General features: G+C 70.2%; 100 protein-coding genes and 2 pseudogenes (1 of these 102 cut by a window edge). 51 read left to right on the top strand and 51 right to left on the bottom strand.

Annotation, left to right across the window (positions count from 1 at the left end; all coding sequences use genetic code 11):
- The 3 genes from CFW40_RS32835 to CFW40_RS32825 form a co-directional block, all read left to right on the top strand.
- Positions 1-318, top strand: the 3' end of a protein-coding gene (locus CFW40_RS32835; RefSeq protein WP_088801369.1) for a transglycosylase SLT domain-containing protein. Its footprint begins 327 nt before the window's first position; 318 of the gene's 645 nt are visible here — the last part of the coding sequence; its start codon lies beyond the left edge, outside the window; it ends in the stop codon at positions 316-318.
- A 386-nt stretch (positions 319-704) separates the two neighbouring features.
- Positions 705-1,568, top strand: coding sequence for a lysozyme (locus CFW40_RS32830; protein WP_088801368.1), 864 nt, complete (start codon positions 705-707; stop codon positions 1,566-1,568).
- 225 nt (positions 1,569-1,793) lie between these two features.
- Positions 1,794-2,252 carry a spore-associated protein A gene (locus CFW40_RS32825; RefSeq protein WP_176956304.1) on the top strand — a complete coding sequence of 153 codons (459 nt, stop codon included), beginning with the start codon at positions 1,794-1,796 and terminating at the stop codon, positions 2,250-2,252.
- Between the two features lie 63 nt (positions 2,253-2,315).
- Here the strand turns inward: CFW40_RS32825 and CFW40_RS32820 are convergent, their stop codons facing one another.
- Positions 2,316-3,758: an NAD(P)/FAD-dependent oxidoreductase gene (locus tag CFW40_RS32820; protein ID WP_088801366.1), complete on the bottom strand. Its 1,443-nt coding sequence runs from the start codon at positions 3,756-3,758 to the stop codon at positions 2,316-2,318.
- Positions 3,759-3,828: 70 nt separating this feature from the next.
- On the bottom strand, positions 3,829-5,445 hold the full coding sequence (locus tag CFW40_RS32815; protein ID WP_256331149.1) for an SDR family oxidoreductase: 1,617 nt from the start codon (positions 5,443-5,445) through the stop codon (positions 3,829-3,831).
- Positions 5,446-6,557: 1,112 nt separating this feature from the next.
- On the opposite strand from CFW40_RS32815, the gene CFW40_RS32810 reads away from it, so the two are divergent.
- The 8 genes from CFW40_RS32810 (at position 6,558) to CFW40_RS32775 (ending at position 16,286) form a co-directional block, all read left to right on the top strand.
- On the top strand, positions 6,558-7,079 hold the full coding sequence (locus tag CFW40_RS32810; RefSeq protein ID WP_088801365.1) for a hypothetical protein: 522 nt from the start codon (positions 6,558-6,560) through the stop codon (positions 7,077-7,079).
- Entirely contained in the window at positions 7,076-7,393 is a 318-nt protein-coding gene (locus CFW40_RS32805; RefSeq protein ID WP_088801364.1) for a response regulator transcription factor, read from the top strand. Before CFW40_RS32810 ends, CFW40_RS32805 begins: the two co-directional genes overlap by 4 nt.
- 132 nt (positions 7,394-7,525) lie before the next feature.
- The gene (locus CFW40_RS32800) at positions 7,526-7,717 is read left to right on the top strand and encodes an FDLD family class I lanthipeptide (protein ID WP_088801363.1); all 192 of its coding nucleotides are present in this window, start codon (positions 7,526-7,528) and stop codon (positions 7,715-7,717) included.
- 99 nt (positions 7,718-7,816) lie between these two features.
- Entirely contained in the window at positions 7,817-9,157 is a 1,341-nt protein-coding gene (locus CFW40_RS32795; RefSeq protein WP_088801362.1) for a lanthionine synthetase C family protein, read from the top strand.
- A 5-nt stretch (positions 9,158-9,162) separates the two neighbouring features.
- Positions 9,163-12,216: a lantibiotic dehydratase gene (locus tag CFW40_RS32790; protein WP_088801361.1), complete on the top strand. Its 3,054-nt coding sequence runs from the start codon at positions 9,163-9,165 to the stop codon at positions 12,214-12,216.
- A complete protein-coding gene (locus CFW40_RS32785) occupies positions 12,213-13,997 on the top strand; it encodes an ABC transporter ATP-binding protein (RefSeq protein WP_088801360.1) in 1,785 nt (594 codons plus the stop codon). The genes CFW40_RS32790 and CFW40_RS32785 overlap by 4 nt, the downstream gene beginning before the upstream one ends.
- Positions 13,998-14,007: 10 nt before the next feature.
- Entirely contained in the window at positions 14,008-15,063 is a 1,056-nt protein-coding gene (locus CFW40_RS32780) for an LLM class flavin-dependent oxidoreductase (protein ID WP_088801359.1), read from the top strand.
- Complete coding sequence (locus tag CFW40_RS32775) at positions 15,036-16,286, top strand: erythromycin esterase family protein (protein WP_088801358.1); 1,251 nt, start codon at positions 15,036-15,038, stop codon at positions 16,284-16,286. The genes CFW40_RS32780 and CFW40_RS32775 overlap by 28 nt, the downstream gene beginning before the upstream one ends.
- Before the next feature lie 10 nt (positions 16,287-16,296).
- On the opposite strand, the gene CFW40_RS32770 is transcribed toward CFW40_RS32775, so the two are convergent.
- Positions 16,297-16,818, bottom strand: coding sequence for a hypothetical protein (locus CFW40_RS32770; protein WP_088801357.1), 522 nt, complete (start codon positions 16,816-16,818; stop codon positions 16,297-16,299).
- 288 nt (positions 16,819-17,106) lie between these two features.
- Complete coding sequence (locus tag CFW40_RS32765; protein ID WP_256331150.1) at positions 17,107-17,421, bottom strand: hypothetical protein; 315 nt, start codon at positions 17,419-17,421, stop codon at positions 17,107-17,109.
- Between the two features lie 195 nt (positions 17,422-17,616).
- On the opposite strand from CFW40_RS32765, the gene CFW40_RS32760 reads away from it, so the two are divergent.
- Both CFW40_RS32760 and CFW40_RS32755 read left to right on the top strand, forming a co-directional pair.
- On the top strand, positions 17,617-18,642 hold the full coding sequence (locus CFW40_RS32760; RefSeq protein ID WP_088801356.1) for an esterase family protein: 1,026 nt from the start codon (positions 17,617-17,619) through the stop codon (positions 18,640-18,642).
- Between the two features lie 115 nt (positions 18,643-18,757).
- A complete protein-coding gene (locus tag CFW40_RS32755; RefSeq protein WP_088801355.1) occupies positions 18,758-18,949 on the top strand; it encodes an antitoxin in 192 nt (63 codons plus the stop codon).
- 157 nt (positions 18,950-19,106) lie between these two features.
- Here the strand turns inward: CFW40_RS32755 and CFW40_RS32750 are convergent, their stop codons facing one another.
- The 3 genes from CFW40_RS32750 to CFW40_RS32740 form a co-directional block, all read right to left on the bottom strand.
- A complete protein-coding gene (locus tag CFW40_RS32750; RefSeq protein WP_006601696.1) occupies positions 19,107-19,310 on the bottom strand; it encodes a cold-shock protein in 204 nt (67 codons plus the stop codon).
- 293 nt (positions 19,311-19,603) lie between these two features.
- Positions 19,604-20,794 (bottom strand): D-alanyl-D-alanine carboxypeptidase family protein, encoded by a 1,191-nt coding sequence (locus CFW40_RS32745; RefSeq protein ID WP_371127245.1) that lies wholly within the window; start codon positions 20,792-20,794, stop codon positions 19,604-19,606.
- Between the two features lie 254 nt (positions 20,795-21,048).
- The gene (locus tag CFW40_RS32740; RefSeq protein ID WP_256331151.1) at positions 21,049-21,936 is read right to left on the bottom strand and encodes an endonuclease I family protein; all 888 of its coding nucleotides are present in this window, start codon (positions 21,934-21,936) and stop codon (positions 21,049-21,051) included.
- A gap of 458 nt (positions 21,937-22,394) precedes the next feature.
- On the opposite strand from CFW40_RS32740, the gene CFW40_RS32735 reads away from it, so the two are divergent.
- Positions 22,395-22,826 carry a hypothetical protein gene (locus CFW40_RS32735; RefSeq protein ID WP_088801353.1) on the top strand — a complete coding sequence of 144 codons (432 nt, stop codon included), beginning with the start codon at positions 22,395-22,397 and terminating at the stop codon, positions 22,824-22,826.
- Positions 22,827-22,919: 93 nt separating this feature from the next.
- On the opposite strand, the gene murJ is transcribed toward CFW40_RS32735, so the two are convergent.
- Both murJ and ligD read right to left on the bottom strand, forming a co-directional pair.
- A complete protein-coding gene (gene murJ, locus CFW40_RS32730; protein ID WP_256339250.1) occupies positions 22,920-24,488 on the bottom strand; it encodes a murein biosynthesis integral membrane protein MurJ in 1,569 nt (522 codons plus the stop codon).
- Between the two features lie 252 nt (positions 24,489-24,740).
- The gene (gene ligD / locus CFW40_RS32725; RefSeq protein ID WP_088801351.1) at positions 24,741-25,688 is read right to left on the bottom strand and encodes a non-homologous end-joining DNA ligase; all 948 of its coding nucleotides are present in this window, start codon (positions 25,686-25,688) and stop codon (positions 24,741-24,743) included.
- A 30-nt stretch (positions 25,689-25,718) separates the two neighbouring features.
- Here ligD and CFW40_RS32720 point away from each other — a divergent pair, with 30 nt between their 5' ends.
- Together CFW40_RS32720 and CFW40_RS32715 are read left to right on the top strand one after the other, a co-directional pair.
- A complete protein-coding gene (locus CFW40_RS32720) occupies positions 25,719-26,840 on the top strand; it encodes a Ku protein (protein WP_088801350.1) in 1,122 nt (373 codons plus the stop codon).
- 144 nt (positions 26,841-26,984) lie between these two features.
- Positions 26,985-27,359, top strand: a complete 375-nt coding sequence (locus CFW40_RS32715; RefSeq protein WP_088801349.1) for an RNA-binding S4 domain-containing protein — start codon at positions 26,985-26,987, stop codon at positions 27,357-27,359.
- Positions 27,360-27,371: 12 nt separating this feature from the next.
- Here the strand turns inward: CFW40_RS32715 and CFW40_RS32710 are convergent, their stop codons facing one another.
- Positions 27,372-27,803 carry a YchJ family protein gene (locus tag CFW40_RS32710; protein ID WP_088802515.1) on the bottom strand — a complete coding sequence of 144 codons (432 nt, stop codon included), beginning with the start codon at positions 27,801-27,803 and terminating at the stop codon, positions 27,372-27,374.
- 240 nt (positions 27,804-28,043) lie between these two features.
- Between CFW40_RS32710 and CFW40_RS32705 the strand changes: the two genes are divergently transcribed.
- Both CFW40_RS32705 and CFW40_RS32700 read left to right on the top strand, forming a co-directional pair.
- Positions 28,044-28,238 (top strand): hypothetical protein, encoded by a 195-nt coding sequence (locus tag CFW40_RS32705; RefSeq protein WP_018092434.1) that lies wholly within the window; start codon positions 28,044-28,046, stop codon positions 28,236-28,238.
- A 243-nt stretch (positions 28,239-28,481) separates the two neighbouring features.
- Complete coding sequence (locus CFW40_RS32700; protein ID WP_088801348.1) at positions 28,482-30,365, top strand: ATP-binding protein; 1,884 nt, start codon at positions 28,482-28,484, stop codon at positions 30,363-30,365.
- A gap of 39 nt (positions 30,366-30,404) precedes the next feature.
- Here CFW40_RS32700 and CFW40_RS32695 read toward each other — a convergent pair whose 3' ends face one another.
- Complete coding sequence (locus tag CFW40_RS32695) at positions 30,405-31,910, bottom strand: PLP-dependent aminotransferase family protein (protein WP_088801347.1); 1,506 nt, start codon at positions 31,908-31,910, stop codon at positions 30,405-30,407.
- 100 nt (positions 31,911-32,010) lie between these two features.
- Between CFW40_RS32695 and CFW40_RS32690 the strand changes: the two genes are divergently transcribed.
- The 4 genes from CFW40_RS32690 (at position 32,011) to CFW40_RS32675 (ending at position 35,709) form a co-directional block, all read left to right on the top strand.
- Positions 32,011-32,694 (top strand): YitT family protein, encoded by a 684-nt coding sequence (locus CFW40_RS32690; protein WP_088801346.1) that lies wholly within the window; start codon positions 32,011-32,013, stop codon positions 32,692-32,694.
- On the top strand, positions 32,691-33,491 hold the full coding sequence (locus tag CFW40_RS32685) for a glycerophosphodiester phosphodiesterase family protein (RefSeq protein ID WP_176956305.1): 801 nt from the start codon (positions 32,691-32,693) through the stop codon (positions 33,489-33,491). The genes CFW40_RS32690 and CFW40_RS32685 overlap by 4 nt, the downstream gene beginning before the upstream one ends.
- Before the next feature lie 145 nt (positions 33,492-33,636).
- Positions 33,637-35,019, top strand: a complete 1,383-nt coding sequence (locus CFW40_RS32680) for an MFS transporter (RefSeq protein ID WP_256331152.1) — start codon at positions 33,637-33,639, stop codon at positions 35,017-35,019.
- Between the two features lie 312 nt (positions 35,020-35,331).
- Positions 35,332-35,709, top strand: coding sequence for an RNA polymerase-binding protein RbpA (locus tag CFW40_RS32675; RefSeq protein ID WP_030080286.1), 378 nt, complete (start codon positions 35,332-35,334; stop codon positions 35,707-35,709).
- Positions 35,710-35,893: 184 nt separating this feature from the next.
- Here the strand turns inward: CFW40_RS32675 and fxsA are convergent, their stop codons facing one another.
- The 5 genes from fxsA to CFW40_RS32650 form a co-directional block, all read right to left on the bottom strand.
- The gene (gene fxsA / locus CFW40_RS32670; protein ID WP_088801344.1) at positions 35,894-36,511 is read right to left on the bottom strand and encodes an FxsA family membrane protein; all 618 of its coding nucleotides are present in this window, start codon (positions 36,509-36,511) and stop codon (positions 35,894-35,896) included.
- A gap of 116 nt (positions 36,512-36,627) precedes the next feature.
- Entirely contained in the window at positions 36,628-37,383 is a 756-nt protein-coding gene (locus tag CFW40_RS32665; RefSeq protein WP_088801343.1) for a polyprenol monophosphomannose synthase, read from the bottom strand.
- On the bottom strand, positions 37,380-39,101 hold the full coding sequence (gene lnt, locus CFW40_RS32660) for an apolipoprotein N-acyltransferase (RefSeq protein WP_371127246.1): 1,722 nt from the start codon (positions 39,099-39,101) through the stop codon (positions 37,380-37,382). Before lnt ends, CFW40_RS32665 begins: the two co-directional genes overlap by 4 nt.
- 537 nt (positions 39,102-39,638) lie before the next feature.
- Positions 39,639-41,294, bottom strand: a complete 1,656-nt coding sequence (locus CFW40_RS32655) for an amidohydrolase (RefSeq protein WP_088801341.1) — start codon at positions 41,292-41,294, stop codon at positions 39,639-39,641.
- A gap of 57 nt (positions 41,295-41,351) precedes the next feature.
- Positions 41,352-41,792, bottom strand: coding sequence for an Lrp/AsnC family transcriptional regulator (locus CFW40_RS32650; RefSeq protein WP_026170119.1), 441 nt, complete (start codon positions 41,790-41,792; stop codon positions 41,352-41,354).
- 209 nt (positions 41,793-42,001) lie between these two features.
- Between CFW40_RS32650 and CFW40_RS32645 the strand changes: the two genes are divergently transcribed.
- A complete protein-coding gene (locus CFW40_RS32645) occupies positions 42,002-42,430 on the top strand; it encodes a hypothetical protein (protein ID WP_088801340.1) in 429 nt (142 codons plus the stop codon).
- Positions 42,431-42,475: 45 nt separating this feature from the next.
- Here the strand turns inward: CFW40_RS32645 and CFW40_RS32640 are convergent, their stop codons facing one another.
- Complete coding sequence (locus CFW40_RS32640; RefSeq protein WP_088801339.1) at positions 42,476-43,585, bottom strand: phosphotransferase family protein; 1,110 nt, start codon at positions 43,583-43,585, stop codon at positions 42,476-42,478.
- Positions 43,582-44,721 (bottom strand): hypothetical protein, encoded by a 1,140-nt coding sequence (locus tag CFW40_RS32635; RefSeq protein WP_088801338.1) that lies wholly within the window; start codon positions 44,719-44,721, stop codon positions 43,582-43,584. The genes CFW40_RS32640 and CFW40_RS32635 overlap by 4 nt, the downstream gene beginning before the upstream one ends.
- Positions 44,722-44,896: 175 nt before the next feature.
- On the opposite strand from CFW40_RS32635, the gene CFW40_RS32630 reads away from it, so the two are divergent.
- Positions 44,897-46,054 carry a pyridoxal-phosphate dependent enzyme gene (locus tag CFW40_RS32630; protein ID WP_256331153.1) on the top strand — a complete coding sequence of 386 codons (1,158 nt, stop codon included), beginning with the start codon at positions 44,897-44,899 and terminating at the stop codon, positions 46,052-46,054.
- 157 nt (positions 46,055-46,211) lie between these two features.
- Here the strand turns inward: CFW40_RS32630 and CFW40_RS32625 are convergent, their stop codons facing one another.
- Complete coding sequence (locus tag CFW40_RS32625) at positions 46,212-47,384, bottom strand: acyl-CoA dehydrogenase family protein (RefSeq protein WP_088801336.1); 1,173 nt, start codon at positions 47,382-47,384, stop codon at positions 46,212-46,214.
- Positions 47,385-47,719: 335 nt separating this feature from the next.
- Between CFW40_RS32625 and CFW40_RS32620 the strand changes: the two genes are divergently transcribed.
- From CFW40_RS32620 to adh, 3 genes are all read left to right on the top strand, one after another.
- Entirely contained in the window at positions 47,720-49,003 is a 1,284-nt protein-coding gene (locus CFW40_RS32620; protein WP_088801335.1) for a glycoside hydrolase family 18 protein, read from the top strand.
- A 268-nt stretch (positions 49,004-49,271) separates the two neighbouring features.
- Positions 49,272-50,597, top strand: a complete 1,326-nt coding sequence (locus CFW40_RS32615; RefSeq protein WP_088801334.1) for a GAF domain-containing protein — start codon at positions 49,272-49,274, stop codon at positions 50,595-50,597.
- A 67-nt stretch (positions 50,598-50,664) separates the two neighbouring features.
- The gene (gene adh / locus CFW40_RS32610) at positions 50,665-52,188 is read left to right on the top strand and encodes an aldehyde dehydrogenase (RefSeq protein ID WP_088801333.1); all 1,524 of its coding nucleotides are present in this window, start codon (positions 50,665-50,667) and stop codon (positions 52,186-52,188) included.
- Between the two features lie 405 nt (positions 52,189-52,593).
- Here the strand turns inward: adh and CFW40_RS32605 are convergent, their stop codons facing one another.
- Positions 52,594-53,247 (bottom strand): MerR family transcriptional regulator, encoded by a 654-nt coding sequence (locus CFW40_RS32605; protein WP_088801332.1) that lies wholly within the window; start codon positions 53,245-53,247, stop codon positions 52,594-52,596.
- A gap of 219 nt (positions 53,248-53,466) precedes the next feature.
- Between CFW40_RS32605 and CFW40_RS32600 the strand changes: the two genes are divergently transcribed.
- From CFW40_RS32600 to CFW40_RS32590, 3 genes are all read left to right on the top strand, one after another.
- On the top strand, positions 53,467-54,381 hold the full coding sequence (locus CFW40_RS32600; RefSeq protein WP_256331707.1) for a hypothetical protein: 915 nt from the start codon (positions 53,467-53,469) through the stop codon (positions 54,379-54,381).
- Positions 54,378-54,842 carry an ABA4-like family protein gene (locus CFW40_RS32595; protein ID WP_088801331.1) on the top strand — a complete coding sequence of 155 codons (465 nt, stop codon included), beginning with the start codon at positions 54,378-54,380 and terminating at the stop codon, positions 54,840-54,842. Before CFW40_RS32600 ends, CFW40_RS32595 begins: the two co-directional genes overlap by 4 nt.
- Positions 54,843-55,003: 161 nt before the next feature.
- The gene (locus CFW40_RS32590) at positions 55,004-55,474 is read left to right on the top strand and encodes a hypothetical protein (RefSeq protein ID WP_088801330.1); all 471 of its coding nucleotides are present in this window, start codon (positions 55,004-55,006) and stop codon (positions 55,472-55,474) included.
- 71 nt (positions 55,475-55,545) lie between these two features.
- Here CFW40_RS32590 and CFW40_RS32585 read toward each other — a convergent pair whose 3' ends face one another.
- From CFW40_RS32585 to CFW40_RS36820, 3 genes are all read right to left on the bottom strand, one after another.
- Entirely contained in the window at positions 55,546-56,295 is a 750-nt protein-coding gene (locus tag CFW40_RS32585) for a thioredoxin domain-containing protein (protein WP_088801329.1), read from the bottom strand.
- Positions 56,296-56,604: 309 nt separating this feature from the next.
- Positions 56,605-57,972: an MFS transporter gene (locus CFW40_RS32580; protein ID WP_088801328.1), complete on the bottom strand. Its 1,368-nt coding sequence runs from the start codon at positions 57,970-57,972 to the stop codon at positions 56,605-56,607.
- Between the two features lie 418 nt (positions 57,973-58,390).
- On the bottom strand, positions 58,391-58,654 hold the full coding sequence (locus CFW40_RS36820) for a hypothetical protein (protein WP_143034515.1): 264 nt from the start codon (positions 58,652-58,654) through the stop codon (positions 58,391-58,393).
- 460 nt (positions 58,655-59,114) lie between these two features.
- Here CFW40_RS36820 and CFW40_RS32575 point away from each other — a divergent pair, with 460 nt between their 5' ends.
- The 7 genes from CFW40_RS32575 to CFW40_RS32555 are packed head-to-tail and all read left to right on the top strand — an operon-like array spanning position 59,115 to position 70,858.
- The gene (locus tag CFW40_RS32575) at positions 59,115-64,745 is read left to right on the top strand and encodes a type I polyketide synthase (protein ID WP_256992068.1); all 5,631 of its coding nucleotides are present in this window, start codon (positions 59,115-59,117) and stop codon (positions 64,743-64,745) included.
- Positions 64,746-64,789: 44 nt separating this feature from the next.
- Complete coding sequence (locus CFW40_RS37600; RefSeq protein ID WP_218828943.1) at positions 64,790-65,116, top strand: hypothetical protein; 327 nt, start codon at positions 64,790-64,792, stop codon at positions 65,114-65,116.
- Positions 65,113-66,933: a non-ribosomal peptide synthetase gene (locus CFW40_RS32570; protein ID WP_088801327.1), complete on the top strand. Its 1,821-nt coding sequence runs from the start codon at positions 65,113-65,115 to the stop codon at positions 66,931-66,933. Before CFW40_RS37600 ends, CFW40_RS32570 begins: the two co-directional genes overlap by 4 nt.
- 33 nt (positions 66,934-66,966) lie before the next feature.
- A complete protein-coding gene (locus CFW40_RS32565) occupies positions 66,967-68,751 on the top strand; it encodes a type I polyketide synthase (RefSeq protein WP_088801326.1) in 1,785 nt (594 codons plus the stop codon).
- The gene (locus CFW40_RS32560) at positions 68,748-69,989 is read left to right on the top strand and encodes a cytochrome P450 (protein WP_088801325.1); all 1,242 of its coding nucleotides are present in this window, start codon (positions 68,748-68,750) and stop codon (positions 69,987-69,989) included. The genes CFW40_RS32565 and CFW40_RS32560 overlap by 4 nt, the downstream gene beginning before the upstream one ends.
- On the top strand, positions 69,986-70,126 hold the full coding sequence (locus CFW40_RS37370) for a hypothetical protein (RefSeq protein WP_176956306.1): 141 nt from the start codon (positions 69,986-69,988) through the stop codon (positions 70,124-70,126). The genes CFW40_RS32560 and CFW40_RS37370 overlap by 4 nt, the downstream gene beginning before the upstream one ends.
- 36 nt (positions 70,127-70,162) lie before the next feature.
- Complete coding sequence (locus CFW40_RS32555; RefSeq protein ID WP_088801324.1) at positions 70,163-70,858, top strand: formyltransferase family protein; 696 nt, start codon at positions 70,163-70,165, stop codon at positions 70,856-70,858.
- Between the two features lie 183 nt (positions 70,859-71,041).
- Here the strand turns inward: CFW40_RS32555 and CFW40_RS32550 are convergent, their stop codons facing one another.
- On the bottom strand, positions 71,042-71,701 hold the full coding sequence (locus tag CFW40_RS32550; RefSeq protein ID WP_088801323.1) for a YceI family protein: 660 nt from the start codon (positions 71,699-71,701) through the stop codon (positions 71,042-71,044).
- Positions 71,702-72,030: 329 nt separating this feature from the next.
- Between CFW40_RS32550 and CFW40_RS32545 the strand changes: the two genes are divergently transcribed.
- Positions 72,031-72,591, top strand: coding sequence for a hypothetical protein (locus CFW40_RS32545; RefSeq protein WP_088801322.1), 561 nt, complete (start codon positions 72,031-72,033; stop codon positions 72,589-72,591).
- A 98-nt stretch (positions 72,592-72,689) separates the two neighbouring features.
- Here CFW40_RS32545 and CFW40_RS32540 read toward each other — a convergent pair whose 3' ends face one another.
- Entirely contained in the window at positions 72,690-73,880 is a 1,191-nt protein-coding gene (locus CFW40_RS32540) for an acyltransferase (protein WP_088801321.1), read from the bottom strand.
- An 852-nt stretch (positions 73,881-74,732) separates the two neighbouring features.
- Positions 74,733-75,416 (bottom strand): HdeD family acid-resistance protein, encoded by a 684-nt coding sequence (locus CFW40_RS32535; RefSeq protein ID WP_088801320.1) that lies wholly within the window; start codon positions 75,414-75,416, stop codon positions 74,733-74,735.
- A gap of 556 nt (positions 75,417-75,972) precedes the next feature.
- Between CFW40_RS32535 and CFW40_RS32530 the strand changes: the two genes are divergently transcribed.
- Complete coding sequence (locus CFW40_RS32530) at positions 75,973-76,425, top strand: VOC family protein (protein ID WP_176960244.1); 453 nt, start codon at positions 75,973-75,975, stop codon at positions 76,423-76,425.
- Between the two features lie 170 nt (positions 76,426-76,595).
- Positions 76,596-77,150, top strand: coding sequence for a phosphotransferase (locus CFW40_RS32525; RefSeq protein ID WP_088801319.1), 555 nt, complete (start codon positions 76,596-76,598; stop codon positions 77,148-77,150).
- Between the two features lie 307 nt (positions 77,151-77,457).
- Here CFW40_RS32525 and CFW40_RS32520 read toward each other — a convergent pair whose 3' ends face one another.
- Positions 77,458-78,264, bottom strand: coding sequence for an alpha/beta fold hydrolase (locus CFW40_RS32520; protein WP_176956307.1), 807 nt, complete (start codon positions 78,262-78,264; stop codon positions 77,458-77,460).
- A 135-nt stretch (positions 78,265-78,399) separates the two neighbouring features.
- On the opposite strand from CFW40_RS32520, the gene CFW40_RS32515 reads away from it, so the two are divergent.
- On the top strand, positions 78,400-79,305 hold the full coding sequence (locus CFW40_RS32515; protein ID WP_088801318.1) for an AraC family transcriptional regulator: 906 nt from the start codon (positions 78,400-78,402) through the stop codon (positions 79,303-79,305).
- Positions 79,306-79,389: 84 nt separating this feature from the next.
- Here CFW40_RS32515 and CFW40_RS32510 read toward each other — a convergent pair whose 3' ends face one another.
- Positions 79,390-79,995: a YdcF family protein gene (locus tag CFW40_RS32510; RefSeq protein WP_088801317.1), complete on the bottom strand. Its 606-nt coding sequence runs from the start codon at positions 79,993-79,995 to the stop codon at positions 79,390-79,392.
- A gap of 36 nt (positions 79,996-80,031) precedes the next feature.
- The gene (locus tag CFW40_RS32505; RefSeq protein WP_176956308.1) at positions 80,032-81,336 is read right to left on the bottom strand and encodes an erythromycin esterase family protein; all 1,305 of its coding nucleotides are present in this window, start codon (positions 81,334-81,336) and stop codon (positions 80,032-80,034) included.
- 277 nt (positions 81,337-81,613) lie between these two features.
- Here CFW40_RS32505 and CFW40_RS32500 point away from each other — a divergent pair, with 277 nt between their 5' ends.
- On the top strand, positions 81,614-82,480 hold the full coding sequence (locus CFW40_RS32500; protein ID WP_088801316.1) for a helix-turn-helix transcriptional regulator: 867 nt from the start codon (positions 81,614-81,616) through the stop codon (positions 82,478-82,480).
- A 155-nt stretch (positions 82,481-82,635) separates the two neighbouring features.
- Positions 82,636-83,403, top strand: coding sequence for an SDR family NAD(P)-dependent oxidoreductase (locus CFW40_RS32495; protein ID WP_088801315.1), 768 nt, complete (start codon positions 82,636-82,638; stop codon positions 83,401-83,403).
- Positions 83,404-83,478: 75 nt separating this feature from the next.
- On the opposite strand, the pseudogene CFW40_RS32490 reads toward CFW40_RS32495, so the two are convergent.
- The 4 genes and pseudogenes from CFW40_RS32490 to CFW40_RS32480 form a co-directional block, all read right to left on the bottom strand.
- Positions 83,479-83,715: pseudogene (locus CFW40_RS32490) on the bottom strand (DUF2470 domain-containing protein); the annotation flags it as partial.
- A gap of 112 nt (positions 83,716-83,827) precedes the next feature.
- The gene (locus CFW40_RS32485; RefSeq protein WP_218136778.1) at positions 83,828-84,703 is read right to left on the bottom strand and encodes an alpha/beta fold hydrolase; all 876 of its coding nucleotides are present in this window, start codon (positions 84,701-84,703) and stop codon (positions 83,828-83,830) included.
- A gap of 64 nt (positions 84,704-84,767) precedes the next feature.
- The gene (locus tag CFW40_RS37365) at positions 84,768-84,938 is read right to left on the bottom strand and encodes a hypothetical protein (RefSeq protein ID WP_176956309.1); all 171 of its coding nucleotides are present in this window, start codon (positions 84,936-84,938) and stop codon (positions 84,768-84,770) included.
- Between the two features lie 492 nt (positions 84,939-85,430).
- Complete coding sequence (locus CFW40_RS32480; RefSeq protein WP_088802509.1) at positions 85,431-86,006, bottom strand: helix-turn-helix domain-containing protein; 576 nt, start codon at positions 86,004-86,006, stop codon at positions 85,431-85,433.
- A gap of 79 nt (positions 86,007-86,085) precedes the next feature.
- On the opposite strand from CFW40_RS32480, the gene CFW40_RS32475 reads away from it, so the two are divergent.
- Positions 86,086-87,009: an alpha/beta fold hydrolase gene (locus CFW40_RS32475; RefSeq protein WP_256331155.1), complete on the top strand. Its 924-nt coding sequence runs from the start codon at positions 86,086-86,088 to the stop codon at positions 87,007-87,009.
- A 376-nt stretch (positions 87,010-87,385) separates the two neighbouring features.
- A complete protein-coding gene (locus CFW40_RS37360; protein WP_176956310.1) occupies positions 87,386-88,171 on the top strand; it encodes a hypothetical protein in 786 nt (261 codons plus the stop codon).
- Positions 88,172-88,539: 368 nt separating this feature from the next.
- On the opposite strand, the gene CFW40_RS32460 is transcribed toward CFW40_RS37360, so the two are convergent.
- The 6 genes from CFW40_RS32460 to CFW40_RS37355 all read right to left on the bottom strand — a co-directional run bounded on the left by CFW40_RS32460 (position 88,540) and on the right by CFW40_RS37355 (position 95,259).
- Positions 88,540-89,766, bottom strand: a complete 1,227-nt coding sequence (locus tag CFW40_RS32460) for an HTTM domain-containing protein (RefSeq protein ID WP_088801312.1) — start codon at positions 89,764-89,766, stop codon at positions 88,540-88,542.
- The gene (locus CFW40_RS32455; protein WP_256331156.1) at positions 89,763-90,350 is read right to left on the bottom strand and encodes a DUF5819 family protein; all 588 of its coding nucleotides are present in this window, start codon (positions 90,348-90,350) and stop codon (positions 89,763-89,765) included. Before CFW40_RS32455 ends, CFW40_RS32460 begins: the two co-directional genes overlap by 4 nt.
- A 548-nt stretch (positions 90,351-90,898) precedes the next feature.
- Complete coding sequence (locus CFW40_RS32450) at positions 90,899-91,669, bottom strand: BTAD domain-containing putative transcriptional regulator (RefSeq protein WP_088801311.1); 771 nt, start codon at positions 91,667-91,669, stop codon at positions 90,899-90,901.
- A gap of 1,050 nt (positions 91,670-92,719) precedes the next feature.
- Complete coding sequence (locus tag CFW40_RS32445) at positions 92,720-93,826, bottom strand: IPT/TIG domain-containing protein (protein WP_088801310.1); 1,107 nt, start codon at positions 93,824-93,826, stop codon at positions 92,720-92,722.
- A 460-nt stretch (positions 93,827-94,286) separates the two neighbouring features.
- Complete coding sequence (locus CFW40_RS32440; RefSeq protein WP_088801309.1) at positions 94,287-94,769, bottom strand: hypothetical protein; 483 nt, start codon at positions 94,767-94,769, stop codon at positions 94,287-94,289.
- 340 nt (positions 94,770-95,109) lie between these two features.
- Positions 95,110-95,259: a hypothetical protein gene (locus CFW40_RS37355; RefSeq protein ID WP_176956311.1), complete on the bottom strand. Its 150-nt coding sequence runs from the start codon at positions 95,257-95,259 to the stop codon at positions 95,110-95,112.
- Positions 95,260-95,468: 209 nt separating this feature from the next.
- Between CFW40_RS37355 and CFW40_RS32430 the strand changes: the two genes are divergently transcribed.
- Positions 95,469-95,963: a peptidylprolyl isomerase gene (locus CFW40_RS32430; protein ID WP_088801307.1), complete on the top strand. Its 495-nt coding sequence runs from the start codon at positions 95,469-95,471 to the stop codon at positions 95,961-95,963.
- Positions 95,964-96,116: 153 nt separating this feature from the next.
- Here CFW40_RS32430 and CFW40_RS32425 read toward each other — a convergent pair whose 3' ends face one another.
- Together CFW40_RS32425 and CFW40_RS32420 are read right to left on the bottom strand one after the other, a co-directional pair.
- A complete protein-coding gene (locus tag CFW40_RS32425) occupies positions 96,117-96,764 on the bottom strand; it encodes a TetR/AcrR family transcriptional regulator (RefSeq protein WP_088801306.1) in 648 nt (215 codons plus the stop codon).
- A gap of 213 nt (positions 96,765-96,977) precedes the next feature.
- Complete coding sequence (locus tag CFW40_RS32420; RefSeq protein ID WP_088801305.1) at positions 96,978-97,820, bottom strand: HipA family kinase; 843 nt, start codon at positions 97,818-97,820, stop codon at positions 96,978-96,980.
- 248 nt (positions 97,821-98,068) lie between these two features.
- On the opposite strand from CFW40_RS32420, the gene CFW40_RS32415 reads away from it, so the two are divergent.
- Both CFW40_RS32415 and CFW40_RS39055 read left to right on the top strand, forming a co-directional pair.
- Positions 98,069-98,299, top strand: coding sequence for a hypothetical protein (locus CFW40_RS32415; protein ID WP_256331157.1), 231 nt, complete (start codon positions 98,069-98,071; stop codon positions 98,297-98,299).
- 97 nt (positions 98,300-98,396) lie between these two features.
- Positions 98,397-98,594 (top strand): annotated as a pseudogene (locus CFW40_RS39055) (PepSY domain-containing protein); the annotation flags it as partial.
- 121 nt (positions 98,595-98,715) lie between these two features.
- On the opposite strand, the gene CFW40_RS37350 reads toward CFW40_RS39055, so the two are convergent.
- Positions 98,716-98,871, bottom strand: coding sequence for a DUF6131 family protein (locus tag CFW40_RS37350; RefSeq protein WP_088801303.1), 156 nt, complete (start codon positions 98,869-98,871; stop codon positions 98,716-98,718).
- Positions 98,872-99,228: 357 nt separating this feature from the next.
- On the opposite strand from CFW40_RS37350, the gene CFW40_RS32400 reads away from it, so the two are divergent.
- Together CFW40_RS32400 and CFW40_RS32395 are read left to right on the top strand one after the other, a co-directional pair.
- Positions 99,229-101,316, top strand: a complete 2,088-nt coding sequence (locus CFW40_RS32400) for a SpoIIE family protein phosphatase (RefSeq protein ID WP_088801302.1) — start codon at positions 99,229-99,231, stop codon at positions 101,314-101,316.
- A gap of 231 nt (positions 101,317-101,547) precedes the next feature.
- The gene (locus CFW40_RS32395; protein ID WP_088801301.1) at positions 101,548-102,687 is read left to right on the top strand and encodes an RICIN domain-containing protein; all 1,140 of its coding nucleotides are present in this window, start codon (positions 101,548-101,550) and stop codon (positions 102,685-102,687) included.
- 123 nt (positions 102,688-102,810) lie between these two features.
- On the opposite strand, the gene CFW40_RS32390 is transcribed toward CFW40_RS32395, so the two are convergent.
- From CFW40_RS32390 to CFW40_RS32350, 9 genes are all read right to left on the bottom strand, one after another.
- Entirely contained in the window at positions 102,811-105,663 is a 2,853-nt protein-coding gene (locus CFW40_RS32390) for an AAA family ATPase (protein ID WP_088801300.1), read from the bottom strand.
- Positions 105,664-105,816: 153 nt separating this feature from the next.
- Entirely contained in the window at positions 105,817-106,437 is a 621-nt protein-coding gene (locus CFW40_RS32385) for an L-threonylcarbamoyladenylate synthase (protein WP_088801299.1), read from the bottom strand.
- Positions 106,438-106,548: 111 nt separating this feature from the next.
- The gene (locus CFW40_RS32380; RefSeq protein ID WP_088801298.1) at positions 106,549-108,270 is read right to left on the bottom strand and encodes an acyl-CoA dehydrogenase family protein; all 1,722 of its coding nucleotides are present in this window, start codon (positions 108,268-108,270) and stop codon (positions 106,549-106,551) included.
- A 93-nt stretch (positions 108,271-108,363) separates the two neighbouring features.
- Positions 108,364-108,939 carry a PadR family transcriptional regulator gene (locus CFW40_RS32375; RefSeq protein WP_088801297.1) on the bottom strand — a complete coding sequence of 192 codons (576 nt, stop codon included), beginning with the start codon at positions 108,937-108,939 and terminating at the stop codon, positions 108,364-108,366.
- Positions 108,940-109,078: 139 nt separating this feature from the next.
- Entirely contained in the window at positions 109,079-109,462 is a 384-nt protein-coding gene (locus tag CFW40_RS32370; RefSeq protein WP_088801296.1) for a hypothetical protein, read from the bottom strand.
- A gap of 39 nt (positions 109,463-109,501) precedes the next feature.
- A complete protein-coding gene (locus tag CFW40_RS32365; protein WP_088801295.1) occupies positions 109,502-109,888 on the bottom strand; it encodes a hypothetical protein in 387 nt (128 codons plus the stop codon).
- A 41-nt stretch (positions 109,889-109,929) separates the two neighbouring features.
- Entirely contained in the window at positions 109,930-110,622 is a 693-nt protein-coding gene (locus CFW40_RS32360; protein WP_088801294.1) for a hypothetical protein, read from the bottom strand.
- A gap of 89 nt (positions 110,623-110,711) precedes the next feature.
- Complete coding sequence (locus CFW40_RS32355; RefSeq protein ID WP_093491140.1) at positions 110,712-111,092, bottom strand: hypothetical protein; 381 nt, start codon at positions 111,090-111,092, stop codon at positions 110,712-110,714.
- A 316-nt stretch (positions 111,093-111,408) separates the two neighbouring features.
- The gene (locus CFW40_RS32350; RefSeq protein WP_088801292.1) at positions 111,409-114,318 is read right to left on the bottom strand and encodes an AAA family ATPase; all 2,910 of its coding nucleotides are present in this window, start codon (positions 114,316-114,318) and stop codon (positions 111,409-111,411) included.
- A 390-nt stretch (positions 114,319-114,708) separates the two neighbouring features.
- On the opposite strand from CFW40_RS32350, the gene CFW40_RS32345 reads away from it, so the two are divergent.
- The gene (locus CFW40_RS32345) at positions 114,709-115,134 is read left to right on the top strand and encodes a DUF779 domain-containing protein (protein ID WP_088801291.1); all 426 of its coding nucleotides are present in this window, start codon (positions 114,709-114,711) and stop codon (positions 115,132-115,134) included.
- Positions 115,135-115,343: the final 209 nt, after the last annotated feature.

Raw genomic sequence — 115,343 nt, 5'->3', positions numbered from 1 at the left:
AACAACCTGGACGGCTGGATCCGCCAGTCCCTGGACATCATGAAGGCCAAGGGCATCCCCGGCTCCTACGAGGGCCTGCACCGCAACATCATGCGGGAGTCCGCCGGTAACCCCAACGCCGTCAACAACTGGGACGTCAACGCGGTCAACGGCGTGCCCTCCAAGGGCCTGCTGCAGGTGATCCAGCCCACCTTCGACAGCTACCACGTGTCCGGCACGCCCAAGAATCTCACCGACCCGGTCGCCAACATCACCGCCGCGGCCAACTACGCGGCCGACAAGTACGGCTCGATCGACAAGGTCAACTCGGCCTACTGAGCCGAGGGAGCGGAAAAGCCGTCGCCGGCCCTCCCGGCCGGCCCAGCCTGATGAGGCCACGGGCATGACGGAGTGCACAAGCGAGCCGACAGGCTCTGCATAAGGCAGCTTGCGAAGCGGCGGAATGGCGCGTTCGCCGCTGCGCGGTGGAGCGGGTCCCGGCGGTGCCGGGGCCCGCTTCGCTCTGTCGTGCGACACACGGGCCGGGGCCGACGACGTGGCCATCCGCTTCTGACCGCCGGACGGGTGAGATGTGGGGCCGCTCGGCGGACCGACGGCCTGTTGGGCCATGGCGTCAGACAGTTCTGCGTATAAGTCTCTTATCGGCAGGATTCTGCTCAAAAGCTGCCGAATCTGACTCAACCGAAGGCCTTCGGAGGCATGCGATGCCCTTGCGCAGATCCGGTCCGGCCCGCCGTACAGTCCCTCTTGCGGCCGGAACTCTCGTCTCTCTTCTCTCCGTGCTCGCTCTGCCCCTCGCGCTGCCCGGCTCCGCCACGGCGTCGGACTCCGAGAAGAGACCCGCCCACCCCGAGCAGGACTGGATGGGTTCCACCATCGCGGCCCACGAGGGCAGCAGCGTCCGGGCAGGCGGTCTGGAGCCGCGGGCGTCCTCCAGAAGGGCCGTGTCCGGCGTCGACGTCTCCAGCCACAACGGCAGGGTCCACTGGAAGTCGCTGCGCAAGTCCGGGGTGCGTTTCGCGTATGTCAAGGCCAGCGAGGGGACCAGCTACACGAACCCGTACTTCGCGCAGCAGTACCGGGGCTCGTACTCATCCGGCATGATCCACGGCGCGTACCACTTCGCGCTGCCCGACCACTCCAGCGGCAGCTCCCAGGCGGAGTACTTCGCCGACCACGGCGGCGACTGGTCCCGGGACGGCAGGACGCTGCCCGGCGCGCTCGACATGGAGTACAACCCCTACGGCGCGACCTGCTACGGCAAGAGCCACAAGTCGATGGTCAACTGGATCCGCGACTTCGTGCTGACCTACCGGGAGGAGACCGGCCGCTACCCGGTCATCTACACCTCCACCAACTGGTGGAAGCGCTGCACCGGCAACTCCGGCAAGTTCGGCAGGACGAATCCGCTGTGGATCCCGCGCTACGGCTCGTCCGTGGGCTCGCTGCCGCGCGGCTGGGAGTACCACAGCATCTGGCAGCACACCTCCTCGGGCCACTCGGTCGGCGACCGCAACCGCTTCAACGGCACGTACACCCGCCTCAAGGTCCTCGCGAAGGGCAGCTGACACCGCCTCACCTCCATGCTCCCGGCCGGTCCCCGGCGCCTCGTGCGGCGCCGGGGACCGGCCGTCGTGCGCCCGCGTGCGCCGCGAACCGCCCGTGTACGGTTTTTGGACAACCGGGGTCGAACAAAGGTGAATTCCCTTCCGCTGGGCAACCATCCGCGGGCGACCGCTGTCCAACACGGTGAAAAGACCACGCGACGCACTCACCCGACGGGGGTAATTCAGATGAAGCGTTCACGTGCCATCGCAGGATCCGCAGTGCTGGCCGTGGCGAGTATCGCCACGATGACGGCGGCCACCACCGCATCCGCGGCAACAAAGGCCGCCGCGTACAACGGAGCCTGCGGAAGCGGCTACAGCGTAGTGAATTCCGTACCGGTCACCGGAAAGGGGACCGTGTACCTGACGTACAGCGCAAAGACCGGAAAGAACTGTGTGGTGACGGTACGGAACAGCCCGGGTAAGCCGGTGTACATGTACACGTATCTCTCGGCCACCAACGGCGGTTCCGGCTGGGTTTACGACGAGGGGAAGTACACCTCGTACGCCGGTCCCGTCTACCTGCCCGCGAAGGGCCTCTGCGTGGACTGGGGCGGCACGATCGAGTCGGTCAGCGTCAACGTGTCCGGCTCCAACTGCGGCCGGATGGCGGCCGGCGTCGTCACGCACCACACGCGTCACTGAGCAGGCCGTGAGGGCGGGTTCCCGGGCAGCGCACCCGGGAGCCCGCCTTCCGGGTGTCCCGGGTCAGGCCCTGCCCAGCGCCCGCAGCGCGGACCGGGCCGCATTGTGGCCGCTCATCCCGTGGGCGCCGGCTCCCGGCGGGGTGGCCGCCGAGCAGAGGAAGACCCCGGGGACGCCGGTGCCGTACGGATCGAGGGCGACGCGGGGGCGCATGGTGAGCTGCAGCGGGGTGTTCGCACCGCCGATGATGTCACCACCGGCGAGATTGGCGTTGCCCCGTTCCAGCTCGGCGGTCGAGGTGGCGGTGGCGGCCACGATGCGCTCCCGGGTCCCCGGCGCGAAGCGCTCGAACTGCGCCAGCATCGCGGCGGTGGCATCGCCGGTGTAGCCGTGCGGCACATGCGCGTACGCGGAGACGGGGTGGAGGTCACCTGCGGAGCGGCCGGGATCGGCGAGGTACTGCTGGGCGACCAGGAGGAACGGCCGCTCCGGCATCCGCCCGAGATGGACCTCCCGCTCCGCGTGGGCGATCTGCTCGAAGCTGCCGCCGAGGTGCACCGTGCCGGCCCGTCGGCAGGCCTCCGCGCGCCAGGGCACCCCGCCCTCCACCGTCAGATCGAGCTTGAACGCACCGGGGGCGGGCCGGTAGCGGGTGTAGGCGCGGCGCATCCGGGGCGGCAGCCGGTCGCCGATCAGCGCTGCCGCGGCGGCCGGCATCAGATCGAGCAACACCGTTGCGGCGGGCGGGAGTTCATCGAGCGAGCGGATCGGTGTCCCGGTCTCGATCCGGCCGCCGGCCTCGGTGAGCAGTGCGGCCAGCGCGTTGGCGATGGCGCCCGAGCCGCCCTTGGCCACCGGCCAGCCGTACCGGTGCCCGGCCGCGATGATCATGAGCCCCACGGACGCGCCGGCCGGCTGGCTCAGCGGGCCGAAAAGATGCGCCGCCACCCCGCCGAAGAGACCGCGGCCCGCTTCCGTGCGGAAGCGGTGCGCGATCAGTGTGGCCGGCTGCAGGGCGTGCAGGCCGAAGCGGGCGAGCCGGAGCGGGTGGCGGGGCACCCTGAGGAGCGGCCGCATGACCTCGTCGGTCAGCGCCTCCGCGTCGGCGGCCAGCGGCCCGAACAGCCGCCGCCAGGCCGGGCCGTCGGCGCCGAGCCCCTGGGCGGTCCGCCCCACGGACCGGTGGAGCGCGCCGGCGCCTCCGGAGTCCACGGGGTGCGCCAGGTCGATCTCGGGCCACAGCCACTCCAGCCCGTACGGCGCGAGATCGAGTGTGCGCAAATACGGGGAGCCGGCGCCCATCACATGCGTCGAGGAACAGTGGTCGAACAGCACCCCGGGGACGGAAAGTTCGCCGCTGCGGGTCCCACCTCCGATCTCGTCGGCCGCCTCGAACACCGTCACCTGCAGCCCGCTGCGGGCCAGGGTGACCGCCGCGGCCAGGCCGTTCGGCCCGGCCCCCACCACCACTGCCCGCTCCCGCGCGCGCCCGGATCGCTCCGTCATGGCACCAGCATGCCAAGGGTCCCGGAATCCGGCCGGGGCGGCCGCGGATGACGCTCCGTCCTCAGCGCGTTCACTCCGGGCGGGCGTGGTACTCCGCAGCCGCGGCGGCCGCGATATTGCGGGCCATCCCGCCGAACACCGCGGCATGGAACGGGGAGATGGACCACCAGTACGCATGGCCGGTCAGTCCGTGCGGATGGAACAGGGCCCGCTGGCCGTAGCGCGTGCGCCCCTGGGCGTCACGGCCGACCGTCAGCTCCAGCCAGGCCAGACCGGGCAGGCGCATCTCGGCGCGCAGCCGCAGCAGCCGGCCCGGCACGACCTCTTCGACCCGCCAGAAGTCGAGCGAGTCACCGACCCGCAGCCGGCCCGCGTCCCGTCGGCCGCGGCGCAGCCCCACCCCGCCGACCAGCCGGTCCAGCCAGCCGCGCAGCGACCAGGCGAGCGGGAAGGAGTACCAGCCGTTGTCCCCGCCGATGCCCTCGATCACCCGCCACAGCACCTCGGGCGGGGCGTCCACGGTCCGCTCCCGCCGGTCGGTGTAGAGGCTGCCTCCGGACCACTCAGGGTCGGTGGGCAACGGATCGCTCGGTGCGCCGAGCACAGCGGCGTTGGACCAGCGGGTGGTGACCTCGGCGTCCCGTACCCGGCGCAGCGCCAGTTCCAGGGCGTCGTCGACGGCGAGGGGGTGGCCCGGTGGGTCGGGGACGGGGACGTAGCGGGCGATGTCGTGTTCGTGGCAGACGACCTCGTAGCGCAGCGATTCGGCCAGGGGGCGGGCCAGGCCGGGGGGCACGGGGGTGACCAGTCCGATCCAGAGGCTGGACAGGCGTGGGGTGAGCACCGGGACGGGGAGGATCAGCCGCTCGGGCAGCCCGGCGACCCGGGCGTAGCGCTGCATCATGTCGCGGTAGGTGAGGATGTCGGGCCCGCCGATGTCGAAGGTACGGCTGACGTCACCGGGGAGGCGGGCACAGCCCACGAGGTAGCGCAGCACATCGCGGACGGCGACCGGCTGGATGCGGGTACGCACCCAGCTCGGCGTGACCATGACCGGCAGCCGCTCGGTGAGATAGCGCAGCATCTCGAACGAGGCCGAGCCGGAGCCGATGATCACGGCGGCGCGCAGGACCGCGGTGGGGACACCGGAGGCCAGCAGGATGCCGCCGACCTCGGCGCGGGAGCGGAGGTGGGGCGACAGGTCCCGCTCGGGGATGCCCCGGGGGCCGAGACCACCGAGGTAGACGATCCGGCGCACTCCGGCGGCGCGGGCCTGCCGGGCGAAGATCTCCGCCGCCCTGCGGTCGGTGTCCTCGAAACTCCGGCCGCTGCCCAGGGCGTGCACCAGGTAGTAGGCGACCTCGACGCCGTCCATGGCACTACGGACCGACGCGGCGTCGGTGACATCGCCGCGCAGGATCTCGGTGTCCTCGGCCCAGGGGTGATCACGCAGCTTCTCCGGCGTCCTGGCCAGCGCCCGTACGGCGAATCCGGCCGCGAGCAGCTCAGGCACCAGGCGGCCGCCGATGTATCCGGTCGCGCCGGTGACCAGGACGCAGGGGCGGTGCGCGGACGGCACTGCGGCCTCGGCCTTGCCGGTGGCAGCGTCGGTACCTGTGCCGGCCCCTACGTCAGTGCCTGCGTCGGTACCTCTGACGGTTCCTGTGTCAGTGCCTTCGTCGGCCATGGGCACGGCCTCCTCCGGCTGGCGGCGGCGCGATGATCCTGCCCGCCAAGTGTGGCACCGGCACCGGAGCGGGGCAATCACGGCGCGGGTGAGGCGCCTCCGGATACGGCACGGGGCATGTCGCGGCGGGGGGAGTCGTCGCGCCGGAGAAGGGCGTCGTCACACCCAGCTCGTGCACGTCTCCTCGGCCGGCAACGCTCTGCCCCGGCCGTTTCGGGGGTGGCCGGCCCTCCGGCTCGGCGAGAAGCCTGTCCGAATCTCTCCTTCACCTCTCCGGCGAGTTGACCCTGCGCCGACCTCCTAGCCGTGAGTAGTGATCATCGTGCACACACGGCACACCATCGTTTGCACCCCTGTCACCCCACTTATCCATGTGCGTTCGACCAACTCGGCAATCCCCCGCAGCCATACGCCCCACTCCAACGGAAGCCACCTACAAGCCATTTCAGGCAAAGAAGCCATGGGCGCCCTTTTGCCATGTATTTACAGTCAAGGGCATCCCCCCGGTCGAGCCCTCGTGGCCGGCATGTTCGCCATGCGGCCACCGGGGCTTACTCGACTTGCCCTCCCTGAACGACGGCAGGACGGCACCCCAGCCTTCACCCGCCGGCCTGTAACTGCATGTCCAGAGATTGGCTCAAATCTCCGACCTTGTTTGCGCGTGGATCTTTCGCTCCTTAGGTTCATGTATTACATCGAACACCGCTCGAATGTTCGATGCCGCCTGAGGGGGACGGGCGGGCGGCATGCATGCCCATGGCTGCGCTGCGGCGTTCCCCCGGCTGAACTGTCCATCCACAGCAAGGATGTGGATGCAGGGGGGAGGCAACAGTCATGAAGGGCGGCAAGCTCATGCGGGTGACCGCGGTGACGGGGATGACACTGGCAGCGATCGGCGCCACGCCGCCTGCCCACGCGGAAGCGACCGCGGGAACGACCACGGCACGACACGGTCTCGGCGAGCAACCCCTGCGACGGGCAGCTCAGCCGCATTTGCCCTGCCCATCACTGAGCATCGGTTAACTGTTGGTGATCAACGGCCGCTGTACGTGGCCAGGAATTCCATCAAGGGGGCAGCTATCCGTACACGAATGAAGCTTCCGTTAGTCGGCGTGGCCGCGCTCAGCGCCGACATCCCGGCCGTTTCGCCGACCTCAGCGCAGAGCGGGGGATACGTTGCTGTCGCTACGGTCGAGGAGGACCGGGATGCGAAGAACAACGGATTCGCCGAATACCGCTACAGGGCCTTTCTCCCGGACGGCCTCGAAACAGAGGTCCGGGAACGGGGGTTCAGCCTCTCCGCCGACCGACGCCGGCACACCGCCGTAGCCCGTGCTCTGCTCACCCTGCCGGAGAGCCGGCTGCTCGACGAACCCATCTCGCAATTCCGCCCCGCCAACAAACGGAAGGCCACCGCAGTTCTGCGGCAGAACTCCCGTCCACGCACGCTGCCCGTCGTGCCCCATCGCACGCCTACGATACGCGTCGCCGGCCGGGTCGTCGCGCTCGACGACGGTCGGGGCAGCTGCATGGGCACAACCAGGCAGCGGCCGAACGAAGCCCTGTTCCGCTCTCGGCCGGTCACCGGGCACCTCACGCAGGTCGCCGGAGACGGGAGCGTGGCGGCATCGTGAGCGACACCGACACACCTCTTCTCAGCCCCCCGTGCCCCACGGGCGAGCCGCACTGGGCACCGGCCCTGAAGCGCGTCGGCCGGCTCACCCCGCGTGAGAGAGAGACCTTTCTGCTGCTCGCCGAGGGACTGTCCAACGAATCGATGGCGCAACGTCTGCATGTCACCGAAAGGACCGTACGCGCCCATGTCGCCGCCGTCCTGGACAAGTTGGAACTTAATTCACGCCTTGCCGCCTGCCTGGCGTCCTATGCCTTCGGTACGGAAGTCCGTTCCTGCGGACATCCGGAGTTGCTGGCGGAATCCGGTTCCTGACACCGGAAGAATATTGTCGCCAAGGCCAATAGCAGTGGCGGATGCGATTCGGCAGGATTCCTTCTGCACCGGGAACCCACCGGAGCTCCCGGCGGAATCGCTGCCGGGAAGGAAATGTGAAAGGAAATCGAAGTGTCGAACGCATTCGACCTGGACGCCAGGATCTCCACCCCTGCCGCCGGCTCCGCCGGCGAGCAGGCGCCCCCGCCGTCCATCTCGGTGATTGCCACCCGCACGATCTGCACCAAGGTCGCCTGCCAGGTCACCAAGACCTGTGCCTGCAGCTCGATGTGCACGTCCATCTTCTGCGCGGGCGGCAAGTAACCAAAGGGTAAACGCCTGACGGGTGCTGCCGTGGTGCAGACACGGCAGCACCCGTCGTCGTAGGGCGCGAGCAGCACACCGAACAGACAGGGACTGACCATGCAACTCGCCCACCACCACGGTACCGGCACCTGGGTCCGCGCGGCAGACGCCGGACTCGTGCACCGCGCGCGGACGGCTGTCCAGCACATCGTCGAACGGTCCTCGACCACTGCGCAGGTGAACGATCTCGCGCTGCGCGCCGCCGAACAGAGCGACACCTCCGGTGGCTGGTACCCGCCGAGTCTCACGCACGGTCAGGCGGGCTCGGCGCTCCTCCACCTCTACGCCGCACGGGCCGGGCTCGGTGACCTCGAGGCAGCCTTCGACCACATACGCGAGGCCATCCGGTCCACCCAGGTCGAACCCCTGGAACACTACGGCCTGTTCGCCGGTACCAGCGGCCTGGCGCTCGCGCTCGCGGACGTCGCCCGCGACGAGCCCCGCTTCCGCTCCAGCCTGGACCGGCTGCACGAGCAGCTCGCCGACCAAGTCCTCGCCGCGCCGCCGCACAGAATCGAGCGGGCCGTCAGCGACCTGGACTATGACCTCATCACCGGGGCAGCCGGGGCCCTCGTCCACCTCAGCTCCGTCAGCGACCCCAGTGACCGGGTGGCCGACGCCACCGCCGCGCTCGTCGACTACCTCGTTTGGCTTGCGCAGCCGGCCAAGAGCAATGCCACGCCCCACCGTTGGCTCATCACCCCCGAGTTCTACCCTCCCGTCGGTGACTACCACGCGAAGTATCCCCACGGCTACCTGAATCTGGGCATGTCGCACGGAGTGCCGGGTGTGGCCGCGGCCCTCGCCGCCGCCTGGGAGGCGGGACACCGCCGCCCCGGTCACCTGGAGGCCATCCAGTCCCTCACCCGCTGGGTCCGCGACCAGGCCGGCTCGGACGCGCACGGCCCCGTCTGGGGCGACGGCACACCAGTCGATGAGCACGGCCGGGAGAGCGCCGCCGAGTGCGGGCACGACCGGATGGCCTGGTGCTACGGCACCGCGGGTGTGGCCGCGGCGCTCCTGGCTGTTGCCTCGGCCACCGCGGATGAAGAGCTGCACGCCGCCGCCATCACAGCCTTCGACGGCGTGCTGGCCCGTGCCGAGCACATCCGGCCGCTGTCGCCCACCCTGTGCCACGGTCACTCCGGCCTGGTCGTGCTCGCCCTGGAGTTCGCGCCCTGGAGCGAATCCGCCCGCGACCGACTACCCGATCTGGTGAGGCAGTTGCTCGAACACCACGACCCCGGTCGCCCGCTCGGCTTCGCCGACGTGGAGGAACCTGGAAAGCCCGTCGACGACCCGGGACTCCTCACCGGAGCCACCGGCGTCGCCCTGACGCTGCTCGCGGCCATCGGCGATCAGCGGCCCCACTGGTTCCGCGCCTTCCTCGCCCGGTGATGCCCATGCCCGTGTACGAGCCCGCGGGGTTCTTCCTCCTCCGCTCCCCCACCTTGCCGGTCCGCACCTACCTCGACGTCACGGCAGACCCCGACCGCACCACGGAGGCGCTGCTCGACCTGGCCCGTCGGCCAGACGTCGAACGTGCCCTGCTTGTCGCGAGCGAAGACCTGGTCGGCAGTCTCGACCGTCTCGACAGCCTCAGTGAGAAGCGCGCCCGGCGGCTGCACTCCCGACTCCTGCGCTACGTGACACGTATGGCGACCAGGCCCACGCCCTTCGGCGCATTCTCCGGAGTGGCGATGGGCGAGTTCGGCGCCGAATCACTGGCCCGGCTCGGCGGTCCACAGGATCACCACGTCCGGGTACGCACCGACATGGGCTGGCTGCTCTCCTTGATCGAGAGCGTTGAGGAAGATCCCGCTCTGCTGCGACAGCTCCGGCTCGTCCTCAACCCCATGGCACACGTCGTCGGCGATCGCGTCGTCCTCCCTCAGGCCGACAAGTACGGCCGGCACGACGAACGCACCGTGCGCATCCGCGCCACGCCCGCCGTTGACCTGGTCATGCGAAGGGCCGCCGTGCCCGTCCCCTACGAGCAGCTCACCGCCGAACTCTCGGCCGCCTTCGCGGAGGCGGCGCCCGATGTGGTCGAAGGCCTCGTCCGGCAGATGTGGGAGCTCGGCTTCCTCACCGGCGACCTGCGGCCTCCGCAGACCGCGGCCCGCCCCGAGCACCACGTCCTGAAGAAGCTCACCGCTGTCCCGGCCGCCGCCACCACGGCAGAGCGTCTCCGTGTCGTGGTCGAACTCGCCGACCGTGCCCAGAACACCGAGTCCCTGCGTCGGCTGGGGGCCGCCCAGCGCGAGCTGATCGCCGACCACCCGGGCCGGACGTACCAGGCCGATACCGCCGTCGACCTGCGCACCCCGGTCCTGAAGGAATCGGTCGCCCGCGCGGCCGCGGACGCGGTGGGTGTCCTGGTGCGGCTCAGCGCGGCCTTAGGCACCCGCAACCACCTCACCCGCTACCGCGAAGAGTTCACGGAGCGCTACGGCGCAGGGACTCGTGTACCGGTCCTCAGCCTGCTCAGCCCCGACACCGGCCTTGACGCACCCCCCACGTACACCAATCCGCCCCGCAGCATCGAGCTGCCGATGGCGGCTCCTGGCGACACCGCCCGCCTGGACGCCCTGCTCGTCGAGTTCGCCCAGCAGGCTTGGTGGGACCAGGCCACCGAGGTTGAGTTGACGGACACCTGGCTGGACCGGCTTGCCCCGGCCGGCCCCGCCCAGGACCCACCGCCGGTAATGGAGGCGTACCTGCAGATCCACGCCGACGACCGGCAGGCCATCGACCGCGGAGAGTGGCGTGCCGTCCTGCGGTCCGACAGCCTCACCTACGGCGGACGCACCTTCGGGCGCTTCAGCGACCTTCTCGGCGAGGCCGCCGTGGAACGGCTGCGCGACTACGCCCGGCGGGAGGAGGAGCTCTTCCCGGACGTGGCCTACGCGGAACTGGCGTTCCTGCCGCCCTACGGCAGGGCCGCCAACGTCACGTTGCGCCCCGCCATCCGGCAGTACGAGATACCCGTCAACACGACACCGTCGGTGGGCCCGGACCGGGTCATCCCGTTGGACGACATCCTGGTCGGGGTCGTCGACGAGCGGTTCCACCTGTGGTCGCAGCGGCTTGCCCGGGAGATCGTCGTCGCTCAGCACCACATGCTGAGCCCCACCCTGGCACCCAACGTGGCACGTTTCCTCATCGAGGTGTCGCAGGACGGCTGCATCCAGCCGACCGGATTCCACTGGGGCCCGGCGGAGGCGGCCCCGTTCCTGCCGCGGGTGACCCGCGGCAAAGTGGTCCTGCGGCCCGCCCAGTGGAGGCTCACGGCACGCAACGCAGACGACCTCGACAGCTGGCGCAAGCGGTGGCGCGTGCCCCGCCACGTCTACCTCGTCGAGGTCGACCAGCGGCTGCTGCTCGACCTCGACCACCCCGTCAGCCGGACGGAACTCCTCCAGGAGCTGCAGAAGCAGTCCGCCCTCGTTCTGCACGAGATGCTGCCGTCCTTCGACGGCATGTGGCTCCAGGACACCGAGGGTGACCGCTACGCGGCCGAGATCGTCGTGCCCGTCGTGGCCCGCGACGCCGTACGCACCACACGGCGTCCCGTGCCGCGACTCCGGCGGGACACGCCGGTGGAGCGCCACCTGCCGGGCAGCGACTGGACCTTTCTCAAGATCTACGCGGCCGCCGATCGGCAGGACGAGATCATCGCCGGGCCACTGCGGGATATCGTCACCGAGCTACGCGAACAGGGTCTGCTGGAGCGCTGGTTCTACATCCGCTACGCCGATCCGTTCCCGCACCTGCGACTGCGCGTGCGCGGAGCGGACGCGCCCCGCAACCTCGCCCTGCTGACGGCCTGGGGCCGGGACCTGGTCAGCCAGGGGCTCGCCCGTGACCTCGAACTCGCCGGCTATGCACCGGAGACCGCCCGCTACGGCGGCCCGGAGGTCTTCGACGCGGCCGAGCGGCTGTTCCAGGCCAACAGCGAGACCACTGCCCTGCTTTTGGCCCAACGGCTCGACATCAGGCCTGAGTTCCTTGCCACCGCCGCCCTGGACACCCTGTGCGCGCAGTGGGGTATCCCGCTGTCCCTGCGAGCGGCACACGCCGCCGGCCAGGACGACGCCGTGGTGCGCGAGGCCCGGACACTCTTCCGGGCCCACCGTGACTACCTCTGCGAACTCCTCAGCCCCTGGGACCGCGCCCCCGATGCCGAAGGCAGGGCCCACCGGAAGTTGCTCGCGGACGTTTTCGCGGCCCAGGCACCCACCGTGGCCCAGATGGCCGAGCACGTGCGCCTGGCGGCCCGCAGCGGCAGCCTGACCGGATCGGAGGACCAGATCCTCGGAAGCTTCGCGCACATGCAGATCAACCGGCTGCTGCCCATTGACCTGGACCGGGAGGCCCGTAGCCATGCCCTGTGGGGGCACGTGCTGCACGCGGTCCGCGGCCGCAGGGCCGCTGCCGCCGAGGAGGGGCAATGATCTGGCTGCGCGTCATAGGACTGTTCTGGCGGCTCAGTCCGATACGGGTGTCGGGTTTCACGGTCGTGTCCGTGCTTCTCGCCCTCGTCCCAGCAGCGCAGATCGGGCTCGTCGCCGCCGCGGTGCAAGGGGTGGCCGACGCCGTCGGCGGCGACCCGGGCGCCGGGCGGTCCGCCCTCCTCTCGGGCGGCGCCCTGATGGCGGTGGGCCTCGCCAACCACCTGCTGGGCACCTGCCTGCAGTATCTCGACACACTCCTGCGGCTCGAACTCACCGCACGGGTGGGCGAATGGGTGATGCGCAAGGGCACCATGCTCGACCTGCAGCAGTACGAGGACACCGATGTCTACGACAAGATGCAGCGGGCCTTCCAGGAGAGCAACGGCGGCCGCGTCTATCAGGTGTTCACCCAACTCCTCGAAGTCGCCAGAGAACTGGTCACCCTGGCCACGGTCAGCGCGGTGCTGTTCTCCTGGAACCCCTGGATCGCCCTGGTGATCCTGATCTCGCCCGTCCCGTCGGTGGTCTCGTACATGTTCTTCAGTCACAAGGCGTACGAGATCGAGTACGACCGGGCAGCCGACCGGCGCCGCCTGTACTACTACCAGCACCTCACGACCACCGACCACTCGTACAAGGAGATCCGGCTCTTTCAGCTCGGCCCTCACCTCCTCGACCTCTACACCCGTCTCGTCCGCACCTTCTTCGACGTCGACCGTCGCCTGGCCCGCCGCCAGTCACTGCTCGGCGGTGCCCTCGGACTCGTCAGCGTCGCCGCCTCGTCCGGTGCCGTCCTGTGGGCCGTCCACACGACGACGAGCCTCGGCCAGGTCGGTCAGCTCGCCGGCTACCTCCAGGCCGTCGGGTCGATCCAGGTGTCCGCTCACGGGATGCTGCTCGGCATCGCCTCGCTCTACAAGGACAGCCTCTTCCTCGGGAATCTCTTCGACTTCTTCGGGTTGCCCGAACGGCAGCTCAAGGGAGGCACCCGGCCCTTCCCGGACAAGCTCCGCAAGGGGATCGAGTTCCGTGATGTGCGCTTCGTCTACCCAGGCACGGACCGCGTCGTCCTGGACGGCGTCAGTTTCCACATCCCTGCCGGTCGGTGCGTCGCCCTGGTGGGGCAGAACGGCGCAGGCAAGACCACCCTCGTCAAATTGCTCACCCGGCTCTACGAGCCGACCAGCGGCCAGATCCTCGTCGACGACGTGCCCATCGAGGAGTACGACATCGACGATCTCCAACGCCACATGGGCGTCATCTTCCAGGACTTCATCCGCTATGAGCTGCCGGTCCGCGACAACATCGGATTCGGCCGCGTCGAGGCCCGCCACGACACCGCACGCGTGGCCGAAGCCGCACGGGCAGGCGGGGCGGCCGGGATCGTCGAATCGCTGCCGCGCACGTACGACACCGTGCTCGGGCGCCACTTCGAGGACGGCCACCAGCTCTCCGGTGGCCAGTGGCAGAAGATCGCCCTGAGCCGGGCCTTCATGAGGAGAGCGCCCGTCGTCGTCCTCGACGAGCCGACGGCCGCCATCGACGCGGAAGCGGAGGCGGAGATCTTCGCCCGCCTCCAGGACATCGCCCGGGGAGCCACGTCCGTCGTCATCGCCCACCGATTCTCCACGGTCCGCATGGCCGACCGGATCGTCGTCATGCAGAACGGCAAGGTGATCGAGCACGGCGTGCACGCAGACCTTGTACAGGCCGACGGCGTTTACGCCCGTCTCTTCCATCTCCAGGCTTCGGGCTACGTGACCGAAGCCGCATCCAGCTAGGGGCCGAGGAATGCGCATATCCATCCTGTTCCCTGTCATGCCGACGGACCCCCGGTCCGTGGTCCCCTTCGCCGAACTCGTCCGTGCGGGGCAGGCCGCCCGCCTGTGGCAGGGGCAGTCCCTGAGCGCGGACACCCATCAGGTGTTCGCTTACCTGGCCGGCATGGGGTATCACATCCCCATCGGGACCAGCGTCGTCCTGATGCCGCTGCGGCACGCCATGGACGCCGCGATCCAGTCCCGCTCGCTGGCCCTGCTCACCGGACAGCGCATGGTCCTCGGTCTCGGCCCCGGAACCCCCGACTTCGTCACCGGACTGCACGGAAAGCCGTACGACAGTCCGCGCGATGCGTGCGTCGCCTACCTCAAGGAGGTCCGGCGTCTGCTCGGCACCGAGGGCTCGCCGAGGGCCGGCGACGGGAATCCTGGCGCCGTCAGCCTGCCGGCGATGGCGCACCCGGGAGTGGAGACAGGACTCGGCGTGCTCCGGCCCGTCCTGGCGCGTGCCGCCGGCCAGGTGGCGGATGTGGCGATCAGTTGGATGACGCCCCCCGGCTACGTGCGCGACACCCTGCTCCCTGCCATGGCGAAAGGCGCGGCCGAGACCGGCCGACCCGTGCCGCGCATGGTCACCGTCGTGCACGCCGCCGTGGACCGCCCGCACCGCAACCCGTATCGACTCGCGTACACCGCCGCCCGTGCCCACCTCGCCGGGCCGCACTACACCGACATGCTGCGCCGCGCCGGCCTGCGGGTGCACCACAGCCGGCCGAGCCTCGGCGCCCGCGCCCTGGTCGACTCCGGCACCTTCGCCCACGGCTCGCCCGAGGACATCGCCGAGCAATTGGCCGAATACGGTCGGGCGGGTGTGGACGAAGTTGTCGTCAACGTCGCGGGCGTGTACTCCGAGCACGGACACCCGGACGCCGTGCGAGACCTCCACGACATCCTCGCCGCGTGCCGGGAACAGGAACAGGTGCCGGAGCACGGGCGCGCCGAGGCGCCGCCCGGCCGCATGCAGGGAGGAGACGCACCACGGTGCCCGACGACATCACTCGCTGGCTGACCGAGTACGCCAGGCCACTCGGCACGCTGACACCGGGCGCACCCCACCAGGACCTCGAACCGCTCGGTGAGGCCCTGCGGGACGTGCGGATCGTGGGTCTGGGCGAATCCACCCACGGCACCCACGAGTTCTTCCGGTTGAAGCACCGGATCGTGGAGTTCCTGGTGCGCGAGGCGGGCTTCACGACCCTGGCCATGGAGGCCAGCGCGTCTGCCGCGCGGGCCCTGGACACATACGTGCGGCACGGCACCGGCGACCCCGCGCGCCTCATCACCCGCCTGGGGTTCTGGACCTGGCGCACGGAGGAGATGCTCGACCTCGTCGAATGGCTGCGCGCCCACAACCGCGGCGTCCCCGAGAGCCGGCAGGTGCGCTTCGTCGGCACGGACCCCCAACGCTGCACCGACTCGCTCGAGGCGGTCGCCGCCTTCCTGCGCCAGGTGGCACCCGAGCGGGCACAGGACGTGGACGGACTCCAGATGCTGAAGCAGGCTCACCCCGCTTCCCGACCCGACCCGGAACAGGCCCTCCTGCGCCGCGTCGAGGCACTCGCCGGCTTCCTGGAGGACCGCCGGGAGCAGTTCGCCCGGCACACCACAGCGGATGCCGCGCGCGAGGCCGTGGAACACGCACGAATCCTCACCCGCGCCGCCGATCTGGTGACCCGCTCTCCCGACCTGCGCTCCGGGGAACACAGCGTGCTCGCCGCCCGTGACCGCTACATGGCCGACGCTGTGGCACGGCTCGTCGACGACAGCCCTTCAACGCGCGTCATCCTCTGGGCCCACAACGGACACCTCACCGCGGGCACATACGGCGACGGAGTGCCCTCGCTCGGCAGCGGGCTCCGGGAGCGCTACGGCAACGGCTACTACGCTCTGGCCCTGCTCTTCGGCAAGGGCTCCTTCCTCGCCCGCCGTGGCCACGACCTGCAGGGCCCGCCGCGGCGGCACCGCATCGGCACCGGAATCCGGTCCATCGAAGCGCGCCTCGCCCACGCCGTCCCCGGCAACTACTACGCCGACCTGCGCACCGCCGGCCTCTCACCCGAAGCCGCCCGGTGGCTGCGCGCCCCGCACACGCACCGCAGCTTCGGTGCCGGAGTGCCACGCTTCGTCTACCGCTTCCATACGGCACCACTCGTCCCGGCCGAGGACTACGACGGCATCGCCTTCGTCGCCCACGCCACCTGCTCCCGCCTCCTGCCGGCCGCGCAGGCCTGAGCACCGCCGCTCAGAACCACACGGCAAGCACGGCGTCCAGGGTCAGCTTCCACATGGGCTCGGCCCCGGTGCCGAACGCGGTGGCGAGCGCGTACCCGATGGAGGCGTCATACGGGCTCGGTGCGGTCCCCGTCTCCCACTCGGCCGTCACGATCCCGTCGCCGGTCGACGTGAAGACACCAAGAGGTGCCCCATCCCGCAGCAGCCGGCTGCTGCCCAACGACACGGGCACCAGCCGGTGCCCGTACCCCTTCGCTCCGGATCCGACGTCCACCTGGTACGACCTGCGCGTCAAGAACCCCTTGGCGGGCCGCAGGGATACCGCCGCGCTGTCGACTCGCATCGTCAGACGTCCGGGGTCCCGCGTGCCGATGGGCACATGGCTCTCCAGGGGCGTACCTGCCACCCGCCGTACATCGGCCCGCGGCAGGCCGTCCCCGGCCACGACGAGCACACCGGCCTCGTGGTCGAGACCGACGTCGACCGTCCCGAAGAGCGGATCGTCGGAGGGCAGGTACGCGATGGGGGGCATCGACAACTCCTCACCTGGTGTTCTCTCGTGATCGTCGGCTCCGCCAGCATCCGGTAGGCACCCGGACGCCGGGTCCCTTACCGGCCACAAAGAGAAGACGGCCTTCGAGCCTGCCGGCACCGTCGCCGCCGATCTGCTGGAGCGGCCCCGTCGACGACGGGCCGGTGTGCGAACGGCAGGGGAAAACGGTCCGGATGAGGCTCCGCCCTTTCCGGATCGTGACCGTGCGGCCTTCCCCGGGCGGCCGGCGAGTAGCCGCCAGGAACGGCGGGCGGGCCCGGGCGTGGCTTACGCCCCGGGTTTGCCCGAGCGCGACCGGGCATCACGGCAGGTGTCACGGCGCAGCTCCTGGCGTCGCTCGCGCCCGGTGCCGCGTCCGGTTCCCCTGCCAGGGGCCGGCTGACGGCCGTGCGCCGCCTCGTGGTCCGGATCGCGGCTCGGGTCCAGGCCCAGCATGTCCGTCAACAACGACAGGTCGTCCGCGTCCCGCGCCCGGCCGGCCAGCGCCTTCCTGGCGAGCCTGCGTTCCTCGTCGCACGGCATGGCGCGCGACGCGGCGTCATCGGCACTGCGGTGTTCCTCACTGCGGTGTTCATCGTTCACCGCTGCATTCTCGGCCGGACCGCACGACCGTGCCCGTCGAGCGAGCCGGAGGCCGGCCGAGGGAAACCACCGGGGACGCGTTACTCCGTATGAGTGAAACGGCCTCGAAAGCCTGCGCGCGGCAGGGGAACCTCCCCGGCCCCTTTTCCCTCTTTATGAGCACTTGCACTTGATCTTCCAGTCGCGGAGTCCCTCGTGAAACGCCCTTCTGCCGTCGCGTTCGTGGCCGCCCTCGTCGCTGCCTGCGCGCTGCTCGCCGGCTGCTCGGAGACCGGAAACCCGGTCGACTTCAATGCCGGCGCCCCCGGCGACGGCGCCGCGCGGGCCCGGCCCGTCGACGCGGACACCCTCATGCCGACCGGCCCCAAGAGCGACTTCCGGATCACCCGGACCCTGGACGACGGCACCCATATAGCGCGGACGACCCTGAGGGGCCCGAAATCCGGTGTCACCGGAAGCGTCTGGGTCTGGGCGCCGAAGGAGTACCACGACCCGAAATACCGCAAGAGCGGATTTCCCGTGCTGATAGCCCTGCCGGGTGGCCTGGGCAGCCCGAAGGAGCCCGGCGGCGTCACGAATTACTGGGTGGGCGGCGACATCGAACTGCAGGAGAACCTCACCCGGTGGACCGCGGAGGGCAAGAGCCTCCCGTTCATCGTGGTGATGCCGATGCTCAACCCGGACACGCAGTACCACGACGCCAGCGACATACCCGGCCGGCAGAAGATGGGGACCTGGCTGACGGAGGACGTCGTCCAACTGGCCAAGGCCAATTTCCGTACGTTCAAGTCCCGCGACGGCTGGGCCTTCATGGGGTCGTCCTCGGGCGGCTTCGCCGGGCTGAAGTCCGTGCTGAAACATCCGGAGAAGTTCAAGGCGGCCATAGCCAGCGGACCGGACATCGTGCCGGATTCGCCGTTGTGGGCGGGGCACCGGGCACAGCGGGACGCCAACGATCCGGCAAAGCTCGCCCAGCGGCTGCTGCGGAAGGGCGGGCCGGACATCTACCTCGCCTTCCAGGCCGGCAGCCGGGAGCCCGCCGCCGTCACCACCGCCATGGACCGCTTCCGCCGGACCTATGGCAAGGGCCCGATCCATACCGCCATGCAGCTGATCCCCGGTGGTCGGCACAACGCCTGGGACTACCAGAAGGGCATGGCCGCCGGTTCGATCAAGTTCATCAGCGACCGGATGAAGGCACCGGTGGCGAGCGGTCACTGAACCGGGCCGCCACGGCCGCCGGGGCGTCCCGGCACCGCCCCGGCGCGCGGATGCAGATCACCTGGCAGGGGGTGATGCTGGAGTCGTGGGGGGACCGTGGTGAGGAGGACCACTCATGTCCATGATGGACAAGATCAAGAGCATGCTGAAGGGCCACGAAAGCCAGACGGACAAGGGCATCGACAAGTCCGGCGACATGGTCGACGACAAGACCCAGGGCAAGTACAAGGGTCAGGTGGACACGGCGCAGGAGAAGATGCGCGACCAGTTCGGCGGGGAGGGCCAGGACCGGCCACCGCAGCCCTGAGCCGGCGGCCCCCTCAGGCCCGTCGGCACGCGAGGGCCAGGACCCGGCCACCCTTTGCCTTTCCCTGCGGCCGACCGGGTGACGTCGGGGTGCCCCGTGACGTGCGTCGGCGCCCGCCCCCGGGCCGGGAACGGGCGCCGACGGGGATCCGCCGGACCTACGCCAGACGGATCTTCTCCGCCTGGGGACCCTTGTGGCCCTGGGTGACCTCGAAGGTCACCTTCTGGCCTTCCTGCAGCTCGCGGAAGCCCGTGGCATCGATGTTGGAGTAGTGCGCGAAGACGTCGGCGCCGCCGCCGTCCTGCGCGATAAAGCCGAAGCCCTTCTCCGAGTTGAACCACTTCACCGTGCCGGACGCCATATCCGTCTCCTTCGTTCAAGGGGGCTCGAATCGGGTTCCGCGTGCTGCGGACCCCGGAGGTGATCGCCCTGGTCCGGAGACGCGCTACACAGCAAGGACGCCCGTGAATGCGACACGGGCGTCCGGCACTTCGGAACCACGACAGCTGATCAGGACGCTACACCGAGCAGCGCCCGGCAGGCCGCACAACCGTGGCGGACGCGTCGCCCTTCACCGGGCAAGGCCATCGCACGTCCTCCGTATCCCTGACCGATCGGATGGATGTACGACGTCCGGTGGCGCGTGGCACGGGCTCAGTCGGACTCCGCGCCCCGGCTCTCGGACGGCTTGCGACGGCGCCACCACAGAGCGGTGCCGAGCGCGGCGAGGGCGATGACCCCGACGGCTCCGGCGGCGGAGACGAACCACCAGTACCGCGCCTCGGTGGCGGCGTCCGTCTGCGCCACGACCGCCGCCTTGTGCAGCGGCACGACGGACCGCGAGTGGTGCGCGACAGGCTGCGACACGCCGGTGCCCCCACGGGGCCGCAGCGCGGGCAGCACGCCGACGGCGGCCGCCCGGGGAGCCGCCTCGAATCCCCAGTCCAGCAGGTCCCGGGTCTCCTCGTAGACGGCGTTGCGGCTGCCGGACTGCGGGTTCATCACGGTGACCAGCAGCGTCCGGCCGTCCCGCCGGGCCGCGGCGATCAGGGTGTTTCCGGCGTGGGTCGTATAGCCGTTCTTCACCCCGATCAGGCCGTCGTACGGTTTGACGCCGTGCGAGCCGACCAGCAGCCGGTTGGTGTTCACGATGCCGAACGCGTCCGGACCGCCCTCCTCCGGCAGTTCCGTCCGTTTCGTGGCGGCGAAGTGGGCGAAGTCGGGGTCGGCGAGGCCTGCCCGTCCGAAGAGCGTCAGATCGTAGGCGGACGAGAACTGGCCCGGCGTGTCGAACCCGTCGGCGGACGCCACCGTGGTGTCACGGGCGCCGAGGCGGTCCGCGGTCTCCTGCATGTCGTCGATGGTCTTGTTCCAGCCGCCGTTCATGCCGGCCAGGGTGTGCACCGCATCGCTGCCCGAGCGGAGGAAGACCGCGGCCCACAGGTCCGCGACGCGATAGGGCAGGTCCTCCTTGAGGCCGGCCAGCGAACTGCCCGCCTCGATACCGTCCAGGTCCCGGAGGGAGACAGTGTGTACCTCCCCCTGGGAGAACTTCGGCAGCACGGTCACGGCGAAGAGCGCCTTGAGGGTGCTGGCGGGTGGCAGGGGCCGGTGGGCGTCCTTGGCCGCGAGGACCTTGCCGGTCGCCATGTCCGTCACCATCCACGACAGGGCGGAGACATCCGGTGGCTCCGGCACGTCCGGCCGGGGCAGGAACTGCACTCCCCGGCCGTCCAGCCGGCTCTCGGCACGGACCGGACCGGCCACATGCGCGGCGGCCCGCAGGTCGTCGATGCCATGGGGGCCATCGGCGGCCGCCGGGACCGGCGCGGCCAGCAGGCTCACGGCACAAACGGTGGCTGCGGTAACGACTCTGACGGGGACCCAACTCGCGCTCGACATGTGGCCCACGCTAAAAACGACCCCGGCCGCGCGCTGGCTGGCCTACGCCATCCGATGTGCGAGCGCCCCGACTGCCGTACGCGGCACGCCGACTGCCGTACGTGCCAGGCCGACTGCCGTACGTGGACTCGCCGGGGCCGGCGGAAAGACCGCCGCCGGCCCCGGCCCTGGCCCTGGCCCTGGCTGCCGGATGCGGCTTACCAGATCGAGTCGACCCACTCCGGGTGGTCGATGAACGGGTTCCGGTTGTGCTGGTACTTGTCGAAGATCACCTGGTTGCGGTGCTTTTCGAAGGAGTCCGGCGGGTCCTGCTTGCTCCACTGCTTGAGGACGGAGAGCCGTCCGATGTGCGGCTGGGTGCCGTTGTCGACCTTGTCGTTGGGCTCCAGGTCGGCGAAGCCGTCACCGCCGTCATAACGGACGGCCATATAGAGGATCATGCGGGCGACATCGCCCTTGACCGCGTCACGGGGCTCGAAGGAGTCGTCGTCGGAGCGGCTGCCCGGCGCGCCGTCCACCGCCGTACCACCGTTGTCGAAGTCCTTGTCGCCGCGGACGCTGTTGACGGACACGTCCTCCGGGCGCAGGTGGTGGAGGTCGGTTCCGGGACCGGTGTCGGTACCGAAGTCGCCATGGGACTTCGCCCAGACGTGCTCGCGGTTCCAGTCGTCGGGATTTCCGCCGTGGGCGTCTTTGCTCTGCGACCGGCCGCTGTACAGCAGAATGATGTTCGCGCTGTTGTCGGGGTCTTGGTCGGTGTCCTTGAGGGCGTCCCAGACCTGGTCGTATGTCAGTTTTCCGGTCTGGGTGGTGCTGATGATCCGGTGCAGCGATTCCTTCAGTGCCTGGCCGGTCTTGCCGACGGCGTCTTTGTAGTAGTCGTCGGCATCGGACGTGTCGTCATACGACGCGGCATCAGATGCACCGGCGGATATGGACGCGTGCTGGGTGCCGGACGCGGCAGCGGCACGGTGGGGGGCGGCCGTCGCACCGGCCGGGAGCTGTCCGATCGTCACCGTCAATACCGTTCCGGCGGCGAGGGCCAGCGCGGTCCGGGCGCGGCGGTTCACGCGGGTGTTGTCCACGAAGGGTGTCCTTTCCCCGAATTGTGGCGCCGGGTCGCGAAAGTGTGGGGCACGACCGGCACCGGCCGTTGGGAAATACGGCCGCAGGAAGCCTTCCATCGCGGTAATCACCACGGTGTGAACATCAGCGGAGAGTTATTTTTCCCACACGTGAGAACCGAAGAATTCCGCCGAAACTGCCATTCCGTCATGGATGGCCGATTCCTCGTCAGAAGTGCCGCACCGGGACTGTTTTCCGTTCGGCGGCGTGGCGGGGTGGGGGTGGCAGCGAAGTCCAGGTGGAGGACGACGGCCACCACGGTGATGACCTCGCAGCGAGAGGCCTGCGCCCCTTGGGCCCATTGGGTGAACCCTCGTCTCGTCCGCAACCGGACGGGCACCTTCCGGCTTCCGAAGAACTGACACCGTCTTCGCCGAAAGCCGGTGAACCCTTCGGACCGCGAGTTGTGGAGGCCGCCATGTCGCCTTTCCGCCCCACTCCCCCGCCGTACGGCGCGACGCCGGACTATGTGCTCGCTCCCCCGCGCCCCGAGGAGCGCCTCGGCGCGCCCGCGTCCCCGCACGAACCGTCGCGCCCGTCCGCCTCCGCCGCGCACCCCTTCCTCCCGCCGCCCCGCCCGGAGGACCGGCTGCCCTTCGAGCCGCCGCAGCCGTACGGTCCGTCCGCTCCCCCGCTTCCCACGGAGCAGCGGCAGGGGCCGGTGGCGATGCCCGATTACCGGCGGCTGAACCTCCACGCCGCCTTGACCGCGGCCGGTGTCGCTCCGGCGGACGGGGACCTGGCCGCCCTGGCGGAGATCGCGAGCCTGGGTGACACCACCGTCGGTGCCGTCATCGGCTGGCTGGCGGCCGCCGCGCAGACGTCCTGGCCACGGTCGCGCGCGGTGTGAGGGAGACCGCCGACCGGGTCACCGCAGACCGGGGCACCGCAGACCCGGTCACGGCAGACCCGGTCACGGCAAATCTGGTCACTGCGGACCTGCTCACCGCAGTCCGGGCAGGCTGCGCAGCTCACCGATCTTCAAGGCGCGGGCCAGGGCCAGGAAGATCAGCGCCATGCCGGTACCACCGGCGGCCAGGCCCAGGACGGGCGTCCAGGCCGCCGGGACGGGCACGTCCGAGCAGGCACGGGCCGCGAGCCAGCCGGCCGCCGCGGCCGTGGCGGCGGCCCCGGTCAGCTTGCCGTAGGTGCGGCACAGGCGCCGGCCGTCGAGGCGGCCGGAGAGCCGCCGGCGCAGCAGCAGCGCGGTGATCAGCAGCCCGACGCCGTACGCGACGGCGTAGGCCGCGGCCATACCGGTCACCGCCCAGCGGGCGGGCAGCAGCAGATGACACGCGGTGGCCAGGGCGATGTTGACGGCCGCGATCCAGACGGCCATCCAGAACGGCGTGCGGGTGTCCTCGAAGGCGTAGAAGCCGCGCAGCAGCAGGTACTGGGCGGAGTACGGGATCAGACCGAGCCCGAAGGCCTGCAGCATGTGCCCGGCAGGCACGGCCGACGCGGAGTCCACGGTGCCGTGCGCGAACAGGAACTGGGCGGTCTGCGGGCCGAGCGCGAGGAAGAAGAAGGCGGCCGGAACGATCACGACGCCGCTGATGCGCAGCGCACGGGAGAGGTCGGCGCGCAGTTCGTCGAGACGGTTTTCGGCGACCGCCCGGCTCATCCGCGGCAGCAGCGCCGTCACCAGTGAGACGGTGACGATCGACTGCGGCAGCGTCCAGATGAGCTGGGCGTAGCTGTAGACGCTGTATCCGACGCCCGCGGTGGGGAGTTGCTGGTCGGCGGCGACGGCGTAGTGCGTGACGACGACCATCGCGGCCAGGTTGGCGAGCACGAACAGCAGGGTCCAGCGGGCGGCCGTGAGGCTCTTGCGCAGACCGGTGCCGCGCCAGTCGAAGCGCGGCCGGAAGCGGAAGCCGGCGGCGCGGACGAAGGGGATCAGGGCCAGGCCCTGTACCGCGATGCCACCGGTGGTGACGATGCCGAGGAAGTCGATCTGGCCGGGGCTGATGTCCTCGATGCGGTCGGGGCCCGCCAGCAGGCCGAGGTAGATCCCGAACATCGTGATCAGCACGAGGTTGTTGAGGACCGGCGTCCACATCATCGCGCCGAACTTGTTCCGGGCGTTGAGGACTTGACCGAGGATGAAGAACAAGCCGTAGAAGAAGAGCTGTGGCAGCAGGAACCGTGCGAAGACCACGGTGAGCTCGAAGGCGGCGTGGTGGCCCGGCGTGTCCGGTGTGAAGACGGCGACGATCTGCGGCGCGGCCCAGAGCGACAGTACGGTCCCCACCGCCAGCACGCTCAGGACGAGGGTGACCAGGCGCTGTTCATGGGCCCGCCCGCCGTCCGCGTGCTCGGCCCTGGCGCGTACCAGCTGCGGCACCAGTACCGAGTTCAGCGCGCCGCCGATCAGCAGGGTATAGATGCTCATCGGGACCATGTTGGCGGTGTTGTACGTCGTGGCGAGCAGGCCGGTGCCGAGTGCGGCCGCCTGGAGCACCTGCCGGATCATCCCCGTGCCACGGGAGATCACGGTCCCCAGCGCCATCAGGAGTGAGGAGCGCTGCAGGCCTCCGCCCTCGCCGTCCCGATGGCCCTCGTCATCCTTATTGCTCGCGCCGCCCCGTGTGCCCGCGGCGTGCCGGCGCCGCCCCGGGCGCGGCGCCCGCCCGACCGCTTCCCCCTCGTTGCCGGGCTCCGGTCCGGCACCGGCGGCCCCGTCGTCCGCCCACCGGTCCGGCAGACGTAGCGGCAGTGTGTCGTGTGGCGTGTGTGGTGTCCCCTCCAGCATGCCGCCAATCTACGTTGAACCCCGGCCGGAACCGGGCCGGTTGGGCGCCGCGGGCGCACGCCGGGGTGCGGCGCGCGGAAGCGGCCGGGCCCGGCCGGGGTCGAGGAGCGGGCCGAGCAGGTCGCCGTGGTGCGCGAGGCGGGGTGCGATCTCGCCGAAGAGGAAGCTGAGTTGCCGTGGATCGGTGCACTGGGCGATCTCGTCCCGGGTGACGGGGGTCGAGACGGTGGGGGTGGGGCGGGCACGCAGCGTGTAGGCGACGGCGGTGGTCTTGGCGGCGGCGTTCTGGGAGAAGTCGAGGAAGACCTTGCCGGGGCGCAGGGCCTTGGTCATTTTGGGCACGACAAGGTCCGGGAGGGCCGCCGCTGCCTCGGTGGCGAGGGTCTTGGCGTATGCGGTGGCCCGCTCGGAGGGAGTGGGTTCGATGGGCACGATGAGGTGCAGGCCCTTGGAGCCGCTGGTCTTCGCGCAGACCTCCAGGCCGTCGGCGGCCAGCCGGTCGTACAGCCACTGCGCCGCGGCGCAGCACTCCACGATGGTGGCCGGAGCGCCGGGATCGAGATCGAGGACGAGGCGGTCCGCGAGGCCGGGAGCCTGGCACTTCCACTGCGGGGTGTGCAGTTCGACGACCAGGTTCGCGGCCCAGACCAGCGAAGGGAGGTCCTGCAGCAGAACCTGCCGGGCGGGCCCGGAGGCCGAGTGGGGGACCTCGCAGGTCTTCACCCAGGAGGGTGCCCCGGGCGGCACGTTCTTGGTGAAGAAGCACTGGCCTTCCGGCCCGTCGGGGTAGCGCAGGAAGGAGAGCGGCCGGTCGTGGAGGTGGGCGAGCAGCGGGCCGGCGACGGTGGTGCAGTAGTGCAGCACCTCGCCCTTGGTGGTGGCGGTCTCGGCGTAGAGGACCTTGTCCAGGTTGGTCAGCGGGAGGCGCCGCCCCTCCACGTCGGTGATCGGCGACATACGATGAGAATCCCACATAAGGGATAAACGATGCGATCTATCTGGAATGGCTCCATCTCGTTCGGTCTGGTCACCATCCCCGTGAAGACCTACAGCGCCACCGACCGCACCTCGTCGGTCTCTTTCGTGCGCATTCACGAGAAGGACGGCGCTCAGATCCACTACCGGAAGATCTGCGAGCTGGACGGCGAGGAGGTCCCGAACGAGGAGGTCGGCAAGGGCTATCAGGCGCCGGGCGACGAGACCGTCGTACCGATCACCGACGACGATCTGTCCCAGCTGCCGATGCCGACCGCCAAGACGCTGTCGATCCTGTCCTTCGTCGACCCCGCCGAGATCGATCCGCTCCAGATGGACAAGGCCTACTACCTGGGCCCCAATGGGGCATCCGCCACCAAGCCGTACACCCTGCTGCGGGAGGCGCTGGAGCACCACCGGAAGGTCGCGGTCGGCAAGGTGGCGATGCGGGGGCGGGAGTCGCTGGCGATGCTGCGGGCGTACGACCAGGCGATCGTGATGCATACGCTGCTGTGGCCGGATCAGATCCGGCCCGCCACCGGGGTGGTACCCGACGATGTCGCGCTGCGCGAGAACGAGCTGACGCTGGCCGAGACGCTGATGGACTCCCTGGGTGAGCTGGATCCCGCCGAACTCCACGACGACTACCGCGAGGCCGTCGAGGAGCTGGTGGCCGCCAAGGTGGAGGGCGAGGAGCCGGCCGCCCCCGCCGCGTCGGGCAGCTCCGGCGCCCAGGTCATCGATCTCACGGCGGCCCTGGAGAAGAGCGTGCGGGCGGCGCGGGGCGGCGGAGAGTCCGACACCCGGGCAAAGTCGGCGCCCGTGACCTCCCTGCGGGGGCGGAAGCCGGCGAAGAAGAGCGAGGCCGGCCCGCGCGCCTCCGGGCGGAGCGGCACTCCGACGAAGAAGACGGCGAAGAAGACCGGCACCGGCTCGGCCGCCGCGAAGAAGACGCCCGGCAAGAAGACGGCGGCCCCGGCGAAGACCTCCGGCGGACGGGCCAAGGCCGCTTCGCCGGCCAAGAAGACCGGCACGAGCGCCCGCGACTCGACCGCCGGCACCGCCACGAAGAAGGCATCGAAGAGCACCGCCAAGAAGGCGGCGGGCGGGAAGCCGGGCCGGAAGACGGGGTGACGGCCGTCGGCGGCGGACGAGTCCGACGAACGCGTACGGCGCACGCGCAGGGCAGGCGCAGGGCAGGCGCGTACGGCGAGCCGGCGAAGCAGGGGGCCCGGCCGTCGGCCACCGCTCGCCGGGCGGCCGTTCTAGAGTCTTGGTATGGCTTCAGACGAGGGGACCACCCGCATCGACAGCTGGATCTGGTCGGTACGGCTCACCAAGACGCGGTCGCTGGCCGCGGCGGCCTGTCGCGCGGGACACGTCCGGGTCAACGGCGAGCGGGTGAAGCCGGCCCATGCGGTGCGCAACGGCGACGAGGTGCGGCTGCGACACGCGGGCCGGGAGCGGATCGTGGTCGTCTCGCGGCTGGTGCGCAAGCGGGTGGGTGCGGCCGTTGCCGCCGAGTGCTTCATCGACAACAGTCCGCCGGTCCCGCCGCGCGAGGAGGTTCCGGTGATCGCGGTGCGCGAACGCGGCACCGGACGGCCCACCAAGCGCGACCGCCGCGAGATCGACCAGTTGCGCGGGCTCTGAACCGGGCAGCGCCTACGTGGACGGCAGGGCGTCGAGGTAGACCCACTGGCCGTTCTCGCGGACGAAGCGGCTGTGCTCGTACTGACTGTCGGCGTGGCCGTGCAGGGCGAAGTGGGCACGGAATTCCACGGTGCCCTCGGTGTGGAAGGCGCTGCCGCCGGTGGTGCCGAGGATGTCCAGGCCGCTCCAGCGCCGGTCCGGGTCGAGTTCGAGACTGCCGGGACGGGTCGTCGGGTGCCAGGTGCGCAGCAGGTATCCGGTGTCACCGACGGCGAAGGCGCTGTAGCGCGAGCGCATCAGGCGCTCCGCGGTCGGGGCGGTGGCGCGCCCCTGGTGGAAGGGTGCGCAGCAGTCGCCGTAGGCCTCGGTGCGCCCGCACGGGCACGGTGAGGCGGCGGTGACAACGGCGGCCGGACGGCGCGGCTCACCCTTCGGCCTGCTCAGCTCGCTCGGCTTCTTCGGCTTGCTCGACTTCTTCGGCTTCGACACCCCACGATTGTGCCGGGTCGGCGGACCGGGGCCGCGACACGCCCAGCACACCCCGGAGCGGCACGCCCTGGAGATGCGCCCATTTGGGGAATTCCCACGACAAATCACCCATTTGCGGCTTTTCCTGGCTTGATACGTGCTGTGAGGCTGGAAGAACTCATGGTGTCCGTCCCCACCACCCAGGAGAGAACCCCCATGATTCTGTCCATTTCCGGCGTCGTCCTGCTCGGTGTCATCGTCTTCCTCTTCTTCCGCAAGGACGGCCTGAAGTTGTCGCATGCACTGGTCTCCGCGCTCTTCGGGTTCTATCTCGCCAGCTCCGCCATCGCCCCCAGCATCAAGGCCGGCGGGGCGAGCCTGGCGAGCCTCCTCGGGGGGATCAAGATCTAGGTCCTGCCCTCACAGTCCCGTCGTTCGCCGTCCGGAGTCGTCATCCGTCGTTCCGGCGTTGTTCCGGAGTCGTCATCCACGGTCCGGAGTCGTCCTCCGGTGCCACTCCACGGGTCCCGCCCGAACGGACCGCACCACCTCCCGTCCGGGCGGCTCCGTATGCAGCACGCTCCCGGCCCGCCCCGCACACCGAGCCGCCCCACGAGCTCCCCACGACCACCGCCACGAGCAACAGGAGACGATGTGGCCCGTCGACCCCTGCCCCGCATCCTGACCGACAGCGCACCGCTCGCCCGTATGACCCAGAGCACCTCGCTCGCCCGCGGCCGGGAACTCGCGCGGACCGCTGCCGAGAGCGCCTGTGACGTGCTCCATCCGCTGATCACCATCGGCCGGGGGCTGCGCCGGCTGGGTGCGGCGGGCCGGGGACGCTGGGTCGACACGCCCCGGGAGAACCGCGGTCCGCTGGCCTTCTTCGTCGGCGCGTGTGTGCTGGTCATGTGCCTGGTCCCGTACGGTCCGCTGCTCGCCCTGATCTCGGTGATGGGCGCGGGCGCCTGGGCAGGCCGGGAGCGCACGCCGGTCGAGACCGGTCCCGGGGAGGCCGAGCGGGAGCGGCTGCAGGCGCTGTACGAGGCGCTGGTCCCGTACTTCTCCGTCGAGGGCGACCCCAGCCCCCTGTACGCGCACGACGGCGGCTGGGAGCGGGTCTTCACCGAGCACGCCTTCGACGACAGCGGGCGGATCGAACGGCTGCGGCTGAAGTACCCGGCGTACTTCACCGACGGTGAGGACCAGTCCCGGGTCCGCATCGAGCAGGTGCTGTACGCCAAGGCGGGCCGGGGCCGCGAGTACCACTTCGGATGGGACGAGCTGGCCAATCAGCTCACCGTGAGCGTGCTCGGCGCGCTGCCCGCCGACATCGGAGCGCAGCGCTTCGTCACCTCACCGGGCGAGACGGTGCTCGGGTTCACGGACGCGGACGCCGTCCAGCGGACCCTGCCGGTCACCGCCGGGGAGGTGACGCGGGATGCGCCGCCGGTGGTCTGGCGCACCGGGCCGCGCTCCACCGAACCGCATCTGCTCGTCCTGGGGCAGCCGGGGACGGGCGCCACGACCCTGCTGCGCTCGATCGCGCTGCAGGCGCTGCAGCACGGGGATGTGCTGGTCATCGACGGCGGCGGCAGCGGTGAGTACGGCGCGCTGGCCGGACGCCGGGGGGTACTGGGGGTGGAGAGCGGCCTGGCGGGGGCGCTGGCGACCCTGGAGTGGGCGTCCCACGAGACCGAGCGGCGGCTGATCGCGGCGAACCGGGCCCGGCAGGCCGGCCGTCCGGCGCCGGAGGACACCCGTCGCCCCCTGTGGATCCTTGCGGACCGTCCGACGGCGCTGGCTCATGTAGCGGTCGCGGAGGGCCGGGACGATCCGCAGCGGTGGCTGCAGACGCCGCTGCGGCACGGCCGGGCCGCCCACGTCACGGTGGTCGTGGCCGACCAGTTCGAGAGCGCCGAGCTGCTGAGCGAGCCCGTACGGGCGCACACCAAGGCGCGGGTGGTGCTCGGCCCCGCCACGGCGGAGGAGGTACGGGCGGTGCTCGGGGCGCCGCCGCACACCACGCCGACCGCGAGCGTCCCGCCGGGCCGCGGCTATGTGCGCCTGGGGTCCGCTCCGGTATTGCGACTCCAGGTGCCGGCCACGCCCGATCCGCTCGACGAGGCCACCGGGCAGGCGCTGCGGCAGGCCGTCCTGTCGCTGCTGCCGGAGCGTACGGTCCCGGCCGACGGGGCGGAGACCGCCGCGACGGCGACCGACAGCAGGCCGGGTGACGTGGGCACGTCCGCGGATACCGGCCGGCGGGTGAACATGCGCAAGCCCGGGGGCTCCGGGACCGGGGCCCCCGACGCGGCGGAGCCGCACCGCGAGACCGTGGCGGCCGGTGACACCGCGGGGGCCGGCGGGGCCACAGGGGCCGGCGAGACGGCGACGACCGGAGCGGCACAGGAGGCCGGAAAGGCCGGTCCCCCCGCCGAGCCGGTGGGCGCGGCGGGGGTCCGGGCGCGGACCGTCAAGGGTGGCGAATCCCGCGTGGTCAACGGGTCGGTGGAGGCCGTCCCCACCGAGGGGTGAGACCGCTGCGCCCCGAGGGGCCGGCCCGCTGATCAGCCGTCAGGCCACGAACACCTGCCGCATCTCCGTGTCCACGGGTGCGCCCGTCGCCACCAGTCGAGCGGCGCCTGCCAGCCGGACCGCGGCCTCTTCGGCGACGGCTCCGCTGACCGTGAAGGGCAGCCGTACGAAGCCCTCGAAGGCACCGTCGACGCCGAACCTCGGGCCGGAGGGCACCCGCACCCCGAGCCGTTCCCCCGCCTCCGCGATCCGGGAGCCGGAGAGTCCGCCCGTACGGGCCCAGAGGGTGAGGCCGCCGCGGGGAACGCTGAACTCCCAGTCGGGGAGGTGCCGGTGCAGCGCCTCGACGATCGCGTCGCGGTTCTCACGGGCCTGCTCGCGGCGGATGCCGACGGCCGCTTCCCAGCCGCCACCCTCCAGGAGCGAGGCGATGGCGAGCTGTTCGAGCACCGGTGAGCCCAGGTCGGAGTAGGCGCGGGCGGCGACCAGACTGCGGATGATGTCGGGGGCGGCACGCACCCAGCCGATCCGCATCCCGGCCCAGAACGCCTTGCTCGCCGAGCCGACCGTGATCACGGCGCTGCCGGCGGGGTCGAACGCGCACACCTGACGGGGCGGTGCGGGGTCCTCGTCCAGCTGGAGTTCGGTCATGGTCTCGTCGACGACGAGCAGGGTGCCGGCCGACCGGGCGGCATCGACGAGGCGCCGGCGCTGGTCCTCGGTGGCAAGGGTGCCGGTGGGGTTGTGGAAATCGGCGACGACATACGCCATACGGGGCGCGGCATCACGCATCACCTGGCGCCAGACGGGGACGTCCCAGCCGGCCAGCTTGTCGGCGAGCGCGACCGGGACGAGCCGGGCGCCGGCGTCCCGCATCAGCTGGAGGATGTTGGCGTACGACGGGGAGTCGACGGCCACCCGCTCGCCGGGGCTCGTACACAGCCGGCAGATCGCGGCCACCGCGCCCATCGCGCCCGTGGTCACCATGATCTGCTCGGGCATGGTGGGGATCCCGCGGGCGGTGTAGCGGTCGGCGAGGGCCTGGCGCAGGACCGGCAGACCGGCGGGGTAGTCGCCGTGGGTGTGGGCATAGAGCGGGAGGTCGGCCATCGCGCCCTGGAAGGCGCGAGTGAGCCACGGCTCGGGAGCCGGGAGGGCGGCGCAGCCCAGGTCGATCATGGAGCCGGCGGCCTCCGGGGGCAGCGGTTCCAGGCCGCGGGTGGGCAGCGGGTTACCGGCCGGGACGGCGGTCCAACTGCCTGAGCCGCGCCGGGACTCCAGGAATCCCTCGGCGCGCAGCGCTTCATAGGCGGCGGCGACGGTGGTGCGGCTGACGCCGACGGCCGTGGCCAGCTCGCGCTCGGCGGGCAGGCGCGCCGCGACCGGCACCCGGCCCTCCAGCACGAGCCGGCGGACGCCGTCGGCAAGGCTGCGGTAGGCCGGCAAACGGCGTCCGGCGGCGGTGAGTTGTGCCTCGGACGGGTCCTGCGACCGGAGCAGCCGGGCGAGTTGGGGTGCACCCACCGCTGAAGTCCACTGAGCCATGAAGATCAGTCCACCTTCCCCGAATTGGCTCTACTTCGCGAGCCCGGACCTGCCACATGGTGTCATGCGTCGGTCCAATCCTGCCAGGAGAGGGAAATTCATGTCCATATTCGGGAAAAGCGGACCGGGAAGGGGGCTGCCGGTGCGCCGGCTGATCCAGCTCTTCACGGGGCTGACGCTGTACGGCGTGAGCATGGGGCTGATGCTGCGGGCCGGGCTCGGCCTGGAGCCGTGGAGCGTGCTGAACCAGGGCATATCCCGCCATACGGGGCTGTCGATCGGCACGGTCACCATCGTCGCCGGTGCGCTGATCCTGCTGCTGTGGATCCCGCTGCGCCAGCGCCCCGGCCTCGGCACGGTGGCCAATGTGGTGATCCTCGGGCTGGTGATGGACGCGACGCTGGCCTGGATGCCGCAGCTGCACTCGCCGGCCGCGCGCATCCCGCTGCTGGCGGGCGCCGTCCTGCTCAACGGTGCCGCGACCGGCCTGTACATCTCCGCCGACTTCGGTCCGGGACCCCGGGACGGGCTGATGACCGGGCTGCATCTGCGGACCGGCCGTCCGGTGCGGCTGGTGCGGACCTGCATCGAGGTGACGGTGCTGGCCACCGGCTTCCTGCTGGGCGGGTCCGTCGGGGTCGGCACGGTGGTCTATGCGCTGGCCATCGGGCCTCTGGCGCAGTTCTTCCTGCGGCGCTTCGCGATCGGGGACCGGCCCGTGAAGCCCTCACCGGTGGTGGCCCGCGGAGGTGCTTCACCCGAGCACGCAATACTGCCGGAGTGACCCCAGCGATACGCACCCGCCACGTCTATCTCGACCACCCCGTGCCGCTCCCCTTCGCCCACCGGGGCGGGGCGGCCGAGGGCCTGGAGAACACCGCCGCCGCCTTCCGCCGCGCGGTCGGCCTCGGCTACCGCTATCTGGAAACCGATGTGCATGCCACCTCGGACGGAGAGCTCGTCGCCTTCCATGACGCGACGCTCGACCGCGTCACCGACTCCCGTGGCGCGATCGGGCAGCTCCCCTGGCGCGCGGTGCGACAGGCCCGCGTCGGCGGCCACGAGCCGCTGCCGCTGTTCGAGGAGCTGCTGGAGGAGTTCCCCGGGGCACGCTGGAACGTCGACCTCAAGGCCGATGCCGCGCTCGCTCCGCTGCTCGCGCTGCTGCGCCGCACGAACGCCTGGGACCGGGTGTGCGTCGGCTCGTTCTCGGAGGCCCGGGTGGCCCGCGCCCAGCGGCTGGCCGGACGCCAAATGGCGACCTCGCTCGGCACCCGCGGCGTGGCCGGCCTGCGGCTGCGGTCGTACGGCCGCGGGGTGCTGCCGCTGGACCGGCTGCTGGGCGCGGCGGTGCGGCGCAGCGCGGTCTGCGTCCAGGTTCCCGAGCGGCAGTCCGGCCTCCCCGTCGTCGATCCGCTCTTCCTGCGCGCCGCGCACGCGCTGGGCATGCAGGTCCACGTCTGGACGGTCAATGACGCGGACCGGATGGCGGCGCTCCTGGACCTCGGCGTGGATGGCATCATGACGGACCACATCGAGACGCTGCGGGCGGTGCTGACCGAGCGGGGGTGCTGGGTCTGACCGGCGGGGATGCCGGCCGGACCGGGCGAGGGGGCTGGATCCACGGGGCGTCGCGAGCCGGACGGCAGATGCGGACGCACCCGGTACCGGGCTCCGCCGGCCGTCGTCCGCCGCCGTGAACGGGGACGGGAAGACGGGGGTGGGCGTGGAGAGCACACGAGCCGTGGCCGAAGGCGTGGACGAGGGCGGGGACGAGACGGCCGCCCGGCGCCGGGAACAACGCGGCTGGTACTGGTACGACTGGGCCAACAGCGTCTATTCGACGACCGTGCTGACCGTGTTCCTGGGGCCGTATCTGACCTCGGTGGCGAAAGCCGCGGCGGACGCGGACGGCTTTGTGCACCCCCTGGGCGTGCCGGTGCGCGCGGGCTCCTTCTATGCGTATGCGGTGTCCGCGTCGCTGTTGCTGTCGGTGCTGGCGATGCCGCTCGCCGGAGCGCTGGCCGACCGGACCGGCCGGAAGAAGCCGCTGCTGGGCGGCTGCGCCTACGTGGGCGCCGCGGCGACGACGGGGATGTTCTTCCTGGGCGGCGACCGCTATCTGCTGGGCGGGGCGCTGCTGGTCCTCGCGAATGTCGCGTTCGTGGTGTCGATGATGCTCTACAACTCCTTCCTGCCGCAGATCGCCCGGCCCGAGGAGCGGGACGCGGTCTCCTCCCGCGGCTGGGCGTTCGGCTACGCGGCCGGAGCGCTGGTCCTGGTCGCCAACCTGGTGCTCTACGGCGCACACGACTCCTTCGGCCTGTCCACGGGCGCCGCGGTGCGCATCTGCCTGGCGTCGGCGGGGCTGTGGTGGGGCGCGTTCTCGGTGATTCCGCTGCGCCGGCTGCGCGACCGGCGGGCAGCCACCGCCAAGCAGCCCGCCGGGCCCGGCGCCGCCGCGCTCGGCCAGGGGCGGCAGCAGCTGCGGGAGACGCTGCGCCACATGCGCCGCCATCCCCTCACTCTCTCCTTCCTCCTCGCCTACCTCGTCTACAACGACGGCGTACAGACGGTGATCACCCAGGCCTCCGTGTACGGCTCCGAGGAGCTAGGCCTGGACCAGACGACGCTGATCGTGGCGGTCCTGCTGGTCCAGGTGCTGGCCGCGGCGGGCGCCCTGCTCATGGGACGCCTGGCCGGACGGTACGGCGCGCAGCGGACGATCCTGGGCTCCCTGGTGGCGTGGGTGCTGACGCTCGCGGCCGGCTACTTCCTGCCCGCGAAGGCGCCCGGGTGGTTCTTCGGGCTGGCCGCCGGCATCGGTCTGGTCCTGGGCGGAAGCCAGGCGCTGTCCCGTTCGCTGTTCTCCCATCTGGTACCGCACGGCAAAGAAGCGGAATATTTTTCCGCGTACGAGATGAGCGACCGGGGCGTGAGCTGGCTGGGGCCGCTGGTATTCGGGGTGGCCTACCAGCTCACCGGGAGCTACCGGGACGCGATCGTGTCCCTGGTGGCGTTCTTTGTGATCGGTTTTGTCCTGTTGGCGAGGGTGCCGGTGGGACGGGCGATCGCCGCGGCGGGAAATCCCGTACCTGACCGGATTTAGCTCCAGGGCGTGCGGGCCGGTAGTGTACGCCTTTGGCTCACCAGGCGGACCGTTACTGCGCGCTTCTCTCTCGATGGCGCTGGGTGACATCTGCTGCCAGATGTGACAAACCGGGCGCTGGTGGGTACAACAAGGGGCGGCACGAAGGAAGGCAGCGGCGCACAGCGCCTCCATCATGGGCGGTGGTGGGCGACGGGTGGGCGCATGTCCCGAATTTCGAATACGGGAATCTTCACCGCCGACCGGACGTTGACCGGATGACGACGACAGCGACACCTGTCCTGTGGGCGACAAGCCCGGGAGGCACGATTCATGAGTGAGCGAGCTCTCCGCGGCACGCGACTCGTGGTGACCAGCTACGAGACCGACCGCGGCATCGACCTGGCCCCGCGCCAGGCGGTGGAGTACGCATGCGAGAACGGACATCGATTCGAGATGCCGTTCTCGGTTGAGGCCGAGATTCCGCCGGAGTGGGAGTGCAAGGTATGCGGTGCACCTTCGCTTCTGGTGGATGGCGATGGCCCTGAGGAAAAGAAGGGTAAGCCCGCGCGTACGCACTGGGACATGCTCATGGAGCGGCGCACCCGCGAGGAGCTGGAGGAGGTGCTGGCCGAACGGCTGGCCGTCCTGCGCTCCGGCACCATGAACATTGCCGTGCATCCGCGCGACAGCAACCGCAAGTCCGCCTGACAAGGGACCTGCGCCAAGCAGCACGAAGGGCCGGGCCACTGCACTGTGCAGTGGCCCGGCCCTTGCTGCGTCCGCACCCGCACACACCTGGCGTGCGCACGCGCCGGGCACCGGCACACGCCGCACACGCCAGGTGCCCGCACACGCCGGGCGTCGTCCGCACGCCTCGGGCGCCCGCCTGCGCTCAGCCGGTCAGCGGCGGGTCCTGTCGGCGCGGGGAAGAAGGCTCGTCCTCGTGGATGACCTCGCCCTGGACGACCTTGCCGTCGGGCCGGTGCATCCGCGCCTGCTGGAAGGCATCGCCGAACGAGCCCGGGGCGTAGCCCGCCCGCCGGTTCAGCAGCTTTTCGGCGCGGCGCTGGATCAGCTTCCCGGTCGGCGGGAACAGGCAGAGCAGCCCCATGGCGTCGGACACCAGCCCGGGGATCATCAGCAACAGCCCGCCGGCCATCGGGAGCGTATTGCCGCTGCCGGTTTTGCCGTCGCTGGATGTGGCCGTGCCCGAGGTGCCGTTGCCGGATGCGGCGGAGTTGCCGGGAGCCGCCGGGCCGCCGGTGGTCTGCAAGCTCTCGGTGAGGTTGCGCCAGGCACGACGGCCGGCCCGTTTGACCACATAGCCGCCGATGATCACTCCGGCGACCAGCAGAAGAAAGACCGTCAGGCCGTTGGTGGCTCCGGCGACGACGGTCAGCAGCCAGATCTCCAGCACCAGCCAGGCGGCGAGGCCCAAGGGGACGAACCGGCGGGCGCGCGAGCGCTGGGGCGGGCGGGAACTCGGCGGTGGCGTGGCTCCGAACGTCATGCCTCAAGTGTGCCTGGCCCCTGCCGCCCCACTTCCCGAGGGTCACGCGGGATGGATCATCTCCGGCCCGGCGCAGCGGTCCCGGCCTCAGCAGGCCCGGCGTCAGCGCCCCGGCGTCAGCGGCCGCGGATCTTGTCCACCCGGGAGCCGAGGCCCCAGGCCGTGACCCGCCACAGGGCCTCCACGACGATGTCACGGCTCATCTTGCTGTCGCCCAGTTCCCGCTCGACGAAGGTGATCGGCACCTCGACGACGTGATAGCCGGCCTGCACCGCGCGGCGGGCGAGGTCGACCTGGAAGCAGTACCCCTGGGAGGCCACGTCATCCAGGCCCAGCCCTTTGAGCGCCTCCGCGCGAAAGGCCCGGAAACCACCGGTGAGGTCGCGCAGCGGGAGGTCCAGCATCAAGCGGGAGTACGTACTGCCCCCGCGGGAGATGAGCCGGCGGTACGTCGGCCAGTTGACGGTGCGGCCGCCGGGCACCCAGCGCGATCCGAGGACGAGATCGGCGCTCTTGAGGGCGGTGAGCAGCCGCGGCAGCTCCTCGGGCTGGTGCGAGCCGTCGGCGTCCATCTCGACCAGCACGTCGTAGCCGTGGTCGATCCCCCAGCGGAAGCCCGCCAGGTAGGCGGCACCGAGGCCTTCCTTGCCCTTGCGGTGCAGGACGTGGACCTGCTCGTCATCGGCGGCCAGTTCGTCGGCGAACTTGCCGGTGCCGTCAGGACTGTTGTCGTCCGCGACGAGGACATGTGCCGTGGGGACGGCGGACCGCACCCGCGAGACGATCGGCTTGATGTTCTCCGCCTCGTTGTACGTCGGAATGATCACCAACGTGGTGCCGAGCGGACCGTACTGCCGCTGCCCGTCTGTCACTGCTGCCCCTTCTCGTCCTTCGTTCGCCCGCGCCGGCCGGCAACTGCCGCTGCGGCACAGGACAGAAGACCCACGATAGCGAGCACCCACTCGGGAGCGGCGCCGACGCGGTCGGCGAGCGTCGTTTCGTCCCGCAGCGGAATCCGCGCGGAGACCACGCCCTGGGTGAACTCGGGGATCCGGTGGGTGATCTTGCCGTCCGGGGCGACCACGGCGCTGATCCCGCTGGTGGCCGCGGTGACCACGGCCCGGCCGTGTTCGACGGCGCGCAGCTTGGACATCGCCAGCTGCTGCTCGGGCTGGCCGGAGCGGCCGTAGGTGGCGTTGTTGGTCTGGATGACCAGGGCACGGGCGCCCGCGCCGACGGTGTCGTGCACGATCTGGTCGTAGGCGACCTCGAAGCAGATGACGTCGCCGAGCCGGGCGGGGCCGACGTGGAGCACACCGGTGTGGTCACCGGGGTAGAAGTCGCGGGGCACCCGCTGGAAACGCGTAATGATCTTGCTGAGCTGTTCCCGGAACGGCACGTACTCGCCGAACGGCACCGGGTGCTGCTTGGTGTAGGAAGCGCCCGGCCCCTTCTTCGGGTCCCAGACGATGCCCTCGTTGAAGACATAGCCCTTCTTGGAGGGGTGGTCGATCAGGGCGCCGACGAGGACGGGCACCCCGATGGCCTTCACGGCCTCGTCGATCCGGTCGTAGGCCTGCGGGTACTTGTACGGGTCGAGGTCGGAGGAGTTCTCCGGCCAGATGACCAGGTCCGGCTTCCTGGCCCGGCCGGCCTTGACGTCGGCGGCGAGCTTTTCGGTGGCCGTGGCGTGGTTGTCGGTGATCATCATAGGGCGGCCCAGGAAGTCCATGCCGGGCTGCTGGACGTTGCCCTGGACGACAGCGATGTCAGCGGTGTCGTCGGCCTTCGTGGGAACGGGCACCATGGCGCCGGCCAGGGTGACCGCCGCGGCGAGCCCGAAGGCTTCCAGGGCCGGGACGGCCCGGCGCAGCGAGCCGTTGCCGCGCAGCTGCCAGAGCGCGGCGGCGCATACGGCGAGCAGCGCGCCGGCCAGCGCCACGGCGAAGGTCACCAGCGGGGCACCGCCGAGCGCGGCGAGCGGGGTGAACGGGGAACCGGTGTTGGCGAACGCGAGCCGGCCCCACGGGAAACCGCCGAACGGCAGCCGGTCGCGGGCCCATTCCTCGGCGACCCACAGGCAGGCGGCCCACAGCGGACCGCCCGGCAGCCGGGAGGTCACGGCGAGCGCCGCGCCCAGCAGCGTCAGGAAGAGCGCTTCGGCGACCGAGAGGCCGAACACGGCGTCCCACCCGACCACATGCAGCCACTTCAGCAGGATCAGGAAGAACGGCAGCCCGAAGGCGAAACCCGTCCAGGCGCCCTGGCGGGCAGTGCGGCCACGGGTCAGCAGCGACAGCGCGGCGACGGCCACCACGGACAGCGGCCACAGGTCGTACGGCGGGAAGGCCAGGCCGAGCGCGATGCCGAAAACGGCCGCAAGGCCGGTACGCAGCGCCTCCCGGCGCATCAGGGCGGCGAGCCGTCGCGCCCGCCCGGGGCGCGCGGGCTCAGCGGTGGAGCCCGTCCCGGCGTGCGGCACCGGGCCGTCGGGCGAGGTGTCGCTGACGGCTTCTTCGGTGGTGTCGGAACCCGATGGCACGGTCGCGGGCCTTCCTGCAGGTCGTGCGGTGGTGAGCTGACCGTACATCGGGAAGCCGGGATGACGGCTATGGGGTGCACAAAAGGTGAAGGGGCACCGGGCGAGGCCGCGGGCGGGCCCGCGGCGCGCAGAGCGGGGCCGCGGTGCGGTGCGGATAGGGGCCCGGCGCCCTTCGGGCCGACCTGGGACCCGCTGGCTGCGGGTCGACCGAAAGCCGTTGTCTACTGAGCGTCCGGGCCCCACCCGGGTCGCACCTTCCCCCAAGCTCCCACGGAGCAGGGAGGGACCCCCATCCGGCCGAAACGCTCCGTTGTCCCGTGCCGCTGGTGCTGGACCTGGCTCCCAGTGGTGGTGTGCCCCAGTGGCGCACCACCCCGTGGCCCAGCTGCGTTCGACGACTGCGCGGAGGTCTCCCGGTCGGACGTCCTGGTGGTGGACTCGGCCGAACCTACCGGCCGCCGACCGTCTGCTGTCAACAGGTGCTGCACCTGCGTCGTTTCGCGTCGCCCCAGGTCAGCCGCGAGCGCCCCCAAGTGAGGCAAGAAGCGGCAAGCGCAGCCCGCACCGGCACCTGCCCGCGCGATGTCACTCGTTCGGCGGCCCGAAGACGGTTCGCCCGCCGACGACCGTGGTCAGGCACACCGGGAGGTCGTTGCCGGGGGTGAGATCGGGCAGGCCCGGGGTGCCGGAGCGGGGGTCGGTGGACCAGCGCTGCACCCGCTCGTCGGGGGCCTGGACGATCAGGTCCCCGGTGCGCCAGACCGCGTAGTCGGCGGGGGCGCCGGGCACCAGGACGCCCGCGTCGTCCCGGCCGATGGCGCGCCAGCCGCCACGGGTGTGGGCGGTGAACGCGGCGCGGGCGGAGATGCCGTGGGCACGGGTGCGGTGGAAGACGGCGGCGCGCACCGTGCCCCAGGGGTCGAGCGGGGTGACCGGGCTGTCCGACCCGAGCGCGAGCGGGACACCGGCCTTGAGCAGCGCGGCGTAGGGGTTGAGCGTGCGGGCCCGCTCGGCGCCCAGGCGGGCGGCGTACATGCCGTCCTCGCCGCCCCATGCCGCGTCGAAGGCGGGCTGGACGGAGGCGGTCAGGGCCAGGTCGGCGAAGCCGGCGAGGGTGTCCTCGGTGAGCATTTCGGCGTGCTCGACGCGGTGCCGGGCGGCGCGGACCCGGTCGAGGCCGACCCGGTCGGCGGCGGCGCGTACTCCGGTGACGACGCTGGTCAGGGCGGCGTCGCCGATGGCGTGGAAGCCCGCCTGGAGCCCGGCCTCGGTGCAGGCGGCGACATGGGCGGCGACGGCCTCGGCGTCGAGCTGGGCGGTTCCGGTGTGGCCGGCGTCGGCGTAGGGGGCGTGCAGATGGGCGGTGTGGGAGCCGAGCGAGCCGTCGGCGAACAGATCGCCCGCGGCGCCGAGCGCCCCGAGTTCCCTGATCCGCTCCGCATCCTTTGCGGATGCGATCAGCTCGGCCCAGTAGCCGATGACCCGGGGGCCGTTGCCTTCCCGGGCCAGGGCGAGCAGCCCCGTGAAGTCGTCCTCGCCGGAGATGTCCGGACCGGCGCACTCGTGGACGCTGCCGATGCCGAGCGAGGCGGCGCGGGCGAGCGCCGCGGTCTGGGCCTCGGCCCGCTGGGCGGGGGTGACGGTGGCGTAGGCGGCCTTGCGCGCCGCGTGATGGGCGGCACCGGTCAGCGGGGCACCGTCGTGGAACCCGTCCCGGTCGCGGATGCCGGGGACCAGATCCAGCAGGGCCGTGGTCACGACGGCGGAGTGCACGTCGACCCGGGTGAGGTAGAGCGGGCGGCCACCGGTGGCCTCGTCCAGTTCCGCGCGGGACGGCGGGCGCCCCTCCGGCCAGACGCCGGCGTCCCAGCCGTGCCCGAGCAGGATGCGGTCCGCCGGGCGCGCGTCCGCGTAGGCGCGGATCCGGGCGAGCGCGTCGGACAGGGTGCCTGCCCCGACCAGATCGAGGCCGGTGAGCGCGAGACCGGTTGCCGTGGTGTGCACATGTGCGTCCGTGAAGGCCGGCGTGACGAGCGCACCGTCGAGCGGGATGACCTCGTCCACGCCCTCGGCGAAGGAGTCGGCCGCGCCCTCCTCCCCTACCCAGGCGATGCGGTCGCCTTCGACGACCATGGCGGTGGCGAAGGGGTCCGCGGGGCTGTGCACCTCACCGCCGCGCAGCAGGACGGTGCGGGGCCGGGAAGAGTCCTTCCGGGCCAGCTGGGAAAGGGGCTCGCTCATACCGGACAGTTTGGCCCCTGCGGACGGACGGGCCGCACGCAGGGGGGCGCTCGCCGGTCAGATGCGCGGCGGCCGGGCCTCGTAGGGGGTGGAGAGCACGACCGTGGTGCGGGTCGACACACCGGCGAGGGTCCGGATGCGGGTGAGCAGGTGCTCCAGCTCCAGCGGGGTGGCGACCCGGACCTTGAGGATGTAGTTCTCGTCGCCGGCGACGCTGTGGCAGGCCTCCAGCTCGGGGACCTCGGCCAGGCGGTCGGCGATGTCGTCCGGCGCGCTGGGGTCGAAGGGTTTGACCGAGATGAAGGCGGTGAGCGGCAGGCCCACGGCTTCGGGGTCCACGATGGCGGCATAGCCCCGGATGACACCGCGCTGCTCCAGGCGGCGCACCCGCTGGTGCACCGCCGAGGTGGACAGGCCGGTGGCCTTGCCCAGGTCGGTGTAGCTCATCCGCCCGTCCTTGACGAGCAGATCCACGATTTGTCGGTCCAACTCCTCCACCCGCTCAACCTACTGCGCGCGGGGGCGTATGCGCACCGTGCGCCGGATCGTGGACACCCCCACGCCGGTTCATGTGACCAATGCCACACATGTGATCCGGTGTCGGTGGGGTGCCCGCGATTATGCGTGCGGCATGAAGGGAATTGCTGCTGGTGGCCGGGACCGCCCGTCACAGGAAGTCAGCGGTACGACCGACCCACCCGAGGGGGATGGACATCATGCGACGCCTTGAGCAGGACTCCGCTGCCGCGCACACCGGCGCCCAGGAGGGCGACGGTCCCGGCGGCCCGGGCGACGACGGTGCGGAGGTCGACTCTTTCGACACCTATGAGATCTACCGCGTGACCTGCCCCGACTGCCTGCAGCCGATCGCACTGCTGGCGGACGAGTACACGCTCCCCGAGCACGCCCTGTGCGCCTCGCCGTGGAACCCCTTCGGCCTGACGGTGTGCCAGGGCTCCGGGCGGACGGTCTCCGAGGCCGCCAGGACCGCCGACACCCTGGACGCCCAGGAGCAGGACGCGGCCGTGCTGCTGACGCTCCCGGAGAGCCTGGACTGGCGCCGCCAGCCGTTCTCGCACCTCGGCGGGCCCGGCACCCGGCCGGTCCGGGTGCCGCGGATGCGCCCGCTCAGCTGAGTGCGCCTGCCGGCCCCGGCCGGCAGGCCCGTACGCCGCCCGGGCTCACCAGTAGCGGCGCTCGATCATCGCTTCCAGGGTCCCGCGGTGCAGGATCAACGCATCGGCATCGGCCGGGACCGGGATTTCCCCGAAGTGGACCTGGCGGTAGGCCACTCGCAGCATGACGATGGCGTGCCGCAGGGCCGCGTAGAGGGTGTGGAACTCCATGGCGCGGGGCCGGTGTCCGGTGAGCCGGGCATAGCGGTCCTCGACGCGGTCACGGCACAGGAATCTGGGCAGCCCCCGCTGGCCGCCGCTCTCGGTGAGGTCCTGGAAGAAGCGGTGGAGAAAGATCATCCAGCCCAGGTCGAGTTCCCGGGGGCCGAGGGCGGCCATCTCCCAGTCGAGTACGGCCGCCGGCTCGAATCCGTCGTAGACGATATTGCCGATCCGGGCGTCGCCCCAGGTCAAAACGGTCTCCCCGGGGTCCGCCGGCCACAGGTCGGCCAGCCGGGCAAAGCCGCGCTCGATCAGTGGGGAACGGGGGCGCCCGTCAACCACCCAGCGGTAGTAGTCCTGTTGAGCCTCCATATGACGTCGCAGCGCGTCTCCCGTTCCGGGGGTGGCGAGGAAGTCGGCCGCGCCGGAGGGGACTTGGTCGTGCAGGCGGGCGAGGACCGACACGCTGGCGGCCTCCAGCTGGTCGCGCTGGGCGTCAGTGGCGTCGTACAGCCAATTCCCCTCGTACGTATAGGGCATGACGTCCGGTGGAACGCGGCCGGCGGCGCGCGCCATGACGAAGAACGGCGCGCCGAGGTACGCCGGATCCTCTTCGAGCCAGAGGGTGCGGGGCACGGGCAGGTCGGTGTGTGCGGCGACCAGGCGCATGGTGCGGTACTGCCGGGCCATGTCGTAGCGCGGGAAGACGGTGTACGCGGCGGGGTCGGCGGCGAGGCGCAGTGCGCAGGAGCGGGGACCGCTCTCCGGCCCGGACGGCGGCCGGGGGTGGTCGATGTCGAAGAGCAGTGTCTCGCTGGACATGCCGTTGGAGTCCGGTACGGACGGGGAGACGGCTCGGGCGCCGGGGAGCCGGGTGCCGAGCCAGGCGGTGAGCCGGCGGGCCAGCGCTTCGGGGTCGCGGGTGGTGGTGCGGGGCCGGGGCGCCGTGCTCACTGTCCGGCCTCCTGCGCGACGGAGTCATAGCCGGTGAAGCCGCTCGGATCGTGCCGGCCGAAGCTGCCGTGCTCGAAGATGCCGTAGCCGGTCCGGCCGTCGAGGGTGAAACGGGCGGCGTGGTCGGTGACTCCGTAGGCGGCGAGGGGGTGGGCTGCCGGGTCGGAGAGGTCGTAGCTGCGGCGGTCGGTCCAGCCGCGGCCGCGCCAGGTGCCGTGCTGCCAGTCGTCGGCGCTCGCCGGAGGGTAGCCGGCGCCCACGGCGAGAGGCGAGGAGGTGAGGATTTCGGCGGTGAGGTCGAGGGGTTTGCGGGCCGGGTCGGTGAGATGGATGACGGCGCGTTCGGGGTGGCGGGTGCCGGGGCGGTAGCTGATGTCCGTGTGCGGCCAGCCGAGTTGGACGTCGTGGACGCCCTCGCGGACCATGGTGGCCCCGTTCAGGGTGCGGTGGCCGTCGGCGTCCTCCTGGACGATGACCATCACGAAGCGGTCATCGAAGCGCACCGGGCACCAGATCCAGTGGAAGCCCTCGGGCCGCAGCTCCTCGGCCGCCCGTCCGCCGTCCTCACCCGCGATCGGGCGTACGCCCCAACTGCGGTCGCGGGTGCCGGTCCACTCCCCCGCCGTGACGGCGAGCTCCTGCCCGGCCACGCGGATGCTGCCGCTGCAGGTGCCTGCCTGGACGAACCGCCGGCCTTCGAGCAGCAGCCGGTCGCCGCGGTACTGGGTGTGGTGCGGCTCCCAGGTGGCGGGGAACGCCGCGGTCCAGGTCAGGTCGTACGCCAGGCCGTCCGGGTCGTCGGGGTCCGCGGCGCAGGTCAGCCGCAGGCGGGCCAGCGGCTCCTCGACGGTGAGGGTGAGCGGGCCGACGGTGAGGGCGAGGCGGTCGTCGGTGAGCGCGTCGGAGGCCCGTACGGCGTGCAGCCGGTCGCCGAGACGGAGGGTGGCATAGGCGTCGATGACACCGGTGTTGGGGTAGACACCGAGGCCGGCGATCAGCAGGGCGCGGCCGGAGTGGTCCATGACGTGGAAGATGCACCGGTCGTAGGCGTTGCGGTCGCCGGTGGCGACATGCCGCATGGACAGCGGGACCTGGTGGATCGGGTACTCGTCGAGCGCGATGGGGCGGTCGGGCACGGTCTCCTCCTGGGCGCGCGGTCGTCGGGGCGTGGCACGGTTCGGGCCCCCACAGCGGAAGTTGACGGTACGTCAGCTCAAGACGGACGACCAGACCCGCGAAATGCGTAGGGGTCGAATGCCCGCTTCACCTGTTACCTTTCGGGTCGATGCCCGACCGACCCCTGGAGCCACGGTGACCTCACGACCTCCTCTGCACTGCCTGCGCTGCGCCCGCGCCGCGGAGGGCTTCGCCGGGTGCCGGACCTGTGCCGCGGAGGGCATCGGCGTCAACACGATGCCGCCGCTCGCGGATCTGGCCGGCGTGGACCTCGCCGGGTATCCGGGCGGGCCGTGGGGTCTGCCGACGGCGCTGCCGGTCTCCGGACCGCCGGTCACGCTGGGAGAGGGCAACACCCCCTGCATCCGGCTGCGGTCGGGCTCGGAGCCGCCCCAGGACGGCGCGCCCGCCGGGGAGTTGTGGCTGAAATACGAGGGTGGGAATCCGACCGGCTCCCACAAGGACCGGGCGATGGCCGTCGGGGTGGCCGCGGCGGTGGCAGCCGGTGCCGGCACCGTGGTCGCGGCGTCCTCCGGCAATGCCGGGGCGGCGGCCGCGGCGTATGCGGCGCGGGCCGGGCTGCGCTGTGTGGTGTTCACCAACGAGAAGGTGCCTGCCGGGCTGCGGACCCAGATCGATGCGCTGGGCGCAGAGCGCCGGGTGCATCCGGGCAGCACCGCCGCCCGCAACGCGGCGATGGCCAAGGCCGTCGAGGAGCACCACTGGTACCCGCTGACCAGCTACTCCTCGCCGTCGCCGGGCGGGAATCCGTACGCCAACGAGGGGTACAAGTCGGTCGCCTACGAGCTGGCGCGGGACTTTGCCGGGCGGCGGATCGACGTGGTGGTGGTGCCCACCAGCCGGGCGGATCTGCTGGCCGGAGTCGGCCGCGGCTTCCGGGAGTTGGCGGCCGCGGGACTGATCGCACACGAGCCCCGGCTGGTGGCCGCGGAGCCGTCCGCCGCGGCGCCGTTCACCGCCGCGCTGCGCTGCCCGGACCGCGCGGACCAGGAGCGCACACGGGTGGCGGCCCGGCCCACGGTGGCGTTCTCCCTCGGGGAGGAGCGGCCCTGCTGGCAGGGGCTCGACGCGCTGTGGCGCACCGCGGGAACGGCCGTGGCGCTGGACGACGAGGCGATCGGGGCGGAACACCGGAGGCTGGCGGCGCAGGGCCTGATCCTGGAGCCGTCCTCCGCCGTCGGGTCCGCCGTGGCGCGGGAGCCGGCCCGCACGCCCGGCACCCTGGTGGTCGCGCTCGGGACGGCCACGGGGCTCAAGGGGCTGGTGGGCTGAGGCCGGGAGGCCTGAGGGGCGGGCGAGCGGACCGACGGGGCGGCACGGACGCGGGCGAGGAGCGTGCGGGGCGTGGGGCGTGCGGGCGAGGCCGGGCCCGGCAAGCGGGCCCGCCCCGGCAACGTCCGGGCCCGCCTCCGCCCCGCCCCGCCTCCGCTCAGCGCGTCTCGGGGCCCGCGAGATGGCGGGCGATGACCATCCGCTGGATCTGGTTGGTGCCCTCGACGATCTGCAGGACCTTGGCCTCACGCATATAGCGCTCGGCCGGGAAGTCGAGGGTGTAGCCGTAGCCGCCGAGGAGCTGGACTGCGTCGGTGGTCACCCGCATCGCGGTGTCCGTGCAGAACAGCTTGGCCATCGCCGCTTCCTTGGAGAACGGCAGACCGGCGTCGCGCAGCCGGGCGGCGGTGAGATACAGGGCGCGGCCGGCCTCGATCTGGGTGGCCATGTCGGCGAGCATGAAGCGCAGGCCCTGGAAGTCGACGATCGGGCGGCCGAATTGCTGCCGCTCGGCGGTGTAGGCAAGCGCCTCGTCCAGCGCGGCCTGGGCGACGCCGACGGCACAGGCCGCGATGCCCAGGCGCCCGGAGTCCAGGGCGGACAGGGCGATGGCGAAGCCCTGCCCCTCGTCCCCGAGGCGGCGGGAGTCGGGGACGCGGACGGCGTCGAAGTGCAGCTGGGCCGTCGGGGAACCCTTCATACCCATCTTGCGCTCGGGCGCCGCGGCGCTGAGGCCTTCGGCGTCGCCGGGCACGAGGAAGGCCGTGATGCCGTGGGCGCCGCTGCCGCCCGTACGGGCCAGCACGGTGTAGAAGTCGGCCACGCCTCCGTGGGTGGTCCAGGCCTTGGTGCCCTCCAGGCGCCAGGTGTCGCCCTCCCGGGTCGCCCGGGTGGTCAGGGAGGCGGCGTCGGAGCCCGAGGAGGGCTCGGAGAGGCAGTACGCGCCGATGAGTCCGCCGCCGAGCATGTCCGGCAGGTGTTCGGCGCGCTGCTCCTTGGTGCCGTATCCGGCGAGCGCGTGGCAGGCGAGGGTGTGCACGCTGACGCCGAGGCCGACGGTGAGCCGGGCGGCGGCGAGCTCTTCCAGGACCTGGAGGTAGACCTCGTAGGGCTGGCCGCCACCGCCGAATTCCTCGTCATAGGGCAGCGAGAGCAGTCCGGATTCCGACAGCAGGGTGAAGGTCTCACGGGGGAAGTGGCCGGCGTCCTCCTCCTCGGCGGCCGTTGGCCTGATCTCGCGCTCGGCGAGCTCGCGTACGAGGGTCAACAGGTCGCGGGCTTCCTCCGTGGGCAGCCTGCGGTCCACCGGCCGGGGGCCGTACTCGGTCATGGCGGCGCTCTCCTCCCTGTCGGGCGCTGCGGCGACACGCGCAGGGTGGGCGGCGGCGCCGGTTTCGTCGTGCCAGGCCGATGATCGCTTTCCGGGTTGCGGAAGGCGATGACCTGCGGCGGTGGCGCTAGGAGTATGCCCGATCGGCGGCCTCGCGTCACGGGTTGATCATCACGGCCTGCGGCAATCGGCCCCGCACCGCCCGGTCACCGTATTGGTCCGAACCATTGACGCACTGGTCTAGTCCTTCTACCTTCTCCCCCAACGTTCAACGCGTTCATGCCAATTCGGACGCAGGTCAGGCTCCACCCCTCGCCCCCCTCCGAGGAGACAGCATGCTCAGACCGCACCGGATGCGTTCACCACGCACAGTGATCGCCGCCGCCACCGCGCTGTGTACGGCGGCACTGGCCGGCACCCTGCTCGCCGGGCCGGCCGCCGCCGACCCGGCCGCCGCCCCCGCCGCACACCACCCGTCCGCGGCTGCCGCGCCCGCCCCGAAGGCCGCCGCGGCGGGCAACAAGGTCGTCGGATACTTCACCAACTGGGGTGTCTACGACCGCAATTACCACGTCAAGAACATCGAGACCTCGGGCTCGGCGGCCAAGCTGACCCACATCAACTACGCCTTCGGCAACGTCCAGGGCGGCAGGTGCGCCATCGGCGACTCCTACGCCGACTACGACAAGGCCTACACCGCCGACCAGAGCGTCGACGGCAAGGCGGACACCTGGGACAACGGGGCACTGCGCGGCAACTTCAACCAGCTGCGCAAGCTCAAGAAACTGCACCCGGGCCTCAAGGTGATCTGGTCGTTCGGCGGCTGGACCTGGTCGGGTGGCTTCGGTGAGGCCGCCAAGAGCCCCGATGCGTTCGCCCGGTCCTGCCTCGACCTGGTCGAGGACAGGCGCTGGGCGGATGTCTTCGACGGCATCGACATCGACTGGGAGTACCCCAACGCCTGCGGTCTGACCTGCGACACCAGCGGCCGGGACGCCTTCACCAAGGTGATGCGGGCCCTGCGGTCGGCGTTCGGCCAGAGCAGTCTGGTGACCGCGGCGATCACCGCGGACGCCTCGCCCGGCGGCAAGATCGACGCGGCCGACTACGCCGGCGCGGCGCAGTACGTCGACTGGTACAACCCGATGACGTACGACTACTTCGGGGCCTGGGACGCCAAGGGCCCGACGGCGCCGCACTCCCCGCTGACGGCGTACAGCGGCATCCCGAGGGCCGGTTTCAACAGCACCGACACCATCGCCAAGCTCAAGGGCCTCGGTGTTCCGGCGGGCAAGCTGCTGCTGGGGATCGGCTTCTACGGCCGTGGCTGGTCGGGAGTCACCCAGGATGCGCCGGGTGGCAGCGCGACCGGCGCGGCACCGGGCACGTACGAGGCCGGTATCGACGACTACAAGGTGCTCAAGGGCCGCTGCCCGGCCACCGGCAAGGTCGGCGGCACCGCCTATGCGAAGTGCGGCGACCAGTGGTGGAGCTATGACACCCCGGGGACCATCGGCACGAAGATGGCCTACAAGGACGCACAGGGCCTGGGCGGCACGTTCTTCTGGGAGCTGAGCGGTGACACCGCGGGCGGTGAGCTGATCAAGGCGATCAGGTAGGCGGCAGGAGCGGAACCGGGCGGGCGGGAGGCGGCGGCCTCCCGCCCGCCCGTCGTACGGCAGCGGCCGGGCCCGGCGGCCGCGCCCGTCACCGGCACGGCCGCGCTCGCCGATGACGGCTGCGCGCACGGTGACCACGGTGACGGCTGCGCACGTGGTGACCGTGGTGACGCCCGTGGGTGACCCGGCGCGCCCGCGGGGTTTACGCTCCCGTCCCGTACGAGCACCATCGCCCGTAAGCGACGAGCCGCAGGTGAAGAGGTGACACGTGGTCAACCCTTGGCTGGCGATGGAGACCGGTACCGATCCGGTGGAGCGCACGCGCACGGTGCGCCGGGCCCATGCCGCCTTCCTCAGCGACGGGACCGTCGCGCCACCGGTCCGCCGGGTGGTCGCCGACTCCTGGCGCCGCTCCGCCGACGCCCGGGCCGCGGCGGACGGCGCCGCACCCATCGAGCTGGACGAGGCCGCCCTGGGCGCCTACCGGAACGGGCACCCGCTGGCCCGCGCGATGCCCGTCTTCCGGGAGCTGCTGGGCAGTTTCGCGCAGGACGGCGCGCATCTGCTGGCCGTCTGCGATCCGCAGGGACGGCTGCTGTGGGTGGAAGGGCACCGCGGGGTGCGGCGCAGCGCCGAGCGGATGAACTTCGTGGCCGGCGCCCGCTGGGATGAACGGCACGCCGGCACCAATGCCCCGGGCACCGCGCTCGCCGCCGATCACGCCGTTCAGATCTTCGCCGCCGAGCACTACAACCGGCAGGTGCAGCGCTGGACGTGCGCCGCCGCCCCACTGCACGATCCGCGGACCGGACGGCTGCTGGGCGCGGTCGACATCACCGGCGGCGACCATCTGGCGAGCCCCCACAGCCTGGCGCTCGTCCAGGCCACCGCACGCGCCGCGGAAGCCCATCTCGCCTCTGATGTACCCGAGTTGGGCGTCTGTCTGTCGGCTCTCGGCCGGGACGAGGCGCTGCTGGTGGTGGACGGGCAGCGGCTGCGGCTCGGCCGGCGCCACAGCGAGATCATGGTGCTGCTGGCCCGGCACCCCGACGGGCTGACGGGTGATCAGCTCTCGGTGCTGCTGTACGGCGAGCGCGAGATGCGCCCGGTGACGCTGCGGGCCGAGCTGTCCCGGCTGCGTCATCTCGTCGGCACGCTGCTGCATTCGCGTCCGTACCGGCTGAGCCGGCCCGTCGAGACCGATCTGTCCGCCGTCGGGGAGGCCTTGGACGCCGGCGAGGTGCGCTCCGCGCTGGGCGCGTACCGCGGCCCGCTGCTGCCGCTGTCGGAGGCGCCCGGTGTACAGCGGCTGCGCGGCGCGCTGGAGGACCGGCTCCGGCGTACGCTGCTCGCCGCCCGCGACCCCGCGCTGCTGCGCGAGTGGTCGCGCACCCCCTGGGGCGAGGACGACCTGGAGGTCTGGGAAACCCTGGTGGACACCCTCCCGGAACGCTCCCCGGCCCGCAGCGCACCGATGGCGACCGCGGACCGGCTGCGGGCGGCGTACGGCCTGACGACCGGCGCCTCCTCGCGCGCCGTGCCCGCGCCCGCCGCCGCGCGCGTCGCAACGTTCACGCAACCTCCCCCGCCATAGCCTGCGCACAACGCCCGTCACACGGGAGTGGCGGGCACCGCGCCGAGAGCGATTGGGAGGCCGCACCATGGCCCGTTACGCCAGCCCGGGTTCCGCCGATGCCGTCATGAGCTACCTGCCCCGCTACGACCACTGGATCGGCGGCGAGTTCGTGGCGCCCGCACTGGGCCGGTACTTCGAGAACCCGACCCCGGTCAACGGCCAGCCGTTCACCGAGGTGGCGCGGGGCACCGCCGAGGACGTCGAGCGCGCCCTGGACGCGGCGCACGCGGCCGCGCCCGGCTGGGCCCGTACGGCCGCCGCCGAACGCGCCACCGTCCTCAACAAGATCGCCGACCGGATGGAACACAATCTGGAGGCGCTGGCGGTCGCGGAGAGCTGGGAGAACGGCAAACCCGTACGGGAGACGCTGGCGGCCGACATCCCGCTCGCCATCGACCACTTCCGCTACTTCGCGGGCGCCATCCGCGCCCAGGAAGGCTCCCTGTCGGAGATCGACGAGGACACCGTCGCGTACCACTTCCACGAACCGCTCGGGGTCGTCGCCCAGATCATCCCCTGGAACTTCCCCATCCTGATGGCGACCTGGAAGCTCGCCCCGGCACTTGCCGCGGGCAACGCCGTCGTCCTCAAACCGGCCGAACAGACCCCCGCGTCCGTGCACTACTGGATGAGCCTGGTCGCGGACCTGCTGCCGCCCGGTGTGGTCAACATCGTCAACGGCTTCGGTGCCGAGGCCGGCAAGCCGCTGGCGTCCAGCCCCCGGGTCGCCAAGGTCGCCTTCACCGGCGAGACCACCACCGGCCGCCTGATCATGCAGTACGCCTCCGAACACCTGCGGCCGGTGACGCTCGAACTGGGCGGCAAGAGCCCCAACATCTTCTTCGACGACGTCTCGTCCGCGGTGGACGACTTCCACGACAAGGCGTTGGAAGGCTTCACCATGTTCGCCCTCAACCAGGGCGAGGTGTGCACCTGCCCGTCCAGGGCGCTGATCCAGCGCGGTCATTACCAGGACTTCCTGGAAGCCGGCGTGGCGCGCACGGAGAAGATCGTCCAGGGCCATCCGCTGGACACCGACACCATGATCGGCGCGCAGGCCTCCAACGACCAGCTGGAGAAGATCCTCTCCTACCTCGACATCGGCCAGAAGGAGGGCGCCCGCGTCCTGACCGGCGGCTCCCGCGCCGAGCTCGGCGGCGAACTGGAGGGCGGCTACTACGTCCGCCCGACGATCTTCGAGGGCAACAACGAGATGCGGGTCTTCCAGGAGGAGATCTTCGGCCCGGTGGTCGCCGTGGCCCCGTTCAGCGACTTCGACGACGCGATCGGCATCGCCAACGACACGCTCTACGGCCTCGGCGCGGGCGTCTGGACCCGCGACGGCTCCACCGCCTACCGCGCGGGCCGCGCCATCCAGGCCGGCCGGGTGTGGACCAACTGCTACCACGCCTACCCGGCCCATGCGGCCTTCGGCGGCTACAAGCAGTCCGGGATCGGCAGGGAGAACCACAAGATGATGCTGGATCACTACCAGCAGACGAAGAACCTGCTGGTGTCGTACTCCCCGAAGAAGCTCGGCTTCTTCTAGACGCCCAAGAAGAGGCGCCTGAACTGGGCTTTCGCCTGTCGGGCGCCTCTTCCCCGGCCCGCTCACAGTCGGGCCCGGTGTACGCGGTAACTCCCGGTTCCTCCCTCGGCCATCCTGCTCCTGGCCAGCGCTTCGGACCAGTCGCGGACCACAGCCCCGGCTCAGGCCCCGGGCACCGCACCCCGGCTGATGCGGTCCCCCTCCTGCATGGACTGCTCGATGGGTGGTTCGCTGTTCCCGCACGCCGTCCAGGAACTTGGCGTGGTGGCGCAAGAGGACCACGATGCCCTGGCCCGCGCCGATGCGCCTGACCAGTCCTGGTGGAGGCGAGTCAGCGGCCGTGCCGTCGCCACGCACAACGCCATGCCGCACCGAGGTAATGAGCCTTTTCCCACGTGCGTGGGGTCAGCTCGTCTTCCGCTCCGGCGGCCCCTCCGCGCCGTACAGCTTCGCCGAGGCGTCCACATGGGCCAGCCTGCGCAGTGCGCTGAACACCGCCTCACCCAGTACGGTTCCGATCACCACGCTCTCCACCATGTCCTCGACCGACACCCGCCGGTCCACATACCCGAGGTCGGCGCGGGCGACCTGCTCGGCGGCGTCGGCGTAGTCGTCGAGCACTTCGACGAACGCCCCGTGCCCCAACCGGGCCATGGAGGAAAGGGCCATGGACAGGTCGGCCGCGGCGGGGTCCGACTCGTGCGTCCGCCAGCCACGCCGGGAGATGAGGTCGGCGACGACGGCATGCGCGGCCGCCGACTCGGTGTCGTCGCGCTCGATGTTCGTGTTACCGAGACGGTCCGCGGCAGCGCCGAGCACTTTGTGCAGCGGACGCACCGGATCGTCGATGGCGGTCAGTACGTCCGCGATTTCGGCCACCTTCATGCCGCCCACATCGAGCAGGGCGCGGATGAGTTGCAGCCGGCGCTCGTGGGCCTCGCCGTAGGTCGCTTGATTCGGGCTGGTCAGCTCGCCCGGAGGCAGCAGCCCTTCACGGACGTAGTACTTGATCGTCGGCACCGGCACTCCGGTTGTTCGGCTCAACTCTCCGATTCGCACTGCCGGTTCACTCCTCGACTTCGCCCCGCTCACCTCGCCGGCGCTTGCCGACTTCGCCTCCCATCATAGATAGTTGCGCTATCAGATAGCGGATAGTGCCGCTATCCATGAGGGGGAGCTATGTCTTCGTTATTTCCGTCTTCGTGGTCTGTGCCGTCGCGGTGGCCGTCGGCTCCATGGCGGTCGTGGCACCGGCCGTTGGTGCTGTTCTCGGTGGCAATGGCGGTGATGGCGGCCGTATCGGCCGTGGGGCTCGTCGCCGACGACCGCGTGCTGGTGGGCGCGCCGATCTGGTTCAAGCCGTTCAAGTTCTCGGTCTCCTTCGTGGCGTACTGCCTCTCCCTGGCCTGGATGCTTTCGCTTCTCCCCCGAGGTCGACGCGCGGGATGGTGGGCGGGGACGGTCGTCGCGCTGGCCGGCCTCGTCGAGATGGTGATCATCGTCGGGCAGGCGATGCGCGGGAAGCGCAGCCACTTCAACCACGAAACACCCTTCGACGAGGCGCTGTTCAACGTGATGGCCGTCACGGTCGTCATTCTGTGGCTCGGCACGCTCGCCGTCGCCGTGCTGTTGCTCCGTGCCCGAATCGCCGACCGTGCGTCCGCCTGGGCGATGCGCTCGGGCATCGTCCTGGCGCTGGCCGGGGCTGCCGTCGGATTCCTGATGACCCAGCCCGCGCCGGGGCAGCGGCGTGGCGTCTCCAAGGTGGTCGGCGCGCACAGCGTGGGCGTGCCGGACGGCGGTCCCTCCATGCCGCTGACCGGCTGGTCGACGACCGGCGGAGATCTGCGGATCCCGCACTTCGTCGGCATGCATGCACTGCAGCTCCTGCCGCTGCTGGTCATGGTGCTGACCGCCCTCGCACCGCGCTTGCCCCGCCTTGCCGACGGCCGGGTACGGTTGCGCCTGATGCTGCTCGCCTCGGGCGGCTACACCGCCGCCTTCGCTCTGGTCCTCTGGCAGGCGCTGCGGGGTCAGCCGCTGCTCCGGCCGGACAGCGTGACGCTGAGGGTGGCCGGCCTGATTCTGGTGGCCGTCATTCTCGGGACGTACGGATCGCTGCGGGTTCCGACTCCCCTTGCGGGCAGGCCAACTGCCGAAGACGCCAGTGCCCCGCAGGAACTCGCGTCATGACCGGATTCCTCTTTGAGCTCTCCTTCTGGCTGGCCGCACCCGTCTGGCTACTCATGATCTTCGTCCCCGCGTGGGGGCCGACCGCCCGCATCGCCGGGTCACCGGTGACCGTGGTGCCCGTACTGCTCATCTATCTCGCGCTTGCCGTCCCGGTGTTGCCCGAACTCTGGACCGCGGTCAGCAGCCCGGACCTCGGCACCTTCCGCGAGCTGACGGCACTCTCGGACGGCGCGGGAGCCATCTGGTCGCAGGTCATCGCCTGGGATCTCCTCATCGGGCAGTGGATGTACCGGGAGGCAAGACGGCTCAGGATCCCCGCCCTGCTGATGGGGCCCCTGCTCGCCTTCACGATCGTGCTGTCGCCCTTCGGGCTGCTGGCGTTCCTGGGGCTGCGAGCAGCGAGGATACGGTGTGCGGCCCGCGACGACCTCGCGGTTGCCGCGTCCCGCGAAGCCACGTAGGCCATGCACGGCCCCGCCTCGCCCGCCACAGACGGCTGATCGGCAGCTTGAGCCCACCTCCGGCACCTACTTGGCCCGCAGCCCGCCTACCCGGATACAGACCGTGAGGCTCCTGGCTGGACAGATGGTCTCGACAAACCTGTCCACCAAGAGACCGCGACGTGGCCCTCGTCGAGTGGGACACCCTCGCGGCCGCCGCGCGTACCAACTTGCTCAGCGAGCCGGTCAACTACGACACCGTCGATCTCCCCGGTGGCGCGGTCCTCCACCTCCTCGGCCACACGGAGTCGGTGTTCGCGGCCGGCACGGTGCTCGTCTTCGACGAGGCGGTGCGGGCCGCCGGCGGCCCCGAGATACCGGACGAGGGTGTGCTCCTGGTCGTCTCGAACCGGCACAACCTCGTCTTCTACCCGCTCACCGACAAGCACGTGGCCGAGGCCGTCAACGCCTTGGCACAGTTCGGGCAGGGCGCCTACGAGGATGGCCCCGGACGCCTCTCCCCTCGGGTGTTCTGGTGGCGCGCCGGCGCCCTGACATCGATCACGCTCTTCGACCAGGAAAGCCGGACGATGAGCATCTCCCCGCCCGACGCACTCATGACGATCATGCGTCGCCTGGCCGGCACCGGCTGAGGCGCACCCGCACGCGTACGCCCCCTCGCCGGCACCCTCATCTGGCTCACACCAGATCGACAAGGAGCCCCTCAGGACGGCCATTGCTCCGGCTGATACCTCATCAGTCGGAGGAACCGGGTGAGCGCCTTCCGATCGAAGAGCATCCCGAAGTACTCCTCGGGCAGCTGCACGCCGTTGATCACTGCCGTGGGCGTGCCCAGGCCGCGGGGGGTAGCTTCACCGGCCCGATCGAAGGCCCGCTCGGATCGGTCGACGAACGCGCGGTACCTCATGGTCTTGACGGCGGAGTCGAATGCCGGGCCGCGCAGTCCGGCCACCTTGCCGGCAAGTTTCAGCAGCAACGCGGTGGTGTAGCCGTCAACGGCTTCGGCCGGCTGGTGCCGGTAGAGCACGGCGTGGTACTCGGCGAACTTTCCGGCTTCCAGCGCGGCGCGCAGAGCGTTGACGGCTCTCTTCGAGCCACCGCCACCCGCCTTCTCGTCGAGGAACGACGCGAAGGTGTACTCGGTCTTCGTCTCGCGCCGCCGGGTCAGGGCGCGGAGGGCCGGTCCACCGCCGGTCACCTCGAACTCCTGGCAGACGGGGCAGCGTGGGTCCTCGTAGAGATGCACCGTGACCGGGGCCTCCGGATCCCCGACGACGATGGTGGTGCCGTCCACGTCGAGTTTCTCGGGCAGCTTCGCCGGGCCGCCATACGCGGCCTTCTTCGGCGACGGCTCCCGTGCGGTGCGTTCACCGCATCCGCTCGACAACAGCCCCGGCAGAACCAGTGTCAGCGCTAAGGCGGCCAGCTGTCTTCGGCCACGTCCCCCACTCATGTATCCCTCCCCGGATCAAGGAGAGATTAGAATAAAAGTACGAGGCTGGCAGGAAATTACCGGCATTGGTGGACTCAGGCGGAAATCCCGGGCCGGCCACCCTTCGTGCTGGCCTCGGCCCGCAGCTGCTCATGGAGTCCACTCCCGCTCCGTCACACTGCCGGCACCTACCACCAACACATGACAAACCGGCTGGTGAGCTACCCGCCCGAGAAGCTGGGGTTCTTCTGGAGACAGCAGAGCAGGCGCCTGACCCGGGCTGTTGTCCGGCAGGCGCCTTCGCTCGGCCCGCTCAGGCCAGGGCCCGGTTCACGTGGTCACTCCGTGCTGGTCACGACGGCCTGCCAGGGCGATGAACACCGCTCCGAGCACACAGGCGATGCCGGCCGTGAGGTAAGCGAGGTGGTAGCCGGTGAGCTGGTCGCTGACGGTGGCCGCGGCCAGGACCATGACCGCCACTCCGACGCTGGCGCCGATCTGCTGTGCCACGACGTTCACCGCCCCGGCGACCGCGTGCCGGTCCGGCTCGACGCCGGTGAGCCCGGAGGACGTCATCGAGGGGAAGTTCAGTCCCTGGCCGATGCCGCTGATCACCAGGCCGGGCAGCACATGCAGCAGATAGTTGCCGTCGTGCGGGGTGGTCATCCACAGCGCTGTTCCTCCGCCGATCAGGACGAGCCCGACGACCATCAGCGTGCGCGGGGTGTACCTGGCCAGCAGGCGTCCGGTGACGAAGTTGGCGGTGAGGAACACACCCGCCGACATCGGTACCAGTGCGAGACCGGACTGGAGCGGGGAGTACTTCAGCATCTCCTGGAGATACAGGGGCGCGAAGAACAGCATCCCGACCGAGGCCATGTACTGCAGGAACGCTGCCAGGCCGGCGGCCCGTACCGAGGCGATCCGGAAGAGGCCGAGGGGAAGCACCGGGTCGGCGGTGCGGTGTTCGCGCACGACGAAGAACACCAGCAAGGCCACTGCCACGCAAAGTGCGCTCCAGGCCAACGTGCCGGCACTGCTCGCGCCGACGACCACCAGGGTGAGGCCGAGAGTGCCCGAGATCGCGCCGGGCAGGTCCAGCCGGCCGCCGCGCCCGACACCACCGGGCAGCCCGGCGCGCGTCACGGACAGCACGGCCAGCCCCAGGATCACCGAGAACCACAGCACCGACCGCCAGCCGAGGAACTGGGTCAGTACACCGCCCAGCAGCACCCCGCCGCTGAAGCTCGCCGCGCCGACCGCGGCGTACACACTGAGGGCTCGGTTACGCGCCGGACCGGCCGGAAACACCTCGGTCAGCAGGGCCAGTGCGGCCGGGCCTGACAGGGCCGCGCCGATGCCCTGGACCGCCCGCGCACCGAGCAGAACGCCGGTGTCCGGCGCCACGGCCCCGGCCAGCGCGGCCACCGTGAACAGGGCGACACCGCATTCGAAGACCCGTCGTCGGCCGAAGACATCGGCCAGGCGGCCGCCCACCAGGAGGAAGCCGGCGAACGTGACGGCGTAAGCAATCATGACCCACTGGAGGGTGGCCTCGTCCAGAGCGAAGCGTGCTCCGACGGACGGCAGGGCAGCGTTGAGCACCCCGAGACCACTCACGTCCAGTGCGAGCGCTCCGGCCAGTGCCCCAAGTGCCAGGCTTGGCCTGTGCCGTGGCATCACCGCGGTACTGGTCATGCGAGCCTCCCGGGGAACTCACCGTCACGGCTTCGGCCGACGGCTGTCCGAGGGGTGTGGCGGCTGAGCCATAATCGGGCGGACACGTCACCCACAACCGCTGGGGGCGTACCGGGTCGTGCGGTCACAGGTTTCATGATTTTCATGCCGAGCAGCTTGCAGCGCCGCCCGATCGCTGTCCAGCCCGGCCCGACGCGTATGCCACCGGAACATCGCTCACGGAGCCGGCCCCACCTCCCGTCGGCCGAGGCACGGTGGCGGGCGCGCAGCGCAGTTCCGAACCGGGCGTCCTTCCGCGCTTTCGCCACAGCCAACTCCACACGCCACGAGGAAGACGATTGCGCGGCAAGAGGGCGAACCAGTCACTCGGGGGCCAAATCAGGCCAGTGCACCTTCTGACTCACAAGCCACACTTGTTTCACCATTCACAGGGTGGCAGTCTGAAGTTCGCCGGGCCGGCGAGCACCTTGCGATGCGGTTCACGCCAGTCCGCATCATTCTTCACCCGGGAAATGGATCTTGACGCTGTTCTGGCAGTGATTGTGGAGATGGGGAGTTCCGCGTGCACGTCCTCGAAGGCAATGCAGTCGCGGATCGAATTGACCAGGAAATGGACGATGTAGGCCGGTAGCAGGGCTGCCGGGCAGCGGTCCTGAATCAGATCGCGATCTGATTCAGCCACGACGACTTAACGGGGGAACGGGTCGGGTGCAGCTCTTAGTTTTTCTCCAGCCATACGTTCCCGTCCGGAGCGGGACAGCCGGCCCAGCAGGACACGGATCCCCTTGCCCCTGACCGGGATTCCTCGTATTCAGCTGCACTGCGGCACCCGACACGTCGAAGCAACGCTTCCGTGTCATGAGCCATCCCCGTGACCAGCTGTTCGGGTACCGACTCACCCTTTCGAGAAGCATCGGCCCCGGCCATGCCATCGGCACGGCCGCATGTGCGCCGCAACCACTTCCATCCCGCTGCCGGCACAGCGCAGAGGGAGTTTCTGAGCACCTGTTCATCCGGCCGAAAGCTTCATCAGTCCCTTCCCTCCGCCCCGCTGAGGAGCCGTAATGCCCCAAGAGCACGCAGCACGAGATGTGCATGCCATATCAGAGTTTCTGCTCTCTCGCGTTGTTGAGCTGTTGGACGTGCCCAAGGGCGCGGTGGATCGCTGGGCACCGATGCACCAGTACGGCCTGGACTCGCTGAAGTTGACGACTCTCGCCACCTCGTTATCCGAATTCCTCGGCTGGAAAGTTCCGGCCACCTGGATGTGGCAGTACCCGACTCTCGACGAGCTGTCCCGTGCGCTCGTCGAGGGTCCACGTGCCGCGGAGACCACCACCGCGGGCAACGACCGTCGTACGGCATCACACGAACCCATCGCGATCGTGGGCATCGGCTGCAGGTTCCCCGGCGGACCGGACCCGTCCGCGTTCTGGCGGCTCCTTGTCGAGGGCGGCGACGCCGTCGGCCCGGTGCCGGCCGCGCGACGTGACCTCCTGAACGACAAGGTGAGGTGGGGCGGGTTCATCGACGGCATCGACCGGTTCGATCCGCTGTTCTTCGGCATCTCCCCCCGCGAAGCCGTCCAGATGGACCCGCAGCAGCGTCTGATTCTGGAGCTGGCCTGGGAGGCACTGGAGGACGCGGGGGTCGCGCCCCACAGCCTCGTCGGCAGCGACACCGGCGTGTTCATGGCCTCCTGCTGGGGCGACTACGCCGCGCTGGCGCACTACCGCGGTCCCGACAGCCAGATCACCCCGCACACCGCGACCGGTATGCACGACGGCATCATCGCCAACCGCGTCTCCTACCTCCTCGGCCTGCAGGGCCCGAGCATGGCCATCGACGCCGCCTGCGCCGGATCGCTGGTCTCGGTGCACGTGGGCTGCCAGTCGATCTGGATGGGCGAGAGCGAGCTGGTGCTGGCAGGTGGCGTGAACCTGAGCTTCGTCTCCGACTACTACACCGCCATGGACCAGATGGGCGCCCTCGCTCCGGACGGCCGCTGCAAGTCGTTCGACGCCCGGGCCAACGGCTACGTCCGCGGTGAGGGCGCCGGCGTCGTCGTGCTCGCCCCGCTCAGCGTGGCGCTCGAACGCGAACTGCCGGTGTACTGCGTGATCAAGGGCAGCTCGTCGAACAACGACGGGCTGAGCAACGGCATGACCGCGCCGAACCCCCAGGCGCAGGAGAAGATGCTCCGCACCGCGTACCGGCGGGCGGGCATCAAACCGTCCCTCGTGGACTACATCGAGTGCCACGGCTCCGCCACGCCCCTCGGCGATCCGATCGAGGCCAACGCCATCGGGGCCGTCCTGGGCGGTGACCGGGCGGAGCCCCTGCGGCTCGGCTCCGTCAAGTCCAACGTCGGGCATCTGGAGGCGGCGGCGGGCATCGTCGGCCTGGTCAAACTCGCCCTGTCGATGCGCAACGGCGTGCTGCCGCCGAGCCTGCACTACGCCTCGCCGAACCCGCAGATCATGTTCGACGAGTACCGCCTCACCGTCCAGGACCGGCTGACGCCGTGGCCGAGACGGTCCGACGCGCGCCGAGGAGGCGTCAGCTCGTTCGGATTCGGCGGCGCGATCTGTCACGTCGTCGTCGAGGAGCTGCCGCGCCCCGAGAGGTCACTCCTCCTGCTGGCCGGGGACTCCCGGGAGGCGCTGGCCGAGCGGGCCCTGGCACTGCGCGAGGAGATGGACCTGTGGGCGCTGTGCAGCCGGGCACCCGGCGAGGGCAGGTTCCGGCTCGCGGCCACCGCCCACGACATGACCGAACTCAGGGCGCAGCTGCATGCCTTCGGCACCGGCGCGACGGCCGCCGGGGTGAGCGTCGGTGAGATCACCGGACGCCGGCCGCGGGTGGCGTTCCTTTTCTCGGGCAACGGTTCGCAGTGGGTGGGCATGGGCAGGCAGCTGCTCGCCGGTATGCCCGTGTTCCGACGGTCCATGATGCGCTCCGACAAGCGGATGCGCGAGCTGCTGGGCTTCTCGCTCGTCGACGAGTTGCTGTCCCCCGACGGCCGCATCGACGACATGGATGTGTTCCAGCCGCTGCTGTTCTCCCTGCAGGTCGCGCTGGCCGACGCCTGGCGCTCGCTGGGGGTGGAGCCGGACGTCGTCGTGGGACAGAGCGTCGGAGAGTTCGCCGCCTCCCACATCGCCGGCGCACTCGACTTCGAGGACGCCTCCCGCCTGGCCGCCCACCACGGCCGGCTCCTCCAGCAGCTGGCCGTCGGGCGGGGCGACGGCATCGTGGTCATGACCGGTGCGGACGACGTCAAGCAGTACCTGAGCGGCGGGCTCACCGTTTCCGGCTACAACGGGCTGAACTCCACCCTGGTCACCGGCACACCGCAAGAGATCGACGAGCTGAGCCGGCGGCTCACCGGCGACGGCGTCACGAACCACCGGGTGCGGATGGGTCACGCACCGCACTCGCCGCTGGTCGACCACGTCCTCGCCCCGCTGAGGACCGAACTCGACGGCATCACGCCCCGGAGCACCCGCATCCCGATGATCTCGACGGTCACCGGGGAGCTCGTCGACGGCGCGGAGCTCGGGCCTGACTACTGGGCGGACAACCTGCGCCAGGAGATCCGGGTGGTCGACGCCCTGACGAACCTGCGCGACCACGACATCGACGCGGTGATCGAACTCAGTCCGCACCCCGTACTGCTCAAGTCCGTGTCGGAGATCCTGACGGCGACCACCCTGCCCTCGCTCCGTCGTGGCGCCGACGAGGCCTCGACCCTGCTCGGCTCGCTCGGCGTGCTCTACACCGCCGGCCTCCCGGTCACCCCCGGCCCGTTCACCGCGGGCGACCGGAAACGGCACGTCACCCCGGGACGGGGCGAGGCCGCGGCCGACGAGCAGGTGCATCTCGTGCCTGTCACGGCGCGTACGGCGGCCGCGCTGACCGACACCTGTCGTGAACTGTCCAACCATGTCGAACGCGACACGGGCCTGCGGGTTTCCGACCTCGCCTACACACTGGCGGCCAGGCGTACCCACCACAGCCACCGGATAGCGCTGTTCGCCCGCAACCGTCAGGACGTCCTGGACGGGCTCGCCCGGGTCGCCGCCGGTCAGCCGCACCCGGACGTCGTCACGGGCACGGTCGCCGGCAACGGGGACCGGCGGGTGGCGCTGGTGTTCTCCGGCGGCGGGACGCAATGGGCCGGCATGGGCCGGGAGCTCATGCGTCGGCACGCCGGCTTCCGTAGGTGGATGAACGCCTGCGACGCCGCCGTGCGCGCGGCCGGCGGCTGCTCGGTGCTCGACGAGCTCGCCGCCCCTGCCGACCGCTCCAGATTCGACGAAATGGACTTCCAGCAGCCTGTTCTGTTCGCCTTGCAGGTCTCGCTGGCGAAGGTCTGGCTCGAACTCGGCATCCAGCCGACCGCTGTCGTCGGGCACAGCCTGGGCGAGGTCGCGGCCGCCCATATCGCCGGCGCGTTGTCCTTGGACGACGCCGCTCGCGTCGTGGTCGCCCGGTCGCACCTGCTCGAACGGGAGGCGGCCGCCGGCGCCATGATCTCGGTCGACCTGCCGGAGCAGGAGCTGCTGCCGAGGATTGCCCCGTACACCGAGCAGGTGGCCATCGCCGTGGTGAACAGCCCCACCAGCGCGGCGGTGTCGGGCTCACCCGAAGCCATCGGCGCCCTGGAGGCCGACCTCCAGGGCGCCGGGATCCCGACCCGCAGGATTCGGGTCGAAAGGCCGGTGCACAGCCCCGGCATGGATCCGCTGATCCAGCCGCTGCGCGAACGCATCGACGGCATCACCCCGCTGACGCCCACCCTCACCTTCCGCTCCACGGCACTGGCCGACACGGTGAACCCGGTCACCGACGTCGACTACTGGGTGCACAACCTGCGCAACCAGGTCCGGTTCGCCGAGACGATCGGTGCCCTGGTCGAGGACGGCGTCGGCACCTTCATCGAGATCGGCCCGCACGAGACGTTGCGCGGCGCGGTCGAGGAGATCGCGCTGTCCCGTGGTGCCCAGGTGCACGCGGTCAACTCCCTGCGGCGTGAAGAAAGTGACGTCCGCTGTCTGCTGGGGGCCGCCGCGTCCTTGTACGTCAGGGGCCTCCCGTTGACCTTCGACTCGTTGTTCGCCGACGACGTCGAGGTCGTGGAAACCCCGCTCGTGCAGTGGCAGAAGGACCGGTACTGGCTGGACACGGCCCCGCACCCCGGCGTCCCTTCGGCGCCGGTCGCCGCAACCGTGGCCGCGCCCGTGGTCGCCGGCGTGGCCGAGCCCGTGGTCGCGACGGTGGCCGAGCCCGTCGCCGAGAGCATGGAGAACAGGCCTCTGGAGGAGGTCGTCCTCGGCGAGATCGCCGACGCGGTGGGCGTGCCGGCGAGCACGTTCGGCGAGGGCGCGAGCCTGCGCGACTTCGGTCTTGACTCGATGCTGGCGCTCCGCCTCGTCAACAGGCTGCAAGCGCTGTTCGGGCAGCGGGTGTCGCCGGTGGTGTTCCTGAACGGCCGGACCATATCCGAGGTCGTCGACCACCTCATCGAGGCGATCGGCCGGCCGACGACAGCCGCGGCGGCCGACCGGGCGCCGGCCGCGGAGGTGGAACCGGCCCGGGCGTCGGAGTCGGAGCCGAAAGCGGTGGTCGTGCCGACGCCGGAGCCGCAGGCCGAGCCGGTCATGACGTTCCTCGACGAGCTGTCCGAGTTGGACACCGAGGAGCTGGTGGAGGAGTTGGCCGCGCGCGGGTTGCTGGACCCCACCGACGCACCGGCGATTGATCAGTTGCGGGCCGGCGGCCTCGGTCTCGAACTGGCACCGGCCTCGCACGGCCAGGCATCGCTGTGGTTCATGCAGATGATCGCGCCGGACGCGGTGCCGTACAACTTCATGGTGGCCGCCCGGATCCGGACCGCGGTCGACGAGAAGGCACTCGACCGCGCCGTGCGGGCCGTGATGGAGCGGCATCCCGCGCTGCGCACGCTCTTCGTCGAGGCGGGCGGCAGCCCGTACCAGGTCATCCTGGACGAACCGGTGTACGAGTTCGTCGTGGTGGACAGCACCGGCCGGGACGACGAACAAGCCCGCGAGGAACTGGCCGAGTACGGACACCTGCCGCTCGACATGGACAACGGGCCGCTGGTGCGGGTGGTGCTGATGACCCGTGGTCCGGCGGACCACTACTTGCTGGTGCTCGTGCACCACATCGCGTCGGACGCGGCATCGGCCGACGTGATGATCCGCGAACTCCAGGAGTACTACGAGGGCGTCGACCCCGCCGCCGGCGGACCGGTCGCCCCCTACACGGAGTTCGTCGAGTGGGAGCGGCAGTGGCTGGCCGGCCCGGCGGCCGACGCGGCACTGAGCTGGTGGTCGGAGAAACTGGCCGATCCGCCCGCCCACCTCGACCTGTCCCCCATGGAACGGCCTCCCGGCGTCACCTACGAAGGCCGTGACCTCACGTTCCGCTGGAGCGCCGAAGAGACCCGGCTGCTGCGGGAGTTCGCGGTGCGCGAGGGCGTGTCGATCAGCACCGTCGTGCTGGCCGGCTTCTTCGCCACGCTCAACCGCGCGGCCGGCGCCGAGGACTCCGTACTGGCCACCGCCATCGCCCAGCGCGGCGAACCCGGCTGGGAATCCGCCATCGGCTACTACCTGAACACGGTGCTGGTGCGTGCGAAACCCGCCGGTGACCGCAGCTTCCGCGACCTGCTGCGCGAGGTCCACGCCTTCTCGCTCGGCCTGCTGGAGCACATGAACTACCCCTCGACCTGCTGGCCTCCCAGCTGAAGCCGCCGAGGGCCGAGGGGCGCTCCCCGTGGTTCGACGTGGTGGTGAACTGGCTGTCCTCGGACGCGTTTCCCCGGTCCGTCAAGCTCTTCCACGGCATCGGGGAGACCATCACGCCCGACGGCGCCCTGCCGCTCGAACCGCTCCAGGTACGCAGGCACCTCGCCAAATTCGACCTGGAGATCTCGATGGCCGACATCGACGGCGAGGTCGCCGGCCACATCCAGTACAAACCGAGCTACCTGGAAAGGCAGACCGTGACGGCACTGCTCGCGCTCTACCGCACCGTGCTCTTCGACTCGATCGCCCGCCCCGACCTGGCACTCCAGGACATCGCCCCGAGCGGCTGCCCCGAGGAGACGGACCGGTGACCATAACCCTGCACTCCGAGTTCCGCGAGCAAGCGGTCAAGAACCCCGACGCGCCCGCCGTCTACTCCGACGCCGGCGTTCTGACCTACCGCGACCTGGACGAGCGGTCCCTCGTGCTGGCCGAACGGCTCGTCGCCGACGGCGCGGGACCGGGTGTCCCGGTCGGCATCTGCATCGAGCGCACCCCCGACCTCCTCGTCGGCATCCTGGCCATTCTGCGCGCCGGCTCCTGCTACGTCCCCCTGGACCCGAAGTATCCGTCCGAGCGGCTGGCCTTCATGGTCCGGGACAGCGGCACCCACCTGCTGCTGACCACGCCCGCTTCCCGGGCCGGCTGCCCGGCCGGCCCGACCCTGGTCGTGCTGGGCGAGACCGTGACGACCGAGCCCGGCGAGCGGCCCGTGCCGGTCGTGCCCGGCGACACCGCGTACCTCATCTACACCTCGGGATCCACCGGACGGCCGAAGGGCGTGGCCATCCACCACAGCGGCTGCGTTGCCATGCTGTCCGAAATGGACCGCATCCTCGAAGGCTGCGATCTGAGCGGCGTCTCGGCGGCGAGTTCGGTCTGCTTCGACATGTCCGTGATGGAGATCTTCGCCGCGCTGTGCCGCGGCGGCGCCGTCGTGCTCGTGGAGAGCGCCGTCCACCTGCCGGAGAGCCGGTACGCCGACAAGATCACCCACCTCAATGTCGTCCCGTCGGTGATGAACGGCCTGCTCGACGCCGGATGTCTGCCGGCGAACCTGCGCACGGTCGTGTTCGGCGGCGAGCCCCTGCGGCGCAAGCTGGTGGACCGGACGTACCGGGAGACCGGCGCCGACCGGGTCTTCAACGCCTACGGTCCCACCGAAGGAACCGTCTTCTGCTCGTTCGGGCCGGTGCCGGAAGGCGAGATGGGTGAGCCCTCGATCGGCACGCCGTCGGTCAGTGCCCGTGCCTACGTGCTCGACGAGAATCTGAAGCAGCTGCCGGCCGGCGTGCCCGGCGAGCTCTACATCGGTGGTGCCGGCCTGGCCCACGGCTACGTCAACCGGCCCCGCACCACGGCCGAACGGTTCGTGCCGGACCCGTTCCTGGACGGCGCACGCATGTACCGCACCGGTGACGTCGTCACGCTCACCGACGACGGTGAACTCCGGTTCAACGGCCGCACCGACCACCAGGTCAAGCTGCGCGGCTACCGCATCGAACTGGAAGAGGTCGAGGCCCGGCTGACCGGCTGCCCCGAGGTCCGGGAAGCCGCCGCCGCCGTCCGGGGCAACCGGCTCATCGGCTACGTCGTGCCCGAGGGCGACCCCCGGGACGGCGTCCGGCTGGACGCCGGACTGCAGGCCACCCTCACCGACAAGCTCGCCACCCAGCTGCCCGACTACATGGTGCCGGGCACGATCGTGTTCCTGAGCGCACTGCCGCTGGCGCCCGGCGGGAAGCTCGACCGCACCGCGCTTCCCGAGCCGCCGGCCGCCGACACCGGCGGACCCCTGACGGCCGCCGGCACGCCGACCGAGGTGGCGCTGGCGGAGATCTGGGGCCAGCTGCTCGACCTCGAACCGGCGAGCATCGACGTCCGGTCCGCCTTCTACGACCTCGGCGGCGACTCCCTGCTGCTCGTCCGGCTGGCCAGGCTGATGACCCGGCGGTTCGACCGCCGCGTCCGTGTGCCCGACCTCTTCAGCTTCCGTGACATCTCCTCCCTCGGCCGCTGGCTCGACGAGGAGAGCGGCGCCACCCCCGAGGTGGTCCAGTCGGCTCGCCTGCGCGCCCACACCCGGCGCGCCGCCCTGCGTGGCCGCGGCGCCGCCACCGGCCGCTGAGACCCCCACTCGACTCGAAGCAGGAGCCTTTCCATGACCGACAGCCCCGAGCAGGACTACGACCCCGGTGATGTGGCCGTCATCGGCATGTCCCTGCGGGCGCCCGGCGCCCGTACCAAGGAACAGTTCTGGGACAATCTCGTACACGGCAGGGAGTCCGTGTCGTTCCTGGCCAAGGACGACATCCACGTCGACGAGACCTTGATCCACAGCCCGTTCTACGTGCGGGCCTGCGGCGTCCTCGACACGTACGACAAGTTCGACCCGTCGGTGTTCGGCATCAGCGACCGGATGGCGGCCGCGATGACCCCGGAGAACCGGCTGTTCCTGGAGAGCGCGTGGGAAACGCTCGAGGACGGCGGCTACGACCCGGACCGGGTCACCGCCGAAATAGGCATGTACGGCGCCAACAACCCGCAGACCGCGGCGCTCTACAGTTCCCCGCCGGACCGGGTGTCGGTCGGCCCCGAGGCGATCGAGGCCAGCCTCGCGTGGTCGCCGGACACCATGACGTCCAACGCGCTGTACTACATGGGGCTCACCGGCGAGGCCGTCACCGTTGCCGCCGTCTGTGCCGGGTTCCACTACGCGGTGCACCTGGCCTGCCAGTCGCTGCTGCTCGGCCAGACCGACATGGCGGTCGCCGGCGGTGCGATGGTCCGTCTGCCCCACCCCCGTGGTCATCTGTGGGAAGAGAACCGCATCCTGTCCAAGGACGGCCACTGCCGCCCGTTCGACGCCAACGGCACCGGCACCGCGCTGTCCAGCGGTGTCGTCACCGTGCTGCTCAAGCCGCTGGCTCAGGCCGTCGCCGACCGTGACCACCTCTACGCCGTGGTCAAGGGTTCGGCCGTCAACAACAACGGCGTCAGCGCGATGGCCTACGGCCTGGCCCAGCCCGAGCGGCTGAGCGCGTGCATCGCCAACGCCATGGAGGTGGGCGGCGTCGCCCCGGACACCGTGTCCATGTACGAGGCCAACGGTCTCGGTATGCCGATGACCGACGAGCTCGAAGTGCACGCGGCGAGCATGGCGTTCGGCAAGCAGAGCGGCACCACCTCGATCGGCGGGGTCAAGGGCAACGTGGGCCACGGCGGTGTGGTGTCGGGCGGCTTCGGTGCGGTGAAGGCCGCGATGGCCTTGTACCACAAGAAGCTGCCGGCGACGATCAACCTGACCGAGGTCAACCAGGACCTCGACCTCCCCAGCACCCCGTTCGTGCCGCAGTGGGAGACGGCGGACTGGGCGTCGGAGTCCGGTATCCGCCGTGCGGGCATCACCTCGATCGGCGGCGGTGGCTACAACGCGCACCTGGTGCTGGAAGAGGCCCCGACGGTCGTCGAACGCACCCCGGAGGCCGAGGGCCGGCCGCGACTGGCCACCCTGTCCGCCCTGGACGACGAAGCGCTGGCACGTCAGCGCGCCCGGCTGAAGGACTGGCTGAACGCCGACCCCGACCTGCGCCTGGACGACGTCTGCTTCAGCCTCAACCTGGGCCGCAAGGTGATGTCCCGCCGGTGGGCGGCCGTGGTCCGCAGCCGTGCGGAGCTGATCGCGGCGCTGTCCGGCGATTCCCCCCGGGGCCTGGCCACCGAGACCGCTGCCGCGCCGCGGGTGGACGCCGACTCCTTCCCCCGCAGCGACAACGGGATCGTGCCGTCCGGGACGGACATACCGGCCCTGTCCGAGCTGGCCGCCGCCTGGGTGACCGGCACACAGGTGGACTTCGACTCCCTGCACCGCGGGGAGGCCAGCCACCGCGTGCCGCTGCCCACCTACCCCTTCCAGCCGCGCCGGTTCTGGCGTACGGACTGGTGACCGTGAGCACACCCGCACCGGCCACCGTGGACCTGGGTGACCCCCATACCTTCGCGGACCACGAACTCGACGGGTTCTGGCGCACCCTGCGGGACACCGCCCCGGTGTACTGGAACCCTCCGGCCGACGGCCGCCGGGGGTTCTGGGTCATCTCCCGCTACGACGACATCATGGCCACCTACCGGGACAACGTGAACTTCACGTCCGAGCGCGGCAATGTGCTCGTCACGTTGCTGGGCGGCGGTGACGCAGGGGCAGGCCGGATGCTGGCCGTCACCGACGGACACCGGCACCACGAGTTGCGCAAGATCCTTCAGCGGGTGCTCTCACCGAGGGTGCTCAACGAGGTCGCGCAGACGGTGCGGGTGAACACCCGGCAGTTGATCCGCGAGGCGGTGGAGTCCGGCGGCTGCGACTTCGCCGAGCGGATCGCCAGTCGGATCCCGATGACCACGATCTCGAACCTGCTCGGCGTGCCCGGGCAGGACCGGGACTTCCTCCTGTCGCTGACCAAGACCGCGCTGTCGACCGATGACGAGGACGTCGACGAAGTCGACTCCGAGATGGCCCGCAACGAGATCCTGATGTACTTCATGGACCTCGTCGAGGAGCGGCGCGAGTCACCGGGCGACGACGTGATCAGCATGCTGATCGGCAGCGCCATCGACGGTGTCCCCCTGTCCGACGAGGACGTCGTACTCAACTGCTACAGCCTGATCATCGGTGGCGACGAGACCAGCCGGCTCACGATGATCGACTGTGTCCACACCCTCGCGGACCGGCCCGAGCAGTGGCGACGGCTCAAACACGGTGAGGTCGCCGTGGAGACCGCCGTGGACGAGGTGCTGCGCTGGGCGTCCCCCACGATGCACTTCGGGCGCAGCGTCGTCCACGAGCGCGAACTGCATGGCGTACGGCTGCGGCCGGGCGAGATCGTCACGCTCTGGCACGCCTCCGGCAACCGGGACGAACGGGTCTTCGCACGGCCCGGGGAGTTCGACCTCGGCCGCACCCCCAACAAACACCTGGCCTTCGGCTACGGCCCGCACTTCTGCGTCGGCTCGTACCTGGCCAAGGTGGAGATCTCCGAACTGCTGCTCGCGCTGCGGGACTTCACCACCGGATTCGAGCAGACCGACGAGGCACTGCGCATCCGGTCCAACTTCCTGACCGGGTTCTCCACCCTGCCGGTGCGGTTCCGGCCCGATCACCGTGGACTGAAGGAGGCCGACCGATGAGCGGTACGCCCGTCGTCGTCGGCGGGGCCGGCCGGCGGGTGGTGGCGAACGCCGGCCGGCGGTACGCCCTGCCGCTCGGCACCGGAACCGCTGTCAACCGGCCCTGTGCCGTGACGGAGCGTTCTTACCCCTACTGAACCCACCCCGACCAGCGACCGCACGGAGCGCGCGTGATGAACATCTACATCTCAGGACAAGGGGCATTCGCGGTGCAGGTCGCGGATGCCCTGCTGGAGGAAGGGCACAAGATCGTCGGCGCAGCCGCCCCCCGGCTGCGCAAGGGGCATTCCGACGAGAGCAACGCGATGTCCTGGGACCGCCTGCGCTCCTGGGCGTACCCGCGGGACATACCGTGGACGGACTCGGCCGAACTGCGCGCGAGACATGTCCCGGACGGGGTGGACGTGATCGTCGCCGCGCATTCACACGCCTTTCTCGGCCGCCACACGCGCGCCAGGGCCGCCGTCGCCACCATCGGCTACCACCCCAGCCTGCTTCCCCTGCACCGCGGCCGGGACGCCATCCGGTGGACGATCCGCGACGGTGACAAGGTGACGGGCGGGAGTGTCTACCACCTCACCGAGCGCACCGACGCCGGCCCTCTCGCCGCCCAGGAGCACCTGTTCGTACCTCCGGGCTCGACCGCGCAGAGCCTGTGGCGCGAACACCTGGCCCCGCTCGGTGTGCGGTTGCTGTTGAAGGTGGTCGCCGACCTGGCCCAGGACAGGCGCATCGAGGTCCCGCAGGACGAGAAGGTAGCGACCTGGGAGCCCGCGATGGACTCGCCACCGCTGTTCAAGCCCGAACTGATCGCCCTGCCCGGAACGGCGTCCGTCGACGGCAGCAGCTGGGCACTGCACGCGCAGTGAAGGGGCGCGCCCGCACGTGTCGTCGCAGGCGTCATGCGCTGTCCTTCCCCGCTTGGACTCCCCCCGCACACCGCGCACTTCGTCGGCGGCCGCGAAACGCTGAAGCCGGTCCCGAGCCCACGCATGACCACGATGAAGTGAGAGTGTGGGCGACGGAACGCAGTGGACCTCCTTCCGGGGCAGCTACGCCGGCGGCACGGACCGGATCGCGGAGATATCGAACTGCAGCCGGACCCTCTCGCTCACCATGGCGCCGCCCGCTTCCAGACGTTGGTTGTAGACCAAGCCCCACTCGGTGCGGTCGATGGTGGTGGTGGCGTCAAAACCGGCCCGCTCATAGCCGAACGGGTCCAAGACGGAGCCGAGGTAGGCGAGTTGCAGCTCGACCGGCCGGGTGACGTCGCGGATGGTCAGGTCCCCTGTCATGCGGAAGTTCTCTGCACCCTCGTGAGTCGTGGAGGTGCTGCGGAACACCATCTCCGGGTAGCGGTTCGCGTCGAAGAAGTCGGTGCCGATGAGGTGCGCGTCCCGCTGCTCCACGCCCGTGTCGACACTGGCGACCCGGATGACGAGCTCGGCCCGGGACCGGGAAGGCTGAGCTCCGTCGAAATACAGCGCGCTGTCGTAATCGGTGAAAGCACCCCGCACCGTCGTCACCATCGCGTGGCGCACGGAGAATCCGATGCGACTGTGCGGGCGGTCGATGGTCCATTCTCCGGTCAGCGCACGGAGTGCGGGGTCGAGCTCGACCCCGGTGGTTTCGGCCGCCGGGAAAGGCGTACGAAGGCCAACAGCCTGCGTCGGCTCGGAAGTCGCGCTCTGACGACGGCTGAAGATGCCCATGCGGACGTAGCCTCCCTTGAATCGGATCACTCCGTGCTATCACGGCGTGGACAGGCCCCACACGGCGAGATGGGCGGCCACGTCCGGATTCCATGCCCCCGACCGCAAAGCTGCACAGGATCGACACGAAGAGGGAAGGCACCGACGGAACCCCTGGTCCGCAGGGGTGAGCTCCCCACGCCGCTCGGTCCTCGTGAGGCGGCTCGGGTCGCGGGCCGCCTGTCCGCCGCCGTGCACTACAGCGAGGCGCAGCTGAGCAAGGTCGAACGAGGCATCAAGGCGCCCAGCCAATCTCGCCCGACTGTGCGACGCCGCCCTCCGGGCCGACGGTGCACTGCTCGCCCTGGCCGCCCCATCCGCGACCGTACGGTGGTACCCCCTGGAGGCCTGCGGCGTCGAACCCGTGGTCAACCGTCCGGTGGCTTGCGAAGAACGACGATCAGATCGCCGACATCATCACGACTCAGGACCGGCACGAGACGGCCGAAGGACTGCTCAGAAAGTTCGACCCGCCGGCGAGTTACACAGCGGTCGGACGGTTCTTCTCGCGTACCGGTACGGACGTTGCCACGGTAGCCACCCTGGACTCCGTCCGGGCCCGGCTGCTCGACGCCCGGGCTGCGGACCGTACGCACACCGCCGATGACCTCACCGCCCGGTGGCACGCCCATCTGCAGCATGTTCTACAGGCCGGGCCCGCCACCGGCGACGACCTGCGCGACCTGCTCGCATCCCTGCAGCGGCTCACGAACACCGCGCCGAGCATCCCACGGGCCACCGTGCACAACGACATCAGTGGCGGGACGCAACACGGCCCCGTCATCCAGTCCGGCCGGATCACGGGCCTCACCTTGCACGTCCACCATTCCGCCGGCTCCCCGCAGGACTGAACTCCCGGGCCCTCGGTCCGGGGCAGGCTTCCCTCCCCGTCAGGGGGCGGCGGGGTAGCCGAAAGCCACGGTCCGTCCGCCGTACGGGCACGACAGCGCTACGGAACATGAACTCTCCGGCGCTCGGTTCGATCAGCATGTGGACGGATTTCCGCTTCGGCGCGAACAGGGGGACACGAACGGCCGTGGTCCATCGAGTTTGCCCGCATCTCCTTCATGCTTCTTTTCATTGCGTGCCGTAGTTTTCTGCCGATCGGGCGTTCCACATAGCGATGAATGATCCAGGAGATCACCAGCATGAACACAGTGACCGCCGGAAAGAGCAGCCCTGCTGGAACATGGTGGCGCAGTAGGGCAATAATCGTGAATCCCACATACATGTGTATCAGGTAGAGCGGGTAGGTGAGGTTCCCGGCGGTCGCCAGCCAACTCCATCGCAGCCGGTCGAAGAATCCCAGCGCGATAGCCCCCATCGTCACGAAGGCCATCAGGATCAACAGCCGCGCCGGCCATTCATCCACCACATCCGCTTTCGCGCCGAGATTTGTCACCAAGCGGCCGTGGACGTAGTGCTGGGCGAGCAAGAATGACACGGTCACGATGGCCCACAACAAGGCATTGGGCCTGAAGCGGTGCATGAGATAGAAGGCGATTCCGGCAATGAAGTACGGGGAGTACTGGGAGACCGCCCAGGAGGTGAGCAGTTCGTTATGCGAACCCAGCGAAAAGATTCCGGCCACTGTCCACAGCCCGCAGAAGAGCACGCACCTTCGGTAGGTGACACCACGGAAGATGACGATGGCGAACAGCAAGTAGAATTTCAGCTCCACGAACAGTGTCCAGTAGACGTCATCGAGGTCAGGTACCCCGACTCCTTCTTGGAGCATGGTGAGATTCGTGAGGATATTTTGCCAACTGCCGACACTGCGGACATCCGGGAACGCCGTCAAGACTGCCGCCGTCAGCAGTACCGCGACCCAGTAGGCCGGGTAGAGACGTGAAACCCGAGATGTCACGAAGTCTCCGAGCGAGCGCCCCCAGCCGCTCATGCAGATGACGAATCCGCTGATCAGGAAGAAAACTTCCACGCCGAGCCAGCCGTACTCCGAAAGATGGTACACGGACGACGATATGGCTTCTGGATCTTTCCCCCAGCCATCCCGCAGCGTGATGTAGTGGTACGCCACCACCAGAAACGCGGCCACAAAGCGCAGCCCGTCCAGTGCGTACAGCCTCGGCGGTGGATTCCTCGGAGGAGCGGAGGAATCCTTCGGCGCGGTGCAAGCCATTCCGGTCCTTACAACGGAGCAATGATGTACAGGGCAGAGCCGCGTCGGGATTTCGGGTGCGGCGCAGCCGTACCATCTGGTCGTGCCACGGCGGTGGAGAGAGGTTCTGCCGCCGGACTGACGGCGCGTCGTCCGAGGCTGTACGGCGCTGCCTGCCGGAACAGGCGTGACCAGTGCCGCCAGATGGCCGGGGCAAAGCACAGCGCCGTTGCTGTCACTGCCAGGGTGGGAATCTTCTGGCCGGTGAAAGACATGGAGCACTTTCTGTGGGGGCGGCTATCTCTGCGCGGGCGAGCCGAGCCGCGGCAGATCGTCGTCCTCGCACCCGGCGACCGGAGACGCACGGGCACGCAGCGCTGCAACAGCCCCTCCCGTTGGAGGGGTTACGGGTGGGAGCGATTGCGTGAGGTAAGAGGGAAGGCGCCTGGCCGAGGTTGCTTCGCCGCTGCAACCTCTCCGCTCCTTACATGGCACAGCGTTGCCTCAAGCCCGCTTGTCGGTGGAAGCCGGGCCTCCCTCCTCCCGACCGACTTTCCTACCGTTCACTGCGCCCACAACTCGCCCGAGGTCAGCAGCGGCGGTCGAACCGCCTGGCAGCGGCAGGGAGCCTTGCTCTTTTCTTCGTCCCGGACCCACTCCCCCGTGCCCGCACGTCGCCATCTCCCTTTGGATCTGGCGCCTCGTCACGACCGACGGCCACATGCCCCCGGCGTCGTCGCAGGGTGCGATGCCGGGGAGATGCGGTCGCCAGGTCATCGGAGGTGTCACCACCACGCCGTCTGTGTCTCGTGTCCGGCTGAGGTGGCTGCGTGGATCAGACAGTGCCTCGCTACTCGGCCGGCGCGGCCGTGATCAGTGCTGGGGGTGGGGGCGGGAGTGGAACATGGGGCGTTTCTTGGTGGCGGTGCCCTGGGTGAGGTGGCCGAGTTCGACGCGCATCTTGATAGCGTGGAAGACCTCGACAGCGCCTACGACGATGGCCATGATGCCCACCACCAAGGTCAGTGCGGCGATCGAGCTGAACGGCATCACGATCAGCACGATGCCTGCCAGAGTGGTGATGATTCCCGAGAAGATCTGCCAGCCGCGTGCGGGGATCTCCTCGGCGGAGACCGCCGTGGCGGTCACCATGATGCCGCGCAGCAACCAGCCGAAGCCGATCCACAGCGCGAGCAGCAGAATCGATTCCAGGGTGCCCCGGAAGCAGACCAGGCCCAGCAGGATGAAGAGCGCACCCGCGACGAAATGCAGCACCCGCAGGTGCCGGGGGACGTGTGTGCCGAAGGCACCGGCCAGCTGAAAGGCACCGGCGACCAACAGGTAGATGCCGAAGAGCACGCCGACGACGCGCAGGGTCTGGCTGGGCCAGGCCAGGGCGACGATGCCCAGGGCGATCGCGGCCAGGCCCATGATGAGCAGGAACTGCCAGCCCATGTTCGCCAGGGCGCCCAGGCCACCGGCTTGGGAGACGTCTCTGGGCTCGGTGCCGTGCGGAGGGCTGGTGCCTGCGGAATCGGAATCGGAGGGGTGTGTCATGCCGTCTGCCTCCTCCAGGAAAGAGCACGGTCGGTGGGTTCAGCTCCATCGTCACCCGCCTGGCCCTGTCCCGCCTGGCAGGCGCTCACCGGCCCAGGGGGCGGAAAGGCCCCTTGGGCTCCGGCCGCGCACCCACGGGTTGCAGCGGGCACCGACGCGCGATGACATGGAAGGTGGAGACCGTGGTGGCCGGCTATGAGGGAAGCGCCGCCACGGGCTCCTGGCCCTCGCGGAGTGTCTGTCACCTTGGCCGCATCTCTCTACCGGTGGAGGGTGCCCGCTGCCCATCCCTCCTGCCCGGCTGCCGCTAGTTGCCGCTAGTTGCCGGCGCACGGATTTCCCCGAGTTCCCTGAGGGGTGCCGACGGCGATCGCGGTGTCTCCGTTGACCGGGACGGCCCGACGAGTGCAGAACGGCGCGCTGGACGGCACTGGGCTGTAGAGCGGACCCGAGTCGCAGCGGCGCAGTGGTGTGCTTGCACCGGCGGCGTCGGGATCGGGGAATTGATGACGCGCCGGGTGTCCGGTGTATCGCGGCCGGCGGAGAGAGGCTGAAGATGGGCAACGACGGTATTCCGGCCCCGAGTGAGGGGCTGCTGATGACACATTTCTTGACGGTGCGCGATGTGGCGCGTTCGCGTCGCTTCTACAGCGAGGTGATCGGCGGGCAGGTCGTGCTGGACGAGAATCCTTGCATCGTGAAGCTCGCCAACAGCTGGATCATCATGAATCCGGGCGGCGGGCCCACCCCGGACAAGCCCGATGTGACGCTGGTCCCGCCCGGCGAGCCGCACACCGTCTCCAGCTTCATGAACCTGCGGGTCGCCGATATCGAGGCCTGCTACGCCGAGTGGAGCGCGAAAGGGGCGGAGTTCCTGACTCCGCCGATCGACCGGCGTGCCGAGGTTCGTTGTTACCTCCGCGATCCTGATGGCTATCTGATCGAGGTTGGGCAGGCCACCGGAATGCTGGAAGGCATTTTCGCCCGCACCGACACCAACTCCGGGTAGTGCATCCTCCGTCGATGCCCGGCAGAATCGCAGTTCACAGCTGTGCCGTGGACGGCACGGGGGCCTTCTGCTGCCCTCAGTGGCCCGGCCGGCGCACGTCACATAAGGCCGGGCCAGGGGGCCGGGCCAAGGGGCAGCGAGGCAGTGTGCCGGCGAACAGCCACTGACCGCTGGCGGCGTCAACCACTCGTCCGCAGCGGGCGGACGGCCCGGCCCCGTGGGGCCATGGAGCATCACCCGCCGGTTTCGTTCCGCCTCCGGATGCCCAGTGGTGCCAGCCACCGTGCGAGCCCGCCGAGGTGGTCTGCCACGGTGACCTCGCCCCGTACAACACGGTCTACCGGTACGGGGGCCCCGTTGCGCTTATCGACTTCGACACCGCTCACCCCGGGCCGCGGGTCTGGGACCTTGCCTATGCCGCATACCGGTTCGTGCCACTGACCGGGGCGGACAACCAGGACTTCCGCCTGCCGGTCGCCGAACGGTCTCGTCGGCTGCGGCTGTTCGCCGACGCGTACGCACTCGATCCCACCACCCGAAAAACCCTGCCCCATACCGCGGCCGAACGGCTGGAACACCTCGTGAGACACCTACACGAGCAGGCCGCAGCCGGTGTCGCTGCCTTCGCCCGGCACATTGCCGATGGGCACGACGCGCTCTACCGGGCGGACCGGGCACACATCGTCCGCCACGAGGAAGCGTTCGTGACGGCGCTGCTGCACTGAGCCGAGGCGACCGGCCGAGGCGTTCGGCCGAAGCGTGCAGCCGAGGCGTGCAGCCGACGAATCCGACCGCGGAGGCCCGCCGACGCGTCCCGCGCGGGCCGGCCATGGACGGGCCGGTGGCATACCCACGGCTCCGGTGGCACCGTGGGCGCGCCAGTCGACCGCCGCGTCCGGCTGCCGGCCGCCGCGGTTTCCGGGAAGAGCGCGACTGCCACAACATCGGCGAGGCGTGGCGAGGCCGGCGCCACGCCTGCCAAGAGCAAGACGGCGAGGGTCCTCCTCTTCAAGGACGGTCCTCCTCTCCGTATCAGCAGCCGAGCCCCCCGGCGAAGTCCTCCAGTGCCGCGGCGACTTCGGCGGGAGCCTCCAGAGGCAGCAGGTGACCGCTGGCCGGGACGATCTCGAATCGGGCCTGGGGGACGCTGGGCAGGAGGCAGCGGCGCAGGACGTCCGGCGGTTCGACCTGGTCTCGCTCGCCGGCCAGAACGAGGACGGGGGCCTCGATGGCCCTGGCGGCGTCCGTGACATCCGTGGCGATCCCCCGCAGGGGCCACTCCAGACGCGCGGCTTCGTCGCTGTTCAGACTGTCCCGCACGACGGCGCTGCGGACGGCCCCGGCCAGGGGCGTGGCGGTGAGGACATGGTCGAGCGCCTGCCCGACGGACCGCGCCGAATCGTAGGCGTGGGAGAGGGAATCCCGGTACTCGGCAGTCACGCTCGCGAGCGGCTCCGGCGGCGCGGGAGCCAGCAGGGCCATCCCTGCCAGGCCCGGGGGACGGCGGGCGGCGGCGAGCATGCTCACCTTGCCGCCCATCGAGTGCCCGACGAGGACGAAGGTGCCCAGGCCAAGGCCCTTGACGATGTCGATGAGATCGTCAGCGAGCTCGTCCAGTCGGTACGGTCCGGGCAGCGCCCGCGACGAGCCCCAGCCGCGCTGGTCGAAGCGGACCGTGGCCCGATCAGCCGGGAGCCGTTCCACCACTGCGTCCCACGTACCGGCGGACCCGCCCCAGTAGTGCACGAACACCAGTGTGGGCCCGCTTCCTCTCCGTCGGCGGACCTCTATCGAGCCGTCCGCCACGGGGATGTGGTGTGTTGTGGATACTGTCGTCATGGAGACCTCTGAGCTATATCGCGGAAGGGTACGAAGAACTGCTCCAGCCTGAGTTCACGTCGCTGAGCAGTGGATATGCCCCGAACGCTACAGACGCGCCACAGCGCAGGCCCGGTCGAAAGGTGCGAGCTTCTTGTGGAAAACGGTCAGCTTCCCGGAGTCAGGCAGCTGCGCTACACCCCTGCTCCGGAGGCGCAACTCGATGTCGAGATGCTGAGCTTCGCGCAACTGCGGCTCATGGACCGCAGCCGTCATCGAACCCGTCCTCAGCGTCCGGACTTCCATGTCATGGGCTTGGTGCAGTCGGGCGTGGGACGACACACCGCCGACTTCGTCGATCACCCCCTGCGGGAGCGAACCGTCGTGTGGATACGTCCGGGTGTGGTGCACCGCTGGACCGATGTCGACGATCTGGAAGGCCCCCTCCTGCTCTTCACGCAGGGCTTCCCGCCGGCCCCGGGGCCCGCGGCGCAAGCGGCGGCGGACGTCTTCGGCCCGGCCTGCTGGCAACTGGACGAGGACACCTGGGAACTGGCCATCCGGGCCGCGGACCATCTGCGGCACGAGCACACGGCAGCGGTATCGAATCCGCGACCGGCCTCGGTGCCGCTGCTCGCCCATCTCCTGTCCGCCCTCGTGCTCCGGGTGCTGCCCACCGAGCCGGCCGGTCCCCCGACAGGCACCCCCCACAAACACGAACCCGGGCTCGACCCCGAGCACGCCGTCTTCCGTCGCTACCGGGCCGCGGTCGAGGAACGCTTCGCCCGGCACCACCACGTACGTGACTACGCCTCCGTCCTCGGCTACGACCCGCGCACCCTCACCCGTGCGACCCGCACGGCAACGGGCCTGGGCGCCAAGCAGTTCCTCGACCAACGGATCTTGCTGGAGGCCAAACGGCTGCTCGCACACACCGACCTGCCCGCCGCACGCTGCGCAGAGCGCCTCGGCTTCCATGACGCCGCGAACTTCACCACGTTCTTCCAGCGCCAGGCCGGGCTGTCCCCCAGCCGCTGGCGCCGGCGTCACGACGACCGCTGAGCCCTTTCCCGCCCTCGGATGCAGCACGTCTGCCGGCGTCGGCACAGGATCCACCGTTGGTGACGCCGGCGCGACGGCGGCTGTCTACAGCGTAGCCTTCGCCTTCCGCTCGTCGGCCTTGAGACGGCGGAGCGTCCAAAGGCCGTAGAGAGCCAGCAGCGGTTTGCCGACCAGCCACTCGCCAGGGCGGTAGTCATCCGCGCGCACGAGCCTCTTGGCAAGGTCAGGGCGCTGGCGCCGCAAGTACGCGCGGGCCTTGAGCGCGTGAGCCGGCTGGGAGACGATCTTGATGCGGTCGACGTCCTCAAGCAGCGGGATCACGTTCGTGATGTTCTCCCATGTCGTGCCGCTTTGGTCTTCGAGGAGCACCGTGCCGTCGAACTCGAGCACCGATGTCGCGTAGTCAGCCATCAGCTGGGCCTCCGCGGCGACACTGCTGGTCGCACCGCCGCTGAAGATCACGCGAGTGGCACCCGCGCCGTCGGCGGTGAGGGAGCGGATTCCCGCACGGACGCGCCAGCGGTTGATGAAGTTCGCGGTCGCCTGAGGGTTCCGGTAACCCAACACGACCACCGCCTCGGCAGCGCCCCCGCTGGTCCCCACGAGAGTGCGAGACCAGCGCCAGTTCAACCACTCGCCCCAGGCCAGGGCCGCGGCCCCAGCCATCGCCAGTCCTGTCCTTCGTCGCATGAGGCGACTCTAGGGGGTGTCTCCCCCTAGAGCCCGTCAGAAGTGCACTGTGCGATCCCGAGTGACCGCCGGGACGGCGATCACGGCATCGAAAGCCTCTGGGACCAGGGTGCTCAGGTGGGAGCTCTGGGCCCGGATTCCGTCGAGTAGTGGTGTTCCCTGGGCGTCGCGCGGTGAGTGGCGCAGGTCGGTCAGGGTGATCCGGTCGGCGAGTCCGGCGTCGGTGAGGGCGGCCTCGACGCTGCCGGGCCGGGCAGGCTCAAGACGGGCATCGGCGAGGGTGAACCCGACCGCGGCGCTCTGGTCGGGGTACATCTCCGGCACATGGTCCGCGGTGTGGACGAGGGCCACGGTGCGGTAGTCCTGGCCGAGCGTCCCGTGCAGGTGCCGGCCCATCGGGAGGCAGGTGAGTCCGCCGGCGAACTCCAAGGAGAACGCTGTCTTGTGGATGTGGTTGTTGTGTGCCGCGAGGACGATCCGGGTCCCCGGTTCCGCGCGGTCCAGGTGCCAGCGTACGGATTCGGCCAGGTAGGTCTCACGCACCGACAGGTCCGCTGTCAGGCCCCGGCCGGACAGCAGGGCGTGCATCGCCTGGAACATGTAGTCCGTGTGGCAGGCGGCTTCCACTCGGCGCCGGGCGATGTCGAAGCGGCGCTGGCCGCTGCGGGAGACGTAGAGCGGTTCGGCGGCGCGCAGCCGCAGCAACAGCCGTGCCAGTACGGCAGTCAGTTCGTTCTGCTCGGCCACCGGAAGGCCGGCCCATGCCGGCCCGGCCGCAGCGCCGGAGCCGCAGCCCTTGAGGAACCGGTCGCTCACCTCCAGGATCGTCTCGACGAGGCAGAGCGCGTCGGGGTCCACCTCGCGCAAGTAGTCGGCCACCGGCTCCAGGGCAGGCCGTAGCGCCCCGCCGGCCTCGGGGACGTCGATGCCGGCGAAGCGCAACGGGTGCTTGCTGGTGCGGTTGTGGTGGCGGAGCCAGTGCATGAGGTCCGCGGCGCCCCACTCGGCGGCGGCCCGGCTCACTGTCGCCAGGTCGCCGTCGTCCCCCTCGCCCTGCAGCCACCGGTCGAGGGGGAAGGCCTCGCTGAAGCCGAACTCCATGGCAAAAACGGTGAATCCGCAGCGCTCGGCGAGAAAGCGCAGCACGCGGCGGCGTACGCGGGAGAACTCTTCGACGAAGTGGGCACCCTCACCGATCGCGACAACGCGGGCATCGCCGATGATCTCCCGGAGCCCTTCGAGATCGTCGAGTGGCTGCTCCGGATCAAGGGTGGTCAGGAGGGTGGAGTGGGCGCGAAACCAATCGGCGAGCACGGTGGAGGCGGAAGGCTCAACAGGCACGGCTACAGCTCATTTCTCGGCTTGGAGTTCAGGACACAGCGGCTCGTCCGCCCGCGGCGGACGAGCGACGTGACGATGCGCAGACGCAGCCGGCGCCGGGCCACCGGCCGGCGGCGCGCCGCATCCGTCGATGAACCCCGTCAGAGAAAGTTGCTGAAGATTGCCACGACCGAAAGCTAGCAGCCGTGTCGTACACCCGCATGCGAATAATCCGGCGCTGCGCACCACTCAACGTCCGACGAGCAGGCCGTACGGAACGGCGGCTTACCATGGCCGCATGGAGGTCTCAAAGCTTTCCGCCGAGGCGCGGCAGCGGCGTAGTGCGGAGATACGGGCGTTTCTGCGCTCACGGCGGGCGCGGCTGACGCCTGCGGACGTGGGCATGGCGGCCGGGACCGGGCGCCGTACGCCGGGGCTGCGGCGCGAGGAGGTCGCGGTCCTCGCCGGGGTGGGGGTCTCCTGGTACACGTGGTTGGAGCAGGGGCGCGACATCAAGGTGTCGGCCGAGGTACTGGACGCCGTCTCCCGCGTGCTGCGGCTGGACGCCGCCGAGCGTGAGCACCTGTATCTGCTGGCCGGGCTGAATCCTCCGCAGGCCGCGCCCGCGGACCGCGCCGTACCGGTCGGGATCCGCCGGGTCATCGACGGCTGGCTGCCGCGACCCGCGTACGTCATCGACCGGCACTGGAAACTGGTTGCCGTCAACCGGGCTGCCCGACTCGTCTTCGGTTACGGAGAACTTGACCACAGCTGCCTGGTCAGCTTCTTCACCAGTGCGCACTTCCGGTCCGTGCTGTGTGGGTGGGCGGACGCGGCGCGGCAGATCGTCGGCCAGTTCCGGGCGGATGCCGCGCGCTATCCGGACGATCCGGAGTTCGGGCGGCTCGCGGAGGACATGTGTGCCGCCAGTCCCACCTTTGCCACCGTCTGGGCCGAACACCCGGTGGGCGCGGCGACCGAGGGCCTCAAGTCGCTGGTGCACCCCGCCGCGGGGGAGTTGACGTTCCACTACACGATGCTGCCCGTCTCCGATCTGCCCGGCGCCCGGCTGCTGCTGTACACCCCTGCGGAGGGGACACCGACCGAGGCCCGGATGGTCGGTTTGCTGGATGCGGGGGAACGGGCCGCGCTCCCTGCCTCGTAGGCCTTTGCCCGGAGGGCAGGGGCCCCGGACGCACGGTGGCCCGGCCCTCGGCCCAGCCGCCGGCGGGTCGCCCGCTCCCGCCTGAGGGTGGTGGTGACAGACCCAGGTTCAAGTGACACTGCCGGAGCGGTTCGCGCCGCGTCAGGATCGTGGGCATGCAGCGATTCACGAACAAGACAGCACTGATCACCGGCGGCACCAGCGGGATGGGATTCGCCACGGCGCGGCGGCTCCTGGACGAGGGGGCGTACGTCGTCATCACCGGCCGCGACCAGGCGCGCCTCGACGCGGCGGTCGCCCGGCTCGACGCGGTGGAGGGCCGCGTGCTGGCCGTGCGGGCCGACGCCGCCTCCCCGGCTGAACTCGACGCGCTGATGCGCCGTATCGAGACCTGGCGTGGCACGCTCGATGCCGTCTTCGCCAACGCCGGGACCGGCATCTTCAAGCCGACCGCCGAGATCACCGAGGACGACTTCGACCGCACCGTGAACGTCAACTTCAAGGGCGTCTTCTTCACCGTTCAGAAGGCGTTGCGGCTGATGCCGCGCGGTGGCGCCGTCGTCATCAACGCCTCTTGGACCCTGTACCGGGGGCTGCCCATCGCCTCGGTCTACTCCGCCAGCAAGGCGGCGGTCCACAACCTCGCCCGCACCATGGGATCCGATCTGGCCGCTCGCGGTATCCGCGTCAACTCCGTCAGCCCCGGCTACATCGACACGCCGATGTGGCGCGAGGCCAACACCGACCCGGGCGCCGAAGCCCGCAACTCCGCCGAGGTGGCGCTGGGGTCACTCGGCCACCCGGACGAGGTCGCCGCGGCCGTGGCTTTCCTTGCTTCCGAGGACGCCGCGTACATCACCGGCCAGGATCTGGTCGTCGACGGCGGGCTCGTCGGCTCCGTGCCGGCCGCCTCGTCGACGTGAACCCTGGCCGGGGGCTGTGCGCCGCCCGGCGGATCAGGTCAGCAGATGGCCGGGGTGGGAGAAGCGGCGCGCCGTGGCCAGGAGGGCGTGGAGGCTGACAGAGGCGCGTTCCCGGGAGTCTTCGAGGACCGCCTGGCCGAACTCCATGCAGGTGCTCTTCGTGGCCTCCGCGCTGTACGGGGCTGCCGGCAGCCCGGTCACCGTGACGCGGGCACGTACACGGTCCCGTACGGGTGCGGGGGCGATATCGGTGAGCTCCAATGTCACCGGGACCCGCGTCGCCAAACGGGGGCTGTAGACCCCTCCCTTGGGCCGAACCACCTTCGGCCCAGCCCGCAGGTCACGGGCCCCGGGCGCTGGGCGTTCTCGCCTTGCGGGCAATGCGTTCGCACGGGCGTCCCGCCGGCCATCGACGTGCGGCTTGCTAGTGGTCGCCGGCGGCCCTCTCCAGGAGCGAGGTGAGGATCGGTTCAGCGTGTGTCCACAGCAGTGCGCCGCCGGCTCCTAGTACGACACGGTGATGAGCACGGGGTATACGGGTGGCGAGCAGTGCTCCGTTGTCGGGCGAGTGGCTGGTGTCCCGTTCGCCGTACCAGAGGTCGACCGGGACCGTGATCTCGTCGAGGGCGAAGGGCCACCGCTTCATGGCCAGGACCGTGTCCCGGGCGTAACCGGCCGCTCCTTGCCCGAAACCCTCGTCCAGGGCCCTGCGGTAGGCGGCCAGGAAATCGCCGTCCTGGTACACGGCAAGGTCGCACGCAGGGCTCCCGGCCATGACCATGCGCCACATCGCCTCCGCGCTGAAGCCTGCGAAGAACGCCTCGGCGCCGGCCGGGTCGCCCGCGGTCCGTTCAACGAGGCCCCGCAGATCAGCCGGCAGGGCGGCAGCGAACTCCGGCGCGGCGACCTCGTCCGCGCCGGAGACGACCGCCAGTGCCGAGGCGACACCCTCCACAGCGCAGGCGAGAGCGAACGGCGCCCCTTGCGAGTTCCCCACCACGGCCGGGCACCCCAGCCCTCGCAGCTCGACGAGTTGCCGGATGTCGTCGGCGAAATCGGAGAAGGTTCGGCCGTGGTCAGGGCTGGAGGCACCGAGCCCCGGGCGGTCCACAGAGACGAGCCGCACCCCAAGTGCTTCAACGGCACCCGCACCGAAACCCAGCCACCGGCTCGTGCCCGCTCCCGGACACAACAACACGGGCACCCCGTCCGGCGGCCCCCACTCGGCCCACCCCAGCAACCGGCCATCGGAAAGACGGCTCTCACCGACCCGGGCGGGATCATCGACGTATATGGCCATGATCACCATCATGGCCCGACAACTGGAAACTCCTCAATGGTTTTTCGCCATCAGCAATGAGCCGTCAGTACTCGGCACGGGACGTGGCAGGCTCATCGGGATCGTCCTCCAAGTCGTCTTCGGGGAAGCCGTTCCCGTAGACCGGCTCGATGAAAACGTTGCGATAGTCGGGCTTCGCGGGGCGCGGGAGCGGGTCAGCGAGATCGTGGTGCGGCTGCGGTGTCATGGAGGGCATGAGGTTCCTTGGTGTTCTACGCCGCAAGCGGCGGTCGGTTGGTGGGGGTCGCAGGTCAGAGCCGGCGTCGACGAACTGTGGATGCGGTGCGCTGTGGTGCGGTGTGGCGTGGTCCGGTGGAGGCCTGCCATGACGTCGGGGGCCGATGCCTCCCCCTCCCGCTCTCGGCGGGGTTCAACTCCGTCGGTACAGCCGTGGAGATGATGCGGCGGAGCCCGTCCGGTGCGGTGTCGTAACAGGTGTCAGTGCCGGCGAAGGACTGCGAATCGTGCCGGAGCCTCGATTCGTTGATCATGATACGTGTAGCGGCCCGGCAGCTCTTGCCGGGCGACGCATGGGGGCGGCCCCAGCACTCCGCACGAGCGGAGGCGCAGCCTGACCGTCGCCGCACTGGATCATGACCTTACTCAGACTCCCGCCGGGCTCAGCAATGGAGCACTCGGAGCGCCCAGAGCCGTCAAAGAAGGCCGCGCGCAAAAAGCAAGCTGGGCCTCAGGGCTCAGCGTCAGGTTCCGCCTGCTCGCCAGGTGAACGCGGGGACGGCGCCTCGGCGGGGAACACGATCGGGCTGAGCAGATGCCGTGTGCGTTCCGGTGAGGGATCATGGCCCATCCGCGGCACGATCACGTCGCGCAGGTCACCGATCAGCTCAGCCAGCTCATCCTGGCTGAGCCAGAGCGCATGCTGGCGGAATCCCACCGAGTCGGCGGACGGGTCGGCGCCGTCCCGCTCGAGGTAGGCATTGAACTCGGCCAGCAGCGTGGCCATGGCCACCGCGAAGCCCCGGCGGTAGTCCTCCAACGACATGGCCGCAACAGCGTCCGCATCGATCACCGCTCGGGCGCGATGGAGCCGGTAGCGGCGTTCAACGGAGCCACGCACCCGCTGTTCACTCTCCACCCCCAGCAGACCGCCGTCGGCCAGGAGTCCGACGTGCCGGTAGACCGTGGCCTTCGATACGTCGGGGAGGAGAGCGCACAGCTCGGTGGTCGTACGCGTCCGCCCGTCGTACATGGCATGCACGATGCGCAACCGCACCGGGTGCAGGAGCAGATCAACCGTGTCCATGGACACATGATCTCACCTTCGATACCTTTCTCAAACTTGAGAACAACAACCCCTGGAAGAACAGGTAGGGAAACAGCCCATGACGCGCTTATCGCCCGCGGACCGGCCCGAATCCGCCCTCCCCCAGCCGCCGTTGGGGCGCCTGTACGACGTCGGGGGCCGGCGGCTGATGCTGCACCGTTCCGGTAGCGGCGGCCCGACCGTGGTCTTCCTGCCGGGGGCCGGGCTGGTCGGCCTGGACTATCTGAACACCCACAACCGGGTGGCCGAACTGACCACCAGCGTGCTCTACGACCGCGCCGGCACCGGCTGGAGCGAAGAGGTCGAGCTGCCCCGCAGCGCCGCCGAGGTCACCGGCGAACTCCGCGACCTGCTGCGCACCGCCGGCGTCCCCACCCCCTACGTACTGGTCGGCCACTCCCTGGGAGGGGCCTACGCGCGCCGCTACGCGCAGCGCTTCCCCGACGAGGTGGCGGGCCTGCTCCTGTTGGACCCCTTCCACGAAGACCTCCTCGACCACGCACCCCAGGAGGTACGGGAGAAGCTGGAACAGCTGCACCAGCAGGACCTGCCGGAGGCCACGCATGAGCAGCTCCAGCAGGCCCGGGACTGGGCGACACCGTTCTTCGCGAAGTGGCCTGCCTCCGTCCGCCAGGCGCTCGTCGAACACCACCTCGCCACGTGGAAGACCGGGCTTTACGAGGCCCGGAACGTCTACGACGACGTCGCACACGAGCTCCGGCACGCGCCCGGCCTCCCCGACGTACCGCTGATCGCGCTCACCGTCCTGGGGTACGACGCCACGCAGGCCCAGCTGTGGTCCGAGGAAGCGCTGCGGGAGAACAACAACATCAAGACCACCCTGCACAAGCGCCTTGCCGCATCCGTCCCCCGCGGTGAGCACCGCACCCTCGACGATGCCGGGCACGGCTGGCTCCACGAGGAGCAGCCGGAGTCCGTATTGCAGGCAATCACCGACCTACTCCGCACAGCGGCCGTATGACGGGCCGGGGCGCCAGCCAGCGGCCGGCGGCCGGCGGCCAGCGGCCAGCGGCCAGCGAGGAAACCCACGGTGACACCATCGACACAGCGCGCTACCACAGCAGCATGATGCTGCAGCGCAGCGGCCGAATGCCGCACCACGACGGCCACCGTCGTCCAGGACAGCGGACGCCCCGGGCCACGCCACGGCCGAGTGGCGAACCGGGATTCAGGGCGTGCGGCTCGCCCGAGACGGTCCCGGCGGCCGGGAAGCCCGGACTCCCGCGGCTTGCCCTGCCGGCGTCACGCGGGAGTCACGTCAGTTCCACGCCACGGTCATGGCCGACCTTCCACGCTGCAACAGATATGCCCAGCTCCTCAAGACAAGGGGAAGCATCATGACGAATCTCCGGAAACGGCTTCCGCACGTGATCGGCGCCTCGCTCCTGGCCGCGGCGCTCACCGGCACAATGGGCGCCATGAGCGCCGTGGGCGCTGAAGCGACGCCCACGAAGGCAACAACGTCGAAGTCGGCACCGGATGTCAGGTGCCGGTTGGTCCTCAACAAGAAGACCGGCAGGTTCTTCCTGTTCCCGAGGGGATGCAGGGTCGTCGGCGGTGGAACCACCGGCGCCACCACAACAGGAGCCACCATCGGTGGACGGACCGGAGGAGTCACCACCGGCGCCACCACAACAGGTGCGACCACCACCACAACCGGCGCCACCAGCACCACCGGCGCCACCACTACCGGCGCAACCACCAGCACCACCGGCGCCACCAGCACCACCGGCGCCACCACCACGGGCGCCACGATAGGCGGAGGCGTTGGCGGGACCACCGGTGCCACCACCACCGGCGCCACCATCGGCGGAGGCGTTGGCGGGACCACCGGCGCCACCACCACCGGCGCCACCATCGGCGGCGTACTCGGCGGCACCACCGGCGCCACCACCACCGGCGCCACGATAGGCGGAGGCGTTGGCGGGACCACCGGTGCCACCACCACGGGCGCCACCATCGGCGGAGGCGTTGGCGGGACCACCGGTGCCACCACCACCGGCGCCACCATCGGCGGAGGCGTGGGCGGGACCACCGGCGCCACCACCACCGGCGCCACCATCGGCGGCGTACTCGGCGGCACCACCGGCGCCACCACCACCGGCGCCACCACCGGCCGCTGAGGCAACAGCCGTAGGAGTGGCGGCACCACCGGCGCCGCCACCGGCTGGGGCGAGCGACGCGCAGCGCAGAGCTCTGGGCTCCTGCCGAGGGGCGGACGCGATCTCGCGATCTCCCTGCTCTGCGCGCGCAGTCGACAGGCGATGTGAACCCTGAGGTCTCTTCGGCGGATCGCCCCCACCACGGGCCCGATCCCGCCGGGGGGACGTTCGCCGTGTCCTGAGGGGAACGAACGGTGTGCCTCACCCCGGACAGCGCGTCAGTTGGTCACCCGGACAGCGCGTCAGTTTGGTGAAAGAGTTCGGTCATCGGGTCACACCCGGGTCTTCGCCTCGCACACCGGCCTTCGCCTCACACGCCGGCCATGGCTTCACACACGGGCCTTCACTCCGGTGACCTGTGGTTCCTTGTCGCGGCGAAGTGGGCGGGTGATGCGCTTCCGCGTGGACGAGACCCTTGACCCGATCCAGCGCAGGAAGTTGGTCGGAAGGAAGACCATGTCCGCGACGACCATCGCCAGTGAGAAGAACGGCAAGCCGCAGATCACCGCGATCGTCGCGTGTTCGGTCATCAGGACCGCGAGCAGTACGTTCTTCACCCGGCGGTTGAGGAGGGTGAAGGGGAAGGCGACCTGCGCGATGACAGTGCCGTAGGTGATCAGCGTGACGATCACGGAGCCGCTGTCGAGCGCCTGGGACAGCGGAGTCCAGGGGCTGAAGTAGTTCAGATGAAGGGGGTAGTGGAGGGCGGTTCCGTCCTGCCAGCGCGGGCCCTGGATCTTGTACCAGCCGGCCGTGGCGTAGAGCAGACACACCTGGGCGGCGATCACAAACATCGCCGAGTTGTGGACGAGGTTGGCGGTGACGTCCAATACCCCTCGTACCTCGGAGAAGCGGCTCCGCCCTGCCCAGTACCACAGGGCCTGGATCAGCCACATCCCCCAGAAGATCAGAATCCACCCCCACGGGAGCTGCGCGAATCCCGTGATCTGCGCGAGGGCGAGGCCCAGTCCACAGAGACCCCACAGGGCCACGCCCACCGGATTCCTGTCCTCCTCGCCCAACGCCGCCGCGCGCGCCCGGCGTCGTGCGTCCAGCGACCAAACCTGCCCGCAGCGCGTCAGCACCAGATAACTCGCGATCAGGTGGATGAGGGTGTCGCCACCGTCGCCCAGCAGGACGTTGCGGTTCAGAAGCGACAACACCCCGATCATGAACAGCAGCGATGTCGTGCGGGTGTGCCACCCGACGAACAGCAGCAGACACGCGAGGATCGTCCCGTGGTAGACCAGCTCGAACCACAGCCTGTCGCTCGACCACAGCAGCACCGTGAACGCGTGGTTCGAGGCGACGAGGCGATGAGCCAGGTCCAGCCCCCACGGGCTGGTGGTGCCGTAGAGCTCCTGGCGGTGCGGCCACTCGCGGAGGAGGTAGAGGCCGAAGGTCAGCGCGAAGCCGATCCGGACCACCGCGGCCTGGTAGGGCGCCAGCGTCAGCCCTGTGATCTTGTTCAGCCCTCTGGCGATGGCCCGGTCGAGCTTTGTGGCAAAGTCCTTGAAAGGGGAAGGTGCCCGGGCGGTGTCTTTCTCGACGCTCACTGGAACTCCTTCTTGGAGACCGGCCACCACGGAAGCACCTGGTAGGTCGTCTGGGTGCTCACGCGCTCAGTACTCCACTTCGGCGGGATAATCGGGGTGTTCGACGCGTAGATCTGCACCTTGACCACCTGGCCGCCGTCGACACGGGGCCCGATCCGGTGTGCGGCGATCCGGCGTACATAGGCCTCGGAGAGCTCACCCCGGAGGCCGACCGGCCGCCCCTTGACGTCGTGTGTCCTGTTGTAGAAGTCCCAGGCCTGTCGAAGCAGGTTCTGGTGCGCGTGGCTGGGTGCGGGATTGCCCCTGATCGCTTTGATGTCCTGGGCGGTCAGGCCCACCCAGTTCGTCAAACGCCGGGAGCCGTCGGCGAATTTGACCTCGGCGCGCGCGTTCACGGCGATGTTCTGCTGGAGCGGATTCGGGGCGAAGAGCTGCCAGTTCTGGTCGAACTCCGGATAGACCCAGCCGTTGACCAGCCCGGCGTACTGCCTGCTGAGGGCGTTCGACGGGGCGACGAACAGGAACAGCAGGACCACGTGGAGTGTGACGACGATCGCCAACACCGCGATGGTTCCCGCGATCATGATCCTCGACAGCAGCGACCAGGACCCGTTGGGCGCAGGCGGCAGCGCACGGGGGGTGGTTGACGCACTCGGCGCAGGGCCTCCGTCGGCGCTTTCCGAACCGGTCTCGACCGAGGCTGTCTCGCGTGGCTCCACAATGCTCCCTCGGTCGCAGGTTCCGGACATTCGGCGGATTCACTGGCGGATCACCTGGTCTTTCATTCGGATCACCGCGTCTGAATGAGAATAAATGCACGGATTGCCGTACAAACACTCTATTGAGCCGAATGGTTGATGGGACGTTCCCCTGCAGGCGAGCACGTACGCGAAGGCACCGAGGCCGCCGGAGGCCCCCGGACCACGGAGCCGGTGACACGTGGAACGGGCGGGGCGTTGCCTGGATGGCACGCGGAACGGCGTGGCAGCACCTTGAGGGGGCACAGGGGGAACCTTGGAGGGCCCCGACTCGGGGCCCTGAGGAATCCACAGCCATGTGGCCACGGAGAGTCACCAGCCGGAGGTGCCGGCCGGCATCACCGGGCCGGCCGGCATCACCGGGCCGATCGGGATTACCAGCCGGAACCCGGCTGCTGCAGTCCGTCCACCAGGTGGCACAGCCGCGGAGTGGGACGCAGCCCGAGCTCGTCGCGAAGGCGGTGCGTATAGCGTTCGAATTCGTCCAACGCCTCGGACGGGTTGCCCTCCGCCAGGTGGGCGCGGATCAGCGAAGCCTGGCTGCTCTCCCGCAGGGGATTCGCCTGTACGGCCGCGTGGGCGGCCGCCACCGCCCCGGCGAACTGCTTCGTGTCGATGAACGCTCCCGCCAGCGCCTCAAGGGCGTGGAGCCGGAGCTGCTGCCATTGTTCGGCCTCCCGCAGGGCCCACTCGTCGTACCAGCCGGGCAGCAGGTCGTCGGTGAGCTGGTCAACGGTGGCCGCGTTGAGGTTGAGGTCCTCGACCGGGACACCGGGGTCGAGTATGCGCTGGGCGAGCGACCGGGCATGGTGCAGGTCAACGGTGACCTTTCGCGCGAGGCGCACCTCGGTAGGGCAGACATCCAGGGCCTTCCTGCCGATGCCGCGCAGGCGCGACAGCGCCGACCGCAGGTTCGCGTACGCGCTCTGTTCGCATGCCTCGGGCCACAGGGTCCCCGCAACCAGGGAGCGAGGGGCAGCGGCACGGCCGTTGAGCGCAATGAACGCCAACAGCCGCTTCGAGCCGACGGGCACCGTCACCGGGACGTCGTTCACCACAAGGTCGAAACCGCCGAGAAGGGCGATGTGCACGGTCGGCCGGCTGCTCGCGGGTGGCCAGGAAAAGATCAGGTCATCTGAGCTCATGGCTGTTGATCGCGGAGGGGGACGTCCGGTGCGGCGTAAGCCGACTGGCCGTGCCCCCGATGTTCGAGGTTCGCGATCATCTGTGCACCTCCCACAACCACATGTTGCGCTGCCCTCGGTGAGTTGTCGAATTGTTCCAATTCAGCGGGACATATTCCCTCCTGAGGCGCGCAGGCACACATACCCTCCGATGGCAAATGGGCACGCATCCGGGACCGCTCTCCGATGACCGCGGCGCAGCTTCCGCGCCGCGAGGCGACGGGTCTGCCGGTCACTTGCGCGGAACCTGCCGGTGAACCACTCGACGGGCGGACGGGGGTCCAGGCCTCTTTCGGGAACCGCGAGAGGGACCTGACCTGGGTCGAAACCAGGTCGGGCGCCTTGAGTGCCGTGGCGCCAGGCGTAAAGGCCGGGGCCGGACCGGGGCCGCATAGACCATCACGGCGCCGCTCAGGCACCACGATGCGCACAGGTCCGATGACAGGAAGCGACAGACCGGGCATCTCCACGAGGTCCAGGTACGCCCATGGGCAGACGCGGTGGGACGCCACGTACCGCTAGGGGTGTGCCCTGCCAGCCCCCGCCGCGCTCCACGCCCCGGTCTTCCGCCTCGTGGCACGCGGACCCCAACCCGGCTCCTGCCAGCGGCAGTTGACCCAAGGCGCCCATCCCAGGCGGTGGAACCCTCCGGTGGGCACGCAACGTACGGAGTACGGAGTGCGCACCGCTCGTCGGCCGATGAGACAGAGAAACACCCCGGGCGCGGTGGCCGAGCCGCCCGCAGTGGTGACCGCGATGGTGACCGCTCCCAGGGAAGGGGCGGGAGCGATGGCCGTGGGCTCCGGGTTGCTGGAGCTCCCTGGTGTGCTCACCGTGGCGTCGACCACTCCGGCCCCGAGGGGGCGACCACAGCCCTGCCGCCGGCTCCTGCTGAGCCGACGGCAGGGCAGGGCGGACCGGTGGGAGTGCCACATCACCGCTCGACGGATGACGGCAGAAGCGGGCCCCGGACCGTCCCCGCACCGGGCGAACCGGTGCGGGGAGGACCGCTCACACGTAGGTGTATCCGCCGACGACGATCGTGCTGCCGCCCGGTGTGGTGACGACGACCGGAACGTTGCCGAGCGACCCGGCCGGGGTGAAGCCGACCAGCGCCGTACCCGACGCGTTCACCGAAACCCCCGTCGCCGCAACCCCGTTGAACGTCACCACCGCACCACTCAAACTGCTCCCCGAGATGACGAACGCCGTGCCACCCGCAGCACTGCCCGACGACGGCGACAGCAACGTCACCACAGGCAGTGGCGGGGCCGTGTAGGTGTACCCACCGGCGACCGTGGTGCTGCCCGTCGGGGTGGTGACGACGACCGGAACGTTGCCGAGCGACCCGGCCGGGGTGAAGCCGACCAGCGCCGTACCCGACGCATTCACCGAAACCCCCGTCGCCGCAACCCCGTTGAACGTCACCACCGCACCACTCAAACCACTCCCCGAGATCACGAACGCCGTACCACCCGCAGCACTGCCCGACGACGGCGACAGCAACGTCACCACAGGCGGGGGTGCCGTGTAGGTGTACCCACCGGCGACCGTGGTGCTCCCGGCCGGTGTGGTGACCACGACCGGGACGTTGCCGGCGGGGCCGGGCGGCGTGACGCCGGTGAGCACCGTTCCCATGGGGTTGATGGACACTCCGGTGGCCGGCACACCGTTGAAGGTGACCGTTGCGCCGGTGAGCTGGGTGCCGATGAGGGCGAACGCGGTGCCGCCGGCGGTGGGCCCGCTGCTGGGCACGAGAGCGGTGACCGTCGGACCGCTGGGCGAAGCGACGTAGGTGTAGCTCACCGAGTTGGTGTTGCCTCTCGGTGTGGTGGCGATGATCTGGACCGTTCCCGCCGCGTGCGGGGGCGCGAGGACGGTGACCGAGCCGCCGGAAGGGTCCTGGGTGACGATGGTGGCGGGGATGCCGCCGAAGGTGACCTGACTCGTGCCCTGCAGGCCCGCCCCGGTGAGCAGGACGGTATTTCCTCCGGAGGTCGGCCCCGAGTCCGGAATGGCCTCGTAGAGCCTCGGATATCTGGGCCAGTTTCCCCCGTCCCCGCCGGGCCAGGAGCCCGAAGACTGCGGACTTTCTTGCTGCTGTATGACTGCGGACATGACTACTCCCTGGGCAGCCGCCGCCCCTCCCCCTCACGAGTCCATTCGTGAACGGGTCTGATGAGAGCGGAAGTTGCCGTCGTCGAATGTCGGATGCATGCGACGGTAGGGCCCCCGGCCGTGCGAAAGAAGGCGCGTACGTGTCAGCAATGACGCGTACGACAATCAACATGACAATAGGTAAATGAGCGTGATTCCCGGGCCGCTGACCGGCGTGCGCCGGTATTCCGCAGGGCCGTTTCGCGAGCCGCCCGGCGTACGCGCCGGGCGGTCCCAGCCGGGCGGTCCCGGGCGGCCCCAACTGCGCGGTCCCCGCCATGCGCCCAGTGGTGACGCCCGGGGACGCATACCACTCGCCCCCGGGCGCCGTTTCCGTTGTTCGCTCCCGTTGTTCGCTTTCCGTTGTTCGCTTTCCGTTGTTCGCTTTCCGTTGTTCGCCCCTCGACCGAGGGGCGAACGGCTACTGGTGATAGATGGTTGCGGCCCAGTTGGCCTTCCAGTTTCCGTCGCCGAACTGGAGGTTGACGGAACAGCGGCCGGTGTCGCCGTCACAGGTCAGGCTGTTCGCCGGTACGGGAGCGGCAAGCCGTGTGCCCTGAGAGGACCGGAGCGCCTGGTGGAAGATGCTGGCCGACCAGCTTGCGCGCCAATTCCCGTCGCCGAATTGCAAGTTGGCGGTGCACTTGCCGGTGTCGCCGTCGCAGTTGAGTCCCGTTACCGGTACCGGAGCGCGGTAGGCGGAGCGGGGTGCCTGGTGGTAGATGGTCGCGCCCCAGCTCGCCTTCCAATTGTTGTCACCGAAGCGGAGGTTGGCTGTGCACTTGTAGGTGTCGCCATCGCAGCTGAGCGCGGTCACCGGTACCGGAGCAGCAACGGCCGGGCCGGCCAGCCCGATTCCCAGAGCAGTGAGTGCAGCGCAGGTGCCGACGATGATGCGTCGCATAGCCGTCCTTCCCTCATGGGCGCACGGCGCGCCCGATTCCAGAGAAGGATTTGCTGATTTCCTGCTGCGCCAAGCCCGCCGATAACGGCCTTCAGCAGAAAGAGTGCACTCCCGCACCGACGACCGAAATGGAGCTGGGCCGCCGGACGGCAGGTGGTGGTGAACGGCGCATTCGCGGTGGACTCGGGGAGTGCAGAGGGTGCAGCGCCCGGTAGGGCCGACTGCCCGTGGCTCATGCCACCGGCACTGATCCGGGCTTCCGGCGCCAGCCTGGCCGCGCGCGCTTCCGTGTGTGCCGGCTGCGCGGGTGAGGGTGCGGTCCGTGGGTAGTTTGTACGGTTCACTCTTGCCCGCCGGCCTGCGACCCCTCCCCCTCAGAGGGCTCGATCGCCGAGGCATCGTCGAGAACGCGGCGGGCGGCCTCCGCGAAGTCCCGTACCTCGGCGGTGAACGCCAGTCCGGCTTCGGCGACGGACGCGACGGCGTCCACGCACTCGCGCGACCCGGCGCCGCACCGCTCTTGCGCTCCGATGGAATTCCGTAAGGCCTGATGCACCGGTGCGCCGTTCTGATCAGCTCCTGTGAAAGGGAGACCACGGGCGGCGGCCCCTCCATGGGCGTGCCCCTACACCGGCTCCGTCACCACGGGCACCGGGGGCCGCGCCTCGCCCCGGCAGGGACGGATGTAAGGATGCCGTCATGACTGACAACGTGTTTTTCGACATCACCATCGATGGCGCCCCCGCCGGGCGGATCGTCTTCACCCTGTTCGACGACGTGGTCCCCAAGACCGCGAAGAATTTCCGTGAGCTGGCCACCGGCGAGCACGGCTTCGGCTACGAGGGATCCGGTTTCCACCGCGTCATCCCCGACTTCATGCTCCAGGGTGGCGACTTCACCGCCGGCAACGGGACCGGCGGCAAGAGCATCTACGGCGAGAAGTTCCAGGACGAGAACTTCCAGCTCAAGCACACCAAGCCCGGTCAGCTGTCGATGGCGAACGCCGGCCCGAACACCAACGGCTCGCAGTTCTTCATCACCACCATCGTGACGGACTGGCTGGACAACAAGCACGTCGTCTTCGGCGAGGTCGTCGAGGGCATGGACATCGTCAAGAAGATCGAGGCCCTGGGCTCGGGCAGCGGCGCCACCCGCGCCGACATCGTCATCGCCAAGTCCGGCGTGGTCGCGTAGTAGCCACCGTGCCTCCGGCGTCGGCGGACCCCGTCGACGCCACCGATCAGGGCCCTCGGCGCCGATGTCCGCCGGGACGGTCCTGGGCACCCGAGCTGCGCTCGGGGCGGCCGCCGCCGTAGGTGCGGCGGCCGCCCGCGCCGGCCCGTTCCGTCACGCCTTGCGGGTGGCACGGGTGGCGTACGCCAGAGCCTGTTCGCTCAGCAGGCCCTCGACGAGGTCGAGGAGATCCAGTACGGCTTCCGCGATCGTGTCCGGCTTCTCGCCGGCGACGATGCGTTGTCCGATCTCGGCATAGACCAGCGAGTGGAACCAGCCGATCTGGCTTGCCACCAAGCGTGGTGTGGGGTCGTCCAGCCCTGCGCCGGTCTCTTCGGCCAGAACGGTGGCGAGTGCGTCGGTCATCTGCCGGCCGAGGTCCTCCAGTCGGGCCGTGAGGGTGGGTGCCGCTCGCATCATGTGGAAGACGGGGCCGAAGCCTGCGGTCAGGCCCAGCGTGCGGTCGCGGCGCCGCAGTTCGTCCCGCAGATGGGCGAGGACCGCCCGTGCGGCGGACTCGCCGGGCTGCCGGGCGCGCACGATGTCGGCGAGCCGCTGCGGGGAGGCCTGGTCCGGTGGGAGGACGAGGTCTTCCTTGGCCTCGTAGTAGTTGTAGAGGGTGTTGACCGAGACCTCGGCGGCCGCCGCGACCTCGGCGATGGTGACGCGGTCGAAACCCCGCTCCACGAACAGGCCGAGGGCCACGTCGGAGATGCGTTGCCGTGTCTGCCGTTTCTTGCGTTCCCGCAGCCCTTCAGCCATGGGGTAAGTCTAAGAACTCCGCACAGAGTGATCTTGCCGTCGGGTGCCGTGCCGATACCCAGGTCGGCCCAGCGGTTCCCGAAGCCCTCCGCCGCCGCGGCCACGACCGGCCGGCGGCAGACCGGCGGCCGGCGGCAGACCCGGCGCCCGGCCGGCAGCAGACCGACGCCCGGCCGGCGGCAAACTCGTCGAGAGCCGTTTCCTCGGTTTCCCTCAGAGATTTCCCTTGTTTTCGGTCTCGCGGCTTTCTGCTCGCTCGCGGCCGAGGAAATGCGTGGGGAGCCATTGCGTGGATATTTTCGCGCGAGCGGCGAGGTGGGCGACGTAAGCGTCGCGAAGCTCGTCCGGAGTCGTAAAGCCCGGCTCGTGGGCCAGCCACTCGTCCGGGACGGCGGTGACGACCTCGCGCAGCAACTCCGGCGTCACACGGTGGGCGAGTTCGGCATCCGCTGCCGCCATGTCGGGACCACGGGAGCCGAGCACGTGGTGCCGGAAGGGGTACGCCTTCCCGACGGCGTCCGCCGCGGCCTCCCAGCGGTGGTGGAAGACGAGCGAGGCGCCGTGGTCGATGAGCCACAGACGGGGCTCCTGGTGACCGGAGGCCGGCCAGACCATGAGGTTCGGACTGTGCACCGTACGGTCCACGTTGGCGGTGAAGGCGTCCAGCCAGATGATCCTTGCGGCCTCGGCGGGGTCGACCTCCAGCGCGCCCGGTGTGAAGTCGGCGGCTCCCGGCAGGTAGTCCATGCCGAGGTTGAGTCCCGCGCTGGAGTGCAGCAGATCCCGGATCTCCTGGTGCGGCTCCTCGTCGGCGACCGACGGGTCGAAGTGCACCCGGACCAGCTCCGGTAGGCGCATCCCGAGTCGCCGGGCCAGCTCGCCCACGACGACCTCGGCGACCAGCGCCTTACGCCCCTGTGCCGAGCCGGTGAACTTGACGACGTAGGTGCCCAGATCGTCGGCTTCGACGACGCCCGGGACCGAGCCACCGCTCCGCAACGGGGTCACATACCGGACAGCCGTCACGCTGCGCAGCCCGCCCGGGGGTGCAGCCATGTCTGCCGCACCTGCCATACGTGTCGCATCCGCCCTGCGTGCCGTATCCGCCATTCCCACCCCACGTGCCATGCGTCTGCGCCCCTGTCCCTGCGCGGAGAGGCCTCGGGCTCTCGCGGAGAGCCGCCCCGACCGCAGCCAGCAAAGATGGCCTCTACTGTAACTTTGCAGTGCATTATAGTTTTTCGCGCGGTGCCGCGTTCCTGCCGTCGTCGCGCGTAAGGGATCTCGTCGAAGGGGAGTGGCACGTGGCAAGTCCGAAGGTGCACGACACGGCGGTGGAGCGGGCCAACGAGGCCCTTCAGACGTACACACTCTCGGGTGAGGGCTGGCGCAGTAGCCCCGGCGAGACGTTGCAGCGGATCCTCACCGACTTGCTGCACTGGTGCGACGACACCCAGCGGGACTTCGATGCAGCCCTGGAGCGGGCTCGTTCCCGATACTCCGCAGAGAGCGGACGGGGCGGCGAGGATGGCTGACGGCCCTCCGCGGCACGCCTGACGGGAGCCACCAGATCGCCGTTACCGCATCCCCACGGCGCGGGATCCACGTGAAGGACACAGGAATCGCGACCCTGTGGGTCACCTCGCACCGCATCGCCGGAACTCGCACATCCGGTTATCCGACTCCCTGGAGCGGCACGGCAGAGGGCTCACCCGCTACGGCATCGACCTGCACACCGGCACCCTCTTCGGCATCGTCAACCAGCTCGCGCTGGCCGCGCTCGCCCTGGCGCTGATCTTCCTGATCCTCTGGGGGTACCGGATGTGGTGGGCTGGGCGGTGCCACTGCTCGGCCTGTCGCTCGCCGCGTTCTTGGGCGTGCTCGCACGCCGACGGGCTCCCGTTCCGGCCGCTGCTGGGGACTGACCGGCTTCGGGGGCCGTGCGGTCGTGCTACCAGTAGTGCTTCCGGCCGGCGACCGCGTGTCCCATCGCGCCGAGGAGCCACAGAATCGCGCCGATGACGGCGAGAATGATCCCGATGGTCCACAGGATGGAAATGCCGGTCACAAATCCGACGACGAGCAGAATGATTCCGAGAACGACCACGGTGTGCTCCGATCTCGCATGAGTGTGGCTTCAACTCTGATCCTCGATTGCCGGATCGGCAAGTTTTGATAATGCGGCAAGGGAGGGGGACCGGGGCAGCTCGGCCGCCGCTTGCCTTTCTCACGGTCTTTCCCGGGCTGAGCGGCGGGGCTGCTTGAGGCGCGTGGGCCGCTCGGACGCGTGGGCACGGCGGCGGCGACTGTGTCGACGAGTATGCGGGCGGACGATCCGGGGGGACCATGGAAGCCACAGCACTCACCTGCCAGGGGCAGGCCACAAAGGCACGTGGGCAGGTCAGGCCGCGGAACGGGGTGCGGGCACACCCCGCGTGGTCCGGCAGACGGAAGGAGTGCCGGGGTGAGCGCAGACGAGGCGGGGCCGGCCGGTGCCGGTGGGCCGGTGGGTAAGTCGTCGCAGCCGAGCGGGCTGATGGACCTCCTCGCCGTCGCCGCGGTGCTGGTGAACGACGAGGGACGGATCGTGCTGTGGAGCCCGCAGGCCGCGGATCTGTACGGCTACTCCGCCGAGGAAGCACTCGGGCAGTACGCGGCGCCGCTGCTCATCCACGAAGAGCACCGGGATCTGGTGATCAAGAAGTTCGCCGAGGTCATGGAGACCGGCCGGAGCTGGGGCGGCACCTTCCCCGTCCGCCACAAGGACGGCGCGGCGCGGCTGGTGGAGCTGCGCAATATGCGGCTGACGGACGACCACGGCGATTTCTACGCCCTCGGGCTCGCCACCGACTCACCGACGCTCCGCGAGGTGGAGCGGGATGTCGCGCTGTCCACCCGGCTGATCTCCCAGTCCCCCATCGGGCTGGCGATTCTCGACACCGAGCTGCGCTATGTGGCCGTCAATCCCGCGCTGGAACGGATGCACGGCATTCCCGCGGAAGACCATCTCGGCCGGCGCTACCGCGAGATCATGACCGCCTCGAAGTTCGAGGTGCCCGAGACCGCGATGCGGCAGGTACTCGAAACGGGCGTCCCCATGGTCGACCAGGCCACCGTCGTCGGCCGTAGCCCCTCCGACCCGGACCGCCAGCGCGCCTGGTCCATCTCGTTGTACCGGCTGGAGGATCCCCAAGGGCGGGTTCTCGGGGTGGCCGACCTGGTGGTGGACGTCACCGACCGTTATCAGTCCGCCATGGAGGCCAGCGAGGCCCGGCGGCGCCTGGCCCTGATCGCGGACGGCTCGGCCCGTATCGGCACCACCCTGGAGGTGGAACAGACCGCGCGGGAGCTGGCCGAGGTCACCGTTCCCGAACTCGCCGACGTGGTCACCGTCGATGTGCTCGACTCCATCCTGGGCGAGCACCGCCCGGCCCGTGACGAGGGCCCGGCGGTCTTCCGCGCGCTCGCCGTGAAGGGCGCCTATCCCACCGAAGCCCTCCAGGCCGCCGACCCTCCCGGCCAGACCGCCGCCTACGACGCCGACCGCCTGGCCACCCAGTGCGTACGCACCGGCCGCCCGATCCTGGTCTCGCACGCGGATGACGACGATCTGACGCGCATCGCCCGCGACGGCCACGCCGCCACGTTGCTGGCCCGCGCCGGGGTGCACTCCTACCTGCTGGCCCCGCTCACCGCCCGCGGCCAGATCCTCGGCTGCCTGGGGCTCACCCGCGCCCGCAATCCGCTGCCCTTCGACGAGGACGACCTGGCCCTCGCCGCCGAACTGGCCTCCCGCGCCGCCGTCTGCATCGACAACGCGCGGTCGCACCAGAGCGTGCGCAACGCCGCCGAGACCCTGCAGCGCAGCCTGCTCCCCGACCATCCGCCCCAGCTTCCCGGTCTGCAGATCGCCTCCCGGTACCGGCCCGCGCAGGCCACCTACGAGATCGGCGGCGACTGGTACGACGTCCTTCCGCTCGAAGGGGACAAGACCGCACTGGTCGTGGGCGACGTCATGGGCAGCGGTATCGACGCCGCCGCCACCATGGGCCGCCTGCGCACCGCCACCAGTGCTTTCGCCGACCTCGATCTCGACCCCGACCAGGTCCTCCAGCACCTCGACAAGATCACTTCAGGGCTGGAGCACTACATCGCCACCTGTGTCTACGCCGTCCACGATCCGCATCGCGCCGAATGCCATATCGCCACCGCCGGCCATCTGCCGCCCGTCCTCGTCCGCAGCGGCAAGCGCCCCGAACTCCTCGACCTGCCCACCGGCACCCCGCTCGGAGTCGGCGGCGTCCCCTTCGAGACCACCACCTTCCGGCTCGGCCCCGGCGACCAACTCGTGCTGTACACCGACGGGTTGGTCGAAACCCGCCATCACCCCATCGACGAACGCCTCGACACGCTGCTCCGTCTGCTCGACGCTCCCGGCCGTTCCCTGGAAGAGACCTGCGACCGGCTCCTCAGCGACCTCCGGCGGCCCGACGACCCGGATGACGTCGCCCTGCTCATCGCCCGTACACGGCCCTTCGCCGCCGGGCCGTAGCGAGGCGGCGCAGAGCGAGAACACCGCCGCGAGCACCCTCGTGCGCAAGCCCTCCGTCAGTTGACGGATGTAACGCCGCGCCGGGACCCGTACGTTGACTCCGCCGCAGCAGGGGCCACAGCCAGGGACGGGGCGCTTCCTGCCCTGTCCGGACGGCGCGTTGCCACGGCAAGAGGGCCGGTTGCCAAACCGCCCCCCAGGCAAGAACTGCCCAAGGAGAACCGAATAAACATGATCACCGAGCCGACCCCCCACGGGCCAGTGCGGCGGACGATGGCCGCATTCGCCGCGGTCGCCTTCGCCACCCTCGCCACGTCAGTCTCTCCGCTCACGACCGGAACGGCTCACGCGGAAACCCCCGCCATGACCGGCCTGTCCCTGTCGCCGCGCCTGCCCCAGGGCGACGGTCTTGCGGCGTCATTGGATCTGGCGAAGGACTCGCCGGACTACGGGACGGAAATGGTCATCAACAAGTCGCCGATGGCGCATTGGAGCATCCTTCCCAACGGGGACGGAAGTTTCCTGATCCGCAACGACAAGACGCAGAAGTGCGTCGACTTCAACACCGACAACGGCCACCTCGTCGAGCCGCGGTACTGCGACCAGAAGAACAAGAAGCAGAACTGGTATCTGCAGCCCTCGAACGGTGGTGACGGCTACTACCTGATCCGGAACGTCAACACCGACAAGTGCATGGATGTGTTCGGGGGAAGCAGCAACGACGGCACGACCGTGGGTATCCACGACTGCAACGGTGGCAGCAACCAGGAGTGGACCATCGGTCCGACGCCCGGCCCGGAGTACACCGGCCCCACCCTCGCGGACCTGGCCACCGCGTACGCCCTGAAGCAGTGCAGCACCGGTGCCGGCGCCGTCAAGTCGTGCGATTACGAGGTCACCGGCGACAGCGTGGCGTCCGTGGGGAACCTGCAGCGGGTCAGCTCCAACGTGTGGAACAACAGCACCGACCCCGGGGAACGGACCATCACCTGGACGCAGACCACGTCCCAGACCAATACGGTGGGCACCTCCCTCACCGTCACCAGCGAGGTCGGGGTCAACGTCGAATTCGTCACGGCCAAGGTCAGTACGGCGCTCACCGCACGCTACGAGCACTCCTGGACCCAGACCGACACCGTGAGCGACGCGAACAAGATATCCGTGAAGCCGGGCAACTACAGCTGGGCGATGCGAGGCCAGCTGATGAAGACCGTGACGGGTAAGTGGACGTTCACCAACGATCTCGGCGACACCTGGTCCGGCGACGGCACCGCCACCATCCCCGCCAAGGACGGCACCGACAGCCTCAGCAGCAACCTGGTGCTGTGCACGAGCGACAGCCCCGCTGCGGAGTGCGTCAACAACCGGTGACCGTACGGTGCACTCCCCTCGTGATCCGGGTGCGCTCCGCCGCGTGATCTGACGGCAGGCCGTCGGACCGTTCCCCGGCTCCCCCGAACGGAGCCGGGGAACAACGCGTCGAGCGCCGAGGGGTCAGCCCTGCGACGGAGACCGCCCGGACTTCTGCCGTCGGGTCACCTCCGCGGCGATTTCCACCCGTGAGGTCATCGCCAGCTTTCTGAGGATGCTGGACACATGGGTGCTGACGGTGCTCCGGGCGATGGACAGCCGGCCCGCGATCTCGGGATTGGAACACCCTTCGGCCACATGCTCCGCAACCAGGCGTTCGGTGTGGGTCAGGGCTTCCCAGCCGTCGCGAAGGCCGGCCCGGGGCCGGTGCGATCCCCGGCGGACAGCGACCGCACGCAGCCGGGACGTCGCCTGGGCCACGTCCCGGACCGCGCCCAGCTGCGTGAAGGTGTCCAGCGCCTCATCGAGCAGGACGCGGGCCTCGGCCGGACGCCCTCCACGGGCCAGCATTTCCGCCGCATCGGTAAGGGCCTGTGCCGCACTGAGTGGCCGCGGAGCGTTGCGGTAGCAGCGGACCGCTTCCATGAGCAGATCCGGGTCCCCGCTCAGCAGACCTTGACAGCGGTAGGCGTCACCGAGGTGGTAGAGGCCGCCGCTGTGGTCGGCGCGCCGTTGCGCGGCGGCGGCGTATCGCTGTGCGTTCGCACGGTCTCCCTGGGCCAGGGCGAGGCGGACCAGATCAGGTGTCAGGAAGCTGAGGATCAGCTGGCCCGGCAGATGGCCGACACCGCTGTCGAACGCCTCGGCGAGCCGGGAGTAGGCGCGCCGGGCATCGCCCCGCGCCTCGTCCAGAAGGACGTCGGCGCACAACGGCAGGTACTCGTAGAAGGCAGCGACCGTCGAGTTGTCGCCCTCGGGCAGCAGAGCGGTCAGATGTGCTTCGGCGAGGGGGCGCCTGCCTCTGTGCACGGCGATCAATGCCGCCAGCGCCCGCAGCGCCCGGCTCAGCGCGTCCTGGCCTCCGCAGTCGAGACCTGAGGTGATCTCCGCCAGCGCATCGTCCCAGCGCCCCGTGTGAAACGCGAGGAGCGCGCAGGACAGGTGGTACCAGGGCAGAAACATCCCTGCGGTCTGCTCCGCAGGGATGCGGATGGCGGCGAGGGTCCGCTGGGCGTCGTGCCCCAGATCGAGATCGACGTAGTAGTTCACCAGGGCGAGTTGCAGCCCCATCCACTGCGCCGGGTGCACGGTCTCGGGCGTGAGGCGGGACGCCTGCCGCGCGAGTTCCACCGCTTCGGCGTCAGGCGTTTCGAGGAATCGCTTGGCTGCCAGTACGTGCAGGGCGCCGGCCAGGGCCTGGCTGTCACCGGCCTTGTCGGCGGCGCGCCGGACACGTGAGGCGAGCGCGCCGGCTTCGGCGATGTCGCCCAGTGCGAAGAGACACACCGCGCCGAACGACTGGAGCCGGACCGCCTCGATCGCCGGTACGTCCGGGCTCCGGCTTCCGGCCCGCGTCTCCGCCAGCGCCAGGTCAGGCCGGCCACGGGCGAACGCGGCCTGGATGACGATCCAGCGCATCAGGCATTCCCACCCGGGGTCAGGCGCCTTGGCCAGGGCGCAGCGGGCGCTCTCCTCCGCCTCGGCGAGGAGACCGCAGGAAAGCTGGGCAAGGGCGTGGTGCAGCCGGAGGCCTGCGTACCCGGCGTCCGTGGGGTCGCCGAGTTCCAGCGCCGTGGTGAGCAGCCGCAGGGCCATGGCCGGTGCCCGCGTGGTGAGCCGTGCCGCGGATCCTTCCAGCCATGTGATCAGGAAGTCCGGGCTCGGCAGCCCGTCCAGGAGGTGCTCGGCAACGCGTTCGGCAGCCGCCCCGGCCTCGGCCAGACACTGCGCCGCTCTCATGTGCAGCATGGCCCGGACCGACCCCGGCACGGCGTCGTACAAGGCATGCCGGATGAGCTCGTGCCGGAAGCGCAGGCATGGGCCGGTGTCCCTCAGCACCCCGGCTGCCTCGGCCTCCGTCATGACGGCCAGCAGGTCGCGCAGCGGAAGGTCCACCACCGCTGCGAGTTCGGCGGTGGTGCAACCGGCGCCCAGTACGGAGGCGACGCGCAGTACCTGCAGCGCGTCTTCACGCAGGTAGCGGAGCCGGTGCGTCACCAGTGTGGTCAGCGAGGGCAGCGTGCAGCCGGCGGCGATCTCCGCCGTGGCCTCACCGGTCCCGATGGCCTGATCGCGCCGCAGCGCGGCGATCAACTCGGTGAGGTACAGCGGGTTGCCGGCGGCCCCCTCGGCCATGCGCAGCAGTCGCGGACCGGCCGGCCGGCCGCACAGGTCCGCCAGCAGAGCCGGCACGGCCTCCGTATCGAGGGGAGCCAGCTCCAGCAGGGTGCGATGTCCCGCGATCGGGCTCCGTGACAGCTGGTCGACTTCCCCGACCCCGGACACGGGCCGGTGAGCACCCACCACCAGAAGCGGCAACTGATGCACCGAACCCACCAGTTTGTGCAGCACTGCCACGCTCGCCGAGTCCGCCCACTGGAGGCCGTCGAGGAACAGCGCCAGCGGCCCCTGTGCGCACAAGTCCTCGACCAGCCCGATGATCGCCTCGAGCGTCGCGGCATACGCCCCGGCCGTCTCGCTCCTGGCGCCCGGCAGACCGTAGCGGGCATCGCCCCGCAGCACCTCGGCGACCTGGGCACGCCGGGGATCCGAGGGGAAGTCCTCGAGCTTCAAGCAGCCCGATATGAAGGAGAACGGACATTCCTGCTCCCGCTCCTGGGCACCCCCCTGCAGCACCCGCAGGCCCCTGCGCTCCGCGGCCGCCGCGGCCCGCTCGAGCACCGCAGTCTTCCCGAGACCGGCCTCACCCACGACGAACGCGGCCTGCCCCTCCCCCGCGAGCGTGGACTCCACCAGCCTGGACAGCTCCGCCAACTCCGCCGCACGCCCCACCAGCAAACCTTCGAATGAAGCCATCACTTCGCCCCCAAGCCATGCAATGCCAGGTGCTTCTTAGCACATGTCTTGGATGTACGTAGTGAATGACCGTCACCCGGACAAGGGCCGCTCGTCGGTCAAGGCAGCCGTGGAACCCGGGTGTACGGGGTGGCGGTGCTGCGCGGGAATCCGCTACTCGAAGCGCGCGGGGTCGCCGGCTCCGCGGCGGACGATCTCCAGGCCGTCACCGGAGAAGTCGATGACGGTGGTCGGCTCGGTGCCGCACTCGCCCGAGTCGATCACTGCGTCCACCACGTGGTCGAGCCGTTCCTTGATCTCCCACCCCTGCGTCATCGGCTCTTCCTCGTCGGGCAGCAGCAGGGTGCTGGAGAGCAGCGGCTCCCCCAGTTCCGCGAGCAGGGCCTGGGTGACGACATGGTCCGGGATCCGGACCCCGACGGTCTTCTTCTTGGGGTGCATCAGCTGGCGCGGCACCTCCTTCGTCGCGGGCAGGATGAAGGTGTAGCTGCCGGGCGTCGCCGCCTTGACCGCGCGGAACACATCGTTGTCGACGTGCACGAACTGGCCCAGCTGAGCGAAGTTCTGGCACACCAGGGTGAAGTGGTGACGGTCGTCGAGGTTGCGGATCGACCGGATCCGGTCGATGCCGTCGCGGCTGCCCAGCTGGCATCCCAGTGCGAAGCAGGAGTCCGTCGGATACGCGATGAGCGCACCGGAGCGGATGCTCTCGGCCACGGTGCTGATGGTGCGCCGCTGGGGATTGTCGGGGTGCACATCGAAGTATTTCGCCATCCATCGAGCCTACGGGATGCGGCCTCCGGTGCTCGGGTGGCAGGAGCGGCGGGCTCGGCCGGCACCTGGAGGCACCGGCCGAACCCGCTGGTCCACAATCGGCTGAGGGGGTTACGGCGCCATCTCGTACGCCCCGGCCAGTGCCTCGACACGCTCCCAGACGCGCGTCGAGCGGGCCTCGTCGACGACCGGACGCCGCACCGCGCCGAGCGCCCACTCCTGCTGCGCCGCGGTGGCCGAATCCTTGCCGTGCAGTTCGACGGCGTGCGCGGAGAAGTCGCGGACGAGGACGGCGAACAGCTCGTCGAGGACATCGGCGTCGAGGCCGGTCAGGCGCGCCTGCTCCAGGATCAGCTGGCCGTGCACGACCAGCGCGAACAGCTGGCCGACGGCGAGCAGGAGGTCGAGGTCACGGCTCTGGTCCTCGTCGGGGGCGGCGGTGGTGACGAACTCGCACAGGGCGTTTGCCTGCTCCCGGAAGCGGGCGACGTTGGGCACCTCGGCGTAGGCGTCGAAGGCGGCGCGCCAGTCGTGGAAGCGGACCGATCCCAGGCCGCGGGCCGGTCCCTGCCGGAAGAGGAACGCGTCGTCGGCCGCGTCGAGGCGGGTCGGCACCGCCTCGTACTCGGCCGGGTTCAGCAGGTGGTTGCCCATGAACTTGAGGATCAGGGCAAGGTTGACGTGGACCGTGCCCTCCAGCTTCGGCAGGCCGCGGATCTCGGTGGCGGCCTGGGAGAAGTAGGTGTCCTTCTCGAAGCCCTTGGCCGCGATGACGTCCCACATCAGGTCGATGACCTTCTCGCCCTCGGTGGTCACCTTCATCTTCGTCATCGGGTTGAAGAGGAGGTAGCGGCGGTCGTCGGGTCCGGCGGAGCGGAAGTAGTCGACGGCGCGGTCGCTGAACAGCTTCATTCCGACGAGGCGGACGTAGGCGTCGGTCAGCTCGCGGCGCACGTGCGGGAAGGCGGTGACGGGACGGCCGTAGAGGATGCGGTTTCGTGCATGGGTGACCGCCTCGTACATCGCGTGCTCGCAGATGCCGATCGCACCGGTGCAGAGGTTGAACTTGCCGACGTTGACGGTGTTGAGGGCGGCGTCGAAGGCGGCCCGGCCGGTGTGCAGGATGTCGTCCGCGCCGACCGGGTAGTCGTCGAGGCGGAACTCGCTGACGTACTTGGAGGAGTCGACGACGTTCTTCACCAGGTGGTACGCGGGGTGGCGGCTGTCGGCGGCGAAGAAGACATAGCCGTCCGGGCCCTCGATGTCGGTGCGGCGGCCGAAGACGGAGACGAGTCCGGCGGCGTTGCCGTTGCCGATGTAGTACTTGGAGCCGCTGGCGCGGAAGCCGCCGTCACCGTCGGGCTCCAGCAGCATGTCGGTGGAGTAGATGTCGGCGCCGTGGGCCTTCTCGGACAGGCCGAAGGCGAACACCTCACCCTGGGCGAGGAGTTCGGCCGCGCGGGCCCGCACGGTGGCGTTGTCGCTCTGCCAGACCGGGCCGAGCCCGAGGATGGTGACCTGCCAGGCGTACCAGTAGTCGAGCCCGTAGAAGCCGAAGATCTCGTTGAGGGCGGCGATCCGGGCGGTGTCCCAGCGCTTGTCGGGCTGCCCGTCGGCGGCGGAGGCCGGGGTGAGGAAGGTCGCGAACAGCCCTTCCTTGGCGGAGAACTCAAGGAACTCCGCCAGCCAGGCGCGGGATCGGTAGTCCTCGATCAGCTTGCGCTTGCCGCGGTCCTCGAACCAGGCGACGGTGGCACGCAGCAGCCTGCGGGTCTCGGGGTCGAAGTGCGCCGGGTCGTAGGTGCGGGGGTTGAACAGCAGCTGGTCGGTCATGGATGGTCGCCTTTCCTGGTCGGGTTGCGGGTGGTGGCGGGAAGCTTCAGGGACGGGCCGGGGGCCGGCGGGCGGTGGTGCGCGGGCGCCGGTTCAGCGCCCGGGGCCGCCTCCGTGGAGCTCGGCGAGCCGGTGGAGGGTGGCGAGCACGTCGTCGAGCCAGGCGAGGGTCATCCGCTCGTAGGCGATGCCGCCGCGCAGCACGACATGCTGGAGCTCTTGTCCGGCGTCGGGGGTGGCGGGGGCCTCGGGACCGGTGAAGTCCCGCCGCTCCCCCGCGAGATAGTGCGCGAGCCGGTCGGTGTGCGCCTGGTGGTGGCGCTCGACCTCACGGATCAGCGCGGCCGGGTCGTCGAACGCCGCGCCGCGGATCTTCACGGCGAGGTCGTGCCGGACGCTCTCGGGTTCGATCGGCTCGTGGAGCCATCCGGAGAGCGCGGCCCGGCCCGGGGCGGCGACGGAGTACTCCTTCTTGTCCGGCCGGGCCTGTTGCGGCACCTCACGGACATCGACCCAGCCGTCGCTCTCCATGCGCTTGAGGACGCGGTAGATCTGCTGGTGGGTGGCGGTCCAGAAGTATCCGATGGACCGGTCGAACCGCCGGGCCAGCTCATAGCCGGAGCCCGGCTTCTCCAGCAGGGAGACGAGGATCGCGTGGTCGAGCGCCATGCCCCGAATCCTTCTATGCAACTTGTTGCATAGACAAGTGGGCACCGCCCGGGTGAGACGCGGCTCACCCCGTGAACCCGTGCGCGGGCATGCGGCGGGGCCCGCCGGCGGAACGCGCCGACGGGCCCCGGGAAGTCGCTCAGCAGGCGACGTCGAGGACGTGGATCCCGGACACCAGAGTGCCTTCGAGCTTGTAACAGTGGTTCTTGTCGGCCTCGTTGATGTACAGGGGCTTGGAGCCGCCCGTCCAGTAGACGGTGACCGTGACCCCCGTCGCTTCGGCGGGGAAGTACCCCTTCCAGCTGGTCCCGATCGGCCGGTCGTGCTGGCAGTAGTTCTTGCTCTCTATGCCCGCCGGGCCCTTCCACTCGTAGCAGGTGTCGATGAGGGAGCCTGCGTTGTGCTCGAACGCGATGTAATTGTCCGAGGCGGCAGCGGCGGACGGCGCGGACAGTGCCGCGCCGGCCAGCGCCAGTCCGAGTGCCGCGGCACCACAGGCCAGGGAACGCCTTCTGCTTCGCATACGGGAATGCGCCTCTCGCTTCACTGATCCGGACATGCTCTAACAGGTCTTTTCGGTGATCTTCGGGTCGAAGGTGTAGCCGCTCAGCTCGTAACAGTGGCCGCGCTTGAGGTCCGTGATCTGCGGCGTCACATTGCCGCCCCCGATCTGGGCCGCCACCGTCACTTCGAGCCGGACGCCCTGGGCGTCGGCGGGGATCTCCACCCGCCAGTCGGTGCCCTTGGGCTTCGCGTAGTCGCACGAATCCGAGGTCGACGAGCCCTGCCAGTGGTAGCAGGTGTCGACCAGGAACCAGCCGTTGTTGGTGAACCCGATGTAATTGCCCGAGCCCGCCGCGGCGGCCGACGGTGCCGTCATGACGGCACCGGCCAGCGCGAGCCCCAGGGCGGCGGCACCGTACGCCGCCGACTTTTTGATTTTCCGCACGGAGTGCTCCTTCAGAGAGGGTTGACGAGGGGGCCGGCGGCTCAGCTGCCGTTCATCAGCTTTCCGCCGCATGCGACCTCATCGGTGTCCGCCCGCGCCGCCGCACTGAGGGGTATCTCGGTGCGCAGACCCGTGATCTTCGCGCCGCCGAATTCGCCGCCCTGGATCCGCACATCGGAGACGCGCTGCTCCATGTCGTGGCCCAGCTTCAGCATCCCCTTCCGCCCCGGCTTGATGGTGATCCGGACGTCACCGCTCTTCGCCTCGGCATTGGTCTCGCTGTACTGCGCGGAGGCCCCCACTCCCAGCTTGTCCTTGACGAGGGTGATATCGACGTTGACGCCGACGTTCCAGCCCCAGGTAAAGGTCTTGCTCCCGCTGAGGGTCTGGTTGATTTCCCCTTGTCCTCCGCTGCAGTTCTGAATGGGTCCCACGCCCATGACGGTGTTCTCCACGTCGAACCACTTCGTCACGTTCTTGGACTCCACGGTCGTCGCCGTGCAGGACACACCACTGCTGTTGCACTGGTCCATGGCCCGCTTGACTTCGTCAGCGGAGTTCACCTGGTATCCGTTGTCGTAGGTGACGGAGGGGCTGCCCTCCTGCAGCCAGGTGTTCGTGTGACCGTTGATGTCGGTGGAATCGGCGGCCGACGCCGTGGGCGTCGTCAGGGCAAGCGCGACGGTGACGGCACCGAGGGCGATACCGATGCGGGATGCGGATGTGGAGATCAACGTATTCCTCGCTCTGTGAGTGGGGGCCCGGGACAGTGGAACCCGGTTCACGGGAGACCGCGACGGCGGCACTTCCCCGATTGCTGCCTTCAGCAGCCGATTTCCGTGAGCTTGGGCCGGTCGACGAGGCCCGTGATTTCGAAGCAGTGGTTCTTGCTGGTGTCGAATACGGCGGCGCTGTCTCTCGTGGCGTAGTCCACGATGCTGGTGCTGAGGTCGATCTTTGCGCCGGTCGCGCCGTCGGGGAAATACGCCTGCCAGGTGTCGTTCACCGGACGGACATTGTGGCAGTAGTCCTTGCCCTCGACATCACGCCACTTGTAACAGGTGTTGGCGAGAATTCCGGCGTGATTGGTGATCTGAATGTAGTGGTTCGAATCCGCATGGGCGACGGGGGCGGTGAACACCGCCGACAGGCTTGCGGCGCCCGCCGCGAGAAGACCGAATGCGGCCCGATGATTGAACCTCACGGTTGCCACTCCCTCTTGAACTCTCCTGCGACATCGGAAGAATGCGACGTCGTGAGATCTGAGTAAGTCATGAGAAGACGGCCGAATCAATTGGTTCGGGCTAAGACTTCGGTACCCGGAGAAAGGGACCGGGGGTAACCACGAGAAGCCCCCCGGGAATCGGGACACCACGGCACCGGACCACGAGAACCACGGCTTTCGCCCCTGCCCGACCACAGGCCTGGCGACGCGACCCGCCGGGATGCCGAAAGGCCCCCCGCCAGAAGGCGAGGGGCCTTTCGGGTCCGGCCGGGCACACGCGTCCCGGAACCGCGCGTCAGGAATCCGCCGTGCCGCTCCCCTGACGCGAGCGGTCCGCGGCCGCCATGGCCGCCGCCAGATACGGGCGTCCCGCGATCCCGAGCTTGCGGTAGGCGCCGGTCAGATGGGTTTCCACGGTCCGCAGCGAGACGACGAGCAGTTCGGCGATCTGTTTGTTGCTGTAGCCCTGTGCGGCCAGGGTGCCGACGCGCTCCTCCCCCGCGGTCAGCGCCCCCGCGCCCCCTGCTCTGCCGACCCGCCCGCCGGCGAGGTGCAGCCGCTCCTGCAGACGCGCGGCGAGCACCGTGGCACCGCACCCCACGGCGAGGTCCAGCCCGCGGCGCAAGGCGCTCCTGGCGCCCCGCTTGTCGTCGCGGTGCAGCAGGGCGGCCCCGAAGGCGTCCAGGGCGCGGGCGAGTTCGAGGCGGGCGGGGGCCGGGCCCAGTACGTCGACGGCCTCGGCCAGCAGGTCCAGCCCCTGAGGACCGCTCGTGGCGAGCCCCGTCACCCGCAGCGCGACCCCGAGGGCCCGTGGGATCCGGCAGCGCCGGGCGAGGTCGAGTTCCTGCTCGGCCAGCGCACGGGCCGACGCGGTGTCCCCCAGGGCGAGATGGGCGGCCACGGAGCGGGAGCGCCAGGGAGCCATCGCGGGGCTGACGGTCCCCGCGGCCTCGCAGTGGTGGCCGCACTCGCGGAGCAGCGAGAGCCCCGCCCGCGGATTGCCCTGAGCGATCCGCAGCGCTGCCAGACTCATGAGGAAGCGGGGCCGCTCCCACGCCACTTCCGCCTGCCCGGCCACGGCATGGGCGCCCGCGATCCGCTCGGCCGCCTCGGTCCGGCCCTGGGCGAGGAGGGCGTCGATCCTGAGGGTGTCCAGGGTCAGTGCGTACGGGAGCCGCCCGGTGGAGGACGCCCGGTCAGCGGCGGTCTCAGCGGTGGCGAGCGCTTCGGTGATGTTCCCTCGGCGCAGCGCCAGCCCTGCCTGGTAGAGCATCAGGGAGGAGACGAGCAGTTCCATGCCCCGGCCCGAGATCTCCCGGGTCAGATGGCGGTTGAGCTGGTCGGCGGTATCGAGCTCGTCGAGGTACAGCAGCGTCTGGGCGACGAAGTAGTGCAGCGGAAACAGATCGTGGGAGAACGCCGGCAGATTGACGGACGCGCGCTCGATGAGACCGGCGACGTACGGGGCGGGGAGGGCGGCGCGCAGGGCGCGGAAGGCGCGAATGGCGAGCAGTTGGCGCTCTCCCGCGGTGCGGTCGGCCGGGTCGTCGTCCGTGCCGGGGGACGGCGCCGGTGCCGGGCCGGTGACGGACGGCCGCTCGAACTCCATCCATGCGCGCAGCGCCCCCATCCGCAGCGCCAGTTCGCGGTCGGCGGCCCCGGAGTCCGCCGTGCGCCGGTCGCACAGGGCCGCGATCTTCCGGTCCACATCCGACAGGTCCGTACGGGAGCCGCGGGAGAGGAGCAGCGAGTAGGCGAGCACGCCCAGCGCGTCGCTGCGGGCCGTTTCGTCGGTCAGCTCCTCGAGCGCGCCGGTGACGCAGGAGATGGCCAGCGCGGCATCGTAGTGGCTGGCCGCGGTGCCCAGTTCCAGGAGCACCCGGGCGCGCTCGGCATCGTCCAGCGGCTGGTGCAGGGCGGCGCGCAGATAGGTCACGGCCGTCTCCGGTGCGCCGCGGTGCAGGGCCTGGCCGGCCGCTCTGCGCAGCACCGGCAGGACCCAGGAGCCGTGTACGGGACCGGCCGCCAGCAGATGGGCCGCGACTTCCTCGTCGGGACGTCCGCTGAGGCAGGACACCTGGGCCGCCCGCGCATGACCGGCACCGAGTTCCTCGGGCGACAGCATCCCGAGCACCGTGTCGCGGACGACAGGATGGGTGAAGCGGAGGTCGCCGTCCGCACGCAGCAGGCCCAGCGACCGCAGGTCCTGGGCCGCGGAGAGCACCACCGCACGCCCCGTTCCGCAGTAGGCGGCAAGCAGCTCCGGGGGCTTGCGGTCGCCCAGTAACGCCAGTGCCCGCACCAGCTCCACCACCTCGCCGGACGCCTGGCAGAGGCGGTGCGAGATCTCCCCGGCGAGCGTCGACAGCATGACTGTGGGGATCCGGTCCCGGAAGGACGCGGTCGGCCGCACCCCGCTGCGCTGAGCCTGGTGGAGCAGGGCGCGGACGAACAGCGGGTGCCCGCCCGTGGCGGCGTGAGCGGCGGCGCAGAAGGCGTCATCGGGTTCCTCCGCGCCCCAGAGCGTCCGCACCAGCTGTGCCACACCGGCGATGTCCAGCGGCTCCACCACGAGGGTCTGGCAGTTCGCGGGACGGACGAGCTCGGCGAGCAGCGGATCGAGCCGTCTGACCTCGGCGCTCCGCGTGGTCACCGCGATCAGTACGGGGCGGCTGTCCGCCCGTCCGGCGAAGTGCACCAGCCAGCGCAGTGACGGCTGGTCGATCCACTGCAGGGCGTCGACCGCCAGGAGCAGGGGTTGCCGGCGGGAGAGCCGGGCGACCAGGGTGTCGAGTCCCTGCAGCGTCGACGCCGTCACATCGGCCGCCTCCGGCAGCGGTTCCGTGCCGGCGGCGTCGTCCAGCGCCCGGAGCGTCGCCGCCGCGGAGCCCTCCAGGAGACGGGCGCGGTCGGCCTCGGACGCCGCGGCCAGCAGGGGCCGGAACAGCTGTCGCACCGCGCCGAAGGCGAATTCGCGCTCCAGGGGGTGGCAGCGGGCCCGCAGCACCCGGAACTGATCGTTCCGCTCCCACCAGGCGCTCAACAGGACGGACTTGCCGACCCCGGCCGCCCCTTCGAGCTGGACGACGCGGGACCGGCCGGACAGGACCTCGGCGGCCACGGCATCGAGGGCGGCGAGCTCGCGTTCGCGCCCCACCAACGGCCAGTCGTCACCGCATGCATCGCGGGAATGTCCGAACGTCACCACTTGCTCAACTCTCGTCTTGCGCCTCTGCTGTTCGAGACGTTGCGATGCCCACCGCGGTTGCCTGAGCTGGGCACACGGATCCGGGCCGCCCCCCCCGCCGCACGGCCGCGGGGATCTTGGGAGGCCGGAGACCGCCGACGGATCCGCGGCCCGCCGTCGTGTGCAACCACCTCGCAACGTTGCAGGGGGTTAACTGAGGCACTGCCTCCGTGGCGGCTCGGTCACCATGATCTCGGTGACCGTGATCCGGTCCGTGCCGGGCCGGCCCGCCGCCGTCCCGGGAGCGCTGTCCGTGGTGACCCGGCCAGGAGAGGAACGGCACGTGTACCGACAAGAGACCGACAATCCGCAGGTCAACGGCTTCGCGACACAGCCGGGGCGGCTTTGATGAGCGGCGGCGAGGAGGCGTCTGCGGCCGCCGGGGGCGCCGCTGCGGAGGGAGCTTCCCGGATCGCGCTCAGCGCGGCGGCCACCGAACTGCTGCGTCTGCTGCACGACCGGCACGGCCCGCTGATGTTCCACCAGTCCGGCGGCTGCTGTGACGGCAGCGCCCCCATGTGCTACCTGGCCGGAGAGTTCCGTACGGGATCGTCGGATGTGCTGCTGGCCCGGCTGACCGTGGAGGGCGTGCCGGAGCCGGTGGGGTTCTGGATGTCCGGGGAGCAGTTCGAGCGCTGGCGGCACACCCATCTGACGGTGGACGTCGTACCGGGGCGGGGCAGTGGCTTTTCCCTGGAGGCACCGGAGGGTGTGCGCTTTCTGATCCGCTCGCGGCTGTTCACCGACGAGGAACGCGCGGCTCTCGGCGACTGAGGCCGCCCGGCGTCAGGAATACCCCCGAGGAGGAGCCAGGGCAAGCCGGAGAACACAGTGAGGCCCCACGCACGGGGGAGAGCGTGGGGCCTCACTCTTCAAAACGGGTGAAAGGCACCTCGGGTTCCCTCACGGTGAAACTTCCGCAAGAAAATCTTGTGCGGAGTGTGCACACCCCTGGCCCGCCCCAGCCCCGCCGCCGGACGACG

The sequence above is a fragment of the Streptomyces sp. 2114.4 genome (genome assembly GCF_900187385.1).
Classification (GTDB): Bacteria; Actinomycetota; Actinomycetes; order Streptomycetales; family Streptomycetaceae; genus Streptomyces; species Streptomyces mooreae.
The sequence above is the reverse complement of the archived record's forward strand: the minus strand, read 5'-3'. Positions and strand labels throughout refer to the sequence as shown.

Coding starts and splice junctions, on each gene's coding strand:
- CFW40_RS32830 (WP_088801368.1), top strand. CDS start 705: ATGCCCTTGCGCAGATCCGGTCCGGCCCGCCGTACAGTCCCTCTTGCG.
- CFW40_RS32825 (WP_176956304.1), top strand. CDS start 1,794: ATGAAGCGTTCACGTGCCATCGCAGGATCCGCAGTGCTGGCCGTGGCG.
- CFW40_RS32820 (WP_088801366.1), bottom strand. CDS start 3,758: ATGACGGAGCGATCCGGGCGCGCGCGGGAGCGGGCAGTGGTGGTGGGG.
- CFW40_RS32815 (WP_256331149.1), bottom strand. CDS start 5,445: ATGGCCGACGAAGGCACTGACACAGGAACCGTCAGAGGTACCGACGCA.
- CFW40_RS32795 (WP_088801362.1), top strand. CDS start 7,817: ATGCAACTCGCCCACCACCACGGTACCGGCACCTGGGTCCGCGCGGCA.
- CFW40_RS32790 (WP_088801361.1), top strand. CDS start 9,163: ATGCCCGTGTACGAGCCCGCGGGGTTCTTCCTCCTCCGCTCCCCCACC.
- CFW40_RS32785 (WP_088801360.1), top strand. CDS start 12,213: ATGATCTGGCTGCGCGTCATAGGACTGTTCTGGCGGCTCAGTCCGATA.
- CFW40_RS32780 (WP_088801359.1), top strand. CDS start 14,008: ATGCGCATATCCATCCTGTTCCCTGTCATGCCGACGGACCCCCGGTCC.
- CFW40_RS32770 (WP_088801357.1), bottom strand. CDS start 16,818: ATGCCCCCCATCGCGTACCTGCCCTCCGACGATCCGCTCTTCGGGACG.
- CFW40_RS32755 (WP_088801355.1), top strand. CDS start 18,758: ATGTCCATGATGGACAAGATCAAGAGCATGCTGAAGGGCCACGAAAGC.
- CFW40_RS32750 (WP_006601696.1), bottom strand. CDS start 19,310: ATGGCGTCCGGCACGGTGAAGTGGTTCAACTCGGAGAAGGGCTTCGGC.
- CFW40_RS32735 (WP_088801353.1), top strand. CDS start 22,395: ATGTCGCCTTTCCGCCCCACTCCCCCGCCGTACGGCGCGACGCCGGAC.
- murJ (WP_256339250.1), bottom strand. CDS start 24,488: ATGGCGCTGGGGACCGTGATCTCCCGTGGCACGGGGATGATCCGGCAG.
- ligD (WP_088801351.1), bottom strand. CDS start 25,688: ATGTCGCCGATCACCGACGTGGAGGGGCGGCGCCTCCCGCTGACCAAC.
- CFW40_RS32720 (WP_088801350.1), top strand. CDS start 25,719: ATGCGATCTATCTGGAATGGCTCCATCTCGTTCGGTCTGGTCACCATC.
- CFW40_RS32715 (WP_088801349.1), top strand. CDS start 26,985: ATGGCTTCAGACGAGGGGACCACCCGCATCGACAGCTGGATCTGGTCG.
- CFW40_RS32705 (WP_018092434.1), top strand. CDS start 28,044: ATGATTCTGTCCATTTCCGGCGTCGTCCTGCTCGGTGTCATCGTCTTC.
- CFW40_RS32695 (WP_088801347.1), bottom strand. CDS start 31,910: ATGGCTCAGTGGACTTCAGCGGTGGGTGCACCCCAACTCGCCCGGCTG.
- CFW40_RS32690 (WP_088801346.1), top strand. CDS start 32,011: ATGTCCATATTCGGGAAAAGCGGACCGGGAAGGGGGCTGCCGGTGCGC.
- CFW40_RS32675 (WP_030080286.1), top strand. CDS start 35,332: ATGAGTGAGCGAGCTCTCCGCGGCACGCGACTCGTGGTGACCAGCTAC.
- fxsA (WP_088801344.1), bottom strand. CDS start 36,511: ATGACGTTCGGAGCCACGCCACCGCCGAGTTCCCGCCCGCCCCAGCGC.
- lnt (WP_371127246.1), bottom strand. CDS start 39,101: ATGTACGGTCAGCTCACCACCGCACGACCTGCAGGAAGGCCCGCGACC.
- CFW40_RS32655 (WP_088801341.1), bottom strand. CDS start 41,294: ATGAGCGAGCCCCTTTCCCAGCTGGCCCGGAAGGACTCTTCCCGGCCC.
- CFW40_RS32645 (WP_088801340.1), top strand. CDS start 42,002: ATGGACATCATGCGACGCCTTGAGCAGGACTCCGCTGCCGCGCACACC.
- CFW40_RS32625 (WP_088801336.1), bottom strand. CDS start 47,384: ATGACCGAGTACGGCCCCCGGCCGGTGGACCGCAGGCTGCCCACGGAG.
- CFW40_RS32620 (WP_088801335.1), top strand. CDS start 47,720: ATGCTCAGACCGCACCGGATGCGTTCACCACGCACAGTGATCGCCGCC.
- adh (WP_088801333.1), top strand. CDS start 50,665: ATGGCCCGTTACGCCAGCCCGGGTTCCGCCGATGCCGTCATGAGCTAC.
- CFW40_RS32600 (WP_256331707.1), top strand. CDS start 53,467: ATGGCGGTGATGGCGGCCGTATCGGCCGTGGGGCTCGTCGCCGACGAC.
- CFW40_RS32595 (WP_088801331.1), top strand. CDS start 54,378: ATGACCGGATTCCTCTTTGAGCTCTCCTTCTGGCTGGCCGCACCCGTC.
- CFW40_RS32585 (WP_088801329.1), bottom strand. CDS start 56,295: ATGAGTGGGGGACGTGGCCGAAGACAGCTGGCCGCCTTAGCGCTGACA.
- CFW40_RS32580 (WP_088801328.1), bottom strand. CDS start 57,972: ATGACCAGTACCGCGGTGATGCCACGGCACAGGCCAAGCCTGGCACTT.
- CFW40_RS32565 (WP_088801326.1), top strand. CDS start 66,967: ATGACCGACAGCCCCGAGCAGGACTACGACCCCGGTGATGTGGCCGTC.
- CFW40_RS37370 (WP_176956306.1), top strand. CDS start 69,986: ATGAGCGGTACGCCCGTCGTCGTCGGCGGGGCCGGCCGGCGGGTGGTG.
- CFW40_RS32555 (WP_088801324.1), top strand. CDS start 70,163: ATGAACATCTACATCTCAGGACAAGGGGCATTCGCGGTGCAGGTCGCG.
- CFW40_RS32550 (WP_088801323.1), bottom strand. CDS start 71,701: ATGGGCATCTTCAGCCGTCGTCAGAGCGCGACTTCCGAGCCGACGCAG.
- CFW40_RS32540 (WP_088801321.1), bottom strand. CDS start 73,880: ATGGCTTGCACCGCGCCGAAGGATTCCTCCGCTCCTCCGAGGAATCCA.
- CFW40_RS32535 (WP_088801320.1), bottom strand. CDS start 75,416: ATGACACACCCCTCCGATTCCGATTCCGCAGGCACCAGCCCTCCGCAC.
- CFW40_RS32530 (WP_176960244.1), top strand. CDS start 75,973: ATGGGCAACGACGGTATTCCGGCCCCGAGTGAGGGGCTGCTGATGACA.
- CFW40_RS32520 (WP_176956307.1), bottom strand. CDS start 78,264: ATGACGACAGTATCCACAACACACCACATCCCCGTGGCGGACGGCTCG.
- CFW40_RS32510 (WP_088801317.1), bottom strand. CDS start 79,995: ATGCGACGAAGGACAGGACTGGCGATGGCTGGGGCCGCGGCCCTGGCC.
- CFW40_RS32500 (WP_088801316.1), top strand. CDS start 81,614: ATGGAGGTCTCAAAGCTTTCCGCCGAGGCGCGGCAGCGGCGTAGTGCG.
- CFW40_RS32495 (WP_088801315.1), top strand. CDS start 82,636: ATGCAGCGATTCACGAACAAGACAGCACTGATCACCGGCGGCACCAGC.
- CFW40_RS32485 (WP_218136778.1), bottom strand. CDS start 84,703: ATGGCCATATACGTCGATGATCCCGCCCGGGTCGGTGAGAGCCGTCTT.
- CFW40_RS37365 (WP_176956309.1), bottom strand. CDS start 84,938: ATGCCCTCCATGACACCGCAGCCGCACCACGATCTCGCTGACCCGCTC.
- CFW40_RS32480 (WP_088802509.1), bottom strand. CDS start 86,006: ATGGACACGGTTGATCTGCTCCTGCACCCGGTGCGGTTGCGCATCGTG.
- CFW40_RS32475 (WP_256331155.1), top strand. CDS start 86,086: ATGACGCGCTTATCGCCCGCGGACCGGCCCGAATCCGCCCTCCCCCAG.
- CFW40_RS37360 (WP_176956310.1), top strand. CDS start 87,386: ATGACGAATCTCCGGAAACGGCTTCCGCACGTGATCGGCGCCTCGCTC.
- CFW40_RS32455 (WP_256331156.1), bottom strand. CDS start 90,350: ATGATCGCGGGAACCATCGCGGTGTTGGCGATCGTCGTCACACTCCAC.
- CFW40_RS32450 (WP_088801311.1), bottom strand. CDS start 91,669: ATGAGCTCAGATGACCTGATCTTTTCCTGGCCACCCGCGAGCAGCCGG.
- CFW40_RS32445 (WP_088801310.1), bottom strand. CDS start 93,826: ATGTCCGCAGTCATACAGCAGCAAGAAAGTCCGCAGTCTTCGGGCTCC.
- CFW40_RS32440 (WP_088801309.1), bottom strand. CDS start 94,769: ATGCGACGCATCATCGTCGGCACCTGCGCTGCACTCACTGCTCTGGGA.
- CFW40_RS32430 (WP_088801307.1), top strand. CDS start 95,469: ATGACTGACAACGTGTTTTTCGACATCACCATCGATGGCGCCCCCGCC.
- CFW40_RS32425 (WP_088801306.1), bottom strand. CDS start 96,764: ATGGCTGAAGGGCTGCGGGAACGCAAGAAACGGCAGACACGGCAACGC.
- CFW40_RS32420 (WP_088801305.1), bottom strand. CDS start 97,820: ATGGCTGCACCCCCGGGCGGGCTGCGCAGCGTGACGGCTGTCCGGTAT.
- CFW40_RS32395 (WP_088801301.1), top strand. CDS start 101,548: ATGATCACCGAGCCGACCCCCCACGGGCCAGTGCGGCGGACGATGGCC.
- CFW40_RS32390 (WP_088801300.1), bottom strand. CDS start 105,663: ATGGCTTCATTCGAAGGTTTGCTGGTGGGGCGTGCGGCGGAGTTGGCG.
- CFW40_RS32385 (WP_088801299.1), bottom strand. CDS start 106,437: ATGGCGAAATACTTCGATGTGCACCCCGACAATCCCCAGCGGCGCACC.
- CFW40_RS32380 (WP_088801298.1), bottom strand. CDS start 108,270: ATGACCGACCAGCTGCTGTTCAACCCCCGCACCTACGACCCGGCGCAC.
- CFW40_RS32375 (WP_088801297.1), bottom strand. CDS start 108,939: ATGGCGCTCGACCACGCGATCCTCGTCTCCCTGCTGGAGAAGCCGGGC.
- CFW40_RS32370 (WP_088801296.1), bottom strand. CDS start 109,462: ATGCGAAGCAGAAGGCGTTCCCTGGCCTGTGGTGCCGCGGCACTCGGA.
- CFW40_RS32345 (WP_088801291.1), top strand. CDS start 114,709: ATGAGCGGCGGCGAGGAGGCGTCTGCGGCCGCCGGGGGCGCCGCTGCG.